Below are 109,118 nucleotides of genomic sequence, written 5' to 3' on the forward strand. Positions count from 1 at the left end.
TTTCCGTTAATATAGCGGGAGGTCAGCAGGCTCTGCGTCGGGATGGTCACCGTGACCGGCTGGCCCAGCAGCTTACTGCGGTCAATGCGCGCGTCCGTGCCAAGCACGGTCAGCGTCAGCGCGAACGACTCGGACATCGCCTCGCGGCCCGTCAGTTTCCAGAACAGAAGCCCCTCCACCGGGAGCTGAACGGTAATTCGGTTGAGCATAATCTTTATTCCATTTAGCTTATGCGATGCAAAAAAGCGGGTCGCATCTCTGATAAAGCATCATTCAAGAAAGGGGCTTTTCCCGCTCGTTCATCCAAAAAACAAGAGAGTAGATTTTCAGTGACTCTGATGTGACAAATAGCCCTACATTCAACCAGACGTTTGAAATTCCAAACACGCTTACTAAAAGAGGGAAAAATGAGACTGAACATCTGAATGAAATCAAACGAAATAATTCCTGAGCAAGAGCAAATTTGACTGCACCGTTCTTTCGTTTGAAGAATAACCAGGCCGAAGCAAACAAAGAGAGTAGTAAAAGTAAGTCAAGCACAAAAAAAAGCATGACCAAAATGCTGAAACCATCACCTGCAAAATAATTCAACGAAGCACTAAATGCTTTTGCGTCAGAAAGAAAGGGGATTCTGTTGTGGCGTACTGAATTCGCGCAATAAAGTAAAATTGCGAGAAGATCCATACTTCCCCAGAAATACCCTGATTTACTCTTTAAATGAGCAGCATTTTGTTTATGCACGTAATTAACACTGACAAAAATGGAATTCCGCATCTTCGCTTCAGCTAACTCTCCGGGGTCGGAGACAAATGGGCCTGTCGTTTTTCACTGACGGTGGTCAATTAAGACCACCGCTACTGACCCAACTGAGCTTTCAATCCTAAAGCGATTTTGTACATAAAGAGAAGAGACGATCTTCGAACACCTTTGGAATAAGTCTCTGGCCTTGAAGATCGTGCATTACTAAGGATTCACCAGCCAGGTGCCCGGCTTGCTGATATCCAGCGTCTGGCTGCGCGTTCTCCCGTTGCCCTGCAGTTCAATCTTTGTCTCACCGGCTGGCAGCTTGAGCGAGGCATAGCCGTTGGTCGCCGGACGCAGCGCTTTTGGTTCGCCGTTCACTTTCAGCGTTTCACCGTCCTGGATACGGATATAAACCAGCGCGACCGGGCTGGCGTCGGCAGGCGGTGGCGTCTGCTGTGCCGTCGCCGGTTCGCTCACCGTCGCCGTTTCTGGCATTACCTCTGGCGCGTTCGCGGCAGTTTCTGTCGGACGCGTCTCTGACGGAGCCTGGGCAGCCTGCTCAGGCGCATCATTCCCACCGCTGAACAGCATCGCCCCGGCGACAACGCCCACCAGCACGCCCGCGGCAACCATGCCCGGGATCTTATAGCGACGCCAGTCGAGCACCGAAGCTGGCTTCTCTTCCTCAACCGGAACCAGCATGGTGCCGGTCTTTTTGGCGGTGAGCACGTCGTTGATCCCGGCGACCGGCATCTCAATCAGCGCCGCGAATTCGTCGATAGACTGCGGACGGTCCTCCATGTGCAGCGCCAGCGCGCGGTCGATGGCCTGCAGCAGCGGGATGGAGTAGCCCTGCGGCATGATTTCCACCAGCGGCTTACAGGTATCCTGGATGGAGCGCACCACGCTGACCGGCGGCGGAGAACCCACAATCAGGGTACGCAGCACCGCGCCGAGGGCGTAAATATCCGTCCACGGCCCCTGCTCGCTCTCGTTGTCGTCGGTGTACTGCTCAATCGGCGCAAAGCCGGGGCGCAGCATGGTTTCCGTTTCGTCGGAGAGGTTACCGATGGTGCGGCGCGCGGAGCCGAAATCGAGCAGCACCGGCAGGCCGTTATCCTGGATCTGAATATTGTCCAGAGAGATGTCGCGGTGCAGATAGCCTTCGTCGTGGATGGTCTTGATCGCGCCGAACAGCATCGGCAGCGTGCGGCGGATCCAGGCCTCGTTGATCAGCTCCGGTTTTTCTTCGCGCAGGCGTGAAAGCGTGGTGCCGCTATAAAAAAGCGTCCCCATGTAAGCCGTGTCGTTTTGCACCCAGAAACGCAGGACGTGCAGCAGGTTCGGGTGGTTAAAACGCGCCAGCAGACGCGCTTCCTGAATAAAGCTGTTCAGGCCCGCGGAAAATGCTTTGCCAAAGCGCTCGCTGCGCAGCACCAGAGTCATGTCGTCGCCGCGCACGGCGAGCGAGGAAGGCATAAATTCTTTGATAGCGATAGTGCGTTCGAGCTGGTGATCCCACGCGCGATAGACAATGCCAAAACCGCCGCCGCCGATCACCTCTTTGATTTCAAACTCGTTGAAGCGGTACCCGACCGGGAGCGCGTTTGGGACAGTCCGATTGTTATCATTATCCGTCATCTTTTACAGTTCTCTTGATGATTATTACGCGGCAAACTGACAGTGAAACTCGCCCTGCTCGCAGGTGACATGCAGGCGTCGGAACTGCTCGTCGCTGCGGCTGGCGGTAAGTAAGATCTGGCTCATCTGAGGCAGCAGGGTGTTAGTCAGAATAGCATCCACCATGCGGCCACCGGACTCCACCTCGGTGCAGCGCTGAACAATCTGTTCCACCACGCTGTCGTCAAACTCAGAAATAATGCTGTGATTCTCTTCCAGACGACGCTGAATGCGCTTGAGCTGCAGGCGCACAATCTGCCCGAGCATCTCGTCGCTGAGCGGGTAGTACGGCACCACCAGCAGGCGGCCCAGCAGCGCCGGCGGGAATACTTCCAGCAGCGGCTGGCGCAGCGCGCCGCTTAACGCGTCAGGCTCCGGCATCAGCTCCGGATCGGCGCACATGGCGCTTATCAGCTCGGTGCCCACGTTGGACGTCAGAATGATAATGGTGTTACGGAAATCAATGTGGCGCCCCTCGCCGTCCTCCATCCAGCCTTTATCGAATACCTGGAAGAAGATCTCATGGACGTCCGGGTGCGCTTTTTCAATTTCGTCCAGCAGCACCACGCTGTAAGGGCGACGGCGCACGGCCTCGGTTAACACGCCGCCTTCACCATACCCTACGTATCCCGGAGGCGCACCTTTTAAGGTGGAAACGGTGTGCGCTTCCTGGAACTCGCTCATGTTGATGGTGATGACGTTCTGCTCGCCGCCGTAAAGGGATTCCGCCAGCGCCAGCGCGGTTTCGGTTTTCCCGACGCCGGACGGGCCGCACAGCATAAAGACGCCCACTGGTTTGTTCGGATCGTCGAGCTTCGCCCGCGAGGTTTTCACGCGGCGGGCAATGAGATCCAGCCCGTGACGCTGGCCGATAACGCGCTGGTTCAGCGTATCGGCAAGGTTCAGCACCGCGTCAATCTCGTTTTTCACCATCCGGCCCAGCGGGATCCCGGTCCAGTCAGAGACGACTGCGGCGACCACGTTTTCATCTACCGCCGCAAAAAGCAGCGGCTCGTCACCCTGTAAGGCGTTCAGCGCCTGCTGCTGCTCCGCCAGCTGGCTGCGCAGCTCGGCGGTCTCTTCCTCGCCCGCCGCAAACAGCGCGGCGCGCAGGCGGATAATCTCCTGCACCAGGCCGCGCTCTTCTTCCCAGCGCCGGGACAGGGCTTCGCGTTTTGTTTCATACGCGTCGCGCTCTGTGATTAATGCCGTTACGCGGTCGGCCTCACCGGCGCCGACGCGCGCTTCGCGTTCAGCAATTTCAATTTCCACGTCCAGCGCGGCAAGATGGCGCAGGCAGTCTTCCAGCTGCGCCGGCGGCGCGCTCTGGCTGACCGCCACGCGGGCGCAGGCGGTGTCGAGCAGCGCAACGGCTTTATCCGGCAGCTGGCGCGCCGGAATGTAGCGATGGGACAGCTTCACCGCCGCGCTGACCGCTTCGTCGAGCAGCAGGACCTGGTGGTGCGTCTCCAGCGGCGACACGGTGCTGCGCAGCATCAGAATCGCTTTCGCTTCGTCCGGCTCGTGAACCTGTACGGTCTGGAAACGACGGGTCAGCGCCGGGTCTTTCTCAATGTACTTTTTGTATTCCGCCCAGGTGGTGGCGCCGATGGTGCGCAGCTGACCGCGCGCCAGGGCCGGCTTCAGCAGGTTCGCCGCATCGCCGGTCCCCTGCTGGCCGCCTGCACCAATCAGGGTGTGGATCTCATCGATAAACAGAATAATCGGCGTGGCGCTGGACTGGACTTCATTAATGAGCGCCTGCAGACGGGCTTCAAACTCGCCTTTCATGCCCGCGCCTGCCTGCAGCATGCCGATATCCAGCAGCCACAGCTGAATATTTTGCAGCGGCTCCGGCACGTCGCCGTCGGCGATACGCAGCGCCAGCCCTTCAACGACTGCGGTTTTGCCGACCCCGGCCTCCCCGGTCAGCAGCGGGTTGTTCTGGCGGCGACGCATCAGGATATCGACCATCTGGCGGATCTCCTCGTCGCGCCCGACAACCGGGTCAATCTTCCCGTCGCGGGCGCGGGCGGTCAGGTCCTGGCCATACTGGGCCAGCGTCCCCTGCGCAGCCGGTACCATACCCGCCGGTGCATCGACGGCGGCAGCGGCCTGCTGCGTCTCTTTGCTGTTGGCGCAAATAGCGTCGAACTGCTCGATCAGCACTTCGACGTTAAGGCGGGTGAACTGCGACGAGATGCTTTTCAGCACGTTGGCCAGATTCCAGGTCTTGAGGATGCCAATCAGCAAATGGCCGCCGCGAATGCGGCTGACGCCAAACTTCAGCGAGCCGAAGACCCAGGCGCGCTCCACGGCGCTGTCGATATGTTCGGAGAGATCGGAAACGGAACTTGCGCCGCGCGGCAGAGCGTCCAGCGCCGCCACGATATCGCGCGTTAGCTGCTGTTCGTCGAGGGCAAAGTGGCGGATGACCTGCTGCAGATCGCCATCCTGCTGCTGCATCAGCTGATGCAGCCAGTGCACCAGCTCAACGTAGGGGTTGCCGCGCAGCTTGCAGAAGGCAGTCGCGCTTTCCAGAGAGGTAAATAACAGCGTATCCAGTTTGCCGAAAAGCACGGCACGGCTAATTTCTGACATGTTCGGTTCCGTTGATAACAATGCGTTAGAAAAATTTATCGCTCTGCGCGATACACCAGATCGCCACGCGGGACAGGCTGCGGCTGATGCCCCAGCCAGGTGTTAAAGCCTAATCGCCCATCGCTGCCGAGCGTGGTGCCCTGCACCGCGTCTTCACGCAGGATCACCCGTGTTTCCCATTCAAACTCAATTCCCGCGTACTGGCGCACCCAGTCGCGCAGCTCGGTGACCCACGCTTCGCCCGGCAGAAAGCGGTTGTACTCCTCCGCGCTCAGCGGGCCAATCTCGATACGAAACTTATGCTGCACGTCGCGGACGGCGACGCCGAGAAAAGCGGATTCCCCCATGCGCGGCATGCGGCGTCCTGCTCCCAGTTGCGCCTGCTCGCGGGTGGAGAGCGGCATCCACTGCGGCACGTTGCTCACCAGCTTAACCGGCGCTTTAAAATAGCTGCGCAGGATCTTCTCCAGCCCTTCCGGATCCCGCCCGTGGCGGGTCAGGTGCCCGGCGTGGGTAAAGCGGGCATGGGCGCTCAGGCTGCCCTTGTTCATCTGACCCGGCTGCCCCATGCCGATCAGTGACGCCAGGTAGCCCTCAAAGCGCTTATTGTCGGCGCGATCGAGGGAAACGGCAGGCTGCGCATCCGCCCAGGCGCGGTAAAACAGCAGCGCCAGACGATGATGGAACAGATCGGCAAACGCGCTGAGGCTGGTGTCCTGATGATGATGAATCCGCTCGCGGGCGTACTCGGTCATATGCACCGGCAGCGGGCCGTTCGGGCCAAACAGGCCAAAGCTGAGGATCGACACCTCATGCAGCCCGCTTTCTTCACGCTGTCGCACCTGGGCCAGCGTCGACGGCGCAAAGCTCATTGAGGGCTGCTGGCCAATGCGCAGCGGCTCAAATTTCGGCAGCGGCGCGCGTCCCAGCGGGTAGCGCTCGCCGCCCTGGGCATCAATGCGCCTTAACAGCTGAAACAGATCGTAGCGCCAGGGCGTCTCGCGGACCCCGTGCCAGAACGTATCCGGCAGCTTCGTCAGGCGATGCACGCGCAGCGGTGCGGTGGCAGCGTCACTCATACCAGCGCCCTTTTACCCATGCGCGGCGCCCAGTAGCCTATCTCGCCGCGCTGCTGACTCTTCAGGGTGAACTCGGTGAAGCTGTTGATGGAGACCAGACGGGCAAAAAGGCGCTCCATCACGCTGCCGAAAAGCCACGGGCTGGCGCCGGAAAACGCCCGCTCGTCCACCGTCAGGGTGATGCCAATTCCGCGGGCGAAAACGACCGGGCCGGGTTCAGGCACGCGGCGGTGTACCGGCTCCAGCACGCAGTGGCGAACCCCCTCCACCTGACGTGCAACCGGCGTTTCGGCCAGGTTGGCATACAGACCTAACAGCTGGCGCAGCGCCGCTGCCCCCTCTTCATTTTCGCTGTCCATCAGGCTGAGGTAGTTCATCTGCAGCTGGCTGATGAGCCGCCAGGTGCTGAACCCTTCCGCCAGCGCCGGACGCGGCGGCGTCGGGCCTTTGCGCAGGGTTAACCCCTTCACCGGCATGGAGTCGGCCATAATGAACTGCCCGAGCTCCTGCTGGAGCATCAGCGGCAGGTCGCGGCTGGTACAGAGCACCTCGGCAGAGATGTAGCGCAGGTTTTCCTGCCACGGGGCATGCTGTTCATCCACCAGCGAGACAAAGACCTCCGAGCCGATATAGCCGGTACGGGTGCCGTAACGCAGGGCGTGTTCGGAGAGCACGCGCTGTTCCCGGCGCAGGGAAAAATAGGCCCCGTAGTTGCCCGCGTCGCCGCTCCAGGTGCTCCAGAACGGACGAAACGTCTGGTCGTCGCGCTGGCCGTCGGCGCTGCCAAAAATTTTATTTACCGCATAAATTTCGTAGTCCAGCGGGCGGATGTTATCGACCACCAGATGGTATTCATGCTGGCCTTCATTCAGCTTCTGCCGGGCCGCCACTTTCGGGAACAGGTTGATGACCGGCGTGCAGTGCAGCGCCAGATGGCTGGCGTCGACCACGCGCTCCAGCTGTTCATCCGACTTATCCAGCAGAATGAAGATATCGAAGGCTTTTTCGTTTTCGCAGCGCTGGATAAGCGTGCTCAGACCGCTCAGGCTGATAAAGCGGAAGCGGGCCGGAAACGCAAAATACTCCTGCAGCAGACGGTAGCCGTCAAAGTTGCGCAGATCGTCCGGGAGGAGCGCCTGGTCCGGCGCAAAGCCCTCCTGACGCAGCGCATCCGTTGCCAGCAGCTGTCGCTGCGGCTGAGGGCTGACCGTCTGGCAGACGATCCCGGCGCGGTGCTCCATCACCAGCTCCAGCAGCTTCAGCGCCTCAATGTCCGGGCCGCTAAGGAAAAACTCCAGCCGGTCAAAATTCAGGTGCCCAAGGTTTTGCGGGCCGTCGCAGGCAATGCGGATCCGCAAGGCGCTGTTGATCCCCCGCTGGCTTAAGCCGAGCTGCGCCAGCGGCAGGTCAGCGGGCACGCCGCCGAGCTCCACTTTGTCGATTTTCAGCGGCAGCAGATTGACCTCGTGCGCGGTGGTATAGCTGCAGGTTACGCCGGTCTTTTTCAGCGCCAGGCTGTCCATCATGGTGCCGCGCGGCACAATAAAGCCGTTGCTCAGATCGCCGCGGCTGCTGTCGGGCTCAATTTCCGCAATCGCCATTGAAGGGGTGGGCGCGAGGTAGTTCGGCGCGATCATCTCCAGCAGACGCTGGGAGAAACGCGGAAACTCCGCGTCCATTTTCATCTGCACGCGGGAGGTCAGAAACGCGAAACCTTCCATCAGGCGTTCGGTGTACGGGTCCGCCACTTCGATGCCGCGCATGCCCAACCGCCCGGCGACCTTCGGATAGCGTTCGGCAAACTCGGCCCCCATTTCGCGCAGGTAGGCCAGCTCACGGTTGTAATATTCGAGCAGTTTACTTTCCATGATTACCCCGCATCTTTCAGTTCAAAATGGCCGTTTTCCAGATCGACATCGGTACGAAACAGAAACTCCAGCGGGTACGGCACACACCATAAGCGCCCTTTGATCTCAATAGAGAGCACGTTATGCAGATCCAGCGAGGAGGTATCCGACACGCAGCGGACCTGCAGCCCCTGCGGCAAAATGCGCGGTTCAAAATTGATGATGGCCTCGGTGAGCTTGCGCTGAATGTCGTGCCATTCGATATCCGACATTCTCTTCCCGGCCAGCGGCGCGACGCCGAAGTTAACCACCGAGCGGCTCACGTGCGGCAAGGCGCTCAAATCCCCGGAGGCATCGTGGTTGATGGTGTTAAACAGCCACTGCAGATCCCGCAGCACGTTACGACGCAGCGCTGCGTGGGTGATCAGGTTGCTGTTAGCCGGCTCGCGTTTTTTTTCCGGATCGTTATCGGTGAGGCGATCGAGCAGCGAGGGCTGCATTTTGTCACGCGCCCCCACCTTCTCCTGCCTGCTGCGGGCTTGCCAGCCGCTGCGCAGCAGATCGCCTTCGCCAGCGGGATTACTCATCGTCTCCATCCATCGCAAACGACACGAGGCTTAACGACAGCAACGGGCTTTCGCTTTGCTCGCTGAGCCAGGCTTTCTGGCCCATCCCTTCGTACAGGGTGCCGTCCTCATCGAGCGGCTGCCACTCGGTAGTGCGGCCCAGTTTGATCGCATCCGACGCATCGGCAGCAAACGGGTAACGCGCCGGGATCTGACATACCTGCTCCGTACCGTCGGTCAGGCGCACCAGCGCGTGACGCCAGACCAGATCGGTCACGCTGGCAGGCGCCTGGAAACGGATCTCGGCGATAGCGTTAAACGGCAGCCAGAAATAGCGGCCGTTCACGATGGTTTCGCACACCGGGCCGAGACGGGCATCGCCGTCCATCAGCCAGTCAAACGGCTGAGCCTCATCGTTTTCGAGGGTGATGTGGCCGGGAGTGGCCTGCGCCTGGTCAAGCGCTTCAAGGCGCAGCGACCGGGCACGCTCGCCCTCCACGCGGAGCGCCGCGGCCAGGGTGGCCAGCCACGGCCACTGAGTTTCAGGCATGGCCGGACGCGCCTGCCCCGCCATCACCTGTGCGCGCTGCAGCTCACCCTGAATGGACTGCTCCAGCAGCGTGACGGTGGGTTTCGCCTGCGGCTTCAGCGCCAGCCAGCTTTTCAGCTGGGTCAGCGCGCGCGTCCCGTTGCCGCTGAGGATTAAAAACTGCACGAACGCGGCGCGGAGGTCTGCATCTGCCGGACGGGCTTTGATCTCCGCTTCAAGACGCGCCAGCGCGTCGTTGAGCGTTTCACCCGCCAGGTGTTGATAGAGCGTATTCATAGCCATTCCTTAATTCGCCGCGCGCCAGGCGCCCACTGCCGGATCGCGCAGCTGAGGACGCAGGGTATCAATCAGAACGATATTCAGCGGGGTGCCTGGGGCAACCCAGGCGCTCCAGGTTTTCTTCACCGCCGCAATACGCGCCTGCAGTTTTGCATCGTCGCTGGCGGTCTCGCGGGAAATTTCTACCGCTACCGTGCCGTTGCTTTTCCAGCTGTTCAGGGTGCTGTCGTAAGGCAGGATCATCCAGCTCTGATCGCTGTCTGGCGTGCTGAATACCATGCGCTCTTTATTGACGGAGGTGATCAGCGCATTTTCCGGATCGGCGCTCTGATTCAGCCCCATCACCGGGAAGCCGTGAATGTACGTCACCGCCATCTCTTTCTGCCCGCCGTTGCGGGACTGCGACACGACGGTGTGACCGCTCAGCCAGCTGCCGTTACCGCAGCGGGTGGTGTCAGAATCCGGAATAAAGAGCGCCGGAGCGGACGCGCCGCCCTCCCAGAAGGTGCGCAGGTGGCAGCCGTCCTGCAGGGTAAACTCCTGCCACGGCGTGCGGTCGGCGGCAACGGTGCGGGAAGCCACGTTCTGATCGGGTGGCAGTAACGCGCCGCTGGCTGGGGTTGCGGTGACGGCAGGCGCAGCCTGCTGCTGTTTCACCACCAGCGCCCACTCCTGCGCTTTAGCTGCCGTGCCCTGCGCCAGCGTCGTCCCCTCGGGATCGTTGAGCGTCCAGCTGAGTTTATTCACTTTGCTGCACTGGTGTTCCAGCAGCGAGCCAAGACGCGGCACAAAGTTTTCCAGCACGGAGACGTCTTTCTTGCCGTTCGCCACAATGCGCAGCGCCACCTCAGGCTTACACCAGCTCTGCGGGGTGTTGTCTTTGATGTTGTCGATCCAGATATCCAGCTTCTGCGCAGGAGACTGCACGATGCGGAAATTTTCAGCCTGCGCGGTGGAGGTCGCCGCCAGAAGTGCCAAACCCGATAGCCAAAGTTTCATATCGTTCCTTGTGTGTCTAATCAGTTCCGCAGGGAAGAAATTGTGCTGCATCAGAGAGGGTGTGCAGCAAAGTGGTGTCCTGAGGGTTGCCCATCCATACCGCCAGGGCGGTATAGTTATCCTGCGCATTCCCCTCCTGCTCGCCATTCTTTTGAATGATTTGGTTCATTAAGGTCAGCCACTCCTGCGGCGTATTGACCATGTGCAGCGACTGCTTCATTTGCTCTTCGCTGACGCCGTGCCAGAACCCGTCGGTGCAGAGTAAAAAGGCATCGCCGTCTTCTACCTGCACCACGTCGCTGTAGCTCGCTTCCGGTCCGCCGTTTTCAATTCCCAGCGCCAGATAAAGCAGGTTGCTGTTGAGATCGTCCGTCTGATGCCCGGCATCCTTCATCTGCTGCACCAGACTGTGGTCCGTGGTGACGTGCCACAGCCACCCCCTGCGAAACAGGTACAGGCGGCTGTCGCCGGCATGCGCCCAGTACGCCAGCCCGTAGTCCCGGTCAATAAACAGGCTGACCAGCGTCGTGCCCATCCGGCGATAGTCCTGAACGGCCTGCTGTTCGCTCAAGATGGTGCGATTCGCCGTCTGCACGTAGTCGCGGATATGCTGCGCGTTGAGGTGCTTGTCGCCATCGAAGCGGGAGATAATGCTGTTACGGGCCAGTTCCGCGGCGACTTCACCACCGGGCAGACCCGCGATGCCGTCGCAGACGACAAAGCAGGCCGAGCGTTCCCCTATGGTTTCTCCCGTCTGATCCTGGTTGCTGGCGCGCGTCCCCTGGCGGGAGAGAGAAGCGGTTGCGATATTCATTTGTCTTCCGATCCGCTCTGTGAGTCTTTGTACTGATTCACCTCCATGTCATACGCATGAAGGAAGGCTTCGCCGAACAGGGTGTGGAAGTCATCCTCAATCTCGCCCGCCGTCTCGCCATAGCTACGAACAAAATAGTCCCACAGGGCGGCTTTGCGGCTGCCCGGCAGCGCCAGACGCGAGGTCATGCCGTTCTGCTTCGCCTGCTCCTCCAGCTGTTCCGGGTTAAAGGACTGCAGCATCGCGGCGATGATGGCGCGGATACCGGAGATCATCCCCAGCTGGTGCGCCTGCAGGTCGATCAGCGCATCGCGCACCGATTTGGTAGGCGGCATAAAGCCCGGCATCGGGGTGCCGAACATCTGAATTAAGACGGTTTTCCCGGTCGGCAACAGCTTGAACGGGTTGTTGGCATCGTCCAGCACCATGGTCATATCGGCTTTTACGCCGCGTTTCAGGATGGAGCGCGACGAGAGCAGCGCCACGGTGCCCTGCGAGAACATGCCGAGAATCTGCCCCAACTGACGCATATTTTCCCGGTCAAACTGCGGAACAGGCTGCATTTCGCTCAGGCCCATACCTTCAAGCAGCGCCTGCAGCAGCTCGCCCTGCAGCACTTCACCCTTCTCGCCATTATTCGGGCTGGCGGTTGGGGATGCCGCGTTATTGACCGGGTCGATGCGCAGGCGCCCCTTCGGTGCCTGAGCGCTGCTGCGCGCAACGGCCTGCGGCGTAGGCATGGTGAAGCCTGCGTAATCCGGCCGCGCCGGTTCTTCTTCACGCGGCGTTTCCTGCGGCTCTGGGGCGAACAGCGGAGAATCGGCAAGCACGTCCTCTTCCTGCTCCGGTTCAGGCGTTGGTGCTGGCTTTTCGTCTGCAATATCATCCGGGTGGGTTAACGGTGCTCCGCCCATCAGCCCGAGCGGGTCATCATTGCGCGCGGCTGGCGCGCTGGCCTTTCCACCGAACAGCGCCAGCGGGTCAAGCTCGTCCGCCGCGTCTTCTTTAGGGGCGGGTTGCCCCTCAACCGGCGGCACCAGCGTGGAAGGCGTCACGTCGTCAAAAATGCTCTCTTTTTTGAACAGCGCTTCGTCGCTGAACAGCGTGTCCGGGTCGACGTTCTTGCGCTCAAGCGTTGGATCGCTGTCGTTGAAAATCGCCAACGGATCTTCGGCATTACGCTCCGGCGCGGCGGGCTGGGAGAAGGGATCCTGTGAGGCCGCAGGCTGCGGCTTTGCGCGGTTGCTGGAGATGCTGTCGGAGATGGAGAACTCCTGCATCAGGCTGTCCCAGATTTCGGAAGGCACGGCGGTCGGTTCCGCCTTCCCGCGTGGCGCGGGGTTAGCAGGCTTCGCTTGCGCTACGGGCGCAGCGGGTGCAGCTGTCGGACGCGCCTGCTGCTGCATGCTGGCCGCCATACGGCTCACCGGCTGCGTGTCGTGGATCAGTTCGGTCACTTCGATACGGTAGTCATCAATACCGAGAATGTCGCCATCCTGCAGTTCAACCTGACGTCCGCGCTCCAGCGGAATATCGTTTAATACCACGCGGGTGACGCTGCCACGGTTGGTGACGCGGCATTCGCCCTGAGCGTCAACGTGGACAATGGCCTGCAGACGCGAGATGGTGCGGTCATTGTCCGGCAATACCAGATTGTTATCCGTACCGCGCCCAATGGTGCCGCCCGGGGCGTAAAAATCACAGCTGCTTTGCGGCGGCTGATGACCGGGTTTCGTAGAAATAATCGTGAATCGCATGGCGTATTCCTGCTGGTATGATTAGCGCTCAAACGCTGCCGCTCTCGGGGCGAGAACGGCGGCGTTTGGGGCCGCTTCCACTGCTTCTATTTTGCGGTTTTGAGCGGACGAATCGCGTCGCTGTTGGCGATTAAGCTGCACTTTAAAACCTGATATTGACCCGGTTCAGTACCGCCTATCTTCTCTTTCAGAGAAGAAACAATGATCTGGTCAGCTTTTTCAAAATTTTCAGCAGGGAGATTGCTTGCTTCCAGCCAGGCGGCCGCGCTGGCCTCTGCATCATCTTTCAGACTTTTACTGTCCGCGATCTTACTGATGCAACGGTTTTGCACCCAATTTTCAAAGATTTGTTGCTGAGTAAAAGCGCTGACGGCAGGCAGATTTTGGGCATAAACAGCAGAGGCATTGATAGCCAATACCAGCAGTAATAAACGTTTCATTTCAGGCTCCAGAAGGTGGCGTTGGTCGGAATAAACGAACCATTACCCGGTGAGCCGAGGAAATGGCAATCATCAGAGCAAATATTTCCATTCCAGAGTGTGACATGACCGGTTGCGTCGCTCCAGCCGTGCCCGGTAAAGATGATAATGCCTTGCTTGCCAGCAAATTGCGCAGGCGTTGGGGAAGAGACCGACATATCTGCATTGCCCAGTACCGTGGGTAGAAATGCAATCATATCTTTAACGCGGAACATATAGCGCTTTTTGTCGTTCCCGGTCACTGTCGCATATTTACTGTTAGAAGGAATCGGAATGCCACAGTAATTTAAAACGTAACTCATACGAATTGGGCAGGCATTTTTAAAAATACCGGCGTCGATATTATGCTGAACTTTTCCACCCAATAATTTGCCAACCTGTTCTACATTTACGTTCACTTCTCTGAATCTGTTCCAGGCGGCACCAAAAGCAGGACGCATATGAGACATCTCGTTTCTCCTTGATAAGAAGCTCAGGGTAAAGTGAGCCCTTTCGGGCCCACTATTATTATGCTTCTTTGTTTTCTTTGATATTCCAGCCAGCGCTGCTTTCAGCACCTTTACCACCCGACGTGGTCTGCTCCCAGTACTGCTGTTTCACTTTCGCAGCCTGGAATGCATAGGTCACACCCACGGTGTCGCCGTTGTCTGCACCGGTGTACTGAACGGAAGTCACCAGCACATCTTCCAGCGTAATGCGGGAGTATTCCACCTGCTGACCGCCCGCTTTACAGACGGACAGCTCAACCTTAGTCAGGTGTTTACCGCTGGCGCAGTGTTTCAGGATAGCGGTGGTGGATTTGTCGATCAGCGCGTTAACGTGCAGGTCGTTAAAGTTAACTTTACCGGCACCGCCGCCACCGCCAACGCTCATATTACCTGGCTGGGAAGCGCCCCAGGAGAAGGAGGTAATATCAGTCCAGCCGGTGTGGTTAGAATCTTTAGATTCGCCCGTAACACCCTCGACCTTCAGAAACATATCAATAGCCATAATATCTACTCTTCGTGGATGAACAATATTGCTTTCGAAAAAGCACTTATATGGCAAACAGGAAAGCATGGGGCTGAATAAAACCGTCCATATTTTACCTCTGCCTCATATCAAATGACCCGTGTCATTTGACAGTCTTACATTCCTCCGAAATAACGGAATGAATGTGAAGTCATTATTACCGTTCCAGCCGTCTTTCTTGCCGGCCCGTGCAAGATGTTGCTCTTACGCGTCTTTCGTCTTCAGCGACGGCAGTTTAGAAACCAGACGCAGAGAAACGGTCAGACCTTCCAGCTGGTAGTGTGGACGCAGGAAGAACTTCGCGGCGTAGTAGCCCGGGTTGTCTTCGATTTCCTGCACCTGCACTTCCGCAGCCGCCAGCGGTTTGCGGGACTTGGTTTCCTGGGAGGAGTTAGCCGGGTCACCGTCGACGTAGTTCATCACCCAGTCGTTCAGCCAGCGCTCCATCTCTTCGCGCTCCCGGAAGGAGCCGATTTTGTCTCGCACGATGCACTTCAGGTAGTGGGCAAAGCGGCAGCAGGCAAACAGGTACGGCAGACGAGACGCCAGGCGCGCGTTGGCGGTGGCATCCGGATCGTGATACTCGGCCGGTTTTTGCAGAGACTGCGCGCCGATGAAGGCGGCAAAGTCGGAGTTTTTACGGTGAACCAGCGGCATAAAGCCGTTTTTCGCCAGTTCGGCTTCGCGACGATCGCTGATGGCGATCTCTGTTGGGCACTTCATGTCCACGCCGCCGTCATCACTCGGGAAGGTATGGCACGGCAGGTTTTCCACCGCCCCGCCGGACTCCACGCCGCGAATCGAGGTGCACCAGCCGTACTCTTTAAAGGAGCGGTTGATGTTGGCGGCCATCGCATAGGCCGCGTTCGCCCACGAGTAGCTGTTGTGGTTTGCGCCGTCGGTCTGCTCTTCAAAGTCAAAGCTGTCCACCGGGTTAGTGCGAATGCCGTACGGCAGGCGCGACAGGAAGCGCGGCATCACCAGCCCCAGATAGCGGGCGTCTTCGGATTCACGCAGTGAACGCCAGGCGGCGTATTCGGTGTTCTGGAAGATCTTGGTCAGATCGCGCGGGTTGGCCAGCTCCTGCCAGGACTCCATCTGCATCACGCCCGGCGCGGTGCCGGTAATGAACGGACAGTGCGCCGCAGAGCCGATGCGCGCCATTTCGCCCAGCAGCTCAACGTCCTGCGGGCTGTGGTCGAAGTAATAGTCGCCGACAATGCAGCCAAACGGCTCGCCGCCGAACTGACCGTACTCCTGCTCGTAGATTTTCTTGAAGATCGGGCTCTGGTCCCAGCCCACGCCCTTGTAGCGCTTCAGGGTGCGGCCCAGCTCCTGCTTGGAGATGCTCATAAAGCGGATCTTCAGCATCTCGTCAGTTTCGGTATTGTTGACCAGGTAGCTCAGGCCGCGCCAGGCGCTCTCCAGCTTCTGAAACTCTTCGTGGTGAATAATCTGGTTCACCTGCTGCGAGAGCTGCTCGTCGATACCGGCAATCAGGTTCTGAATGGTGCGGTAGGTGTCGTTCGAGAAGGTGACGGTATTTTCCAGCGCCTGCTGCGCCAGGGTCTTGACCGCACTCTCCACAGCGGAACGCGCCTGATCGGTTTTCGGGCGGAACTCTTTGTTCAGCAGCGCGCTGAACTCATCCTGGCTGAACGCCTGGCCCGCCTGCTGATCGTGTTGTTGAGTCTGGTTGCTCATCGATTATTCCTCGCTACCTTTCGCACTTTCGTCATTTTTTGGCATCTGGCTCAGGGATTTGAGCAGCGTCGGATCCTGGAGAATTTTTGCAATCAGCTCTTCTGCACCGTTTTTGCCGTCCATGTAGGTCAGCAGGTTAGAGAGCTGCGTGCGCGCCTCCAGCAGCTTGTTCAGCGGCTCAACTTTGCGGGCCACCGCGTCCGGCAGGAAGTCGTCCATGCTGTCGAAGGTCAGATCGACGTTGAGCTTACCTTCGCCGGTCAGGGTGTTATCTACCTGGAACGCCACGCGCGGCTTCAGTGCCTTCATGCGTTCATCGAAGTTATCGATGTCGATTTCCAGGAATTTACGCTCGTCGACGGCTGGCAGGTTTTCCACCGGCTTGCCAACCAGATCGGCCATAACGCCCATCACAAACGGCAGCTGAATTTTGCGTTCTGCACCGTAGATCTCTACGTCGTATTCGATCTGCACGCGGGGAGCACGGTTGCGTGCGATGAATTTCTGTCCACTGTTACTCATTGCCATGATGTTCTCCATCAAAGATGCGCGGTGAAGGTGAAACGGCAGACTCCATGCCTGTCGTCATAATGCCAGGACGCGTCATTCGCGGCGTCCAAAGATGTTTTCCAGTTGGTTAACGCCGTCTGGCGCCAGGTCGCGAATAATGTCCATAAAGTTAAGTTCTGACAGCCGCTGCACCCGTTCAATCATCAGCGGCGCGGGGTGGCTCGGTTCGTACTGCGCGAAATACTGCTTCGCTTTTTCCAGCATTAGCTGCGCGTCGGCGCGGCTGGTAACCTGCACGCTGCGCCAGTCGGTGACCGGCTGAACGGGCTGCGCTGCCGCAGGCTGCGGCTCAGCGTGCTGTTCAGCCTGCGCTTCACGGTTCGGCAGCAGCTTGCTGATGTCGGTCACCTGACACGCGCTGGCGACCAGCCCCACGGTTTTCAACAGCTGTTCCATTTCCGGTACGCCGCTTTCACCGAGATGCCCGGTGAGCAGCTCGCGGATGGCCAGCAGCCGTTCGTTAATCACAATGACCGCTGCGGTCCCCGGCTGGTCGCCGCGGGCCAGTTCGTCAATCAGCCTCGGGCGACCGCCGGGATAGTCCGGACACTCGGTTTTACTGCCGTCCAGCAGCGCCTGGGCGTCACGAAGCGAAATTTCATCGCCGTTTGAACGCAGCAGCGAGGCGTTACGTACCGCGACGGTGAGCTCGGATTTATCGCTCAGCCCTGCCAGAGCGTTAATGCGATAGAACGGGTCGGTTTCGCCATACTCTTCCAGCAGCGGATAGAGCGGCTCCCAGTAGCGCGCGATCGCCTCCTGCACCAGCAACAGCCCGTCCGCGTAGCCCGCAAGACCGCGACGGCGGGTCCAGGCGTGGGTTAACGCCAGCATCACGCGAAGATCTTTGGTGCGGCTCAGCAGGCTGGTAGCGAATTTTTCTACCGTGTTCCAGTCCGCAGGCTCTGCCGGGATGATGGTATCGCCAAACTGCTGTTCCGCTTTGCCCTGACTGGCCTGGTTCATCGCCTGGAAGTCAGCGTCATATTCCAGATTGTCGCCACAGGGCTTGTCGGGACTTATTGGCGCGAGAAATTCTTCGATATTCATGAGATCCCTGCTTATTCAAACATAGGCGGATAGAGACCGTGACGCCCCGGGCGGGCGCCCCCTGCCGGGTCGAACAGCAGGGTAAAAAGCTGGCCGGTGAAGTTGCCGCTGTGAACGTGGGTGTACAGCGGGTAACCGTCGCAGCGGTTGGTCCACCAGTAGCTGGTCTGACGCAGCGGGTCAAAGCACTCTGCCGCCTGCGGCCAGCCCAGCGTGCTTTGGCCGTCCTCGTCGTAGCCAATGACGTCGAGGATGTCAGAGCGCTTCTGCGGCTCGACGGGCTGCGGCGCCGGAATGGACATCAGCATCTCATCCAGCTGCGAGGCGGAAAAGCTGTTACGCACCGCGTGCAGCCCCAGACGACCAATTTGCTGATACCAGCTCTCCGCCTGGCTGAGCAGGCTGGTCGACCACTCTGACGGGGCGAAGCTCAGCTGAATGCAGACCGGGTACTGTCGGCCAACGCTGTCGCGGCCGGGCAGCAGGCAGCCCATCTGGATCATCTGGCTGCCCAGCATCGGCGGGACGACGAAATTCCAGACCGGAGCTTTGGTGAACTGGCGCTCGCCGCTGCGCTGCTCTTCCTGCTGCCAGGCCAGCAGGCCAACCTGAAACCAGTGCGACCACTGGCGCTGTAAGGTGTCAGGAAAGCGACGCTGCAGGAAATCTCCGGCGCTGGGTAATTTGCCATACCAGCTGTAGCGGTTCATCGCAGGGGTATTCGTCATACGGCTGTCCTTGCGGTTATGGGCATGAAAAACGGGGAAGCTGGAACGGGTTGCGGATGCTGTTCGGCGCAAACTCCAGCGTGACCTGATGTCCGTCGACGTTGAAGGTGGCCTGACGGCTCAGGCTTCCCGCGCCCGGGCTGGTGCTCGCTTTGTCAAAAAAGCGGTTTAGCGCCCAGGAGCCGTTGGTCACAAGCGTCGCGGTGCTGCCGTTAGCCAGACCCAGCTGCATACGGACCTGGTTGGTGCCGCCCGGCCCCGGCCAGTTCATGATCTGCACCGCCTGCGGACCGTGGCTGTAACGCAGCAGCTGGCCGTCGACATCCAGCGTCAGGTTCAGAATGGTGTTATCCATTCGCACGGTGCGAACCGTCACCTTGAAGGACGGCGTGGTTGCGCCGTTAGCAAAGAAGGCGTCGCGAATCGACTGGGCCTGCTGGAACGGTCTCAGCAGCCCTTCGCTGCCCGGCAGGGTTTTACCGTCGATACCCGGCATAAAGCGCCAGTTTGCCTGCGTCGTATCCACTTTGCTGGTCAGGTTGTCGCGAAAGAAGGTATCCATCAGCCCGGTGCCCGGCGCGAACATGCGGGCGAGATCGTCCGGAGTGACCTCAGTGCTGGCGCTGCGCACCAGCGGGTAGCGACCGGCGATCGCCTGACGGCAGAAACCGCCGACTTCAACGTTGATCCGCTTACGCACGTTTTCCAGATCGCGGCGCTGGGTATCGCTGCTGGCCCCCACCGCCATGTTGCTGAACATGGTTTGCAATCCGCCCGGCAGTCGACCGGCGCTGGCCTGCAGACGGCTGATCGCCTCGCCGCCCGGCGCCGGCATGCCGCTGTTGGCAGCGTCCTGCACGGCGGTCAGGTAACGATAAAGCTCATCCACCTGCTTAAGAAAATCATCAAAGACGATGGTCTTGCCACCCTTTTCCAGCGGCTGGGCCAGCTCAATCATCGGCGCGTAGTGGTCCGTCACCAGCTGCTCCGGCGCCTGAGTAATCGCGGCGGCCTGCGTCGGGGCATTGTCATTATTGCTGAACAGCGCTTCCAGCGTGCGGGTGGCGCGGTTGCTCTGCGCCTGCGCTTTACCGGCATCTTCCGGTGCAGGGGTATCCCGGGAGAGCGTCAGCACCTGGCTCAGGTTCTGCACCAGACGGCGCAGGGGAGAGTTTGCGCCAGAGAGCAGGCGCGCAGTGTTGATGCGCTGGGAGAGATCGGCGCTGTTGTTAAGCTGGATGTCGGCGAGAAAGCGATCCCAGTTCGCGATAAAGTCGCGCATGTAGAGCTGGCGTACGGCGTTATCGATCTGCTGTTTATCTTCCTGCGCGGTCGCGGCGCCCAGCACCCAGGCGTCGTCTTCATGCAGAGCGGTCGTTACGCTGTCAATCTGGCTGTTAAAGCTTTTCCAGTAACCGTCCGGGGTATAAAGACCCGGCACCCCTTCGCTCACCGGCTTACCGCTTTTGCGGGAAAACACCAGCTCGCTCTGTGGCCCGCCCAGGTCGGAAAGGGAGACCGGTTTGAGGTTGTCGTCATGTTCCAGCAGGCGCTTCAGGCGACCGTAGACGCGGGTTGAAAGCGGCTGCTGGTTGATCAGCGCTCTTTCACGCGCCACCAGGGATTCGTCCTGCGCGTACGGCGAGGCCTGAATTTTCGGCTCCAGCAGCTGGGTGAGATGCCATTCGAGCTGCTGCAGCTGCGCCTTCGTGACGTTTTGCGGCAGGTTGCGCTGCAGGTTGAGCATCACCCAGGAGTGCAGGAATTTGCCGTCGTAGTGCTTCGGCTGATAGAGCATCTGATAGGCTTTCAGCGCCTCGTAGCTGTACTCCACGTCGCTGCCGTTATCGTTGCGCAGCCAGGTGGTGATGTGCATAGCAACGGCGGGCAACAGCAGCTGATCCAGCGCCTTCTGGTACAGGGACTGCGAAGCATCGCTGACGTCATCCCCACGGTAAAGCCCCATGCGGCGGGAGACTGGCGGATCGTTGACATCAAACGCGTCGCTTTTCGGCAGGTCCACCAGGCCATTCAGCAATGGCAGCAGATCGAACAGGTCACGCTGCGGCTGGTTCTGCAACGCTTTGCTCTGCTGGTCCAGCAGCGGCACCTTCGCATCCACCTCTTCCAGATAGGCCTTGTTTTTAGCATAGCTGGTCAGCCACAGCCCGCCGAGGATCGCCAGCAGGGCCAGCAGCGCCACGTAGCCGGACCAGATCACCGCCCGGTTGCGCAGTTCCCACCAGCGGTTTTCCCCGGCGATCCCGGCTTCCTGGAAAATAACGTTTTGCAGCAGGTTCTTGATGAAGAAACTCTGGCCCTTCGCGCCCGGTATTGGGGCTTCTTTACTGACCGAATCCCAGTTATCGCGCTCTGCCCCTTCCGGCAGGGAGAGCGCGCGGTTCAGTTCGCCCATTACGCGGTCAAACGGCATGCCTTCCTGCGTCCCGCTGGCGAAGTAGATCCCGCGCGGTGAGAACTCAGTTTCGAAGTTGGAGCGCGCAAAGACCGTGCTCAGGTAGTCCGCCAGCAGCGGACGCAGCGCGGCGAACTCCTGCGGGAAGAGATACGCTTCGGCGCGGGTTTTCGCGTCATGCTCTTTGAGCATGGTTTCCGGCAGCCCGGCATCAAGACGCTGCTGTAACAGAGAAAATTCCTGCTGGAAGTTGCCCATCAGGTCGTAATCGGCGTGTTTGGTCTGCTCCCACGGCAGCGTGAAGCCCCAGATCTGGTCGCGCTGCGCTTTATCGTAGTCGGCAAACCAGGCGCGGAAGCCTTTGAGAAGGTCGGCCTTGGTCACCATCACGTACACCGGGAAGCGGATACCCAGCTGTTCATGCAGCTCAGACAGGCGCTGGCGCAGGTTCACCGCCTGCTGGCGGGACGCCTCGGCAGACTGGGTCAGCAGGTCCGAAATGCTGATCGTGACGATGACGCCGTTGATCGGCTGGCGGCGACGGTACTTGCGCAGTAACCCCATGAACTGCAGCCACTCACCGGCATCCTGCGCCTGCTCGCTCTCCTGGGTGGTATAGCGACCCGCGGTGTCCAGCAGCACGGCCTCGTTGGTGAACCACCAGTCGCAGTTGCGCGTGCCGCCAATACCGCGCAGCGCGGTCTTACCAAAACGGTCGGCCAGCGGGAACTGCAGCCCGGAGTTCACCAGCGCCGTGGTTTTACCGGAGCCCGGCGCGCCGATAATGACGTACCACGGCAGTTGATAGAGATATTGCGTGCTGAAGCGCTGGGTCCACTGGGCGCCCTGGCCCGCTTTGCTGAAGTGCGCTTTTTTAAGCATCTGCGCGGCTTCATCAAAACGGCTGGCGAGGATCTGCTCCTCACTGTTCAGGCGCTGCTGCGGATCCGCCGCCTCCGGGCTGGTGGTGTTCTCGTTGAGCTTGTCCATCAGCTTGCGGTTCAGCCAGGCGTTATAAAGGCGCGGCAGAATATGGCCCTGCGCCCACAGCAGGTAGACCACGGCGATACTGATGATGCGGTTCTGTTCGGATTCGAGCGGTCGGGTGTCCACGATGGACAACAGCGGGCCAATCATCCAGATCACCGCCGCCAGCGCCGTTACGCCGAGGAAGCTCCACAGAATGCGGTTGGTCAGAATGGAAAGAAGTGTAGTCAGCATCCTTAGTTTCCTTGCGGCAATCCGTTCAGCTCGGCCTGGGTGTTTTCAGGCGACACCAGCAGAGTAATTTCCACACGGCGGTTACGGGCGCGGTTTTCCGGCGTCGTGTTCGGCGCCACCGGGTTAATCTCGCCCCGCCCTTCCGCCTTCACGCGGCCAGGCTGAGAGAGGCTTCCCTGCAGCATTTTCTGTACGGAGCGCGCGCGTTCCAGTGAGAGCTCGTAGTTAGAGGCAAAGCGCGCGCTGCGGATCGGCACGTTATCGCTGTAGCCCACCACCAGAATTTTGCCGCTGACGTTGTTCATCGCCTGCGCAATGCGGTTGATGACCGGTTCATAGCGGTCGCGCACGACGGTCGAGGCGGAGGCAAACAGCCCGTCGCCCTTCAGGATCACGACGCTGCGATCTGCCTGGTCTTTTACCGCCACCAGGCCCGCCTCAATTTCAGGCTTCAGGAAGCCGCGCAGGTTAAGCACCGCGGGCAGCTGACGCGCCGGCTGCTGGATGGTGGTTTCCGGCAGTTGGGACTGATAAATCTTCGCCAGCACCGGGTTGGTGTTGTCGCCAAGGCGCCAGTTAAGCACGATGTAAAACAGGCAGGCGATAAACCCGGCCAGCGCCACGCAGGCCCACAGGGGAACCATCGGCCGCCAGAGCTTGCGCAGCACCGGACGATCTTCCGGATGGGGAGAAAGCGGCGGCGGATAGCTGCCGCGCACGCCGCGTATCATCTGCCACAGCCGCTGCTTGATGGTTTCAAGCTGGGTGCGGCCATTGTCCAGCACCCGATAGCGCCCCTCGAAGCCGAGCAGCAGGCAGTAGTTGATCATCTCCAGCAGCAGGATATGCTCGCGCGGGTTCTGCGACAGGCGCGCCAGCAGCTGGAAGAACTTTTCGCCGCCCCAGGTTTCGTTATGGAACGTCACCAGCAGGCCATTGCTGGACCAGACGCCGCTGCTGCCCCAGGGAGTCAGCGCGGCGGCCTCGTCCAGCGCCGTGCACAGGCAGTAGCGCGCCCCGACGATCACTTCGTAGGGCAGCCCCGCCTGCTGACAGCGGACTTCAAAACGGCGAATCTCATCGATCAGGCGCTGGCGTAACGCCACCTGATCGTCATGTGATACCGAATGACGGATCTGCGGAATCGCGTTGAGCAGCGGATTGGCGGCCGCCACCAGCTGATTGTTGCTACTGGCTCCGGTAAACGCGGCATCACTGCCGCTATCCTGTCGTTCCTGCATATTAAGCGCTCGCTTTATTATTCTGTCGGGCTACGGATGGCCCAAAACTCCATATCCAGCCCCGGGAACTCCCCTGCAAGGTGCAGGGCGAATGCGCCGGACTTATCCATCTCGTGCCACAGCTCGCTGCCCTTCTCCAGCTCGAAGTAGCTGTAGCCGGCATGCCACGGGATCTGCGGCGGCGCGACCGGCATGGCGCGCAGCATAATGCCAGGCAGCTGCAGCTGAACCAGATCGCGAATTTTCGAGACCGGGGCAATTTTCATCTGCGCCGGGAAGTGGGTTTGCAGATGTTCGCCCGGCACGTTGGCTTTCACCGCCAGCACGAAGCCAAATTCGCGCACCATGCTGGTTTCAGGAACAGTGGCGATGTTCAAGCCATGCGAGCGCTCGTTAAGCGGCAGCTGAATGGCGTGGTCTTCCATCACCAGCGACAGGCCCTGGCGCAGCATCAGCATCAGCTTGCTGAAGCAGTTCGCCAGATCGTCGTGATCGTAGATCGGCAGCACGCTCTCGGTGGTGCGCTGCGACGTCCAGGTCGTGAGCTCGGTGGCAAACGGCAGCCAGCTGCGCCAGAGCGTTTCCGGGTGCAGCAGCGGCAGCGTTTTTAAATGTGAAACCTCGCCCAGATGACGGTTCACGAGCGAAAGCAGCGTAAATTCAATCAGTTCAGAGGTGTTAAAGCGGCCAGGCTGACGCAGGCGGCCGCCAATCTGCTGGCTGCGCTGCACCAGCAAACCGTGCAGATCGTTGATCATGCTGTAGATCTGCGGGCTGTTATTGGCGTTCAGCATCGGCGGGATGTAGCTGTTATCCAGCCGCACGTGGTTGTCGTTGCGTTTTTCAGTCACAAACGCCACGCCGATGGATGTCCATTCTGCCGTGAGGTCTTTTTCCAGCATCAGCGTCAGGCGCAGGCGGCCAAACTGGACGGTGGCATCCCCCACCGACATGGCGTTATCGTCCTCCACCTCCTGCTCAAACGCGACGAAGCGGGCCAGCGAGGCAGGCTCTTCGCTGAAAATCACCTCTTCCCGCTCGCCACGACGAACCGGCAGCGCGAGCACCACCTTTTCGTTGGTGAGATTGTCAGGAATTTTTAGCGGCGCGGGACCATTGCGTCCGTTGCGGACCTGGAAAAAGGTGCCGTCCGGCAGTAACCCGCTGCAGTAGCTCAGGGCAATGCATCCCTGGCGAAGCATCGCTTCGTCCAGTTCTACGTCGAGAAAGCCCCAGAGATAGGAACGCTGCAGCGCACCCCACTCACGAACATGGTTGAGCAGATAACTTTCAGTCCGCTGAAAATGGTGTGGACGCAGGAACATGCCTTCGGTCCAGACGACCTTTTCTGCTTTGGTCATGATGATGTGTTTCCTGTTGTGAAGCGCGTTACTGGCTGATGACCCGAATGCCGTTTACGTCGAGAAAAACGTTGGCCTGGAGTTCATCCGCGGACCATTTCCAGAACTGGTAGATATGATTTTCGCCTGGCACAGGCAGCGGGAGTGAAACGCGCCATTTTTTACCGTCCAGCTTCTGATACTCCGCCATCACGCCGATATAACGCGCCTCAGGATCGCTCTGACCGCTGAGGGTTTTGGACAGCTGTCCCGGCATCAGGAAGAAAACGTCGCTGTTCAGCAGATTCGCGCCAAGCGTTGCTGACGCGTTGTTCTGCAGGGAATAGAAGTCGCTGGACATGAAATCCGCATCGGATTTCAACAACAGCACCCGGACTTTAAGTGGCGCAGAATCATTGATTTGTGGATGAGCCTGAAACTGCAGATTGTAGCGGGAAGGGTCGCTGTGTGAAGACGACGTACAACCACTGACAAGGGCGAAAATCGCCGCGTAGAAGACTAACCACAGCCAATGAAACTTTTTATTATTCATAAAAATACGCCCACGAAAGCCGTTTAGTTCAGGATCCAGGTACCGTTAGCGCTGTCTTTGCAGGCTTTGCTGTTGCCATCCACATCGACGCAGGTCGCTTTTTTACGCACCTTAGGACGAATGGCCTGTTTGCGGACGGTGGCTTCGTACTGGTCGGCTTTGATAACGGCACGCATCGGGACGTAGCCAATCAGCTGGTCGTTCCCCTCATCGGCGAGCGCCATCCAGTAGTGTTCAACCTGCCCCAGCACTACATAGGTTTTTCCGGTTTCCAGCGTACGGATAACCTTTCCGCCAAAATCAGGACGGCTCATCAGGGAGGCCGGGTACATGGCACGATAAGGCTCGTTGAGCTGGGCGAATTCCGTTGGCGGCACCACGGCGTGACGGTGGGTCAGGGTGACACCGTTGACCTGGCTGGTCACGATCGTGTCGTCGGTGATTGCCGGTTTCTGTGGCGCTTTACAGCCCGCCACCGCCATTACAAACAGAAGTGAAAACAGTACGCGCATTTTCATATGCTTTTCCGTAGCGATATTTTGATGATGGAGATAAGGGGATGAAATTTGACTTAGGTGCTATTGTTAAAATAGTCAGGATAATTTCGGGGTGTTACTAATTTAAAGGCATAGCTACCGCACGAGCCCTTCAGAATAAGGCCCAGCGTCTTCCTGACATATTTTGACAAACGGTAAACAAGTTTACATGAGCTTTGCTTCAATTCAATATTTACCGCAGCGTAAGTGGTGGTAATTGAAGCAGCCAAAACATTATAGGAATAATCTGATAAAAAAACCCGACATGGCCTGGATCTACTTATTTCAACACCTGCTAATGATATAACACACTGTTATTAAAGCACAAAATTCAAAAGAGAACGGATTTCATTAACGCAATAACGCTATTATCGCCACTACCATAATTAGTAGAAATGTTGTTTTGGTGATATCAGAAGAAGATATCGACGATGAATTATCTGTTGCACTAACAGGGTATGTTTAATATTGCCGCATCACCTGACCACACCATCGCTATTTAACTTATTGACTGCGCCTTTAATTTCACGACTCAAAATAACTTATATTTCATGTTGTAATAATAACCCTGTAAGTGATTATACATTTCCATTAATCATTAAGCCTGAGTAAACCTTCTCGTCACTATTTCGAATACCGACGTTGCTACAGCGCCTGTCAGCCGCCACGTTTCCACTTTAGAGCGACCGTCTCTTTCATTCGAAATTTTACCTGCGCTACATGCTTTCTCTCTCGACGCTATCTATCCTGCCTACCGGATGATAGATACAATTTATTATTAAAATGATAAAATTTCGTTATAATTTCTTTAAATAGTTGCATGCCAACATTCTTAACTCATTGTTATAAAGATAATTACAGGCAAGAGCCGTAACTCGACCGCGTGGATTTCCATCTCCGCCAGTCATTGCTTTTGCTTATTACCCAGCCGTTGCGCGACCAAACACGTCAGGAGTCAGTATGAACACGAAAAGACGCTCAGTTCCCGGTATCAGACACTACGATGGTCCTGCCGGCGGCTGGGGCGCGTTGAAGGCGACGGCCATTGCGGTACGTACCCAAATGGATACCCTGGACGCTCCCGCGACGCTGCTGCGTACCAACCAGCCGGACGGTTTTGACTGCCCCGGCTGCGCGTGGCCCGATAAAGAGCACAAGTCGACATTCCAGTTCTGCGAGAACGGCGCGAAAGCGGTGACCTGGGAAGCGACCAGTAAGCGCGTGACGCCCGATTTTCTGGCGGAAAACAGCGTCTCCTCGCTGCTGGCCAAATCGGACTTTGAGCTGGAAGGTTACGGTCGTCTGACGCATCCCCTGCGCTATGACCGGGCCAGCGATACCTTCCGGCCCGTCGACTGGGACGAGGCGTTTCAACGCATCGGGGAAATATTGCGCGGGCTCGAACCGGACCAGGTCGAGTTCTATACTTCCGGGCGCGCCTCCAACGAAGCGGCGTATCTGTTCCAGCTGTTCGCCCGCGAGTACGGCACCAATAATTTCCCGGACTGCTCGAATATGTGTCACGAGGCCACCAGCGTCGGCTTGCCGCGCTCCATCGGAATTGGGAAAGGCACCGTCTCGCTGGACGATTTTGACAAGACTGAGCTGGTGATCTCCATCGGTCACAACCCCGGCACCAACCATCCGCGAATGATGGGTACCCTGCACGAGCTGGCGCGTCGCAATGTGCCGATTATCGTTTTCAACCCGCTGCGCGAGCGCGCCCTCGAACGTTTTGCCGACCCGCAAAGCGTGATTGAAATGGCAACCTATGGCTCTACGGACATCGCCTCGACCTACTTCCAGGTGAAGGCCGGGGGCGATGCCGCCGCGCTGAAAGGCATAGCTAAACACCTTCTGGAGATGGAGGCCGAACGCGGTGACGTGCTCGACCGCGCGTTTATTGCAGAACACACCCGGGGTATTGAAGATTTTGCCGCCGATATTGCGCAGACCCGCTGGGACGACATTGAGCGCGAATCGGGGCTCAGCCAGGCGGCGCTCAAAAAGGTGGCCGAGGCCTATGCCAAATCAAACGCCACCATCATTACTTACGGAATGGGGATTACCCAGCACAATAAAGGCACGGCGAACGTCCGCCTGATTGCTGACCTGCTGCTTCTGCGCGGGAATATCGGCAAGCCCGGCGCGGGGATCTGCCCCCTGCGCGGCCACTCTAACGTTCAGGGGAACCGGACCGTCGGGATTAGCGAGAAGCCTGCCCCGGCCTTCCTGAACCGCCTGAAAGAGGTGTTTGGCTTTGAGCCCCCTTCCCGTCACGGACACGATGCGGTGCAGGCGACGCAGGCCATGATCGACGGTCGCGCAAAAGCGCTCATTTGCCTCGGCGGTAACTTTGCCGTCGCAATGCCCGACCACGAGAACGGTTTCCCGGCGATGGGTAACCTGGATCTGAGCGTGCACGTCGGGACCAAGCTGAACCGTACCCATCTGCTGGTGGGTAAAGAGACCTTTATTTTCCCGTGTCTCGGCCGCACGGAGCTGGATATGCAGGCCACCGGCCGTCAGTCCATCACCGTCGAAGACTCCATGTCGATGGTGCATGCTTCCTCCGGCAAGCTGAAACCCGCCTCGCCGTTGCTCCGTTCGGAGCCTGCCATCGTCGCTGGCCTCGCAAAGGCTACCCTGCCGGAAACACGCGTGGACTGGCTGACGCTGGTCGAGGATTACGACCGCATCCGCGATTTGATCGAGCAGACCATTCCGGGCTTTGAGAACTACAATGCGCGGATCCGTGTTCCCGGCGGCTTCCGCATGCCGCTGCCTCCGACACAGCGTATCTGGCCCACCGCAACGGGCAAAGCGATGTTCTCGGTATTCGACGGCGTACAGGAAAACGCCAGCGGTGAAGGCGAGCATGTGCTGCGCCTGATCACGCTGCGCAGCCACGACCAGTACAACACCACCATTTACGCCCTGGACGATCGCTACCGTGGCGTATTTGGCCGCCGCGACGTGCTGTTTATGAACGAAGAAGATATGGCGCAGTCAGGGCTGGAACACGGCGATCGCGTGGATATCGAAACCGCCCTACCCGGCAGCGCGCAGCGGCTGGAAGATATTACGGTGGTGGCGTACAACATCGCCCCGGGCTCCGTCGGCGCGTATTACCCGGAGGCCAACGTGCTGGTACCGCTCAATTATCTCGATAAGGACAGCGGTACGCCGTCGTATAAATCGGTTCCGGTTCGCATTACCCTGCGCTCGAAAGAGATCCGCATGCTGTAAGGCTTTACGCGCAGAGAAGAGTGATGGACATAAAACAGATAAAATATTTACTCGCGCTCGACGAGACCCGCCACTTTGGTAAAGCGGCATTGCGGTGCAACATCACCCAGCCGACCCTCTCCATGCGCATCCGCAGCCTGGAAGAGGAGCTGGGGCTGGTGCTGATCGTGCGCGGGCAGCGCTTTGAAGGGTTTACGCCGGAGGGAGAGCGCATCCTCGCATGGGCGCGCGCGCTTCTTGCCGCACACGACGGATTGCAGGCGGAAGCCGCGCTGTGTAAAGGCCAGGTGGTGGGAGAACTCCGTCTGGGGATGGTGCCGCTGGCGAGCGTGGATCCGATGATCTTTATCCGCCTGCTGACGCAAAAGTACCCGGAGCTGACCTACAGCCTCTATTCTATGTCTTCGGCGCAGATTGCCGACGGCGTCAGCCGCAATCAGCTTGAGCTGGGGGTTTGCTACCTGAACAGCATCGACACCAGCCTGTTTGACATTATCCGGTTGCCAGAAACGAAGATGGGCCTGCTCCACGACACCCGTCATTTCCAGCTTACCCCGGAGACGCTGACCTGGCACGACCTGACGGATTTTCCGCTGGGGTTCCTGACCAAAGGGATGCACTACCGGGCGCATATGGAGGCCAGCTTTAAAGCTGCTGGCATCGAACCGACGGCCGTTTTTGAGAGCGACTCCACGTTCCAGATCATTCAGGCGGTTCAGAGCGGCGTATGCTGCGCCGTGATGCCGCTGAATAACGGGCTGGAAGCCCTGAACAGCACTTTCAGGATTGTCCCCATCGCCGACGCGAACATTGAGGCTCCCATCGGCCTGATTATGCGCAGGCAGAAACCCGTCTCTTCGCTGGCGCTGCGCTGCTTTACCGACGCGCAGGCGATTTATCACGCGGACAAGGAGGCGTAAGCCTGCCGCGACACCACGCTAAAACCGCCGATCAGCACTGCGGCGCAGACCTCCCGGTAATCCGGCGCACTCACCAGCTCGCGCAGCGCATCGCGAATGGCGCTGAGCGTTTCGGGGGACGTGCGTCGCGACGTGATTAATGGCAGCCCTGGCGTCAGCGGCGTTCGATCGAACGCCGCCAGCCCCGCAAGCCGTTCCGGCTCATGACGCTCCAGCAGCGCCCAGGTCACGCAGTCGATGGCGGCGATATCGCTCTTCCCGCGCTGCACGTCAATCAGCGACTGACGGTGGCTACCGCTGAAGGACGTTTGTGAAAAAAATGGTCCGTCTACAATCAGGGGAGCCACCTTTTTTCGCAGCGCGTTATAGCCGGATTGCGAGTCTTCCGAATTACAAACCGCCCGACGTCCGCGGAAATCCGCCAGCGTGAGATGCCTTTCCTCCGCGCGCGCTACCAGAAAACTGCGGTACTGGCTCCCTTCGCAGCCCGCGGCGGTATAGTGAAAACAGCCCACCACCTGTACCTCCGGGAGCTGCGTCACCAGCGGGTAGCCGCATGTCTGGCTGAGGATAAGCTCAGGCTGTTGCCAGTGGGCCAGCAGGTCAGACTCCGGCCAGCCGGGAGTACCACCGACGGGCACGCCACGCGCGGCCAGCAGATGCTGAACCGCCAGCCAGAGCGCGCGGGTATCGCCGCGATCCACGGCGTACATGGGAAACGCCAGCAGGTTACTCATACCTCTCCTCCTGTTGTTTTCCGGGATGGACGGTGACCTCCACTGGCCGGGTCCAGAACTGGCGTAGCCATTCACCGTAGCCCCGGACCACAAAGCCGTGGTTACGCTGCCGGTACGCCTCCCGGTTTTGCCGGTAGATCGTCGGCAACCCGTACCAGGGAACGCCCGGTAAATCGTGGTGAATAGAATGGTAGTTGAGATTCAAAAACAGCACCCGCCAGACTAGCCCGGCCTCGTTAATCACCGAGCGCGCGAGCGGATCGTCTGCCGCCCGATGTTCGTAGAACGAGCGGACCTTGGTCAGCGCCAGCGCCGGATAGCTTACCGCCAGCACAAACCAGACGGGCGAAAAGCCGTGATGCACCATCCACGCGAAAAGTGCCGCCAGCAGCAGAGCGTGAACCAGCCACATCGCCATCGCCCGCAGGTGAAAATGACGAAACGCCGCCCCGGCGCTGCCCAGCGTCTGGACGATATCCAGCAGCGGCGCCAGCAGAAGCCGCCCGGCAAAGGTATTCCGGGCCCGGATCAGGCGCTTCTGCCACGGGGAAAAGCGCGCCCAGCTCGCCTCGGTGAAATAATACGACTCCGGGTCATCCACCGGATCGGTCAGGCTATCGTACCGATGGTGGGCCAGATGGGAATCCCGGTACAGGCCGTATGGATACCAGACCGCCAGAGGGAGCGTGCCGAACAGCTGGTTAAGCCAGGCAAAACGGGTGGGATGCCCGTGGATCAGCTCATGCTGTAGGGACATGTACCAGGCGGTAAACCAGATAAGCAGCAGCGTGGCGGGAAGCAGGCCGAGCGTTTGCCAGAATGTTAGGGTGGAAAACCAGCCGGTATAGATAATGACGATCAGCAGCCACGTAGGGAGTTCACTTCGCCACAGAACCCCAGATGCAAGTCGGTGGATGTGATTGCGCTGCTGCGGATGTAAATAGAGGGAGCTTCGTTTACTCATTCCTTCAGACGCCGTTTCGCCAGAGACAATGCTCTGACGATCGGGGATAACGCCTGAAATGACAAAGAACTTAAATCGCTTTGCTTTGCCGGAAACGCAGGGTCACGCCCGGCTTGACTTATTCTGTGGTAAAGGTACTTTTCAGGACATGAAGAAAATATTAATTATCGTACCTGACGGCGGCATGCTGTTTGAGGCCGCCGGTATCGCCGACATTCTGATGCAGGCCAACCGGCTGCATCCGGAAGGGCTTACCCAGCCCCGCTACCGTATCATCATTGCCACCACGCAGCCCCACCAGGTGATCCACGGCCAGTCTGGCCTGAACCTGCTGGCGGACTATCGTCTGCCGGAGCTGGATCCGCGCGAACCGCTGGACACCATTATCATCACCGGACGCGGGATCAACGAGCAGGAGAGCACGGCGGTGGTGGACTGGCTGCACCTCGCTGCCCCGCACGCCCGGCGGGTCGCCTCCATTTGCGGGGGCGCGATGCTGCTTGCCCAGACCGGCTTGCTGGACGGCCGCCGCGCAACCACCCACTGGCGGCTGCTGGAGACGATGCAAGCCCAGTACCCGGCTATCCACGTCGAAGGCGGCCCGCTGTATATTCAGGATGGCCCCATCTGGACCTCCGGCGGCGTGAGTTCCGGGTTCGATCTGACCCTGGCGCTGGTGGAAGACGACTACGGATTTACCCTCGCCCGCGACGTGGCGCAGGATATGGTGATGTATCTGCGTCGCCCCGGCGGACAGCTGCAGTTCAGCCGCTATAGCCTGCAGCAGTCTGGCGCATCGGGGCCTATCAGCGAACTGCAAACCTGGATCCTGCAGAACCTCACCGCCGACCTGTGCGTGGAAAATTTGGCCGAAAAGGTGGCGATGAGCCCGCGCAATTTCACCCGGGTTTTTACCCGCGACGCGGGCGTCTCGCCTGCCCGTTACGTGACGGAAGCGCGCCTGGCCGCCGCCCGACAGCTGCTTGAGCAGACCCATGATCCCCTTGAGCGGGTTGCCGAGCAAAGCGGGTTTGGCACCAGCATTAACCTGCGCCGCGTGTTTGAGAAACAGCTCCACCTCACGCCAGGCGAGTACCGCCAGCGCTTCCACTGCCGCAAGATGGCGTAATCTGATCCTTTTTTGTCGTTTACGCCAACCGGCCCCGCGCCTACAGTGACTCCAGACAACAGAGATAAGGAGTGCACCATGGTTAAGGTCGGTATTAACGGTTTCGGCCGTATCGGACGTAATTTCCTACGTGCGGCGCTGGGTAACCCGGATCTTCAGATTGTGGCCATTAACGATCTGACGGACAGTAAAACCCTCGCCCACCTGCTGAAACATGATTCCCTTCTGGGCAAACTGCCCGCGCCCGTTGAAGCGGCTGACGGCGCGCTGCAGGTGGACGGTCAGCGGATTGTGGTGTTTAGCGAACGCGATCCGGCAAATATTCCGTGGCGCGATGTTGGTGTTGACGTGGTAATTGAGGCCACCGGCTTCTTTACCGATCGGGAAAAAGCGGCGGTGCACGTCACGCAGGGTGGCGCAAAGCGCGTCATCATCTCCGCGCCCGGCAAGAATGACGATCTGACGGTTGTGATGGGAGTGAACCACGATCGCTACGACCCGGCTCAGCACGTGGTCGTCAGTAACGGGAGCTGTACCACTAACGGTCTGGCGCCGGCGGCTCAGGTGCTGCATCAGCAGTTCGGGATCGAGCATGGTCTGATGAACACGACGCACGCCTACACCAACAGCCAGGCGCTGCACGACCAGCCGGAAAAAGATCTGCGCGGCGCGCGCGCGGCGGCGCTGTCGATTGTGCCTTACTCCAGCGGCGCGGCGAAAGCGCTGGGCAAAGTGATCCCCTCCCTGGACGGCAAGCTGACCGGGTACTCCCTGCGCGTGCCGGTGCCGGTGGTGTCGATTGTGGATTTAACGGTAACGCTCAGCCGTAGCGTAACCGCCGAAGAGGTGAATGAGGCGTTCCTCAACGCGGCCGCCAGCGGGCCTCTGAAAGGGATCCTGGGCTATAGCGATGAACCGCTGGTCTCCAGCGACTACCAGGGCGACCCGCGCTCCTCCATTATCGACGGGCTTTCCACGCTGGTGATTGGCGGGAACATGGTGAAGATCCTGGCGTGGTATGACAACGAGTGGGGCTTCTCTAACCGCCTGGTGGATCTGGCGGTGCTCATGGATAAGAAAGGGCTGTAAGCCTGGAGCCGGGTGGCGCGAACGCTCACCCGGCAAAAAATCATTCCGCTTTCACTTTCACGCCCATCAACACAATCACCATCGCCGTCACCAGCAGGAACCCGCTTCCGGCGAATACGCCGCTGGCACCGTTAAGGTCAAATACCGCCCCGCCCCCGGCCGCACCGGCGCTTATCGCCAGCTGGATTGAGGCCACCAGCAGCCCCCCTGCACTTTCGGCTTCATCCGGAACGGTGGTGGCAAGCCAGGTTGACCAGCCCACCGGAACCAGACCAAACGCAAAGCCCCACAGCGCCACCAGGAACCCGTCCAGCATTGCCAGATGGCCAAACGCCACCATCGTCAGCGCCAGTATGCCCATGGCGAACGGCACCAGCGCCAGCGTCAGGCGCAGATTACGTGCCAGCAGATGTCCGGCAACGGAAGTACCGACAAAGTTCGCCAGCCCAAAGCCCAGCAGGATCAGTGAAATGGTCTCAACGTTCGCCTGCCCCACCGTTTCCAGGAACGGGCGCAGGTAGGTAAAGAAGGCGAAATGGCCGCTGAAGATCAGAATAGTGGCCAGCATGCCGCCGATCATGCCCGGTCGACGCAGCACGCGGAACAGCGTGCTGAGGCTACCGCTGCTCTCGGGCTTCATGGACGGCAGCACCCAGATCTGCCACAGCAGCGCCAGTACGCTCGGCAGTATGCAGAGCACAAAGACGTTGCGCCAGCCGATCAGGCTACCCAGATAGCTCCCCAGCGGGGCAGCAACTACGGTGGCAATCGACACGCTGGAGAAGATCACCGCCAGCGCCTTCGGCACTTTATCCGTCGGAACCAGGCGCATCGTGGTGGCCGTCGACATCGCCCAGAAGCCACCGATGGCGACCCCTAACAGCAGGCGCCCCATCAGCAGGACGTGCAGCGTAGGCGCAAAGGCCACCAGCAGGCTGGAGATGATTTGCAGCACGGAGAAAAACATCAGTACCCAGCGACGGTCGATACTTTTGGTCGCCGGCGTAATCAGAAGCCCGGTGACCAGCGCCACCAGCGCGGTGGCGGTGACGGCCTGCCCGGCCATGCCCTCGCTGACGCCCAGACTCGCGGCCATCGGCGTCAGCAAACTGGCTGGCAGGAACTCAGCCGTTATCAACCCAAACACGCCCAGCCCCAGTGAATAGACGGCCCGCCAGGCGGGTCTGGCTGGCGCCACGGCCTCTCTCGCCACGACACATGAATTCATCTGTTGTTCTCCCGTTATAAAAATGTGACAACTGTCGCAAAAGCATAGAGGGTTCACCGTGGACGATCTATGACATATAATCTCCACTTATTGATTATTCGTCCGGAGTTGCGCCATGACCGTTCAGTCCCCCGATTTGATCAGCGAACTCTTACGCGGCATGCGCCTGTCGGGCGTGAAATACCGACGGATTGAAGCCAGCGCGCCGTTTGGCGTGGCGTTCCACCAGGCGCCCGGTAAGGCGCAGTTCCATTTTGTGAGCCACGGTAGCGCCCTGCTGCGTATGGAGAGCGGTGCGACCTTCGAACTGAGCGGCGGCGACGCGCTGTTTATTCCTGGCGGGAATGCCCACGCCCTGCTCTCTGACGCGCAGGCAGCCATTACCCCGGTGAACGCTTTTCCGAGCGAACCCATCTGCGGTTCGGTGTGCGCCATTACCTGCGAGCCCTGTCCGGAGAGCGAGAACACCATCATCTTTAGCGGGTGCATGGATTTTGAGCTCGGCGGGATGCAGCCGCTGATCAAAGCAATGCCGGAAGTGATGATGGTCAGCCGGCTGATGTCCACCTGGCCGGAAATTCATCCGCTACTGGCGGCGATGGAGCGAGAATCCATGACCCGTCAGGCCGGGTTCGCCGGGATCCTTGCCCGGCTGGCTGATGTGGTGGCGGCGTTAATTGTGCGCGGCTGGGTTGAGGGCGGCTGCGGTAAAGCCACCGGCTGGGTGCAGGTTTTACGCGACCCGCGCCTGAGCCGGGCCATTTACGCCATGCACCAGCAGCCTGGCCTGAACTGGAGCGTGGCGGATCTGGCGAAAGAAGCGGGCACCTCACGCTCCGTGTTTGCCGAACGGTTTCTGGCCGCGACGGGGACGACCCCGGCAAAGTATCTCAGCGAACTGAGAATGCGGCTGGCGATTCAGTACATTCGTCACGAAAATCAGCCGATTGAAACGGTCGCCCTGCGGCTGGGTTACGGATCGCTGGCGGCGTTTAGCCGGGCCTTTAAGCGCATCATTGGCCATGCGCCGGGCACGCTGCGGGAAGCCGGCCAGACGCCGGAAGAGGTCTGAGAGCGCGGCAATATTTAACGCGAAGCGGGCAATATTCGTCTAAGGTTTTCAGGTGATTGACAACAGCGGTCACGCTGTTTAGTGAAGACAGGAGACGAACTCATGATAAGACCTCGTACACTACGCCCCGCCTTTTTGCCCCTTGCGTTAGGTGGCGCGCTGCTCGGCGTAACGACATTGGGATATGCCGACGATAGCCCCACCGCCCAGACAACTTCACCCGATATTTTACTGGGCCCCCTGTTTAACGATGTGCAGAGTGCCAAACTGTTTCCCGATCAGAAAACCTTTGCCGATGCCGTTCCCAAAAGCGACCCGCTGATGATTCTGGCGGATTACCGGATGCAGCACACCCAGACAAGCTTTGACCTGCGCCACTTTGTGGAGATGAACTTCACGCTGCCTGCGGAAGGTGAAAAATATGTGCCGCCTGCGGGACAAAGCTTACGTGAGCACATTGACGACCTCTGGCCTGTGCTGACGCGCACCACGGATAAAGCCAGTAACAAATGGGATTCCCTGCTGCCGTTACCGAAACCTTACGTTGTGCCCGGCGGGCGCTTCCGCGAGGTCTACTACTGGGATAGCTATTTCACCATGCTGGGCCTGGCGGAGAGCGGCCACTGGGACAAAATCAGCGATATGGTGGATAACTTTGCGTATGAGATTGATACCTTCGGCCATATCCCCAACGGCAACCGCAGCTACTACCTGAGCCGCTCCCAGCCGCCGTTCTTCTCACTGATGGTTGAGTTGCTGGCGACGCATGACAAAGACGCGCTGAAAAAATACCGTCCACAAATGGAAAAAGAGTACACCTACTGGATGGAGGGTGTAGAAAGCCTTCAGCCTGGGCAGGCTAACCAGCGCGTGGTGAAGCTCGATGACGGTTCCGTACTCAACCGCTACTGGGACGATCGCGATACCCCGCGCCCGGAGTCCTGGCTTGACGATATCACCACGGCGAAGAGCAACCCTAACCGGCCTGCGACGGAGATCTACCGCGATTTGCGCTCCGCAGCGGCCTCGGGCTGGGACTTTAGCTCCCGCTGGATGGACGACCCGCAAAAGCTCGGCACCATCCGCACCACCAGCATTGTGCCCGTCGATCTGAACGCCCTGATGTTTAAAATGGAAAAACTGCTCGCGCGAGCAGGCCAGGAGGCGGGCGACAGCGCGGCGGCGAGTAAATACGAGGCATTAGCAACCGCGCGTCAAAAAGCCATTGAGCGCCACCTGTGGAACGATAAAGAGGGCTGGTACGCCGATTACGATCTCAAGAGTAAGAAGGTGCGCAACCAGCTCACGGCAGCGGCCCTCTTCCCACTCTACGTGAAGGCGGCGGCACAGGATCGCGCCGATAAAGTGGCCGCGGCCACCTCCGCGCGCCTGTTGAAGCCGGGCGGTATTACCACCACCACCATCAACAGCGGCCAGCAGTGGGATGCGCCAAACGGCTGGGCACCGCTGCAGTGGGTGGCAACGGAAGGGTTGCAGAACTATGGGCAGGATAAGGTTGCAATGGACGTGACCTGGCGCTTCCTGAAGAACGTTCAGCACACTTATGACCGCGAGAAGAAGCTGGTGGAGAAATATGATGTCTCTTCTACCGGTACCGGCGGTGGCGGCGGTGAATATCCGCTCCAGGATGGGTTCGGCTGGAGTAACGGCGTGACGCTGAAAATGCTGGATCTGGTTTGTCCGAAAGAGAAACCGTGCGACAGCGTGCCGGAAAATCAGCCTGCGGCGAACGATGAGGCTGCGCCGGTGAAAGCTTCGGCGCAGTAAGGGAGTATTGCCGGGTGATGGCTACGCCTTACCCGGCCTTCATTTTGAACTCACAGGGATTTAGAAGCTGTAACTCGCCCCTAGCTGATACGTCCTGTCACGCCCAATCCAGCAGTTAGTCGCATCGTAGCAGGTCAGCGTCTCTTTATTGGTGATGTTCTGCATACTTGCCTTAAGCGTCAGCCCCGCCAGCGAAGGCAGAATTTCGCCCATCCGGTACGACGCCGCCAGATCGTACTGCGTAGTGCCCCCCAGCTTACCCGCATCGTTAGACGGTGAAATCTCCATCGGCCCGGTATAGCGCGCCCCGGCGCCCAGCATCAGCCCCTTCAGCGGCGTGCTCTCGAAGGTGTAGTCCCCCCACAGGTTGAACGCATTTTCCGGCACCTGAGTAGGACGCTTGCCCTGGTATTTATCATCTTCGGTATTAATTACGTGGGTGTAGGCATAGTTGGCAATCAGCGTCAGGTTGTCCGTCGGGCGGCTGATGGCGGAGAGCTCCGCGCCTTTGGATTCCACTTCACCAGTCTGACGGTAGTTCAGGAAGCCCGGGTCGGAGGTGACGACGTTTTTCTGCCGGATGTTAAACACCGAGGCGGTAAACGTCGTGGCGTACTCTGCCAGCAGATATTTTACCCCGCCTTCCACCTGCTTGCTGGTGGTTGGCTTGACGTCTTTCGCCGTGAGCGTCCCCTGCGGCGAGACCGGTGCAAAACCTTCTGAATAGCTGATAAACGGCGAAATACCGTTATCGAAGGCGTAAAGCGCCCCCAGGCGTTTGGTAACGCGATCCTGCGATACCCAGGCCTTATCGCCGTTTTGCAGGTAATCGGTGGTGACGGAGCGGTAATCGTCGTAGCGCAGGCTGCCCAACAGACTTAAGCCGCCAAATTCCACCTGATCCTGCAGGTAGTACCCGTTCTGCTGGTAGCTGAGGCGGTTTTTCTGGGCGGTGTAAAGCCCCAGCGCGCTTTCGTGGATTTGCGAATAGTCCGGATTACGCATATCCATGCCCGGCGTAGTCGACGCGTAGCGGTAGTGGAAATGGGAGTTCAGCCTCTGATAGTCAAACCCGGCCAGCAGATGGTGTTTCCAGTCGCCCAGCGCAACGGTTTTAGTCACCTGGTTGTCGATGTTGAAGCTCTTAAGATCTTCATCGGTGGTATAGGCAAAGCGGTTAAGCTGATAGACCTCACTTCCCGTTCCCGTCGCGTAGACGCTGTTCTGGTGGGTATCGACGTCGAAATAGCGCGCTTTCTGATTAAAGCCCCAGCCGCTGTCAAACTCGTGTTCGAAGCTGTAGCCCAGCATCCACTGCCGCTGCTTAAACCCGCTCCACTCCTCTCCGGCGTAATCCCGGCGATCGGCATATTTGGACCGCAGATAAGCGAGCGGCAGCGGGTTAGACGGCGTCAGGCTCGGGGAGTTTTGCGCCAGCGCATCCAGGGTGAGGCGGGTTTTACCGTCGGGTTGCCATGTAACGGATGGGGCGACCAGATAATTTTCATAGCGGCTGGTGTGCGGCTGATCGTCATTCTCCGTCGCCTTACCCAGCAGGCGGTAATTCCAGTCGCTGTCGGCAATTTGTCCGGTCGAATCGAGATAGCCTTCTTTCAGATTACGGTTCCCGGTATTAAAACCGACCTCGGTTCGGGCTTCCCGCTGCGGCTTTTTACTTTGAATATTTACCAGCCCGCCCGGCGAACCGCCGCCGTAAAGCACCGATGAAGGCCCTTTCAGGATATCGACGCTCTCTATTAACAGCGGATCGATGCGCGCCTTGGTGTTACCGGTGACGTTATAGGGTAGCTGCAGCCCGTTGTAAAACTCCTGATCAACGGTAAAGCCACGAATTTTGTATTCGCTCATATAGGAGGTATTCCCCCGCACCTCGGTTGAGACGCCTGGGGCATAGCGCAGGATTTCATTCACGGAGTTCGCGTGACGCTTTTCGATCTCCGGCGCAGAGAGCGTGTTGATAACCTGCGGCGTTTTACTTTCGGCAAAGGCCGATTTGGTGGCGCTGTTGGTCCAGGCCGGCAGCGCGCTGCCTTGCTCTGAGCCCGTGACGACAATGGTTGATTCTTCGGCGAAAGCCTGGACCTGCAATGCCAGCGTGACGGCACCCGCCAGGGTGCATAACGTAAAACGTGAGGAGTTCATAATGTCGTCTTGTTATTACATGCAATACGGAACGACAATTATTATCATTTAGATTAGCAAATCAATATAGCGGCAAAAAAAACGGCCCTCCGCAGAGAGCCGTTCTGTCATTTTATGCTCGTCGCAGTAATCTGAATATGCCCAGCACGACAATGGCTCCCACGACAGCGACCAGGAAACTGTGCATGTCGAAACCACTGATGTCACCACCAAAACCAAACATCGTCGCCAGCCAGCCACCTACAACCGCACCAACGACCCCGAGTACGCAGGTCAAAATAAAGCCGCCGCCATCGTTTCCCGGCATGATCAGTTTTGCGATAGCGCCGGCAATAAGGCCAAAGATAATCCAGGCGATGATACCCATAGCAATGCCCTCTTGCAGATTAAACGCATGTGCAGAAAACCTTCTGCACAGCTAACTTAAGTATAGGTCATCACCGGAAAACCAGTTTCGTCTCACCGACTTATCCTGCGGACAACGGTAAAAAAATCTCACCGGTTTGTATTAAGTTTGAGGGTGGATTGCCGATAACACTAAGACAGTCTGTCATCGATCAAGGAGCCATCCGGCGTGAGTCATTACAGTGAGCAGTTCCTCAAGCAAAATCCGCTGGCTGTATTAGGGGTATTACGCGACCTGCAAAAAGGCGAAGTGCCGCTGCGCATCAGCTGGTCGAATAATCAGTTTATCAGCAAGATCCTTGACGTCTCGCAGGAGAGGCTGGTTATTGACCTGGGCAGCCTGGAGTATGAAAACCGCGCGGCGCTGAAAGCAGAGAATATCGTGGTCATGGCCGAAACCCATGGGGCCAAAGTGGAATTTGTCCTGCCGCGACTGGAACTGAGCGAATACCAGGGACTTCCGGCTTTTGTTACCCTCCTTCCTGGCAACCTCTGGTTTGTCCAGCGCCGTGAATATTTCCGCATCAGCGCCCCGCTTCATCCTGCCTATTTTTGTAAGGCTAAAATGCCGGACAAAAAAGAGATCCGCTTCCGTCTCTTTGACCTGTCGCTGGGCGGAATGGGCGCGCTGATGGATACCCCGAAGCCGGAGGGTCTGGTAGAAGGCATGCGGTTTACGCAAATAGAACTGGATATGGCGGGCTGGGGCCGTTTTTATTTCGATGCACAGCTGATTGCCATCAGCGAGCGCACGGTGGTGGACAGCAAAAATGAAACGATTACCACGCCGCGTCTGAGCTTCCGTTTTCTGAACGTCGGGCCCGGCGCGGAGCGCGAGCTGCAGCGCATTATCTATTCGCTGGAACGGGAAGCACGGGAACGTGCGAATAAGGTTCTGTAGGAAAAGTCGGGCAGCGAGCGCCGCCCGTTTGCGGCATTACATGGCATCCATCGCTTTCTGTACTTTCCAGATATAGCGAGGCGCCTGCGGTGCCGGATGATTTTTCGCCACATGCTCGACGAACTCATCTTTGTCCATGTCGTTGATCTCCTCAATCGCCTCTTTGCGGTCAGAGGAGAAGGTTCTGAGCAGCGCCCCGGCGCCGTTCACGTACGAGACCACCAGCGCGTATTGCATCACTTCCGGATCCTCAATGCCCTTCAGCACGCCGTGTTCCAGAATGCTCAGGTAAGCGGTCCCCATAGAAATGTTGCGTTCCGGGTTCTTCAGCTCGCTGGTCGACGGCTGGCCGCTCCAGCCCATATAGCGGTAGACCTCTCTCCCCGCCGTAGAGGCTTTCAGCTGCATCAGCCCCACCGCGTTGGATTTGCTGACAAGCGTAGGATTGCCACCGGACTCCACCGCAATAATGGCGGTGATCAGCCGCGGGCTGACGCCCCACGCCTTCCCGGCTTTTTCACTGATCGGCATCCACTGCATGGCCCGTTTCACCGGCACTTCCGGATTCCAGGGCGGGTTTTGATAATCATGTTTTGAACTACAGCCAGCCAGCAAAACAATCAAAAAAGCAAACCATCTCAATTTCACGTCATCTATCCTTATAGCCGGTCATCGCGGTGCGCCGCCCTTGAAGCAGGCGGCGTATACGCGGCATGATATAGACAATTAGTTTCTCATTCAGCAAGGAATTGCCATGTCTCAGTTTCATCTCATCGCGCCATCGGGCTACTGTATTAACCAGGACGCGGCGCAGCGGGGCGTTCAGCGCTTACTGGAATCCGGCCATCAGGTAGAAAATCAGACAATTATCCCCCGCCGCCAGCAGCGTTTTGCCGGAACAGAAGCGCAGAGGCTAAATGATATCAATAGCCTGGTGAACCTGAAGGGCGAAAACCGAATAGTCCTTGCGGTGCGCGGCGGCTATGGTGCGAGCAGGCTGCTTGAGAGCATTGACTGGCAGGGCCTGGCGCAGCGCCAGCAGCAGGATCCGCTGCTGATATGCGGACACAGCGATTTCACCGCCATCCAGCTTGGTCTTCTGGCGCTGCATAACGTCATCACGTTTAGCGGCCCGATGCTGGCCGGTAACTTCGGCGCGCCGGAACTGGACGCGTTCACCGTGGAGCATTTCTGGCGCGCGCTGCGCAATCCCACCTACAGCGTGGAATGGCAAGGCAATGGACCGCACTGGGAATGTGAGGGCCAGCTCTGGGGCGGTAACCTGGCGATGCTGGTCTCGCTCATCGGCACGCCGTGGATGCCGCAAATCAAGGACGGCATTCTGGTGCTGGAGGATATTAACGAACATCCGTTCCGCGTCGAGCGCATGTTATTGCAGCTTTATCATGCCGGTATTCTCGATCGCCAGTCCGCGATCGTGCTGGGCAGCTTCAGCGGCTCTGCCCCGAATGACTATGATGCGGGCTACTCCCTGGAAACGATGGTCGATTTCATCCGCTCGCGGCTGGATATTCCGGTTATCACCGGGCTGGATTTCGGTCATGAGCAGCAGACCGTTACCCTTGCGCTGGGCGCGCAGGCGACGCTTACACATGATGTTTCGGGCAGTCGGTTAACGATCGGTGGTCATCCGGTCATAAAAGCATAAAAAACCCCCTTAATAAAACGCTGTTGCCGTTGTTAATATGTTAGGGTTTTAGTAACAGCGTTAACATTGAGGTGGGAGAAAGAGAACATTGGATGCCGCAGCGATAATCAGCCTTTTCATTTTGGGTTCTGTACTTGTAACCAGCAGTATTTTATTAAGTTCATTTTCATCGCGTCTTGGCATACCCATTCTTGTTATTTTCCTGGCCATCGGCATGCTGGCCGGTGTTGACGGCATCGGCGGTATCCCCTTCGATAACTATCCCTTCGCCTACATGGTGAGTAACCTCGCGCTGGCGGTGATCCTGCTCGACGGCGGGATGCGCACTCAGGCGAGCTCCTTCCGCGTGGCCTTAGGGCCTGCGCTGTCGCTGGCGACCGTCGGCGTGTTGATCACCTCCGGCCTCACCGGGATGATGGCCGCCTGGCTTTTCAATCTCAATCTCATGGAAGGCTTGCTGATTGGCGCAATCGTTGGCTCTACCGATGCGGCGGCGGTCTTTTCCCTGCTTGGGGGTAAAGGGCTTAACGAACGCGTTGGCTCAACGCTTGAGATTGAATCCGGCAGTAACGATCCGATGGCGGTGTTCCTGACCATCACGCTGATAGAGATGATCCAGCAGCACGAGACGGGCCTGAGCTGGATGTTTGCCCTGCATATTCTGCAGCAGTTCGGGCTGGGGATTGTCATCGGCCTGGCGGGGGGATACCTGTTACAGCAGACGATCAACCGCATTTCTCTGCCCTCGGGGCTTTACCCTCTGCTGGCGCTGAGCGGCGGCATTCTCATTTTTGCCGTTACCACCGCGCTGGACGGCAGCGGTATTCTCGCCGTCTACCTCTGCGGGTTCCTGATGGGCAACCGCCCTATTCGCAACCGTCATGCTATTTTGCAGAACTTTGACGGCCTGGCGTGGCTGGCGCAAATCGGCATGTTCCTGGTGCTGGGCCTACTGGTGACCCCGTCGGACCTGCTGCCGATCGCCGTTCCGGCGCTGCTGCTGTCGGCGTGGATGATCTTCTTCGCCCGTCCGCTCTCCGTATTTGCAGGACTGCTGCCGTTTCGCGGATTTAACCTGCGCGAGCGCGTCTTTATCAGCTGGGTCGGCCTGCGCGGCGCGGTGCCGATTATCCTTGCGGTGTTCCCGATGATGGCCGGTCTCGACAACGCGCGGCTGTTCTTCAACGTGGCGTTCTTCGTGGTGCTGATTTCCCTGCTGTTCCAGGGCACGTCGCTCGGGTGGGCGGCGAAAAAGGCCAAAGTGGTGGTGCCGCCCGTAGGCTGGCCGGTCTCCCGCGTGGGGCTGGACATTCACCCGGAAAACCCGTGGGAGCAGTTCGTCTATCAGCTGAGCGCCGACAAATGGTGCGTGGGGGCCTCGCTGCGCGATTTGCACATGCCGACTGAAACGCGCATTGCCGCCCTGTTCCGCGATAATGTCCTGCTGCACCCGACTGGCAGCACCCGCCTGCGCGAAGGGGATATTCTGTGTGTCATCGGCCGCGAGCGCGACCTGCCCGCGCTGGGCAAGCTGTTCAGCCAGTCGCCTCCCGTGGCGCTGGACCAGCGTTTCTTCGGCGATTTTATTCTGGAAGCCAGCGCCAAGTTTACGGATGTGGCGCTCATTTATGGCCTGGATGAAGGTGCAGAAGACGGTGATAACCCGCAAACGCTGGGCGAAATCATTCAGCAGCGGCTTGGCGCTGCGCCGGTTGTGGGTGACCAGGTGGAGTTTGCCGGGATGATCTGGACGGTGGCAGAAAAAGAAGATAACGCGGTGCGGAAGGTCGGTTTGAGGCCGATGGAAGAGGACGCGGAGTAGTTTTTTTACCGGGTGGCGGCTTCGCGTCACCCGGCAAAGATACAAGTTACACCGTCACAACCGGCACTCTTGGTGCCAGGGCGCACATCAGTTCATACCCTACCGTTCCCGCCGCGGCCGCCACGTCATCAATTTTGATTTCATTGCCCCACAGCTCGACCGGTGAACCGATGCCCGCCTGCGGGCATGGCGTCAGGTCAACGGCCAGCATATCCATTGAGACGGTCCCCACCGTGCCCGTGCGCACCCCATCCACCCAAACCGGCGTGCCGGTCGGCGCGATACGCGGATAGCCGTCGGCATAACCGCCCGCGACGATGCCAATCCGCTGCTCGCCCTTCGCCCGGAAGCGGCTGCCGTAGCCTACCGTGTCGCCCGCCTTCAGCGTCTGCACGCCGATGATCTCGCTGCGCAGGGTCATGACCGGCCTCAGGCCGCTGTTGGCGATATCCTGCCACTGGCCTGAGGGTGATGCACCGTACAGAACGATCCCCGGACGCACCCAGTTATAGTGGGCTTCAGGATGCCAAAGCGTCGCCGCCGAGTTCGACAGGGAGCGCGGACAATCGAGCCCTTCAGCCGCCTGCTCAATGCGGACCATAGCATCAGCAATGCCGTCCGGTTTTTCCGCATCGGCAAAGTGCGCCATCAGCGTCATTTCACCGACGTTTTTCAGGCCACGCAGCTGCTGCCAGACCGTATGCACCCGCTCGGGCTGGAAGCCCAGGCGGTTCATGCCGCTGTTCACCTTGAGATAAATATCCAGCGGAGCGTGGAGCTTCGCATCCTGAATGGCTTTAATCTGCCAGTTGCTGTGAACGCTGGTGGTCAGGCGATACTTATCCAGCAGCGGCAGATCGTCCGCGTGGAAGAACCCCTCCAGCAGCAGAATAGGCCCTTTCCAGCCGCGTTCGCGCAGCAGGATGGCCTCTTCGAGATTCAGTAACGCAAAACCGTCGGTCGCGCCGAGCGCGCTCCATATACGGTCAATACCGTGGCCGTAGGCGTTTGCCTTGACGACTGACCAGACGCGCGAACCAGGTGCTGCCCGGCGAACAATTTGCAGGTTTTCCTTCAGGGCCTGCAGATCCAGCTGAGCCAGAACAGGACGGGACATGACAACTCCTTAATTATGCGCGCCGTGCAGGTGCTGAGGACGCGATGGCGTAAATCCTGATTGATAGCGCGCAGCACTTAAATCGTCAAACGGAATTGCCGGCGTGCGCCCGGAAATCAGGTCGCTCAGCAGCTGGCCGGAGCCGCAGGCCATCGTCCAGCCGAGCGTGCCGTGTCCGGTATTGGTCCACAGGTTTTTATATGGCGTGCGGCCCACGATCGGCGTGCCGTCCGGGGTCATCGGACGCAGGCCGGTCCAGAACGTCGCCTGTTCCACAAACCCGCCGCGCGGGAAGAGATCGCCCACCACCATCTCCAGCGTTTCACGACGCGGCTGCAGCAGCTCGGTGTTGAAGCCGACAATCTCCGCCATGCCGCCGACGCGAATACGGTTATCGAAGCGGGTAATGGCGATTTTGTAGGTTTCATCCAGGATGGTTGACACAGGCGCCCCGCTCTCCTCTTTCACCGGGATAGTCAATGAGTAGCCCTTGAGCGGGTAGACCGGAATATCAAGGATGCCTTTCAGCATGGCGGTGGAGTAGGAACCAAACGCCATCACGTAGGCATCCGCCTTTATCACCTCGTCGCCGCACTTCACGCCGTAAATTTTTTCGCCTTCCGACAGCAGCTTGTCGACGGAGGTATTAAAGCGGAATTTCACCCCAGCCTGCTCGCACATGTGCGCCAGACGCTGGGTAAAGAGCTGACAGTCGCCGGTTTCGTCATTCGGCAGACGCAGACCGCCGGTCAGCTTGTGGGCCACTTCGGCCAGCGCGGGTTCCACCTGCCCCAGTTGGCTGGCTTCCAGCAGCTGATACGGTACACCGGCATCTTCCAGCACGGCGATATCGCGGGTGGCGTTTTCATACTGTTGCTCGGTGCGGAACAGCTGCAGCGTGCCGCCCTGACGGCCTTCGTACTCGATACCCGTCGACGCGCGCAGGGCTTTGAGGCAGTCACGGCTGTATTCCGCCAGACGCACCATGCGGCCTTTATTTTCCATATAGTGCCGGGTGTCGCAGTTGCGCAGCATCTGCCACATCCACTTCAGCTGGAACTGCGTGCCGTCAAGGCTGATGGCCAGCGGCGCGTGGCGCTGGAACATCCATTTGATTGCCTTCAGCGGCACGCCGGGCGCCGCCCACGGGGCCGCATAGCCAGGAGAGATTTGACCGGCATTTGCCGCACTGGTTTCAAGCGCCGGGCCGGATTCACGATCGATAACGGTAACCTCATGTCCCGCCTGACTTAAATACCAGGCGCTGGTTACGCCAACGACACCACTTCCCAGTATGACAACACGCATAGCCACTCCATTATGAGCAAAAGAACAATCATCTAATTACAGATTGATAACCTAGTTGAAAATATTATTCAACATACGACTTTTTTATGGTGACTTACCTCACACATCCCCCAGCATCAGGGGATAGGGGTAATTTGGGATCTCCTGCTGAGCTTTATTTTTAACCAGCATAAAATTCTGATGGGTGCGCTTTTTTTGCCGTATCAAAAACGGGAAATCGCAAAGAAAAAATTTCTGCGCCAGCACGCTTTTTAACACGTTGATCTATGCTTGAAAGGAGGCTCTCCAGACAGAGAGAGCACCCACAACGAGGGCGCGCTAATGGCTACTATTGATTCCCTGAACAAGGACAACACACGTCTGAGCGATGGACCCGACTGGACCTTCGAGCTGCTGGATGTCTACCTCGCCGAAATCGACCGGGTGGCAAAACTGTATCGCCTGGATACCTATCCCCATCAGATTGAGGTGATTACCTCCGAACAGATGATGGACGCTTACTCCAGCGTCGGGATGCCGATCAACTATCCGCACTGGTCGTTTGGTAAAAAATTCATTGAAACGGAGCGACTGTACAAGCACGGCCAGCAGGGGCTGGCGTATGAGATCGTCATTAACTCCAACCCGTGTATCGCCTATCTGATGGAAGAGAACACCATTACCATGCAGGCGCTGGTGATGGCGCACGCCTGCTACGGCCATAACTCCTTCTTTAAAAATAACTATCTGTTCCGCAGCTGGACGGACGCCAGCTCCATCGTCGATTACCTGATCTTCGCGCGTAAATACATTACCGACTGTGAAGAGCGCTACGGCGTGGACGAGGTAGAGAAGCTGCTCGACTCCTGCCACGCGCTGATGAACTACGGCGTGGACCGCTATAAACGCCCGCAGAAAATCTCTCTGCAGGAGGAGAAAGCCCGGCAGAAAAGCCGCGAGGAGTATCTGCAGAGCCAGGTGAACATGCTGTGGCGCACCCTGCCGAAGCGTGAGGAGGAAAAAACGATTGCCGAAGCGCGTCGTTACCCGTCCGAGCCGCAGGAAAACCTGCTCTATTTTATGGAGAAGAACGCCCCGCTGCTGGAGCCGTGGCAGCGCGAGATTTTGCGTATCGTGCGTAAAGTGAGCCAGTATTTCTATCCGCAGAAACAGACCCAGGTGATGAACGAAGGCTGGGCAACATTCTGGCACTACACCATTCTCAACCATCTGTATGACGAGGGGAAAGTCACCGAGCGGTTCATGATGGAATTCCTCCACAGCCATACTAACGTGGTGTTCCAGCCGCCCTACAACAGCCCGTGGTACAGCGGGATTAACCCGTATGCGCTGGGCTTTGCGATGTTCCAGGATATTAAGCGCATCTGCCAGTCGCCAACGGAAGAGGACAAGTACTGGTTCCCGGATATCGCCGGTTCTGACTGGCTGGAAACGCTGCATTTTGCGATGCGCGACTTTAAGGATGAGAGCTTTATCAGCCAGTTCATGTCGCCGAAGATCATGCGCGATTTCCGCTTCTTCACCGTGCTGGACGATGACCGCAACAACTATCTGGAGATCTCCGCGATCCACAACGAGGAAGGATACCGGGAGATCCGCTCCCGCCTCTCCTCCCAGTACAACCTGAGCAACCTTGAACCCAATATTCAGGTGTGGAACGTGGACCTGCGCGGCGACCGCTCTCTGACGCTGCGCTATATTCCGCACAACCGCGCGCCGCTGGATAAAGGGCGTAAAGAGGTGCTGAAGCACGTGCACCGCCTGTGGGGCTTTGACGTGCAGCTGGAGCAGCAGAATGAGGACGGCAGCGTGGAGCTGCTGGAACGCTGCCCGGCGCGGTTGAATACGCTGTAGTGCCACCGGGCGAAAAAAAACCTCTCGATTGAGAGGTTTTTTATTTCAGCGGCTCTGAATCGCCAAATCGCCCGGCAGCGTTTTCTGCATACGGTGCCAGATTTCACCGGAGTCGTGGCCGTAGCGGCGTACGGTTTCATAAACCTGATCGTGCAGGCCTTCGGTGCAGAGCTTGCTCAGCTTATGGTAGAAGCCCAGCGCCAGACTGCGGGCTTCAGGGTTAGCGAAGTAGTGACGACCAATGCGGGTATAGAGCCCTTTCATACCGTTGAGGATCAGGCCGTAAACCGGGTTGCCAGAGGCAAACGCCAGGCCGCGAAACACGTTGTAATCGAGGGTGGCAAAGGCGTCGGCGTGATCTTCAACTTCATTCGCGCTGGCCAGCACCGCAAGCGCATCTTCAGGATGCTGACGGAAAGCGGTACGAATAAAAATAGTCGCGATGTTGGTGCGCACGGAGAGCAGATTATCAATCAGCTGCGGCACGCTTTCGTGGTCGAGGCGCGCCAGCGTTTCAAGAATGTTCAGCCCCGAGGTTTCCCAGAAGTTGTTTACCTTTGTTGGCTTGCCGTGCTGGATCGTCAACCATCCATCACGCGCCAGTCGCTGAAGCACTTCACGCAGCGTGGTGCGAGTGACGCCAATCAGTTCAGAGAGTTCGCGTTCAGCCGGAAGAATGGACCCCGCAGGGAAACGATTATTCCAGATGCTTTCAATGATGTACTCTTCCGCGAAACCCGCCGGGCTCTGCGCCTTAATGACCATAGTGAGATTTCCATTACACAGCTTTTTGCAAATTGGACTCATCATACCAGAGGCGTGCAACGGCAGGTAGCGCGGCAAAGTGAGAAAAGAGGGATCGCCGTTTCATTTTTGTGAAATTTACAATGCGGTCTTATCCGCCTCCGGGCCGCGATTTTTGCGTATACTGATGTTTTGTATTACTTAACGGGAAGGACGTCTGTTGTGGAAATTTCTTTTGGGCGCGCGCTGTGGCGCAATTTTTTAGGTCATTCTCCTGACTGGTACAAACTGATACTGCTGGTTTTCCTGGTCGTTAATCCCATCATTTTTAGCGTGGATCCGTTTATCGCCGGGTGGCTGCTGGTGGCAGAATTTATCTTCACCCTGGCCATGGCGCTGAAGTGTTATCCCCTGCTGCCCGGCGGTTTGCTGGCATTTGAAGCCGTTGTCATCGGCATGACGTCCGCAGAGCATGTAAAAGCAGAGCTGGCCTCCAATCTGGAAGTGCTCCTGCTGCTCATTTTTATGGTGGCCGGTATCTACTTTATGAAACAGCTGCTGCTGTTTATCTTTACCCGCCTGCTGCTGAGCATTACGTCAAAAACGATCCTCTCGCTGGCGTTTTGCCTTGCCGCCGCCTTTCTGTCGGCCTTCCTGGATGCGCTCACCGTTGTCGCGGTGGTGATCAGCGTCGCCGTCGGATTTTACGGCATTTATCACCGCGTGGCCTCCTCTCGCCCAAGTGAGGATTTACAGGACGATAGCCACGTCGAGGCGCATAACCGCGACGTGCTGGAACAGTTCCGCGCGTTTCTGCGCAGCCTGATGATGCACGCAGGGGTCGGTACGGCGCTGGGCGGCGTGATGACCATGGTGGGCGAGCCGCAAAACCTGATCATCGCGAAAGCGGCTGAATGGCATTTTGGCGAGTTTTTCCTGCGCATGGCCCCCGTCAGCGTGCCTGTGCTGGTCTGCGGGTTAGCGACCTGCATTCTGGTCGAAAAATTCAGGCTGTTCGGCTACGGCGCACAGCTGCCTGAACCGGTCCGCAAAGAACTGCATAAATTTGACGAGCAGAGCCGCAAACAGCGTACGCGCCAGGAGACGCTGCGTCTGATTGCGCAGGGGATCATCGGCATCTGGCTTATCGCCGCGCTGGCGTTGCATCTTGCCGAAGTCGGGTTGATTGGCCTCTCCGTCATTATACTTGCCACCACCTTTAGCGGAGTTACGGACGAACATGCTATTGGTAAAGCCTTTACCGAAGCCCTGCCGTTTACCGCGCTGCTGGCGGTCTTTTTTGCGGTCGTGGCGGTGATTATTGACCAACACCTTTTCGCACCGATTATCGCGTTTGTGCTTCAGGCCTCGCCGGACTCGCAGCTTACGCTGTTCTATCTCTTTAACGGTCTGTTGTCCTCTATTTCCGATAACGTCTTTGTCGGGACGGTGTATATCAATGAGGCCAAAGCGGCGATGGAGCAAGGGATCGTCAGTACCGGGCAGTTCGACCTGCTGGCGGTAGCCATCAACACCGGAACAAACCTGCCCTCCGTTGCAACACCTAACGGCCAGGCGGCATTTCTCTTCCTGCTGACCTCGGCGCTGGCACCGCTCATACGACTTTCTTATGGAAGAATGGTCTGGATGGCGCTGCCGTACACGCTGGTGCTCACCGTTGTTGGTTTGCTGTGCATCAAAATTACTCTCGTTCCCTGTACGCAATGGCTGCTACAAGCGGGTATACTTGCGGCGCATTAAAATTCGTTTACACTGCGCTTTCTAAGCATGTTCCAGGGAAATGATTATGTTGAGATTTTTAAACCAGTGCTCCCGCGGTCGCGGAGCGTGGTTGTTGATGGCCCTGACCGCCTTTGCGCTGGAAATGGTTGCGCTGTGGTTCCAGCACGTGATGGGACTCAAGCCCTGCGTGCTGTGCATCTACGAGCGCTGCGCGCTGTTCGGCATTATGGGTGCAGGCCTGGTGGGCGCAATTGCCCCAAAAACGCCGTTGCGCTATGTGGGTATTGCCATCTGGCTGTACAGCGCCTGGAAAGGGATTGAGCTTTCCTGGCAGCACACCATGATGCAGCTGCATCCGTCACCGTTTATGACCTGTGATTTCGCCGCCCGTTTCCCGAGCTGGCTGCCGCTGGATAAGTGGCTTCCGCAGGTGTTTGTCGCATCCGGTGACTGCTCCGTACGTCAGTGGGAATTCCTGACGCTGGAGATGCCGCAGTGGCTGGTGGGCATTTTTGTGGCCTACTTCGTCGTGGCGCTGCTGGTGCTGATCGCTCAGCCGTTCAAACCGAAGAAACGCGATTTGTTTGGAAGGTAAAAGCAAAAACCCGCCACGGCGGGTTTTTTATTATCACCGATTAGGGTGATTCATGATGTGATCTTCCCAGTCCCGTACCTCGGACTCCTTCACCGCAATGTGGCGTACCGAGATACGCTCGCCGTGCATCGCCGCTTTTGAACCGGTCAGCAGAGGATGCCAGGCCGGTAGATCTTTCCCTTCCGCCAGCAGGCGATACGCGCAGGTGTGCGGCAGCCACTCAAAAGTCGGCAGATTTTCACGGGTGAGCTTGATGCAGTCCGGCTCGAACTCAAAGCGGCGTTCGTAGTTGCGGCACTGGCAGGTTTTAATGTTCAGCTGCCTGCAGGCGACGTTGGTGAAATAGATCTCATCGGAGTCTTCATCCATCAGCTTGTGCAGGCAGCACTGCCCGCAGCCGTCGCACAACGATTCCCACTCCGCGTCGGTCATTTGGTCAAGAGTTTTGCTTTGCCAGAAAGGAATGTCGTTCATCAGGATGTCCACACGTCAAAAGAAAGCGCACCTTATAACGAGTCTGGCACGTGGTTGCAAGTTTTGCCGCCCTTTGCAGGCGGCAAGATGCGGTTACAGCACGCGGGTTTTTAGCGACAGACCGTTAAAACCGACCTCAAGCTCATCGCCGCTGGCGAGCGGGCCCACACCTTCCGGTGTGCCGGTGAGGATCACATCGCCCGGCTTCAGGGTGAAGAAACGGCTCATGTAGGCGATCAGCGGCACGATCTTGTGGATCATATCTGCCGTGGTGCCCTGCTGGCGGATCTCGCCGTTAACCTTCAGGCTGAGCGGAGTGTCCTGCGGATCGTTGGTAAATTCATTCACCGGAACAAACCCTGAAATCGGACATGCGTTATCAAAGCCTTTGGCTTTTTCCCACGGCTGCCCTGCCTTCTTCATTTTGCCCTGCACGTCGCGCAGGGTCAGATCCAGCGCCACGCCGTAGCCGGCAATCGCTTTCTCGACATGCTCTTCGGAAGCCTGGCGCAGCGTGGCGCCGATCAGCACGGCAAGCTCTACTTCGTGATGCACCGACCCCAGCCCCTGCGGCAGCGCCAGCGGCTGGCGGATGTCACATAGCGCCGTCTCGGGCTTAATAAACAGGACCGGCTCTTCTGGGGTTGCGCTGCCCATCTCCTGAATATGCTTCGCATAGTTGCTGCCCACGCAGACCACTTTGCTGACGGGATAATCCAGTAATGCACCTTGCCAGTTATGATGTTGATACATGCTCGACCCCTAATCGGTTGATGTGTTATGCCCGAAAACAGCTGAGGCTATTTTTTCCCGAACGCCTCGAGGTGCTGTTTTAATAAATTCTCAGGCGGCGGTGGAAGCTGTAAATAATAGCCCTGCTCGGCTAATGCCGTTTTCACTTTTTCCAGATCGGCATTCACCAGTTTCTTACGGCCATCCAGCGGCAGCAGCATCGCCAGCTGTGGTCGGCCAAAGCTCTTCATTAATTCTTCCGGCACGCTTGAAAAATCGTCTTTCTTTTCGACATAAAGATAGGTCTGGTCACGGCTTGTACTTCTGTAGATCACACAAAACATGTTTTTACTCTGAATTAATGGGTGGTTGCTTGCCTCAATATACTCCTGACTATAACATGCCTGATACTCTTCGGAATATCGCAGCGAATGGTTGCGGTTAATAGCAAATTGAGTAAGGCCAGGATGTCAAACACGCCCATCGAGCTTAAAGGCAGTAGCTTCACCTTATCAGTGGTTCATTTGCATGATGCAAAACCCGAGGTTATTCGTCAGGCGTTAGAAGACAAAATCGCCCAGGCTCCCGCCTTTCTGAAGCACGCCCCCGTCGTCATCAACGTCAGCGGTCTTGAGGCGCCGGTTAACTGGACACGTCTCCAGCAGGCGGTCTCCTCTACCGGGCTGCGTATTGTCGGCATCAGCGGCTGCAAAGATCCCGAGCTGAAAGCGGAAATCGACCGTGCGGGGCTGCCGCTTCTTAATGAAGGCAAAGAAAAAACCCCACGTGCAGCACCCGCTGCCGTACAAACGCCCCCTCCTGCGGCGCAAAACGTTACCGCTCTCACAAAAACGCGAATGATTGATGTGCCGGTTCGTTCCGGTCAGCGCATTTATGCGCCAAACTGTGATCTAATTGTTACAAGCCACGTCAGCGCTGGCGCAGAGCTTATTGCAGATGGCAATATTCACGTTTACGGTATGATGCGTGGACGTGCGCTCGCGGGCGCAAGTGGCGATCGGGACGCGCAAATATTTTGTACTCACCTGACGGCGGAACTGGTGTCCATCGCAGGTGAATATTGGCTGAGCGACAAGATCCCAGCCGAATTTTATGGCAAAGCGGCTCGCCTGCTTCTGGCAGACGACGCGTTGACCGTTCAACCGTTGAATTAATCCCTTTTTAACAAGGAATTTCTATGGCACGCATTATTGTTGTTACTTCGGGTAAAGGAGGCGTTGGCAAGACCACCTCCAGCGCGGCCATCGCTACTGGTTTGGCCCAGAAGGGAAAGAAAACCGTCGTTATCGACTTCGATATCGGTCTGCGTAACCTCGACCTCATCATGGGATGTGAGCGTCGCGTCGTATATGACTTCGTGAACGTCATTCAGGGCGATGCCACGCTGAACCAGGCGCTGATTAAAGACAAGCGCACCGAGAACCTCTTCATTCTTCCGGCTTCTCAGACGCGTGATAAAGATGCCCTGACCCGTGAAGGCGTGGAAAAGGTGCTCGACGAGCTGAAAAAAATGGAGTTCGACTTCATCGTCTGTGACTCCCCTGCCGGCATCGAAACCGGTGCCCTGATGGCGCTCTACTTTGCTGATGAAGCGATCATCACCACCAACCCGGAAGTCTCCTCCGTGCGTGACTCGGACCGTATTCTCGGTATTCTGGCCTCCAAATCCCGCCGTGCGGAAAATGGACAGGATCCGATCAAAGAGCACCTGCTGCTGACCCGCTATAACCCGGGTCGCGTAAACAAAGGTGACATGCTAAGCATGGAAGACGTGCTGGAGATCCTGCGCATTAAACTGGTTGGCGTTATCCCGGAAGACCAGTCCGTGTTACGCGCCTCTAACCAGGGCGAGCCCGTGATCCTTGATACAACGGCAGATGCAGGTAAAGCTTACGCCGATACCGTTGACCGTCTGCTGGGAGAAGAACGTCCTTTCCGCTTCATTGAAGAAGAGAAGAAAGGTTTCCTCAAACGCCTGTTCGGAGGATAAGTTATGGCATTACTGGACTTTTTTCTCTCGCGGAAAAAAAGCACCGCCAACATCGCAAAAGAACGCCTGCAAATTATCGTTGCGGAGCGTCGTCGTAGCGACGCCGAGCCTCACTACCTGCCGCAGCTGCGCAAGGACATCCTGGAAGTGATCTGTAAGTATGTGCAGATTGACCCGGAGATGGTCACCGTACAGCTGGAGCAAAAAGACGGGGATATTTCGATTCTGGAGCTGAACGTAACGCTTCCGGAAGCGGAAGAGTCGCGTCCGTAGGTTCCTGGTGTCGTAGCCCCGGTAAGCGCAGCGCCACCGGGGGGAATATGCCGGGTATATCGCCCGGCATATTTTTATCGCGGATAACCTTCCAGCAAGGTATTCAGGCGATCGGCCATCAATACCCCGCGCCAGCCAGCCATCAGTTCCGGCACGCCATTCTGCGGTTTCAGCTTCCAGTGCCAGTTCAGCAGCTGGTTAATCTGTCTGCGTGACGCCAGCAGTTCAGCGCTCAGCTTGCTTTCCGTTGCGACATCCTGCACCAGCGCTTTGATATCCTTGAATGCTTTACGATAGCCCGGCATATCCATGAGATTCAGCAGCGTCTCAGGCAGTGCATCCTCCGGCAGCGCCTGCGCTTTGGCGACCAGCGCCAGCAGGGTTTTACCATGGAAACGGATCTCGCTGCCGGAAAGGCCAATGCTGTCCAGTTCGCCCAGGCTGCCCGGCATATAGCGCGCGACCGCCCAGAGATGCTCTTCACGCACCACAAAATTCACGGCCAGATCGCGCTCGCGCGCTTTACGCAAACGCCAGTCCGCTAACAGCTGCAGGCAGGCCAGCTGACGCGTGCGAAGCTGCCAGGCGTTGGTGATATCACGCCAGGCCTCTTTCGGGTCAACCACTTCCTGGCGACGCTGCTGCGTCATACGGCACTCGTCCAGCGCGGCAGACAGCCAGCCGGAGGCTTCCGCCTCTTTCATCAGCTGTCCGGCAATCGGCAGTAGGTAAAACACGTCTGCCGCCGCATATTCCAGCTGACGCTCGGTAAGCGGACGGGCCAGCCAGTCGGTACGGGATTCACTTTTATCCAGCGTCAGGCCCGTGTACTCCTCCACCATGGCGGCAAAGCCCCACGACAGCGGACGACCGCTGAACGCCGCGAGGATCTGCGTATCAATCAGCGGCTGAGGCATGATGCCAAAGGTGTTAAGAAAGACTTCCAGATCTTCACTGCCCGCGTGCAGATATTTCGTTACCGCAGTATCCAGCAGCAGGTCACGCATCGGCGCCCAGTCGGTAATGCCGAGCGGATCGATCAGCGAGACGTGCTTACCGTCGTACATCTGTATCAAACCCAGCTGTGGATAATAGGTGCGAGTACGGACAAACTCGGTATCCAGAGCGATGGCAGGAAAGTCGCGCGTCACTTCGCACAGCGAAGCCAGCTCGTCGTTGGTCGTGATCATCTGGTAATTCAAATCGGATTCTCTTTTGTTTGCGCCCATAAAAAACGCCGGCTTAACCGGCGTCTGGGCGATTAACGTGAAGCTCAGGCCTTATTGTCTACTTTGGCACGGGCTTCGTCACGTAATTCTCGTCGTAATATCTTCCCGACGTTGGATTTCGGCAACTCATCGCGGAATTCCACCAGCTTCGGCACTTTATAGCCCGTCAGCTGACGGCGACAAAACGTTATCAGCGCTTCCTCGGTAAGAGAAGGATCTTTCTTGACCACAAATATCTTCACCGCTTCACCGCTGCTGCCGGAAGGAACGCCCACCGCCGCCACTTCCAGCACGCCGCTGTGCTGCATCACCACGTCTTCGATTTCGTTCGGATAGACGTTGAAGCCGGAGACCAGGATCATATCTTTTTTGCGATCGACGATGCGCAGGAAGCCTTCGTCATCCATCACCGCAATATCGCCGGTGTGAAGCCAGCCGTCTTTAATGATTTCGTCGGTCGCATCAGGGCGCTGCCAGTAACCCAGCATTACCTGCGGCCCTCTGACGCACAGTTCGCCCGGCTCGCCGTGAGGCACTTCGTTATCCTCATCATCCACAAGCTTTGCTTCCGTCGACGGGACCGGCAGGCCGATGCTGCCGCTGTGGTAGTCGATATCGTGCGGGTTGACGCTCACCAGCGGGGCACATTCCGTCAGGCCGTAACCTTCCAGCAGATATTGCCCGGTTAGTTTCACCCAGCGCTCGGCCACCGCCTGCTGAACCGGCATGCCGCCGCCCGCGGAGAGATGCAGCGTGGAGAAATCAAGCTGCTGGAACTCTTTGTTGTTGAGCAGCGCGTTAAACAGGGTGTTCACCCCGGTCATGGCGGTAAACGGGTATTTTGCCAGCTCTTTCACCAGACCCGGGATATCGCGCGGGTTGGTGATCAATACGTTTTGCCCGCCCAGCTCGATAAATAGCAGGCAGTTCATGGTCAGCGCGAAGATGTGATACAGCGGCAGCGCGGTGATTACCAGCTCTTTACCCGGATACAGCAGCGGCCCGTAGGTGGCATTAACCTGCTCAAGGTTCGCCAGCATGTTGCGGTGGGTCAGCATCGCCCCTTTGGCCACGCCGGTGGTGCCGCCCGTGTATTGCAGGAAGGCCAGGTCTTCGGAGACAACTTCAGGCTTGACGTACTGCATGCGATAGCCCGCATGCAGCGCGCGGCGGAAGGAGATAGCATCCGGCAGATGGTATTTTGGTACCAGACGTTTGACGTATTTAACGACAAAGTTAACCAGCGTCCCTTTGGCGGTGGAAAGCTGATCGCCCATGCGCGTCAGGATGACATGCTTCACCTGGGTTTTGTCGACCACTTTTTCCAGGGTATGGGCAAAGTTAGAAACAATGACAATCGCCACCGCCCCGCTGTCGTTCAGCTGATGTTCCAGCTCGCGCGGCGTGTAAAGCGGGTTAACGTTGACCACAATCATCCCGGCACGCAGGATGCCAAACAGCGCCACCGGGTATTGCAGCAGGTTCGGCATCATCAGCGCGACGCGATCCCCTTTTTGCAGCCCAAGTCCTTCCTGCAGATAAGCCGCAAACGCCCGGCTACGCTCCTCAAGCTTACGGAACGTCATCACCTCGCCCATATTCACAAACGCGGGCTGGTCTGCGTAACGTCTTACCGAGTGCTCAAATAATTCCACCAGGGATTGATAACGGTCAGGATTGATCTCCGCAGGCACATCTGCGGGATAACGGTTAAGCCAAACCTTTTGCAATGCATCACCTCTGAAATGAGTGTTCGTCGTCATCACAGCCCCGATAATAAACAGTTTGTTAACATTATATTAACTCAGCGTACCAGTTTATTAATTGTTCAGATTGCAGGTTGCGAAGCGCGTCACTCTTTTTTTTCGTTTTATCCGTAAAAAAACAGAGACAGCGGCTGAGCCGCTGTCTCTTTCTTAACAATAACAGTAAGTTACTCAGTTACGATCGTTTGCACCTGTGCAGGGCCCGGGTTATACCAGCCCCATCCCGGATAACCGTAACGATAAGGATGTGGACCCCACATCCACGGGTCGATTGGCTGAGGCGGCATCACCACCTGCTGGGCGATACGCCAGCGCTTATAGCCGTTCACCTGCATGGTCATAAATTTATACGGCGTGTTGCCGATTTTGCCCTGCACCGAACCGGTAATCGGCCCGACAACGGTTACCAGCTGTCCGCGAAAATCGACCGGGTCGAGGAAACCACTAACGTCGGCATAGATACGCCCGCGAGAGGCTTCACCGAGTACGGGACGCGCGCCGCTGTCGAGCGGTACCGTGGCAATTTCCAGACGGGTTTTCCCCTGCTGGTTCTGCACGTCGATCACCTTCCCACCGAAGCGGGCTTCCTGGCCGACGTAAAGCTCGGGCGCATTCATTACCCGAACCAGATCCTGCTGTGGCGTCGGGCTGCTGCCCTTGATCGCATCAGGTACGGTTACGCAACCGCTCAGTGCTATGGCAACCGCGCCTGCCATAAAAAGGCGTACTACTTTAGTCTTAACCGCCATGATGCGACTCCTTTTTCTCAGTTCCTGTTACTGAGATTCATTCGCGGCCCGGAAGTTTCTTCCACGCGACGGTGTTTCGCAAATAAACCGGCTCCGCATGCTCAACGGCAACGGTTTTTCCTGCTGCAAGCAGTTGACGGGCAATCGGGAGCATATCTTCTGCCGCAGGCAGGAGCATGTTGCCGTCCACCAGCGTCACGCCGGTGCCGCTCGCCATCTCTGGCCACGCCGGCCAGCCCGTGCCGACCGTCGCCCACTCGCCGGACAGCTGTTTCAGGCGTTCAGTAACGGCTTCAGGCTTAAGCACTGCTTCCGTCTCTTCGCCGTGCCACACGCCGTTTTCATCGCGGGTATATTCCGCCCAGTAAACTTCACCCATGCGAGCGTCAATAGCGGCGAGCACGCGGGTCGCGCCCGTCATGCGCCAGGCTCCCTCGGCCATCGTCGCAAGCGTAGAGACGCCAATCATCGGCAGGTCAGCGCCCAGCGCCAGCCCCTGCGCGATGCCAATCCCAATGCGCACGCCCGTAAAGCTGCCGGGGCCGCGGCCAAAGGCCAGCGCGTCGAGGTCGGTTAAGGTGGTGTTGCCCTGGGTTAAAATGGCTTTTACCAGGGGCAGAATACGCTGGGTGTGTTCCCGTGGGCACTCTTCGAAATGAGCAGAAACAGCACCGTCGTTTAACAGAGCAACAGAGCAAGCCTCTGTCGCGGTATCAATAGCCAGAATTCGCATCAGTCGTCGCGCTCTCGCAAGGGTCAGTCACAAAATGGCGCGTATCTTAGCACACTCCGGAGCGAATTACTCCGCCGTTGGGTTTGCCATGAAACGCACCGCGCGTTTAATGTCCCGCGTACGCGGGGCGGGCGGCAGGCTGGCGAGGAACGTTGCGCCGTAAGGACGCATCACCAGGCGGTTATCGCAGATCACCAGCACGCCGCGGTCGGTGACGTCACGGATCAGTCGCCCTACCCCCTGCTTAAGCGTGATGACCGCGTCCGGTAGTTGAACGTCGTCGAACGGATCGCCGCCGCGCAGGCGGCAGTCTTCCATCCGCGCCTTGAGCAGCGGATCGTCCGGCGACGTGAACGGCAGCTTATCGATGATCACCAGCGAGAGCGTGTCGCCGCGCACGTCCACCCCTTCCCAGAAGCTGCTGGTTGCCACCAGCAGGGCGTTACCGGCGCTGACAAACTGCTGGAGCAGCTGGCCTTTACTGGTTTCCCCCTGCAGCAGCACCGGGAGGGTCATGGTGGCGCGAAACTGCTCGGCGAGATCGCGCATCATGGCGTGTGAGGTGCAGAGCATAAAGCAGCGCCCGTTGTTGGCCTCAATCATCGGCTTGAGCATCGCCGCGAGATGCCGCGCCGCCCCCGGCTGGTTCGGCAGCGGGAGATTGCGTGGCACGCAGAGCAGCGCCTGCTTTTCGTAATCAAACGGGCTGGGCAGCAGCAGTGATTCCGCCAGCTCAATACCGAGGCGCTCGGTGAAGTGGTGCAGATCGTCATTTACAGACAGGGTTGCGGAAGTGAAGATCCAGCTTCCCGGCTTCTGCGCCATCACCTCTTTGAATTTATCGGCCACCGTCAGCGGCGTGAGCGCCAGGGTAAAGTGGCGTGAGGTGCATTCATACCAGTAGCTGTACCCCGGCTGGTTGATCTCTTTTAGCCGTTTGAGCCGCCCGCGATAGAGCGTTGCGCGCTCGAAGGCGGCGTCAAGCAGCGCGGAGCGTCCGAGGGACAGCTTCGCCACGTCGTAGCAGAGCTCAAGTGCATCATCGAGCAGCAGCAGCGCGCGCTGGATATTTTTGTCCGCGAGCAGTTCGCGCAGGTTGCCGCGATAGCCCGGCTCGCCAAGCTGTAAGCGGAAATCCTGCGCGCTTTGCGCCAGACGGTCGGCGCACTTCTGCAACTGCTGGGTATCTTTAAGTTCGGTCCGGTAGGCAATGGTAAAATCTTTCGCCAGATCCTGTAGCTGGCGGCTGGAGAGCGACTGGCCGAAATACTGGCTGGCGATATCCGGCAACTGATGGGCTTCATCGAAGATCATCACGTCCGCCTCCGGGATCAGCTCGCCGAAACCGCTGTCCTTAACCACCATGTCCGCGAGGAACAGGTGGTGGTTCACCACCACCACGTCTGCGTCCATCGCGGTTTTGCGCGCTTTCACCACAAAACAGTCTTTATACAGCGGGCAGTCGCTGCCGAGGCAGTTGTCGTTGGTGCTGGTCACCAGCGGCCAGGCCGGGGAGTCTTCCGGCACGCTCGCGCAGGTGCTGATATCGCCCTCTTCGGTCTGGTTCGCCCAGGCGCGCAGGATAATGACGTCGCTCAGGGTTTGTACCGGCAGATCGCCGCCGGCCAGCGCCTGCTGTTCGAGTCGCTCCAGGCAAAGGTAGTTCGATCGCCCTTTCAGCAGTGCCAGGCGTCCTTTGTATTTCAGCGCTTTTGCTACGGTAGGCAGATCGCGGCTGTATAGCTGATCCTGCAGCGCTTTCGATCCGGTGGAAATTATCACTTTCTTTTTCGCCCGCAGCGCCGGCGCAAGGTAAGCATAGGTCTTACCCGTGCCGGTTCCGGCTTCAACCACCAGCGGCTGGGCCTGATCAATGGCGCGGGCAACGGCGTGCGCCATCTGTCGCTGAGGCTCACGAGGCTTGAAGCCAGGGATCGCCTGCGCTAATTGACCTTCAGGGGAAAAATCGTCTGCCACGTTGCTCTCTCACTGTATTTTTGCACAGGGATTATGTCAGCCCATCTTCTCCTGTGCCACCCCAAATAGTGACGACGGCAGAACAATATGGCAGTCTTGCCGCCTGACGACGAAAAATAACGAGGAAACGTTTATGACAATTGTGCGCATTGATGCCGAAGCCCGCTGGTCTGATGTGGTGATCCATAACCAGACGCTGTATTACACCGGTGTACCGTCAAATCTGGACGCGGATGCGTTCGAACAGACGGCGAATACCCTGGCGCAGATTGATGCCGTGCTGGAAAAACAGGGCAGCGATAAATCCCGCATTCTGGATGCGACCATTTTCCTGGCAAATAAAGACGATTTCGCGGCGATGAATAAAGCCTGGGATGCGTGGGTGGTGGCGGGTCACGCGCCTGTACGCTGCACCGTACAGGCCACGCTGATGAAACCGGAATACAAGGTTGAGATCAAGATTATCGCGGCGGTTTAAGCCCGATTACTCTTCATCTTCATCCTCAAAACGCGCCACGATCCGTTCGCCGGTATGGGTGGCGCGCAGCTCCTCCGCCACCTGGGAAATCGCCTGTCCGCTGCTCATCCCCTGGGACATCAGTTCCTGAATTCGCTCAACCGCTTTCTGCTGCTGTTCATGGCTCAGAGAAGGTAAACCTGCAAACATCGTCAACTCCTGCTAAATTATTCGCGCTAATTATTTCACGCTGCCCGGTAGTATGCCATACATGAACATGCGCTTCCCCACTGTTGTTACCTTACCCTGGCGCGCTGACGCCGCTGAGTTCTGGTTTGCCCGTCTGAGCCATCTTCCCTTTGCCATGCTGCTGCACTCCGGCCATGCGGATCACCCGTACAGCCGCTTCGATATTCTGGTGGCCGATCCGCTGAAGACGCTGACGACCGACGATCTGTCGACGACGGACGATCCGCTGATACAGCTTCAGCAGGAAATCAACGCGCTGGGCTTATCCGCTACCCCTAACCTGGACCTGCCCTTCCAGGGCGGCGCGCTGGGCCTGTTTGGCTACGATTTGGGTCGCCGCTTCGAAATGCTGCCCGAGCATGCGCAGGCGGATATTGCCCTGCCGGACATGGCCGTGGGGCTGTATGACTGGGCGTTGATTGTGGACCACCAGAAAAAAAGGGTCTCCCTGCTGAGCCATGATGACGTGCAAGCGCGTCTGGCCTGGCTTGAGGCACAACAGCCTGCTCCAGCTGAGGCGTTCACCCTGACCTCCGGCTGGCGCTCGAACATGACCGCGCCGGAATACGCGGAAAAATTCTCCCGCGTGCAGGCCTATCTGCAAAGCGGCGACTGCTATCAGGTTAACCTTGCCCAGCGTTTCCAGGCAGCATACCAGGGGGACGAGTGGCAGGCGTTTACCCGTCTCAATGCCAGCAACAGGGCTCCGTTCAGCGCGTTCGTACGTCTGAAACAGGGGGCCATCCTCAGCCTGTCGCCGGAGCGTTTTATCCATCTGGCGAAAGGGACGATTCAGACCCGCCCGATTAAAGGCACGCTGCCGCGCCTTGCCGATCCGGACGCCGATCGCCAGCAGGCGGAGAAACTCGCCGGGTCACCGAAGGACCGCGCCGAAAACCTGATGATTGTCGACCTGATGCGTAACGATATTGGCCGGGTCGCCGAACCAGGCAGCGTGCGCGTGCCGGAGCTGTTCGTCGTCGAACCTTTCCCGGCAGTGCATCATCTGGTCAGCACCATCACCGCGCGTCTGCCCGCCTCTCGCACCGCCTGCGATCTGCTCCGGGCCGCGTTCCCGGGCGGCTCCATCACCGGTGCGCCAAAAATTCGCGCCATGGAAATCATCGACGAACTGGAACCGCACCGCCGCAACGCCTGGTGCGGCAGCATCGGCTATATCAGCCTGTGCGGCACCATGGATACCAGCATTACCATTCGCACGCTGACGGCCTGCGGCGGCAATCTGTACTGTTCTGCGGGCGGCGGCATTGTGGCGGACAGCCAGGTCGAGGCGGAATATCAGGAAACCTTTGATAAGGTGAACCGCATCCTGAAGCAACTGGAGAACTAACGGTGGAGAAAGAGAACCTGACGCTGGATGATTTTCTGTCGCGCTTTCAGCTGCTACGGCCGCAGGTCAACCGCGCCACGCTGAATCAGCGTCAGGCGGCGGTGCTGATCCCGGTGGTACGCCGGGAACAGCCGGGCCTGCTGCTTACGCAGCGTTCGCCGCATATGCGCAAACACGCCGGTCAGGTGGCCTTCCCGGGAGGCGCTGTGGACAGCACCGATGCGTCGCTGATTGCCGCCGCGCTGAGGGAAGCGCAGGAGGAGGTGGCGATCCCGCCTGACGCGGTGGAAGTCATCGGCGTGCTGCCGCCCGTCGACAGCGTGACCGGCTTTCAGGTCACGCCGGTCGTCGGCATTATCCCCCCCAATCTTCAGTATCACGCCAGCGTCGACGAAGTCTCTGCGGTGTTTGAGATGCCGCTTGAAGAGGCGCTCCGGCTAAGCCGCTACCATCCGCTGGATATCCATCGCCGGGGGCATGACCATCGGGTCTGGTTGTCCTGGTATCAGCATTATTTTGTCTGGGGCATGACGGCGGGCATCATTCGTGAACTGGCGCTACAAATCGGCCTGAAGCCTTGACTATACTTTACATTCCAGCCTTTTTTGCAGGTTTGCGATCCGCGTCGCGCTATTAGCAAAACCCATCGTTAACCATTAGTTTAATTCATGTGAATAGTTAAGCCGAGGTTGGTGTTCCCTCTTACACTATGCGCAGTTATAACATCGTTACTGGAACCCCGGTAACCCTGTCAGGAGTGTGAAAGTGATTAGTATATTCGACATGTTCAAAGTGGGGATTGGTCCTTCTTCTTCCCACACTGTAGGGCCGATGAAGGCCGGTAAACAGTTCGTCGATGATCTGGTCGAAAAAGGATTACTGGAAAGCGTTACCCGTGTCGCCGTAGACGTTTACGGTTCACTGTCATTAACGGGTAAAGGCCACCACACCGATATCGCCATTATTATGGGTCTGGCGGGCAATATGCCGGACACTGTTGATATTGATGCCATCCCGGCATTCATCCGCGACGTGGAAGCGCGCGGTCGCCTGCTGCTGGCTAACGGTCAGCACGAAGTGGATTTCCCGCAGGATGACGGCATGCGTTTTCGCAGCGACAACCTGCCGCTGCATGAAAACGGCATGACTATCCACGCCTGGAGCGGCGAAAAAGAGATCTACAGCAAAACCTACTACTCCATCGGCGGTGGCTTCATCGTTGACGAAGAGCATTTCGGTAAAGAGAGCGCGGGCGACGTGAACGTGCCCTATCCGTTCAAATCGGCCACCGAGATGCTTGGCTACTGCAAAGAGACCGGTTTGTCGCTGTCCGGCATGGTGATGCAGAACGAGCTGGCGCTGCACAGCAAAAAAGAGATCGAAGACTATTTTGCCAACGTGTGGCAAACCATGCGCGCCTGTATCGATCGCGGGATGAACACCGAAGGCGTACTGCCAGGGCCACTGCGCGTGCCGCGTCGTGCCTCTGCCCTGCGCCGTATGCTGGTGACCACGGACAAATTCTCTAACGACCCGATGAACGTAGTTGACTGGGTGAACATGTTTGCTCTGGCGGTGAACGAAGAGAACGCCGCGGGGGGGCGCGTCGTGACTGCGCCAACCAACGGCGCGTGCGGGATCGTTCCGGCGGTGCTGGCCTACTACGATCACTTTATCGAGCCTGTGACGCCGGATATTTATATCCGTTATTTCCTCGCGGCAGGCGCTATCGGCGCGCTGTACAAGATGAACGCGTCCATTTCAGGCGCTGAAGTGGGCTGTCAGGGTGAAGTAGGCGTGGCCTGCTCCATGGCGGCGGCCGGTCTGGCCGAGCTGCTGGGCGCAAGCCCTGAACAGGTTTGCGTGGCGGCGGAAATTGGCATGGAGCATAACCTCGGTCTGACCTGTGATCCGGTCGCAGGCCAGGTGCAGGTGCCGTGCATTGAGCGTAACGCGATTGCCTCCGTCAAAGCGATTAACGCCTCACGCATGGCGATGCGCCGTACCAGCGAACCACGCGTGTCGCTGGATAAGGTTATCGAAACCATGTACGAAACCGGCAAAGACATGAACGCGAAGTACCGTGAAACGTCGCGCGGCGGTCTGGCCATTAAGGTGCAGTGCGACTAATCCTCTCTTTCGCCCATCCGCAACGGATGGGCGAATTTCTCCCTTCATTCTCGTCTCCTTCTTCTTTCCCCACTACACTTTTACGGTCGCGGCTGCTCGCGCTCGGCCTGACATCAGGCAGCGGCTAAATAGCGAACGGGTTGAGAGAGAAGCAGGCGCGGTAGTAACGCCACAATGGCTGGCGGGAATATCTTCCCCGCCAGAAGATCGTAACGGGCACATCGTACCCGTTAAGCAGACTTATTCGTCTTCGTCGTGTGCAGACTGTTCTTTAACAATGCGGACCAGATCGACGCGGTAGTCGTTAGCTTCAACGATAGTGATGTGCAATGGAGGAAGCTCGATCACATCCCCGACGCGCGGGATCTGACCGTTTACGGCGATAACCAGCCCCGCCACGGTTGCGATGTCTTCTTCATCGTTAACCACGTTTTCCAGCCCCAGCGTATGCGAGAGCGCGTGCAGGTCGGTCGCACCTTTGACCAGCCAGCCTTCGCCGTCGGCCACAATCTCAGGCGTTTCGTCTTCATCCGGGAATTCACCGGCAATCGCTTCAAGCACGTCCAGCGGCGTCACCAGCCCCTGTACCACACCAAACTCGTTGGTGACGATAACAAAGCTACCGCGCGCGCGACGCAATACGCCCAGCAGGTTGATCGGATCCAGCGTTTCCGGTACGACAATCGCTGGCGACGAAGCTGCAATGGCCTCCACGTTGACGCCCTCTTCCAGCGCCACCAGCATCTCTTTCGCCCGCACCACGCCGATGATTTCATCCAGTTCACCGCGACACACCGGGAACAGGCTGTGCGGAGATGAGAGCAATTGCTGACGAATTTCATCAACGCTCAGGTTCGCATCGACCCAGCTAATTTCCCCGCGCGGCGTCATGATGCCGCGCAGCGAGCGGGAGGCCAGGGAGAGCACGCCGTTAATCATGTAGCGTTCTTCTTCCACAAACGCCCCTTCCGGAACCGGCACCGGGTTACGGTTTTCAGGGTCAGACTGGACGTTCACCTGACGGCGTCCGCCCATCAGGCGCAGAATGGCGTCCGCCGTACGGGCGCGCAGCGGCTGATTTGACTGCTGCTTAATAAAGTTACGGCGCGCAATCTGGTTGAACAGTTCGATCAGGATCGAGAAGCCAATCGCGGCGTACAGGTAGCCTTTCGGAATATGGAAGCCGAAACCTTCCGCCACCAGGCTCAAACCAATCATCAGCAGGAAGCTCAGACAGAGCACGACCACCGTCGGATGCTGGTTGACGAAGCGCGTCAGCGGTTTCGAGGCCAGCAGCATCACCGCCATCGCAATCACGACAGCCGCCATCATCACCGGCAGGTGGTTCACCATACCGACCGCGGTAATCACCGCATCCAGCGAGAAGACTGCATCCAGCACCACAATTTGCAGCACCACGACCCAGAAGCTGGCGTAGCCCTTACCGTGACCATCATCATGCTGCCGGTTCTCCAGCCGTTCATGCAGCTCTGTTGTCGCTTTGAACAGCAGGAATATCCCCCCGATTAGCATGATCAAATCACGGCCGGAGAAGGTGTAATCCATGACGGAGAACAGCGGTTTGGTCAGCGTGACCATCCACGAGATCACGGAGAGCAGCCCCAGTCGCATGACCAGCGCCAGCGAGAGCCCAATCAGACGCGCTTTATCACGCTGTTTTGGCGGCAGCTTATCCGCAAGGATGGCGATAAACACCAGGTTATCGATGCCGAGAACGATCTCCAGCACCACCAGCGTGAGCAGTCCCACCCAGATTGACGGGTCCATTAAGAATTCCATGACAAGCTCCTGCTAAAGGAATGACAAAACGGTGCCCCACTCAACGTGGGCAAATAAGAGGCAGACAGAGTTGATACGTGGCGTGGTTCGCCGGTGAAAAAGGCGCGGAATGGCCTGGTAGATGACTGACGTCGGTGACGGTCCATATAGTGGGCTGTAGCCCTATACTCCTGAACAAGTAAACGGAGGCTAAACATATCAGAGAGACTGTGTTTTTAGCAAAGATTTACGTTCCTTTGCAAAGTTCTGTAACACAGCGGCTATACGCTACAGATAATTCTGTAACGCGTGGCTAAATTACGGATCTTCATCACATAAATTATTTTTTCACTATCTAAAATAATTCGCGGAAGTCTTAGTTTTTTGAACTCTAACCCTTATCTGAATCGATTCGGTTCGCCAATACGATTCTCAGTACGTCTGCCCGGCAGGCGTATTAATGATAATAAAAGGAGGTAGCAAGTGACCATTGCTATTGTCATAGGCACACATGGTTGGGCTGCTGAGCAGCTACTCAAAACGGCAGAGATGCTGTTGGGCGAGCAGGAAAACGTCGGCTGGATCGATTTCGTTCCCGGTGAAAATGCCGAGACGCTGATTGAGAAGTACAACGCTCAACTCGCGAAGCTGGATACCAGCAAAGGCGTGCTGTTTCTCGTCGATACATGGGGCGGCAGTCCGTTTAATGCTGCCAGCCGCATTGTCGTCGATAAAGAGCATTATGAAGTCGTCGCCGGGGTAAACATTCCCATGCTGGTGGAAACCTTTATGGCGCGCGACGACAACCCAGGCTTCGATGAGCTGGTCGCGCTGGCCGTTGAAACCGGCCGCGAAGGGGTGAAAGCCCTGAAGGCTCAGCCGGTTGAAAAACCCGCCCCTGCCCCGGCTGCGGCGGCACCGAAAGCAGCAGCACCGGCAAAACCGATGGGACCGAACGATTACATGGTTATCGGCCTGGCGCGTATTGATGACCGTCTGATTCACGGACAGGTTGCGACTCGCTGGACCAAAGAGACCAACGTACAGCGTATCATCGTGGTCAGTGACGAAGTGGCCGCCGACACTGTCCGTAAAACCCTTCTGACTCAGGTTGCACCACCGGGCGTTACCGCGCACGTGGTGGATGTCGCCAAGATGATCCGCGTTTACAACAACCCGAAATATGCGGGTGAACGCGTGATGCTCCTGTTTACTAACCCGACAGACGTCGAGCGCATTGTTGAAGGCGGCGTGAAAATCACCTCCGTGAACATCGGCGGTATGGCTTTCCGTCAGGGCAAAACGCAGGTCAACAACGCGATTTCAGTTGATGCGAAAGATATCGAGGCGTTCAACAAGCTGAATGCCCGCGGTATTGAGCTGGAAGCCCGTAAGGTTTCCACTGACCAGAAACTGAAAATGATGGATTTGATCGGTAAAGTTGGGAAATAAGCCCGCGCCGGTTTTTCACATAAAGCTTATGTTATAGGAGAAGTACAATGGAGATTACCACTCTTCAGATTGTGCTGGTGTTCATCGTCGCGTGTATTGCGGGTATGGAATCCGTACTTGATGAATTTCAGTTCCACCGCCCTCTGGTGGCCTGTACGTTGATCGGTGCCGTTCTGGGTGATATGAAAACCGGTATCATCATCGGTGGTACGCTGGAAATGATCGCCCTGGGCTGGATGAACATCGGTGCCGCCGTTGCGCCTGATGCCGCACTGGCCTCTATCATCTCAACCGTTCTGGTTATTGCCGGTCATCAGAGTATTGGTGCTGGTATTGCCCTTGCCATTCCTCTGGCCGCAGCAGGCCAGGTGCTGACCATCATCGTTCGTACCATCACCGTGGCCTTCCAGCACGCGGCGGATAAGGCGGCCGAGAACGGCAACCTCACGGCACTCTCCTGGATCCACGTGTCGTCCCTGTTCCTGCAGGCGATGCGTATCGCAATCCCGGCGGTTATCGTTGCGATCTCTGTCGGCACCAGTGAAGTTCAGGGCATGCTGAACGCGATTCCTGAAGTGGTCACCAGCGGTCTGAACATCGCGGGCGGTATGATCGTCGTGGTAGGTTACGCGATGGTCATCAACATGATGCGCGCGGGCTACCTGATGCCGTTCTTCTACCTCGGCTTCGTCACCGCAGCATTCACCAACTTCAACCTGGTTGCGCTGGGCGTGATTGGTGCCGTGATGGCGATTCTCTACATCCAGCTCAGCCCAAAATACAACCGTGTTGCGGGTGCCCCAGCGCAGGCTGCTGGTAACAACGATCTCGATAACGAACTGGACTAACAGGTGAGCGAAATGGTTGATATGACAAAAACTACCACCGAGAAAAAACTCACTCCGGGTGATATTCGTGGCGTGTTCATCCGTTCTAACCTGTTTCAGGGTTCATGGAACTTCGAACGTATGCAGGCGCTGGGCTTCTGCTTCTCAATGGTGCCGGCGATAAAACGCCTCTACCCTGAGAACAACGAAGCACGCCGTCAGGCGATTAAGCGTCATCTGGAATTCTTCAACACCCATCCTTACGTCGCGGCTCCGGTTCTGGGCGTGACGCTGGCGATGGAAGAGCAGCGTGCGAACGGCGCGGAGATTGACGATGGTGCCATCAACGGTATCAAAGTCGGTCTGATGGGTCCGCTGGCCGGCGTGGGCGACCCTATCTTCTGGGGTACTGTTCGTCCGGTCTTCGCGGCGCTGGGTGCCGGGATCGCGATGAGCGGCAGCCTGCTCGGTCCTCTGCTGTTCTTTATCCTGTTCAACGCGGTACGTCTGCTGACCCGTTACTACGGCGTGGCCTACGGCTACCGTAAGGGCGTGGACATCGTTAAGGATATGGGCGGCGGCTTCCTGCAGAAACTGACCGAGGGGGCCTCTATTCTCGGCCTGTTTGTCATGGGGGCGCTGGTTAACAAGTGGACGCACGTGAACATCCCGCTGGTGGTTTCGACCATCACCGGTCAGGATGGTCAAACCCGCGTCACCACCGTGCAGACGATTCTGGACCAGCTGATGCCTGGCCTGGTGCCGCTGCTGTTGACCTTCGCCTGTATGTGGCTGCTGCGTAAGAAAGTGAACCCGCTGTGGATCATCGTTGGCTTCTTCGTCATCGGTATCGCGGGCTACGCTGTCGGCCTGCTGGGCCTGTAAAACATTGCGTTTTCGACCGGGGGCTTGCCCCCGGTCTTTTTATCTGGAGGATGAATGACTGTTACGGACATCGTACTGGTGTTGTTTATTGTTGCCCTTCTGGCTTACGCGATCTATGACGAATTCATTATGCCTCGCCGTAACGGCGAGACGCTGCTGACCCTTCCCCTCTTACGCCGTGGACGCATTGATGCATTTATCTTCGCCGGCCTGGTGGTCATTCTGATTTACAATAACGTGACCAGCCACGGTGCAATATTAACCACATGGTTATTATGTGCGCTGGCATTAATGGCGATTTACCTGTTCTGGATCCGCTCGCCAAAACTCATTTTTAAAAAACAGGGATTCTTCTTCGCCAACGTATGGATAGAATATAACCGCATTAAAGAGATGAATTTATCCGAAGACGGCGTGTTAGTGATGCAATTAGAACAGCGCCGCCTGCTCATTCGGGTCAAAAATATTGATGACCTTGAGAAAATCTACAAATTACTCGTTAAAACTCAATAAGTTAACATTATAACCTCGGCTATATATTGTGATATTCTTTCGCAAAGAATATAGCCGTTGCTATATCTTCTCTCCTCTTTGACTTATATTTATTAACGATATTTTCACGCATAAACCTAAATGAAAATCGTTATCAAAGACGCAGATAAATTAAGCCTTGCTAGTTGTTGTTTTATATTCTCAAAATATGTTAAGGTTGCGCCCGTCGTTGGGGAGTAGCCGATTTCCTGCACGCAGGAAATGTACGCGTCAACATACTCGTTGAAAAACGTGGCGCGTACGGATCGCTTTCAGCACGCTTACCGTGCAAAAGAGATCAGGCGAGACCATAGATACATCAACTGCTGTTTACTGGGGGCAGTGATGTGTCATATGGATATCCCCGGTCTGGACGCTCTTATGAACATCTCCGCTACGATCCTTCTCGCTTTTGGCATGTCCATGGATGCATTTGCCGCCTCCATCGGCAAAGGCGCCACGCTTCACAAACCTAAATTCACAGAAGCTCTGCGCACCGGTCTGATCTTTGGTGCCATCGAAACGCTGACGCCGCTCATCGGCTGGGGTTTGGGCATGCTCGCCAGCCAGTTCGTGCTGGAATGGAACCACTGGATTGCGTTCGTCCTGCTGGTGTTTCTCGGAGGCCGAATGATGATTGAAGGTTTTCGCGGGAATGATGATGAAGATGAAGCACCGCTGCACCGCCACGGTTTCTGGCTGCTGGTCACCACGGCAATTGCCACCAGCCTGGACGCCATGGCCGTCGGGGTGGGTCTGGCATTCCTGCAGGTCAATATTATCGCCACCGCGCTGGCCATTGGCTGTGCAACGCTGATTATGTCCACGCTGGGCATGATGGTCGGGCGATTTATCGGCCCGCTGCTGGGTAAACGCGCCGAGATCTTAGGCGGTATTGTTCTGATCGGCATTGGTGCCCAGATCCTCTGGGCACACTTCGCGCCTTAAGCGTCGCGCTGCCAGACGTGGATACTGAAATCTGTCTGGCAGCCAAACGTCGTCCGAGCCGCTAACGCATCCCATACTTCCGGCTTTGCCCGCCACGCGAATGGCGTCATCTGCAGCAGGGCTACCGCTTCTTCCCCGTTCAAATTCATTTCATACGCTACTGAATGCTCCTGCTTCAGCGTAAAGCCTGTCAGCTGTTCAGAGTGGGGGGCATGCAGACGCACCTCGTCATAAATGAGTCCCTTCAGCTCCATCAGGTGACGCGGGCCCGGCGTGACGGTTATCACCCAGCCTCCGGGCTTCACCACGCGCGCCAGCTCGTCTGCTTTACACGGCGCGTAGATGCGGATAACGGCATCCATAATGGCATTATCAAACGGCAGCCGGTGGCTGGATGCCACGCAAAACGTCACGCCAGCGTAACGTTTAGCCGCCGCGCGGATCGCCACTTTCGACACGTCGAGACCGAATGTCACGGCCCCCTTCTCCCGCACCACATTCGCAAACCGTGCGGTGTAGTACCCTTCCCCGCAGCCGATATCAAGCATGGCGGACGCCGAATCAGGCAGTAAGTCACCCAGCATCTGCGCCACCGTCTCCCGCAGCGTCAGATAGTGCCCGGCATCGAGAAACGCCCTGCGCGCCTGCATCATCTCTGCGCTATCGCCCGGATCGCGGGAGCGCTTGTGCTGCACCGGAAGAAGATTCACATATCCTTCTTTCGCCATATCAAACTGATGTCCCTGCGGACAGGCATAACTTTTATCTGAGCGCGTCAGTGACGCGTGGCAAAGGGGACAGCTGAAGGACATGGAAACTCCGGGAGATAAACCAAAGGGCGAAGTGTACCGCTATTCGCCCTGCTATAAAATGGCTGGATTACCGCATGACGATAAGGTGGTCTGAACCGGCCGGCAGGCCATCGGGTTTGATATTCTCCAGGCGCAGCACGTTGCCCATGATTTCGCTGAAGACCGGCGCGGAAACCGCCCCGCCATAGTAGGCCCCGTTTTGTGGATCGTTAATCACCACCACCAGGGCGAAACGCGGGTCGCTGGCAGGCGCAACGCCTGCGGTATAGGCGACGTATTTATCGACATATTTGCCGCTATCATCAATTTTCTTCGCCGTCCCGGTCTTAACCGCCACGCGATAATCGCGAACGGCGGCCTTAACGCCCCCGCCGCCGGGCAGCGCGACGCTTTCCATCATGTGCTCCACTTCATGCGCGATCTCCTCCGGCATGACGCGGTGGCCGATAACCGGGGGATCGATGCGGGTGATGGAGAGTGGACGCTCAAGCCCGAAGCCGCCAATCGTCGCGTAGACGTGGGCAAGCTGGAGCGGTGTGACCATCAGGCCGTAGCCAAAGGCAAAAGTCGCACGGTCTAGCTGACTCCAGTATTTACGCTGTGGCAACAGCCCGGCGCTTTCGCCCGTTAAGCCAAGCCCCGTGTTGGTGCCAAATCCAAAGTTTCGATAGGTATCAATAAGATGCTGGACAGGCATCGCCAGCGAGAGCCGGGATACGCCGGTGTCGCTCGATTTTTGCAGGATCCCGGTCATAGTCAGCTCAGGATAATAACCCACGTCGCGGATACGATGCCCGTCAAGGGTATACGGGTGGGTATCAATGACGCTATCCGGATGGACCAGCCCCTGCTGCAGAGCCGTCATCAACACCAGCGGCTTAACGGTCGAACCGGGCTCGAACGTATCGCTGATTGCCCGGTTGCGAAAATCGTTTATCGTCGCGCCTTCCCGGTTATTGGGATTGAAATCCGGATAGCTCGCCATGGCGAGTATTTCCCCGGTGGGGATATTAATGAGCACCGATGCCCCTGACTCGGCCTTATTCCAGGCGACGGCATTGTCCAGCGCGTCTTCGGTAATGGTTTGCAGCCGCTCGTCAATACTCAACTGGATGTTATGTGCCGGCGTGGGCGCCACTTCCGTCAGGTTTTCAACCACGCGCCCGTAGCGATCCTCCCGGACCTGTCGGACACCCGCTTTACCGGTCAGCTGAGTATTGAAGCTTTTCTCCACCCCTTCAATGCCCTGCCCGTCAATATTGGTGAAGCCAATCAGGTTCGCCGCCACGTGGCCTGCCGGGTAAAAGCGGCGGGATTCATCGCGCAAATTAATGCCGGGTAAATTGAGCTTATCAATCCACTTCGCCTGAGCAGGATCGACCTGACGCGCCAGGTAGATGAAGCGGCCCTGGGGGTTGGCGTTAATCCGTGATGAAAGGGTGCTCAACGAAAGATGCAGCGCGCTCGCCAGCGCCTGCCAGCGTTCATCAAACCCAACGCCCCCTTTTGCCAGCACCGTTTTTGGATCGGCCCATACGGCCCGGACGGGCACGCTGACCGCCAGCGGTCGGCCTTCACGATCCATAATCATCCCACGCGGCGCATCAATCGCCAGCTGACGGAGGGATCGCATATCTTCTTGCTTCACCAGATTGTCAGGTTTGATGATTTGTAGCCAGGCAACGCGGCCAAGTAAAAAGGCCAGACTGCAGAAAATAGCGAAACAGAGCAGCGCGAAACGCGCCGGCGTGAAATTGCCAGCGGTTAATATCAATTTTTTCTTCACCTGAACCCCAGGGCTGTTAAACAACGCTCTGATTTAACGAGAAAAGATGCGCTTAGGGAGGCGAAACTGTGATACTAACCTCGCAGCTTTGCAACAAGGTGCTAACAAGACCGTAGATAGTAATATTTTGAAAGATAGGGAATAAAAAAGCCCCGCATGATGCGAGGCTTTATGTCTGAGAGTGAAGCGCTATGCGCCCCAGTCAGCAGCGGTTCGATCAGATAGCAGTTACGTTAACTGCAGCTGGGCCTTTCTGGCCGTCCTGAATTTCGAACTCAACGTTCTGGCCTTCGGCCAGAGTTTTGAAGCCGTTACCCTGGATTGCAGAGAAGTGTACGAACACGTCTTTGCTGCCATCAGCAGGAGTAATGAAACCAAAACCTTTAGACTCGTTGAACCACTTAACTTGACCTTTAATCTTTGCCATTTTGCAAAATTCCTTAGAGTGTTTTCTTAGCCCGCAGGCATTAACTGAGATAAAACTGAGACATTACTGCATGAGGCACTAATATAAGGTTCGGCAGAGAAGCGGTATTCAACGACAACGTGTTTACTCAGGACTTCTTTACTGAAAATGCCACACATAAACAGAACTGTACCTCGTTTGACCCAAAACGTGTTATCACACACTATGTTTAATATGGCAAGCCATTTTTAAACATGTCTCGATCCGCCGCACAAATTCGAACACTGTCTGTAAGGAATTGCACAATTATGCGCTTCTCAAACAGACGGCTATACTCCCTTACACAGACTCAACGCTGCTTGCACAACCGCTGTAATCTAAGACTTTTTTAACATAGCTCAATCATTACAATGCGTCCAGCAGTCGGGAAAAGAAATCTTTGGCGTTGATTGAGTTAGAACAAATTGTGAAAACTTATGCTTAAATCATTGTAACGTGACCGTATTGTTTCAGCCAAAAACGATGTTAATAATCAGCACCCTTCTGTATTAAAATCCATCAGGTAATTAGCAGTGTTATGCACCAAAATAATGAAATTTTTATGACTCTGCATCAAAACAAGGCAAGCAAAACGTTTCGATAAAATTAAAATTTTCCTGACGACGAATACATACACAATATACGCAACAATTTATCGCTTCGTTTATAAGGGTAAATACTCGCCAACTTTCAGTATCCTGAAAGTATTATTAACTGGTGCTACATTATCCAGCGCATCAGTTAATTCTTTTATGGGGTCATCCAGCGCTTCATCCGCCAGCTCAAACACGCCCCAGTGAACAGGGAACGCCAGCGGGCAACCTAACTGTTGCCACAGCGCAACGGCAGACTGGGGATCCATATGGTGTACGGCCATAAACCATCGCGGAGCATAGGCGCCAACGGGCAATGCTGCAGCATCAATTTTCCCCAAACGTTCCGGTATCAACAGCAGCTCAGGCGAATAGCCGGTATCGCCACTAAACCAGAACCGGTGATGCCGCCCTTCAAAGACCCAGCCGCACCACAATGAGCGATTGCGGTTCCAGAGCGTGCGCATACTCCAGTGCTGCGCCGGTACGGCGGATAATGTTATCCCCTGCCAGGTAAAACTCTGCCACCAGTCGAGCTCAACCACCTGTTTTGCGCCCCGGCGGCGAAACCAGCCGCCCAGGCCTAAAGGAACAAACACGCTAACGTCCGGAAAGCGTTTGAGAATGTGGCGAACAGTGAGTTCATCAAGATGATCGTAATGGTTATGCGAGATAACGACCGCGTCAAGCTGGTGCAGTTGATCGACAGAGAGTGCCGGAGGCGTTCTACGCTGCGGCCCTAAGAAAGGAAGTGGAGAAGCGCGCCTTGAAAAAACGGGATCGGTAAGAAGGATATTGCCGTCCAGCTGCAGCAGTATGCTCGCATGTCCGAGCCACCACGCCCCATCCTGCTGCGGCTGCTGAAGATCGGCCGGTTGCCACCACCGCCGGATAAAGTCATCGTAGCCGAGCGCGGGCGGCTTCGGTAAGCCAGCTGCTTTGCGTTCTTTGCGCCAGCGTTCAATGTCGCCAGGCTGGTGTCCTGCAGAAGTGGTATTACGAAAACCGTTTGGGGTGTGATGTTTCAGGGAGGGGTCATACCAGGGATTTTTCCAGACCACTGCCACCTCCCGGAATAATACGATTAACGCTCAGCCACCAGGCGGATAAAATCGTCTTGATCGTTGTTCTCGTCAGCGACCGCTTCTTTTTGTGCTTCTTTCTCTTCCGGCTCGTTAGCCTCGCACAGACGACGCAACAGTGCATTCTGCCGTTTTTGCTGCTCAAGCAGCGCTTCCAGCAGTTCGATCTGCTCATTGGTACGTGAACTGGCACGGTTTACGAAAAACCAAATGACCAGCCCCACCAGCAGAACAACCAAAGAGATCGTCAGGGATGCCATATTTAGCAGCCCTGAATTCAGTAACTCACCCATTTCACCACCTCAATAAAAACGTCTATTTTACCACTGGCGCGAAGGAAGGAAATCACCTGAAGAAAAAATGCGTGCTACCACGGAATAAACTTATTGATTGCGCAAACGCCGCTAAAAAACTGTACATCCTGATCGCACATCACGTTGATAGTCTGCGTCCACAACACCACGCACGCTATCAGCACGATAATCAGAATCACCCAGCGTATTTTTTTCACTCCACACTCCGTTTACAGACCTGATATGACCAGGTTATCACGGTTATCTTAAACAAGGACTAACTGTAGCGCCATCAGGCTCTTTTCAGAATCCTGCACTTGTTTCATTACGTAAACCGGTTAGGCTAGCATCATGATAACAATGATAAAGAGGTAATAATGCGCTTAATTATTCGTACAATTGTTGCACTGGCGATACTCTGGATTGGCCTTCTTTTAACGGGTTATGGCGTGCTGGTGGGAAGCACCGAAAACGCCGCAGGGTTAGGCATTCAATGTAAGTATTTAACAGCACAGGGAGTCAGCACGGCGCAGTATCTCCATTCTGATAGCGGGATCATTGGGTTAACCAACTGCCCGGTACTGCGTAAGACCTCCGTCGTGATTGATAATGGCTGAGCCACAGCGTTAACGACGAATAAAAAACGCCGCAAAAATGCGGCGTTTTTTTATGCTAACCGGGGTTAGAACGGATAGTCGTGGTAACCCATCTGTTCTGAAATCTTACGCGCGGCGGTATGCAGAATAGCCACGTACTCGTGCAGGCGCTCTTCCGAGAAGCGAAGCGTTGGGAAAGAGATGCTCAACCCCGCGATAACGACGCCAAAACGGTCAAACACCGGAACGCCAATACAGCGCAGCCCTTCTTCCTGTTCTTCGTTATCTTCGCCGTACCCTTGCTCACGCACCTTATCGAGCACCTTTAATAATTCATCGGTGTTAGTAATGGTGCGTTCAGTGCTGCGTTTGTACTCCACGCCATCGAGAATCTGTTTAACTTCTTCACGATCGCGCCACGCCAGCAGAACCTTACCAATTGCCGTGCTGTAAAGCGGGTTGCGACGACCAATGCGCGAATACATACGCAGGTTATACATGGAGTCAATTTTATGGATGTAAACAATACTGTCTTCATCCAGCGCGCCCAGGTGGATAGTCTCTTTGGTCAGGCGGGAGATCTCGCGCATCTGAATATCCGCGCTACGGATCAGATCCACGTTTTGCAATGCCCGGGCACCCAGTTCAAACAGTTTCAGCGTCAGAGAATATTTTTCAGATTCGCCTTCCTGTGCAACGTAACCCAGTGATTTCATGGTTTGCAAAAAGCGGTAAACGGTGCTTTTCGACATCATCACGCGCTGTGACAACTCTGTGATACCAATTTCACGCTCTTCCCCGAGCGCCTGTAAGATGCCAAACACCTTCAGCACGGAAGAAACTGAATCTGGCTGTTTATCCAAATCCGCAATTGCCATTTACCACCTCATAGAGAGTGTTTTATAAAAATCAGAACCGGTTTTTATTATAAATTCCCGTCATGTTACCTGCAATCAATCCGCGTTTACTTCGTTACAAATCTGCGACATAAAACGGTGTTAACGATGCTAAAATAGTTACCCTGAGAATAATTTCACTCTGAGCTTTTTATCCCCGATGGAAAAGAACCTTTCCGATGGCCTGCCTTTGCCCCAGCGGTATGGCGCTATCGCTACGATTATTATTGGTATCTCAATGGCCGTTCTTGACGGCGCGATTGCGAACGTTGCCCTTCCCACCATTGCCACCGATCTGCATGCTTCCCCGGCCAGTTCGATATGGATTGTTAACGCCTATCAGATTGCGATTGTGGTTTCCCTGCTCTCTTTCTCTTTTCTGGGCGATATGTTCGGCCACCGTCGGGTATATCAGTGCGGGCTGGTGGTATTTACCTTTACATCACTGCTGTGCGCCCTTTCGGACTCTCTGCATACGTTGACGCTGGCACGCATCGCGCAAGGTTTTGGCGGCGCGGCGCTGATGAGCGTCAATACGGCGCTAATCCGCCTAATCTATCCGTACCGCCATCTGGGCAGCGGCATGGGGATAAATTCGTTTATTGTCGCGGTCTCTTCTGCCGCCGGGCCAACGATTGCAGCGGCCATTCTTTCTGTCGCCTCGTGGCAGTGGCTGTTCGCCATAAACGTGCCGCTGGGTATCGTGGCCATCTTCTTTGCCCTGCGATTTCTCCCCGCTAACGGCCCGAAAAGCACCATGCCGCGCTTTGACGTGGCAAGCGCGGTGATGAATGCGCTCACCTTTGGTCTGCTGATTACCGCCCTGAGCGGTTTTGCGCAGGGTCAATCCCTGATGCTAACCGCCGTGGAGCTTGTTGCCCTGCTGGTGACGGGCTTCTTCTTTGTTCGCCGCCAGCTTTCCCTGCCGGTGCCCTTACTGCCGGTCGATCTGCTGCGTATTCCCCTCTTTTCGCTTTCCATCTGCACCTCAATTTGCTCATTCTGCGCCCAGATGCTGGCCCTGGTTTCTTTGCCCTTCTTCCTGCAAAGCGTGATAGGACGTTCCGAAGTGGAGACCGGGCTGCTGTTAACCCCCTGGCCGCTGGCGACGATGGTGATGGCACCGCTGGCAGGTTATTTAATAGAACGTGTACATGCCGGTTTGTTGGGCGCGGTGGGGCTGGCCGTGATGGCAACAGGTCTTTTCGCGCTGGCGCTGCTGCCATCATCGCCAGGGGATCTGGACATCATCTGGCGCATGATCCTGTGCGGAGCCGGGTTTGGCCTGTTTCAGTCCCCCAACAACCACACCATTATTACCTCTGCGCCGCGCCACCGCAGCGGAGGGGCCAGCGGCATGCTGGGGACCGCGCGTCTGCTGGGGCAAAGCACCGGTGCGGCGCTGGTTGCCCTGATGTTTAACCTTGCCGGGCAAAACGGCAACCACGTTGCGCTTCTCACCGCAGGTGCGCTTGCCACCCTTGCAGCCATCGTCAGCGGGTTGCGCGTGACCCAACCCGGCGTTCAGGCATAAAAAAAGCCGGGCGGAGTCTTCTCCTGCCCGGCTTATTTAAGCGCTTAGCGTTACTTCAGGTATTCTCCACTGCGCAGCGCTTCAATACGTTTATCCAGCGGCGGGTGAGACATAAACAGCTCGCTCAGCGACTTTGATTTGCCGTTGATGCAGAAGGCCATCATGCTGTTCGCTTCCTGCGGCTCGTAGCTGGTTTTCAGACGCTGCAGAGCAGCTATCATCTTTTCACGCCCTACCAGCTTCGCTGAACCGGCATCCGCATGGAACTCACGGTGACGGGAGAACCACATGGTGATAATGCTGGCCAGAATACCGAACACCAGTTCCAGCACCATGGAGACGGCGAAGTAGATCAGCGGATTACCGTTACTCTCTTCACCTTCATCACGGTTGCCGCCCATAAAGCCCGCCGCTATCTGCGCCAGGATACGGGAGATAAAGATAACGAAGGTGTTCACCACGCCCTGAATCAGGGTCATGGTCACCATGTCACCGTTGGCGATATGGCTGATTTCGTGCGCGATGACCGCTTCTGCTTCGTCACGGCTCATGTTCTGCAACAGGCCGGTGCTCACGGCAACCAGCGAGGCATCACGACGGGCCCCCGTAGCAAAGGCGTTAATATCCGGGGCATGGTAAATAGCAACCTGCGGCATGGCGATGCCTGCCTGCTTAGACTGCTGTGCCACCGTATTCATCAGCCACTGTTCCATGTCGTTACGCGGCTGTTCAATCACCTCACCGCCGACGGATTTCAGCGCCATCCACTTTGACATCAGCAGGGAAATGAAAGAGCCACCAAAACCAAACAGCAGCGCCATAATCAACAGACCCTGAACGCTGCTCGACTGAATTCCCGTCAGGCTTAGCACGAGCCCGAAAACCACCATCACCGCGAGGTTGGTGAGCAGGAAGAGCGCGATTCGCATCATAATTTTCTTTTTACCTCAGTTTAACAAAACGCACTATGCGATTACCCACATCGTATGGGTATTGCGGCTATTTTCAAGCATCCGGTGGGCGTAAGTCACCAGAAAGACACAACTTTACACAATTGGAAATCAGCCTGACGGAAGGATGCAGAACAAAAAGAAACAGGCACAATTTCTTGTGCCTGTTGGGAGATTATTTTGCCGGAGCGGGCTGTACGGCAGGCTTCTCTTTTTCCAGATTCGCCAGGTCGAGCGCGATATGCACCGTCTCGTCCAGGTACGGATCCGGCTCCTGGTAATCTTTTGGCAGATCGTCCAGTTTCTTGAGCAGAGGCTTACCTTCTCGCTTGAAGCGATCGTTGATACGCGCCAGACGCGTTGCGTCGTCCTCGTTGTTCTCTTTTTCACGCTGAGCGTAGTTCAGAGAAACAATATTCCGCTTATCTTTCAGGGCATTGAAACGCGCAATGTCCTTCATGATGTACTGGAATTCCGGATCTTTCGCGATGCGTTCATTATGCGCTTTCAGCAGCTCAGGGCCAAACTGCGTCATATCACCCGCCTTCACGAATGTCGCAGCATTGATGCTGTCCCACGGCAACGCGTTATCTTCAAACTTCTCGCCGGTTTCGGTCTCTTCCGTGCCGGTCGGCATCATGATATCCGGCGTTACGCCTTTACGCTGCGTACTGCCGCCGTTAACGCGGTAGAACTTCTGAATGGTGTACTGAACGGAGCCCAGCGCAGGCCATTCCGGACGCAGCATCTGATCGTAAATACGGTTCAGCGAGCGATACTGCTGAACAGTACCTTTGCCGAAGGTGGGCTCACCCACGATTAGCGCGCGGCCATAGTCCTGCATTGCAGCGGCAAAGATTTCAGATGCGGACGCGCTGAAGCGGTCAACCAGGACCACCAGCGGGCCTTTGTAATAGACCACACCGTCGTTATCAGCATCTTCACGAACTTTACCGTTGTTATCACGCACCTGTACAACAGGGCCAGACGGGATAAACAAGCCTGAGAGCGACACCGCTTCGGTCAGCGCACCGCCACCGTTCGTGCGCAGGTCGATAATGACGCTGCTCACGTTCTGCTTCTCAAGTTTCTGCAGCTGAACTTTTACATCGTCCGTCAGCCCCACGTAGAAGCCAGGGATATCCAGGACACCCACCTTCTCTTTACCCACGGTTTTCACCGACATTTTCACCGCGCGGTCTTCCAGACGGATACGCTCGCGGGTCAGGGTCACGATACGGGTTTTGGTGCCTTTACCGGCAGGCAGAATTTCCAGACGAACTTTGCTGCCTTTCGGACCTTTGATCAGCGCAACCACATCGTCCAGACGCCAGCCAATGACATCAACCATGCTCTGACCGGTTTGTCCTACCCCCACAATGCGATCGCCTACGCTTATCGCTTTGCTTTTGGATGCCGGGCCGCCCGCGACCATGGAGTTGATCACCGTGTAGTCATCATCCATTTGCAGTACCGCGCCAATACCTTCCAGAGACAGGCTCATCTCAGTATTGAACTGTTCGGTATTGCGTGGAGAGAGATAGTTGGTGTGCGGATCGATTTCGTGCGCAAAGGCGGTCATCGCCAGTGAGAAAACATCTTCACTGTTGGTCTGCGCCAGACGGCGAATGGCAAATTTGTAACGACGCGTCAGCGTGTCGCGGATCTCTTTTTCATCTTTGCCGGTCAGCTTGAGGCTCAGCTCGTCGTATTTGACCTTTCCATCCCACAGCGCGTTCAGCTCGGCTTCGTCTTTCGGCCAGGGCGCTTTGCTGCGATCGAGATTGAAGGTGTCGTTGCCGGTGAAGTCCATTGGACGTTCAAGCACTTTCAGAGCGTACTGATAGCGTTCAAAGCGGCGCTTTTGCGACAGGTTGTAGAGATCGTAGAACAGATCCAGCTTGCCTGACCGCAGCTCATCACCCACCTCGGATTTGCGCTTAGCGAACTGCTCGACATCGCTGGCGAGCAAAACGTTATGGCTGTAATCCAGCAAGTTCAGATAGCGGTCAAAGATTTTGGCCGAAAAGGCCTGATCGAGATCGAACTGACGATAGTGCGAGCGGGTAAAGCGAGAGGTTACACGTTCGCTTACCGTCGCGTGCTGCGTCTCTTCCTTGAGTACCGGAATTTGATCAACACGCGTGATATCGTCCACTGCGAAAGCGTGACCTGTTATGGCAAACAGGCCCGCCAGCGCGGTGAGCTTAAAAAAAGTGTTCATGCCAGGCTTGGCCTCCGTTTCAGAACAACAAGTGTTCTGCGCGTACAATCATTGACATACCAGAAGTCAGCTGTACACGAACGCCATCTTTGGTGATTTCCAGTACGGTGGCGTCCATTGCGTTGTTGCCCGCTTTTACTTTCAGAGCCTGACCCACGCTCAGGGCGTTAATGTCAGAAACCGGAGTATGGCGCTGCTCTTCACGAGGCGCACGAGGGGCTTTCGCTGCTGGTTTGTCTGCACGCGGTTTGCGATCGTTATTGTCGTGACGACGCGGCGCAGGACGTGGTTTACGCTCACGACGAGGCGCTTCTTCCTGGCCGTTTGCCGCTGCGGCTTCGCGTTTTTTCGCCTGCTGTTCTGCACGTTGTGCCTGAACGCGTGCTTTGGCTTCTTCCAGCTGCTTGCGCGCGTGTTCTACGTGCTGCTCGTCCAGCTCGCCACAAGGGTTGCCGTCGAGATCCACGCGGGTCGCGCCCGGTTTGATACCGTACAGGTAACGCCAGCTCGAAGTATAAAGACGTAAGGCAGAACGCAGCTGAGTTTTGCTGAGGTTCATTTCCCCTTCAACACGCGCTACCAGATCCTGAAAAATACCGACTTTCAGGGGACGTGCTTCACCTTCCGCGCTGAAGCACTGCGGGAAACGCTCGGCCAGAAATGCGATAACTTCTTTACTGCTATTCAACTTAGGTTGATTTTCCATGAAATTTCCTGATTACAACGGACGTTGCCAACAAGCGCAGGCATGAACAGGCGTCATTATAATGACGCTATCAGTAAATGCTACGTTATCCGTTGATTATCCTGCGACGCTCGCAAAGAATTTTTGATAATCGGTTGCAGCGAGGACGTTTTCCAGATTCGCCACCAGCTCGCGCAGCCCCTGTTCATCCTCGGTTGTAAAGCGACTGAAGACCGTACTGTCGATATCCAGAACGCCAATAATCTGATTTTTTACCACCAGCGGCAGAACGATCTCTGAATTGCTGGCAGCATCACAGGCGATATGCCCGTCAAACGCATGAACATCTTCCACGCGCTGAACCTGATTCTCGGCCACCGCGGTACCGCATACGCCGCGCCCTACCGGAATACGCACGCAGGCCAGTTTGCCCTGAAACGGACCCAGCACCAGCGTTTCACCTTCCAGGAGATAAAAGCCAGCCCAGTTCACATCGGATAGCCGTTCGAACAGCAATGCGCTAGTATTTGCCAGAGTGGCTAAGAAGCTGGTTTCACCTGCCATCAATGCCTTAAAATCGCGGTTCAGATCCGCGTAGAATTCTGTTTTGTTCATTATTCAATCACTTAGTTGTCTTACAAAATTACCGCATAGCCTATTAAAATAAGCAATAAATGCGCTCATGCTCAAGATGAATCCGTTCATGAGTTAATATAACGTTCAACAATACTTATTTGCGCGCAGCTGATGGCCTTAAAAACAACCAAAATTACGCCGACAAAAAAGATAACTGTCCATACGGTAAGCGACGCTTTGCCTCGTGCACATTATCAGCGTTGCCCCCAGTGCGATACGCTTTTTATGTTGCCGAAGATGAAATCGCACCAAAGCGCCTTTTGTCCCCGCTGCGACGCTAAAATTCGTGACGGCCGCGACTGGTCGTTAACCCGCCTTGCCGCTATGGCCGTTACCATGCTGCTGCTGATGCCTTTCGCCTGGACCGAACCGCTTCTGAAGCTTTACCTGCTTGGTGTGCGCATTGACGCTAACGTGCTGCAGGGTATCTGGCAGATGACGAGCCAGGGCGATCCTCTCACCGCCGCCATGGTACTGTTCTGCGTTGTCGGCGCGCCGCTGGTGCTGGTTGCAGCCATTGCCTACCTGTGGTTTGGTAACATCCTGGGAATGAACCTGCGTCCGGTATTGCTGATGCTGGAAAAGCTTAAAGAGTGGGTCATGCTGGATATCTATCTGGTGGGCGTGGGCGTGGCATCAATCAAGGTGCAGGACTATGCCTTTCTGCAGCCGGGCGTCGGGCTTTTTGCCTTTATCTGCCTGGTATTGCTCAGCATCCTGACACTGATCCACCTGAACGTTGAGCAGCTTTGGGAGCGTTTTTACCCGCAGCGCCCTGCCACCCGCCCGGATGAAAACCTCCGCGTCTGTCTGGGATGCCATTACACCGGGTTGCCCGACAAGCGTGGACGCTGCCCGCGCTGCCACATACCGTTGAGGTTACGACGCAACAACAGCCTGCAAAAATGCTGGGCGGCGCTGATTGCCTCCCTGGTGTTTCTGTTCCCGGCCAATATGCTGCCGATATCCATTATTTACGTGAACGGTGGCCGTCAGGAAGATACTATCCTCTCCGGTATTATCTCCCTTGCACACAGTAACGTTGGGGTGGCGGCCATCGTCTTTATTGCCAGTATCCTGGTTCCCTTTACCAAAGTGGTGGTGATGTTTACCCTGCTCGTCAGCATTCACTTTAAGTGTGAACAAGGTTTACGTACCCGTATTCTGCTTCTGCGATTCGTCACCTGGATTGGCCGCTGGTCAATGCTGGATCTGTTTGTGATTTCGCTGATGATGTCGCTGATCAATCGCGACCAGCTTCTTGCTTTTACTATGGGACCCGCGGCTTTTTATTTCGGCTCTGCGGTGATATTGACTATTCTTGCTGTGGAATGGCTGGATAGCCGCTTACTTTGGGATGCACATGAGTCAGGAAACCCCCGCTTCGCCGACTGAAGCGAGAATTAAAACTAAACGCCGCATTTCGCCATTCTGGTTGCTGCCCGTCATCGCCCTGATGATTGCAGGCTGGCTTATCTGGACGAGCTATGAAGATCGCGGCAGTACCGTCACCATTGATTTTCAGACCGCCGACGGCATCGTCGCCGGACGAACCCCCGTTCGTTTTCAGGGGGTCGAAGTCGGTACGGTTCAGGACATCTCCCTTGGAAAAGGGCTTAACAAGATTCAGGTGCGGGTCAGTATTAAATCTGACATGCAGGATGCTCTTCGCAGCGAAACGCAGTTCTGGCTGGTGACGCCGAAAGCTTCTCTGGCCGGCGTGTCCGGGCTGGATGCGCTGGTTGGCGGCAACTACATCGGCATGATGCCGGGCAAGGGTGAACCGCAGGATCACTTTGTCGCGCTGGATACGCAGCCGAAATACCGCCTCAATAACGGCGATCTGATGATCCATCTTCAGGCACCGGATTTGGGCTCGCTGAACAGCGGCTCGCTGGTCTACTTCCGCAAGATTCCGGTTGGCCGTGTGTATGATTACAGCATCAACCCGAATAAACAGGGCGTCACCATTGATGTGCTGATCGAGCGTCGCTTCACCAATCTGGTGAAAAAAGGCAGCCGCTTCTGGAACGTGTCCGGCGTCGATGCCGACCTCAGCCTGAGCGGTGCAAAAGTGAAGCTTGAGAGTCTGGCCGCCCTGGTGAACGGCGCCATTGCCTTTGACTCCCCGGAAAACTCAAGCCCAGCCACCGCGGATGACACCTTCGGATTGTACGCCGACCTGGCGCACAGCCAGCGTGGCGTGATCGTTAAGCTCGTTCTGCCTGATGCCAAAGGGCTGAAAGCGGGGTCAACGCCGCTGATGTACCAGGGACTGCAGGTCGGCCAGCTCACCAAAATGACGCTCAATCCGGGCGGCTCGGTCACAGGCGAAATGACGGTCGATCCGAGCGTGGTCGATCTCCTGCGCGAGAAAACGCGCATCGAGATGCGCAGCCCTAAACTCTCTCTGAACGATGCCAGCCTCAGCACGCTGCTGACCGGAAATACCTTTGAACTGATCCCCGGTGAAGGTCAGCCCAGCAATAGCTTCGTCATTGCCCCGGCGGATAAAGCGCTGCTGCAAAAGCCGGGCGTCGTGACGGTTACGCTCAATGCGCCTGAAAGTTACGGCATTGAGGCCGGTCAGCCGCTGATTCTGCACGGCGTACAGGTGGGTCAGGTGCTGGAGCGAACGCTCTCCGAAAATGGCGTGAGCTTCTCGGTAGCTATCGATCCGCAATACAGCAACCTCGTCCATGGCGACAGTAAGTTCGTGGTGAACAGCCGCGTCGACGTGAAGGTGGGTCTGGACGGCGTGGAGTTCCTCGGCGCCAGCGCCAGCGAATGGGTTAACGGCGGCATTCGCATTTTGCCGGGCAATAAAGGCCCCGTTCGCGACAGCTACCCGCTGTACGCCAACCTGGACAAAGCGATTGAAAACAGCCTGAGCGATATGCCAACCACGACCCTGACCTTAAGCGCCGAGACGCTGCCTGACGTTCAGGCGGGCTCCGTGGTGCTCTACCGCAAGTTTGAGGTTGGGGAGGTGATCGCCGTTCGCCCGCGTGCGGACGCGTTTGATATCGAACTGCATATCAAGCCCGAGTACCGCAAGCTGCTGACCCCAAACAGCGTCTTCTGGGCCGAGGGCGGCGCGAAGGTGCAGCTTAACGGCAACGGCCTGACCGTGCAGGCCTCCCCGCTCTCACGCGCGCTGCGCGGGGCGATCAGCTTTGATAACCTCAGCGGCGCGGGCGCGAACCTGCGTAAAGGCGATAAGCGAATTCTCTTCCCGTCCGAAACCGCCGCGCGTGCCGTGGGTGGGCAGATTACCCTGCATGCGTTCGATGCCGGCAAGCTGGCGGAAGGCATGCCAATTCGCTACCTGGGCATTGATATCGGGCAGATCCAGAAGCTGACGCTCATCACCTCGCGCAACGAGGTGCAGGCCACCGCCGTGCTTTATCCGGAATATGTGCAGACCTTCGCCCGCTCGGGTTCCCGCTTCTCGGTGGTAACCCCGCAGATTTCGGCCGCGGGCGTTGAGCATCTCGACACCATTCTGCAGCCTTACATCAACGTCGAGCCCGGCCAGGGCAAAGCCCGTCGTGATTTCGAGCTGCAGGAAGCTACCATTACCGACTCGCGCTACCTTGGCGGCCTGAGCATTGTAGTGGAAGTGCCGGAGGCGGGCTCGCTTGGCATCGGTACGCCGGTGCTGTTCCGCGGCATTGAGGTGGGTACGGTTACGGGTCTCACGCTCGGCACGCTCTCCGACCGCGTGATGGTGGCGCTACGCATCAGCGAGCGTTACCAGCATCTGGTACGTAATAACTCGGTGTTCTGGCTGGCATCCGGCTATTCGCTGGACTTCGGCCTGACGGGTGGCGTGGTGAAAACCGGTACCTTCAACCAGTTCATCCGCGGCGGTATTGCCTTTGCCACCCCGCCGGGAACGCCGCTGGCGCCGAAAGCGCAGCCGGGTAAACACTTCCTGCTGCTGGAAAGCGAACCGAAAGAGTGGCGCGAATGGGGAACGGCCCTGCCGCGTTAATCTGACAGGCTCCGGTGTCAACGCACCGGAGCCTTTATGTTACACTGCGCACCTGAACTTTTCCCTGTGGTGTGCTCGTGGCTCAAAACTCCGTATTTCTTCCCGATCAATTCCTGGCGCAGATGCGCGAGGCGCTTCCCTCTCATCTGTCGCTGGACGATTTTATCGCCGCCTGTCAGCGTCCGTTACGCCGCAGCATTCGCGTCAACACCCTGAAAATCAGCGTCGAGGATTTTCTGACGCTGGTTTCTCCGTACGGCTGGCAGCTTACACCGATTCCGTGGTGTGAAGAGGGATTCTGGATCGACCGCGATGACGAAGACACGGTGCCGCTGGGAAGTACCGCAGAACATCTGAGCGGTCTGTTTTATATTCAGGAAGCGAGCTCGATGCTACCGGTTGCCGCCCTGTTCGCCGACGGCAACGCGCCTGAACGCGTGATGGATGTCGCCGCCGCGCCCGGTTCGAAAACCACGCAGATTGCCGCGCGCATGGGCAATCGCGGAGCAATCCTCGCCAACGAATTTTCCGCCAGCCGCGTGAAGGTGTTGCATGCCAATATCAGCCGCTGCGGCATTCACAATGTCGCTCTTACGCACTTCGACGGTCGCGTCTTTGGCGCCGCCCTGCCGGAAATGTTTGATGCCATCCTGCTGGATGCCCCCTGCTCCGGTGAAGGGGTAGTGCGTAAAGATCCCGATGCGTTAAAGAACTGGTCCGTGGAGAGCAATCTTGAGATCGCCGCCACGCAGCGCGAGCTGATCGACAGCGCGTTCCACGCCCTGCGCCCCGGCGGCACGCTGGTGTATTCAACATGCACCTTAAACCGCGATGAAAACGAAGACGTCTGCCTGTGGCTGAAAGCGCAATATCCGGATGCGGTCGAGCTCCTGCCGCTTAACGATCTGTTTTCCTCGGCACAGGAGGCGGTCACGCCGGAAGGTTTCCTCCACGTGTTCCCGCAGATTTACGACTGCGAAGGGTTCTTTGTGGCGCGTCTGCGTAAAACGCAGGCGGTTGCTCCCCTGCCCGCCCCCAAATTCAAGGTCGGCAACTTCCCGTTTGCCCCCCTCAAAGGGCGCGATGCAGCACAGCTTGTCGCCGCCGCCGAAAAGGTTGGCCTGGTCTGGGATGAGAGCCTGCAACTCTGGGTGCGTGATAAAGAGGTATGGTTGTTCCCGGCAGAGATCGCACCGCTCATCGGAAAGGTCCGTTTTTCCCGAATCGGGATCCGCCTGGCGGAAGTGCATAATAAAGGCTATCGCTGGCAGCATGAGGCGGTCATCGCGCTTGCCGGTCATGAGAATACGTTCGCCCTGACGCAACAGGAAGCCGAAGAGTGGTACCGTGGCCGCGATGTTTATCCTGACAGCTCGCCTTCCGCAGATGAAGTGGTGGTGACCTATCAGGGATTCCCGCTGGGGCTGGCTAAAAAGGTCGGTTCAAGGCTTAAAAACAGCTATCCGCGCGAACTGGTCCGGGATGGCCGACTGTTTACCGGTAACGATCGCACCGCCTGAAAAAAGCGCATTTTTTTACTGGCGATTTTGCTCTCCTTGTCTACGATCAAAAATGGATGCCCATACTGGTCATACCAGATTTTGACAACCGACCCGGAGAGCACTATGACGAAAACCAGCGTGCGTATTGGCGCTTTTGAGATCGACGACGCAGAACTGCGCGGCGAAGCACAAGGCGATCGAACGTTAAGTATTCCCTGCAAATCCGACCCGGATTTGTGCATGCAGCTCGATGCATGGGATGCGGACACCAGCGTCCCGGCGATACTTGATGGCGAACATTCTGTTCTTTACCGCGAGCATTACGATAGTAAAACCGATGCCTGGGTCATGCGCCTTGCCTGACCTAAAGAGAACCCGCCCGAAGGCGGGTTATTTATTACTGCAGTTGCGCCAGCGTGAAGTACCCGTCAAAAACCGCACCGGTATCAATATAGTGCAGGTTTGAAAAATCATAGCGTCTATCGACGGGCGTATGGCCGAACCAGAAATGATCCGCCCCGCTAATTCCCTGCCCTTTGCCCACCATAAACCCCATCAGGCGGTCGCGATCCCATAACACGCGCTGGGCGCTTACCGGTTTTTCCCAGCGGTATTCCTCCGCCGGGTAATCAGCATGAGCAATAACGTTCAACCCGTTTGCGCAGGTAATTTCGATAATATGCGGTAACGCACGACATGCGTTAAGTAACGAGCGCGCCCGCTGCTGCTCTTCATGCTCAAGCCGCGAAAACCACATTCCGCCATTCATTGTCCAGAGCGCAAAATCATTATTATCCAGGCTATCTATTGCCATTTGCTCATGGTTGCCCCGCACTGCTCGAAACCATTTCTCATTGATGAGCTGCAATGATTTCACGCTGTCCGGACCACGATCGATCAGATCGCCAACGGAAATAAGTAAATCCTCATAAGGATTGAAATGACGGCGTTTCAGTTCCTCCATGAGCCTCTGGTAACAGCCGTGTATGTCGCTGACAACCCATACGTGACGCCACTCTCCACCTTCTATTCGCTGATACATAAGGCCTCCCTTTAACAGTATAGCCGCCGTCAAAAGCGCAAGAAGATCAGCGCAGCCCGTACAAAGTAAAACAAACGGTAAACCAAAGAGAAATAAAGATCCGCGCGCTCTTAATCCCTTTTTACTGGCTCCTTAGAATAAGGGGAGATAAAAACGAGAGGTCTTCACGTGTCTAATACACAGCTACATAACGATGTTTTCTATCCGCATCGCACGAATATTATTTCCGAGCTGGTGAACGGCAAACGCGTCCCGGGGCCAATCTGGCGGAAACGCGACTACCGAATGAAGTTCCTTTTACGCTCCCTGCTCTTTTGGTCTTCCACCCATCGCATGCTGGAAGCCCTCTCTGGCCGTGACGATTTCGACAAATTGCTGACATCGCAAATTACGTTGCCCAGCAAGACCCATCGGCAGTACCTGATGCGCGGTCTGACGGCAAACGATCGCGCCGACGCTATCGTTAACCATTACTACTGGATCGATCGCCTGAAGGAGAGCCGTCTTGCCCAGGCTATGACCGGCGCGCAGGAACAACCTATTGCGCAGTTCCATGTCAAAGACGGCGTGACCTACACGGTTAATGCGTCCTCAGCCGGCAAAGCCGAGCGTGAAGGTGAGAGCACGCTCTGGCTGCGCGACAACGAGAATACGCTTCTGGCTAGCCTGACCTTTAGCGTCGCCCGCAGTAATGGCCAGCCCGTTATGGTCATTGGCGGACTTCAGGGACCCCGTCGATGCGTGTCACGAGATGCCATTAAACTGGCAACTCGCGCCTGCCATGGCCTGTTTCCCAAGCGCGTGCTGATGGAGGTACTTTTCCAGCTGGCAGCGCAGTCATCTGTTCGGGCCATTTTTGCCGTCAGCGATGAGGGACACGTTTTCCGCGCGCTGCGCTATCGCCTCAGCAAAGGCCGTCATTTCCACGCCAGCTATGACGAATTCTGGGATTCTTTGGGTGGAAAAAAACTTTCCGCCTTCTGCTGGCAGCTGCCGCTGCAGATGGAGCGCAAATCCCTCGCCGAGATAGCCAGTAAAAAACGCGCTGAATACCGTCGTCGCTTTGAACTGCTTGATGAAATTGAGGCGTCCATCAAAGCACATTTTTAATCGTAAAACGGGGTTGTACGCCCTTTAAAAAGGATTGATAACGCAGAGCAGGCTTGCACAGGGCGAGGTTGCTCAGTTAGCATTGCGCGAAATATAAATGGCGTGATGCGTTGGAAAAAGCGCAGGGTAGACGCAAAAATTTAAGGACTTCGATGATGATTTACGACTGCTTCTTGTATTACGATGAAGATATGCTTCTTGATATCAGGCTGAATACGCTAGCAGGCGTTGTTGATCGCTTCGTTATTGTTGAGTCAACGCATACCTTTACCGGCAAAAAGCGGCAGCTTCACTTTGACATAAATAAATACGGTCCTTTTAAAGATAAAATTATTTATGTTGTGCATGATGAAACACCTCTCATGAAAGCCTCTGACGGCGGCGATCGGCATCAGGACGGTCTGGTGGTGGATGCATGGGCGAATGAAGCCGCGCAGAGAAATGCCATCATGCAGGGCCTCAAAAGTGCTAAAGATGATGATTTGATTTTAATTTCCGATGTGGACGAGATTTTTTCACCACAGGTTATCGGCTCTATCAACGCGAATAAACTCTGCACAACGCTTTATCAGAATTTTTATAATTATCAGTTTAATCTGCAGGTTTTTAATACAGATAACACCCCAAGAAAATGTAAACTGCCGAGAGCGACAAAATATAAAAACCTCGTTCATTTTTTTGGCGGCGAGCCTGAGTCGTTCAGAAATCTTAAACGCACCAGAAGCGTCAAAAACTGGTCCTGGCTTAAATGGAACTGGTTCAAACTTAACAATCGCATCATTGAAAATAGTGGCTGGCATTTCTCATGGGTTATGACCCCTGAACGCATATCAGAAAAAATGTCCACCATCTCCCACACGGAATACGATCTGCCTGAGTTCAACAACCCGGAACATATCATGAAGGTGATAAAAAACGCCGAAGATATCTGGGGACGAGACAGGAAGTTAATCAGGCAAGAGTTGTCGGCAGACAATTTCCCCGAGTATATCGTTAACAACAAAGATAAATTCAGGGAATTCATTATTTAACTATCAGGCCGGGCCTTTAATTCACCGACGAAGATTCCACAGCGATCGCCAGGCCACAATTTTTTAACAAAGATGCAAAAAAACCCTGGACGTACGCGGTCCTGAGTATGTTATGGTTTAGTCAGGATAGGGTACTGTCCAGCCATTCTCGGGGTTTTCGGTCCATAACCGAAGAAACCTTTGAGAAACAAATAGATAAAAAGAGACCGAATACGATTCCTGTATTCGGTCCAGGGAAATGGCTCTTGGGAGAGAGCCGTGCGCTAAAAGTTGGCATTAATGCAGGCTAAGTCGCCTTGCCTTTTAAGAATAGATGACGACGCCAGGTTTTCCAGTCCACAGCAAAAGTGGCCTGAAAAAAAGCGTCAGAGCATCATTAAAAGTGAAAAACCGCAGTGCTTTGGCGAGCATCTGCGGTTTTTTATTGGAAACCTGAACGTCAGCAGAGCTTGTCAGCGCGCTCGATAAACGGTGCCAGGCTCATCTTCTGCCCCGGGTTGGCCGGGTCATCAATCTGAATCACGCTGACTGGCTGACCGCTGCTCTTGCCGCTGGCGACCTGCTGCTCAGCGGTATCGTTGAGCGGGTACTGGACCAGCGTGCTCGGGTTGATCGCATACAGCGCATGGCCCGGACGGCAGGTCAGCATCACCTCTTCGCGATTAAAGGCCCATTTGTCTTTGCCCACTTCAAAGCGGCTTACGGTGATTACCTGCGGTGCCGCCAGAGCGCTTCCCGCGCAGGCCAGCAATAAGAGAGAAAGTACTGTCTTTTTCATTTAATAGTTAACCTTGTCAGAAGGGTTCCCAGGTAGCAAACAGACTGACCGTTGCCAGAACCAGCGCGCCCAGCACCACCTCTGCCTGTGTCATCCTGATAAACATCTGTTGTGCGCGCCCGGAATCCGGACGGAACCGTGGCACCAGAAAATACCGATTTGCCAGCGCAATTGCCACCATCAACGCCACGAGAGCACATTTGAACAACAAAAACTGCACGTAGCCAGCCTGCCAGGGAATATGGATGCCCAGAATCAACAGCGCATTCACTACGCCGGTAAGCAGCACGCCTGCGACGGCATAATGCCCCACGCGCGAGAAACGCATCATGGTATAGATGGCCGCGTTCTGCCAGCGTCCTTTCGCCAGACGCATGCAAAACAGCAGCGGCAGCAATCCACCTACCCAGGTTGCGGCACACAGCAGGTGAACAGCATGATTGAGTCGCTGTATCGCCCCCATCGGGCCGTCGCTCATCGCCGCGTGCCCTACCCCTGCCAGCAGGATAAGCTGGCCCATGGCGAGCAGCAGCAGGCGCGAGCCTTTCAGCGGCGCGAGCCACGCGACGACAACGGTGATGGCAGCGAGGATAATTTGCCACAACCAGACGCCACCAAACCGCGCTCCCAGCACGCTGTACCAGATTTGCGGGTTAAACACATCGCCCCAGCCGTTGCCCATTAAGCCGCCCTGAAGCATAAACATCAGGATCGCAGCGGCCAGGCTGACGATGGACGCCACTCTCTGCTGGAGCTGGAAACGCCGGGCCATCAGGCGGTGCAGCCCGGAAGGCGCAAACCAGACGCTGTAAAGCGCGTTGCCAAAAACGAGTATTAGCGCCGCAAAATGGATAAAGCGCAATCCTACGTATAACAGTCCCAGCATGCTATTTCACGCTGAAGCGATAGCTGCCTTTGGTTTTATGGCCGTCGACGGAAACCACGTGCCAGTCCACCCGGTAAGCCCCCGGCGCCAGCGTCTGTTCCAGCGGAACGGTCAGCTGTGCTTTGTTCTTTTCGTCTCGCGTGGCGGTACCGGTTTTGATCACCTGCTTTTGCGCATCCGTCACCACGACGCCGCTAAATCCGGGCTCGATACCTTCGGAGAAATTCAGCGTCAGCACCTGCGGTGACGCCACCTGGCTGTCCGCTGCCGGGCTCTGCTGCTCAAGATGCGCATGCGCCAGCACGGAGGGTGAGATTACCGTTGAGGCCAAAAAAACCAGTGCGCATACCGCGCGGGAAGCGGATAAACCCATCACAATCATTCCTTTTTGTTATGTCTGTATGGTAAAGAATAACGCTGTATAATAAACGAGTCGAGGATCATCCCGCTCTGCTTGTCATCGTCGCGCAATCGCGGTAACGTTGCCGCCGCAAAATAAGGAGAAGGTAATGAAGATCAATCTGGCCGCCCTTCCTCAGGACGAGATGGATAAAGTGAATGTCGATCTCGCTGCCGCTGGCGTCGCCTTTAAAGAGCGTTACAACATGCCCATCGTGGCTGAAGTGGTGGAGCGAGAACAGCCCGCCCATCTGCGTGACTGGTTTCGCGAAAGGTTAATTACCCACCGTCTCGCCTCGGTCAACCTCTCCCGCTTGCCGTACGAGCCGAAAGTTAAATAAGCTTAACGACTCGTTACACTTCCTTACGCGGAATCTGGCAGGATAAGATAACCCTGATTAAATTAGGTGTACTCTTTAATCCCTGCGACTCTGTGTATAAGGAAGTCACGATGTCACATTGGAATATTGCGGCAGCCCAGTATGGCGGGCAGCATCACAGCGTAGATGACCATATTGCGCACCATCTCAACTTTATTGCCGAAGCAGCACAGCTTCAGTGCGATTTGCTGGTTTTCCCGGAACTCTCATTAACCGGCCCGGGCGCGACGGCATTACCGCTCCCGCCCGAAGACGATCGACTACAGCCGTTGCTTGACGCCGCGCATTTTTACCGCATTACCCTCATTGCAGGGCTTCCCGTTGAACGAAACGGTCAGCGCCAGAAAGGCCTTGCGCTGTTTACCCCCTCTCGCGATCGTATTCTGCGTTACCCTCAGGGGAGCGGCGCCAGCCTGGTGCCGGGTGATAAACAGCTCGCGATTATAGATGGGCAAAGCGATTCCCCGAATCTTGATCCGCAGGCAACACTCTTCACCAGCTGCCAGTCGGTGAGGGATTACCGCTGGCGACAGTCCATCAATACCCTGCAGCGTTTTGCGCACAGGTATGCCATCGCGGTGTTAATGGCAAATGCCGGCGCGGGCAGCGCGTTATGGGATGAAAAAGGCCAGCTGATCGTTCGGGCAGATAAGGGTGAGCTCCTGTTGACCGGCACGCGCAGCGGACAGGGTTGGCAAGGCGATATCATTCCTTTAGGCTAAGCGTTTTAAGCTCAGGAGATTTTCATGCTGCGCGTCATTGATACCGAAACTTGCGATCTTCAGGGCGGAATTGTGGAAGTGGCCTCGGTCGACGTGGTTGATGGAAAAATCGTCAACCCGATGAGCCATCTGGTGCGTCCCGATCGCCCTATTAGCCCACAGGCCATGGCTATCCATCGCATTACAGAATCAATGGTGGCGGATAAACCCTGGATAGAAGACGTTATCCCGCACTACTACGGCAGCCCATGGTACGTTGCCCACAACGCCAGCTTTGACCGTCGGGTACTACCCGAAATGCCCGGGGAGTGGATTTGTACCATGAAGCTGGCGCGTCGCCTCTGGCCAGGGATCAAATACAGCAATATGGCGCTGTATAAATCCCGCAAGCTCAGCGTTAGAACCCCTGAAGGGCTGCACCATCACCGCGCCCTGTATGACTGCTATATCACCGCCGCGCTGCTCATAGATATTATGAACACATCGGGCTGGACGCCGGATGATATGGCAACGATCACCGGACGCCCTGCGCTGCTGACGACGTTCACCTTCGGCAAATACCGCGGGAGAGCGGTATCGGATATTGCGGATAAAGATCCGGGCTATCTGCGCTGGCTGTATAACAACCTCGACAAAATGAGCCCGGAACTGCGCTTAACCCTGAAACACTATCTGGGCGAAGCTTAACGCTGCACACGGCCTGGCAACGTATCCTGCGCCAGGCCTATCAAAAAGGCATACTCCAGGGCCACCCCTTCGTAGGATTTGAATCGACCCGATTTCCCCCCGTGCCCGGAGTCCATATCAGTACAGAGCAGCAGCAGGTTGTCATCGGTTTTCAGCTCCCGCAGCTTTGCTACCCATTTTGCCGGTTCCCAGTATTGCACCTGTGAATCGTGCAAACCGGTCGTCACCAGCATGTGCGGGTACGCTTTCGCTTCTACGTTGTCATACGGGCTGTACTCTTTCATATAGCGATAATAGGTTTCATCCTGCGGGTTGCCCCACTCCTCAAACTCCCCGGTCGTCAAAGGGATGGACTCATCGAGCATAGTGGTAACCACATCGACAAACGGGACCTGCGCAACAATGCCCTTAAAGCGATCGGGCCGCTGATTGATGACCGCCCCCATCAGCATTCCCCCCGCGCTGCCGCCCATGCCGAAGCATAGCTGAGGATCGCCATAGCCTTGCTCAATCAGCGCATCGCAGACGTCGAGATAGTCGTTGAAGGTGTTTTTCTTTTTCAGGAATTTCCCGTCTTCATACCAGTGCTGCCCCAGCTCGCCGCCGCCGCGAATATGGGCAATGGCGAAAACAAAGCCGCGGTCGAGCAGGCTTAATCTGCTGCTGCTGAAGTCAGCATCCATGCTGGAGCCATAGGAGCCGTAGCCGTAGACCAGGATCGGATTTTTACCCTTCTGGAAATGCGCCTTGTGATAAACGAGCGAAACCGGCACCTCCACGCCATCGCGCGCGGTGACCCAAAGGTGTTCGCTGCGGTAATTGTCGGAATCAAAGCCCTTCACTTCGGTTTGCTTAAGTACCTGGCGCTGTCCGGTATCCATATCCAGCTCAAAGAGCGTATCCGGCGTGGTCATAGACGAGTAGCCGTAGCGCAGCCGGGACGATTCAGGTTCCGGATTAAAGCCGATCCACGTGACGTAGGCCGGATCGTCGAACGCAATCCCTATCACCTCACGCGTTTTACGGTTGATCTGCCGGATACTGGTCAGCCCCCGCTGGCGCTCCTCCACCACCAGCCAGTCGGTAAACAGCGTGAACCCTTCCAGCATCACCTGATCCCGCGCGGGAATGAGCACCTCCCACTTGCGCTCGTCGCGCACCTTGGTTTTGTACAGACCAAAGTTTTTGCCTTCACGATTCGAACGCAGATAAAAGCTGTGCTGGAAGTGATCCAGGCTGTACTCGTGGTCCTTGCGGCGCGGCAGGAAACAGAGCGGCTGGGCGTCAGGCAGTTCGGCATCCAGGAGCAGCACTTCCGAGGTGGTGGCGCTGGCGAGGAAGATAATCACATAGTGGCGCGAGGAGGTTTTATGCAGGCTGACATAAAACGTTTCGTCTTTCTCTTCATAGACCAGCTCGTCATCGGCTGAGTCCGTGCCTACGGTATGGCGCCACACCTGATAAGGCAGCAGCGTGGAGGCGTGCTTTTTAACGTAGTAGACCGTCTCGGAATCGTTCGCCCAGACAAAATCCGGGGAGACGTTTTCCAGCATTTCCGGATACCAGTTGCCGGTTTCCAGATTGCGAAAACGCAGGCCGTACTGGCGCCGGGAGAGATAATCCTCCGCCAGCGCCATGATGGTGTTGTCCGGGGAGATGGACATACCGCCCAGGGTATAAAACTCGCTATGGGCGGCGCGCTGGTTCGCATCCAGCAGAATGTCCCATTCATCCCACTCGGCGCTTAATACCGACTGTCGTTGATAGATGGGATACTCGTTGCCCGGCTCATAGATATGGCGATAGCGATAGCCGTTTTTGGTCCAGGGCGCGGAGATGTCGCGCTGGGGAATTCGCTGCACCATTTCATTCAGCAGCTGGTCCTGCAGCGCCTGCTGGCTGGCCATGACCCTGCGGCCATAGTCGTTTTCCTCGTGCAGGTAGTCGAGCACCTCTGGCCGGGAACGCGAATCGTCCCGCAGCCAGTAGTAGTTGTCTATGCGCGTATCGCCATGCGTGACGATCGCATAAGGAGTACGTCGGGCTTTCGGTGGCATGTCATCATTCTTTTAAGTTTTACACCCTATAAGGTTGGCAAAACCCGCGCATGATGCAAGCGAAACATGACCCCGGGAGCGCGAGTTAGCCCTGTAGCGCCTGTTTTTGTTCCCCGATATCTTTTTCTATCCCCTCGCGCACGTCCTGAGGGATCTTCAGCGCGTCGCCGAGGGCGTTAAGGTAGCTACGCTCCATAAAGTGATCGATATCTATGGCGGCACAGCTGAGAAAATAGAGTTCCAGCGCTTCTTCCTCATTTTTCACGCTCAGTGCCAGACGCTGCGGATCGAGCGGCTGTTCAATGGCCTGCGCCACCAGCGTTCTGCCCTGTTCTTCAATACCCGCCTCGCGCAGCTGCTGTTCGATAGCCGCTCTTTCATTATCATCAATATGCCCGTCGCTTTTGGCGGCAAACACCAGCGCAAGGATGAGCCGCTCCGTGCGCAGATCCAGCGGAGAAGTATGCTCCCCATAGTGAGGTTCATCGCGGTGCGCCGCTCGCACCCTGTCCTTATATTTGTTCCACAGCACGGTGCCGGCGATAGCGCCGCCCCCGGCAAGCAGCGCGCCGGTACCGTACTTCGCCAGCAGCTTGCGTGAGGATTTATTGGCAACCAGCAGCCCTGCCAGCCCACCTAGCGCCCCCGGTACCAGCAGTTTGCTAAGCCCCTGTTCGCCGGAACCAGACGTTTTCTGCCCTAACATGGATTGCAGTTGATTTAACCAGCCTGACATGGTTTCCCTCGCTTAACGGTTAACATGTTCTCCAGCGTAAGCGAGCAGGCGTCAGGAAATGTCCATCAAGCCTAAAGAAGCGCAAATTTCTGGTCTGCCCTTTTGCCGTGCGCAAGACAGACGCAAACGTTTTCGTTTATACTGCGCGCATCTTTTTCAGGGGGAATGTTATGACTCGTTTAGGAACCGCGCTGCGACCTGCGGCGACGCGCGTAATGCTGTTGGGATCGGGCGAACTGGGTAAAGAAGTCGCCATTGAGTGTCAGCGTTTAGGGGTGGAGGTGATTGCCGTAGACCGCTACGCCGACGCGCCCGCCATGCACGTCGCCCATCGTTCTTATGTGATTAACATGCTGGACGGTGATGCCCTGCGTACGCTCATTGCACGGGAGAAACCGGATTTTGTCGTGCCGGAAATTGAAGCTATCGCAACCGATACGCTGATCGCCCTTGAGCAGGAAGGCCAGCGCGTGGTGCCCTGCGCCAAAGCGGCAAAGCTGACCATGAACCGTGAAGGCATTCGCCGCCTGGCGGCGGAGGAGCTGGGGCTACCTACTTCAAGCTACCGTTTTGCGGGTGACAAAGCCGCATTCCTGCAGGCCGTTGAAGAGATTGGCTACCCGTGCATCATTAAGCCGGTGATGAGCTCTTCCGGGAAAGGTCAGAGCTTTATTCGCGACAGCAGCGCGCTGGACAGCGCGTGGGATTATGCGCAACAGGGTGGCCGTGCCGGTGCCGGTCGCGTGATCGTCGAAGGCGTGGTGAAGTTTGATTTCGAAATCACTCTGCTCACCGTCAGTGCCGTGGACGGCGTCCATTTCTGCGACCCGATTGGCCACCGTCAGGAAGATGGCGATTATCGTGAATCCTGGCAGCCGCAGCAGATGAGCAACCTGGCGCTGGAGCGTGCCCGGGAGATTGCCCGTAAGACCGTTCTGGCCCTGGGCGGTTATGGCCTGTTCGGCGTGGAGCTGTTCGTCTGCGGTGACGAAGTGATCTTCAGCGAAGTCTCCCCTCGCCCGCACGACACCGGTATGGTCACGCTCATTTCGCAGGATCTCTCGGAGTTCGCCCTGCACGTGCGCGCCTTCCTCGGCCTGCCGGTTGGCGGCATCCGCCAGTACTGCCCGGCGGCGTCGGCGGTGATCCTTCCGCAGCTGACCAGCCAGAATGTGACGTTTGATAACGTCGAAGGCGCGGTGGGCGCAGGCCTGCAGGTCCGTCTGTTCGGCAAGCCGGAGATCGACGGTACGCGTCGTCTGGGCGTGGCGTTAGCCACCGGGGATAACGTTGACGAGGCCGTAGCAAGAGCAAAAGCGGCGGCTGCGAACGTTCAGGTAGCAGGATAAAAAAAACGGGCCGAAAGGCCCGTTTTTCATGCTGCATGTGGCTTACTGCTTCGCGCCTTCAACCGCTTCACGAGCCAGTTTCGTGATGCGATCCCAGTCACCCGCTTCCAGCGCATCCGCCGGAACCAGCCATGAGCCGCCGATGCACAGCACGCTTTTCAGCGCCAGGTAGTCGCGGTAGTTAGCCGGGGAGATACCGCCCGTCGGGCAGAAGCGTACCTGAGAGAAGGGACCCGCAATTGCCTGTAGCGCTTTGGTGCCACCGTTCGCTTCCGCCGGGAAGAATTTGAACTCTTTCAGACCGTAGTCCATGCCCAGCATCAGTTCAGAAACGGTGCTGATGCCCGGGATCAAGGGAATAGTGCCTTCGGTCGCGGCCTTCAGCAGCGGCTCGGTCAGGCCCGGGCTGATGGCAAACTGTGCGCCGGCTTCGGTCACTTCCGCCAGCTGCTGCGCGTTGAGAACGGTACCCGCACCGATGATGGCGTCCGGCACTTCTTTAGCGATGGCGCGGATGGCATCCATCGCGCAGGCGGTACGCAGGGTCACTTCCAGAACGCGAACGCCGCCCGCAACCAGCGCTTTCGCCATTGGCACAGCGTGCTCCAGCTTGTTTACCACGATAACCGGCACGACAGGGCCAGTGGTCAGGATTGCTTCTGCACTTGTTTTCCAGTTTTTCATCAGAGTTCTCTCTCGCCAGATCGTTAAAATCAAGTCGTCTTAAAACGTAATACAGGTTGCGCCCTGCTCCGCACCGGAGAGCTTCTCACGCAGCGCGCTGAACATTTCGCGTCCGGTCCCCACGCGCGATGCGCTCAGGTCAGGAATATGAGGCTGACGTGCCGCCAGCTCCGCGTCATCCACCAGCAGGGTTAACTCGCCAGTCTGGCCGTTCACGCGGATCATGTCGCCGTCGCGCACTTTCGCCAGCAAGCCGCCGTCGTAGGCTTCAGGCGTGACGTGGATGGCGGAAGGCACTTTGCCGGATGCGCCTGACAGGCGGCCATCGGTCACTAACGCAATTTTGAAACGGCGGTCCAATAATACACCAAGTGGTGGCATAAGTTTATGTAATTCTGGCATGCCGTTCGCTTTTGGCCCCTGATGACGCACGACCACCACGCAGTCTTTATCCAGCAGACCGGCGTCAAAGGCAGGCAACACGTCGTGCTGGCTTTCAAACACTACCGCCGGGGCCTCGATAACCTGGTTCTCTTCCGGCACGGCAGAGGTTTTCATCACCGCGCGGCCAAGGTTGCCGCTCAGCACTTTGGTACCGCCGTGGTGGGAGAACGGTTTGTCGATAGTGGCAATCACCTGCGGATCAAGAGACGCGGTTGCCCCGTCGCGCCAGTCCAGCTCACCGTTGTTCAGCCACGGCTCCTGGGTGTAGCGCTGCAGACCAAATCCGGCTACGGTGTTCACGTCTTCATGCAGCAGACCGCCTTTCAGCAGCTCGCGCATCAGCAGCGGCACGCCGCCCGCAGCCTGGAAGTGGTTGATGTCCGCCGGACCGTTCGGGTACAGACGCGCCATCAGCGGTACCACGGAAGAGATGTCGGAGAAATCATCCCAGTTAATCAGGATACCCGCCGCGCGCGCCATGGCCACCAGGTGCATGGTGTGGTTAGTTGAACCGCCGGTTGCCAGCAGGGCGACGATACCGTTGACGATCACTTTTTCGTCGACCATTTTGCCCATCGGCATCCATTCATTGCCGTTTCCTGTCAGGCGCGTCACCTGACGGGCCGCGGCCTCGGTCAGCGCCTGGCGCAGCGGCGCGTCCGGCTGGATGAAGGACGAGCCCGGAAGCTGCATCCCCATAAACTCCACCACCATCTGGTTGGTGTTGGCCGTGCCGTAGAACGTACAGGTGCCCGGCGCATGGTAGGACGCGGCTTCGGCTTCCAGCAGCGCCTGACGATCGGCTTTGCCTTCCGCATACAACTGGCGGATACGCACTTTTTCTTTATTCGGCAGACCGCTGGCCATCGGGCCGGACGGCACGAAAATCGCAGGCAGATGACCAAACGACAGCGCTGCCATCACCAGGCCCGGGACGATTTTGTCGCACACGCCGAGATACAGCGCACCATCAAACATGTTGTGTGACAGGCCCACCGCGGCAGACATCGCAATCACTTCGCGGCTCAGCAGCGACAGCTCCATACCATCCTGCCCCTGCGTCACGCCGTCGCACATGGCCGGGACGCCCCCCGCCACCTGCCCCACCGCGTTCACGCTGTGCAGCGCTTTACGAATGATGTTGGGATAGACCTCATACGGCTGGTGCGCGGAGAGCATATCGTTATAAGACGTGATAATAGCGATATTGTTACGCAACATGCTTTTCAGGGAGGCTTTGTCATCAGGCTGGCAGGCGGCGAAGCCGTGGGCCAGGTTACCGCAGGCCAGCTGGGAGCGGTGAACGGTGTTGCTTTTCGCCTGTTCAATGCGGGCGAGGTAGGCCGAACGGGTCTCTTTCGAGCGCTCGATAATGCGCTGTGTTACGCGTAACAATACAGGATTCATAAAAGCTCCTTTAATTTATCTGTCCGGGCTCGGGAGTTTACAAAATCGCTGGCGGTTGTTAACAACGCTGAAACGCTTGCTGTCCGGAGCTCAGGGGCAAAATCACTTCCGGCAGTGTAATAAAAAAAGCCCCGCGGGTGAATCCACGCGGAGCTTAAAAGTATAAAAATTGTGCCACTAGCTGTGTTAGATCATGTTACCGGTAAAATAACACTTTCGGGCTAGCGGAATATCCTACTCAAACTCGTTCCAGGAGCGGCCATCGCGGGTGATCATCGCCACCGACGCCACAGGCCCCCAGGTACCCGCCTGATACGGTTTTGGCGCATCCTGATCGGCAGCCCAGGCTTCGGTGATGGAATCAACCCATTTCCACGCCTCTTCCACTTCGTCGCGACGCACGAACAGCGCCTGGATACCGCGCATGGTTTCCAGCAGCAGACGCTCGTAAGCATCCGCAAGGTGCGTCTGGTTGAAGGTTTCGGAGTAGCTCAGATCCAGCTTGGTGGTCTGCAGGTTGTGCTTATGATCCAGGCCCGGCACTTTGTTGAGGATCTGGATATCCACCCCTTCGTCCGGCTGCAGACGGATGGTCAGCTTGTTCTGCGGCAGCTCCTGCCAGGACTCTTTGAACAGGTTCAGTTCCGGGTTCTTAAAGTAGACAACCACTTCGGAACACTTCGTCGGCAGACGCTTACCAGTGCGCAGGTAGAACGGAACCCCCGCCCAGCGCCAGTCGTCGATGTCCACGCGGATGGCCACGAACGTCTCGGTATTGCTGGACTTGTTCGCGCCCTCTTCTTCCAGGTAGCCTGGCACTTTTTTACCTTGCGCAAACCCGGCAGTGTACTGGCCGCGAACGGTTTTCTCGCGCACGTTGGAACGGTCGATGCGGCGCAGCGACTTCAGCACTTTCACTTTGGCATCGCGGATGCTGTCAGCCGTCAGGTCAGACGGTGGAGACATGGCAATCATGCACAGAATTTGCAGCAGGTGGTTCTGGATCATGTCGCGCATCTGGCCGGCCTGGTCAAAGTAACCCCAGCGACCTTCAATCCCCACCTCTTCCGCCACGGTAATTTCCACGTGGTCAATGGTACGGTTGTCCCAGTTGTTCACAAACAGGGAGTTAGCGAAACGCAGCGCCAGCAGGTTCAGTACCGTCTCTTTACCGAGATAGTGGTCGATACGGTAGACCTGGCACTCTTCAAAGAACTCGCCCACCTGGTCGTTGATTTCACGGGAGGTAGCCAGCGACGTCCCCAGCGGCTTTTCCATCACCACGCGCGCCGGCTTGGCGTTCAGTTTGGCTTCGCCCAAACCTTTGCAGATGGCACCAAAGGTGCTTGGCGGCATGGCGAAATAGTTAATGGTGACACGGTTTTTCTGATCCAGCATGGCACCCAGGCGGGAAAACGCGCTGACGTCATTAACGTCCAGGTTGCAGAAATCGAGACGACCGCTGAGGGTATCCCACAAACTTTCATCAATTTTTTCCTTCATGAAAGTTTCGAGCGCCTCGCGGACAACTTTGGTATAAGCGTCCTTGTCCCAGTCGGCGCGCCCAACACCCAGGATACGCGTATCCGGATGAATTTGGCCCGCTTTCTCCAGTTGATACAGGGAAGGCAGCAATTTTCGGCGTGCAAGATCGCCTTTCGCGCCGAAAATGACCAGGTCACATGCCTGGGCTGTTTGCGTTACCGCCATGTCATTCTCCTCAGTTGGATCACCTGGTGCTTCTGCCAGGTATCGTTGTAATTTTATTACAATGCACTGTACTGCTTTTACGTCATTCCCGAAACCATTAGCGCTTATCGTCTCGTGCGATACGGCGATTTTTCGCCATTCAGCCGATTATGGCGACGTAATGACGCAACAGCCGTCGATAATTTGCGCAACAGGGTCATAGCAAAACCCGACATCGATCAAGTAATGAAAAAAAACAACAACATTATCTTGTCGACTGTTACCCTTTAGGGAAGCCACAGGGGTAATATCGGCTAATCGAATCAAGATTTCATCAATGAGTGAAATCGTTTCCACCCCCATGAGCGCCTTGTTAACAATGAACATGCTTGAAAAAATCCAGTATCAACTGGAACACCTTAGCAAATCCGAGCGAAAAGTGGCTGAAGTCATTCTGGCCGCGCCCGCTCAGGCGATTCATTCAAGCATCGCCGCTCTGGCTCAGGAAGCGGGCGTCAGTGAACCGACGGTCAACCGCTTCTGCCGCAGCCTGGAAACGCGCGGCTTTCCTGATTTTAAACTGCATCTGGCACAAAGTCTGGCAAACGGCACCCCCTATGTTAATCGTAATGTGGATGAAGACGACAGCGTAGATGCCTATACGGCAAAAATATTTGAGTCGGCCATGGCCACGCTCGATCACGTTCGTCAAAGTCTGGATATGAGTTCAGTAAACCGCGCGGTGGATTTACTCACCCAGGCCAAACGCATTGCATTCTTCGGTCTTGGCTCGTCAGCCGCCGTGGCGCACGACGCCATGAATAAATTCTTCCGCTTTAACGTGCCGGTTATTTATTCCGATGACATTGTGCTGCAACGCATGAGCTGTATGAATTGCAGTGAGGATGACGTCGTGGTACTGATTTCGCACACTGGCCGCACCAAAAGCCAGGTTGAGCTGGCGCAGCTGGCCCGTGAAAACGATGCCATGGTAATCGCCCTCACCACCGCCGGCACGCCGCTGGCGCGGGAGGCGACTCTCGCCATTACCCTGGACGTGCCTGAGGATACCGACATGTATATGCCAATGGTGTCCCGTCTGGCGCAACTCACGGTAATCGACGTGCTGGCGACCGGATTTACCTTACGCCGGGGCGCAAAATTCCGAGATAACTTGAAGCGAGTCAAGGAAGCGCTGAAGGAATCGCGTTTTGATAAAGAATTGCTTATAAAGAGCGATGTTCCCTGAAAGTAGATAACGAAGACGTAACCCATAATTAGATGTAACGATTTTCGGCATTCGGCCCCCTCTTTGCTGCCTTGCGGTAGATGAAGGCCGATTCAATGTTCACGCAACACCAAAGTTGTTTCAGTCAACGGAGTATTACATGTCCAGAAGGCTTCGCAGAACCAAGATCGTCACCACCTTAGGCCCGGCCACCGATCGCGATAATAACCTCGAAAAGATTATCGCCGCTGGCGCCAACGTGGTACGTATGAACTTCTCTCACGGTACGCCAGAAGACCATAAATTGCGTGCCGATAAAGTGCGTGAGATCGCCGCTAAGCTGGGCCGCCACGTCGCTATCCTCGGCGACCTGCAGGGTCCAAAAATTCGTGTATCAACCTTTAAAGAAGGTAAAGTTTTCCTCAATATCGGCGACAAATTCCTGCTGGATGCCAACCTCGGCAAAGGCGAAGGCGATAAAGAGAAAGTCGGGATCGACTATAAAGGCCTGCCGGCTGATGTGGTACCTGGCGATATCCTGCTGCTCGACGACGGTCGCGTCCAGCTGAAGGTGCTGGAAGTTCAGGGGATGAAAGTGTTCACTGAAGTCACCGTCGGCGGCCCGCTCTCCAACAATAAAGGCATCAACAAACTGGGCGGCGGCCTCTCTGCGGAAGCCCTGACCGACAAAGACAAAGCGGATATCGTAACGGCGGCCCAGATCGGCGTTGACTACCTGGCGGTCTCCTTCCCACGCTGTGGCGAAGATCTGAACTATGCGCGCCGTCTGGCCCGTGACGCAGGCTGTGATGCCAAAATCGTCGCTAAGGTTGAACGCGCGGAAGCCGTGTGCGATCAGGATGCGATGGACGATGTGATCCTCGCCTCTGACGTGGTGATGGTTGCCCGTGGCGATCTGGGCGTGGAAATCGGCGACCCTGAACTGGTCGGTATCCAGAAAGCGCTGATTCGTCGCGCACGTCAGCTGAACCGCGCGGTGATCACCGCCACCCAGATGATGGAATCCATGATCACTAACCCAATGCCAACCCGTGCGGAAGTCATGGACGTCGCTAACGCCGTGCTGGACGGTACCGATGCAGTGATGCTGTCAGCGGAAACCGCGGCGGGCCAGTATCCGGCAGAAACCGTGGCCGCAATGGCGCGCGTCTGCCTGGGCGCGGAGAAGATCCCAAGCATTAACGTCTCCAAGCACCGCCTGGATATCCAGTTCGACAATGTGGAAGAAGCGATTGCGATGTCCGCCATGTATGCGGCCAACCATCTGAAAGGCGTTACGGCGATCATCACCATGACCGAATCTGGCCGCACCGCGCTGATGACCTCTCGCATCAGCTCCGGCCTGCCGATTTTCGCCATGTCACGCCACGAGCGTACGCTGAACCTGACGGCGCTGTACCGCGGTGTTACCCCGGTACACTTCGACAGCACCAATGACGGCGTAGCCGCGGCGCACGATGCCGTAAACCTGCTGCGCGATAAAGGTTACCTGGTGTCTGGTGATATCGTCATCGTGACGCAGGGTGACGTGATGAGCACCATCGGCTCAACCAATACCACGCGCGTACTGACCGTAGAGTAAGATCCGATCCCCTCTCCCCTTGTACAGTCCGGGGACATGG

At 56.9% G+C, this 109,118-nt stretch carries 99 protein-coding genes, 2 pseudogenes and 1 riboswitch; of the genes and pseudogenes, 38 read left to right on the forward strand and 63 right to left on the reverse strand.

Features of this window, described 5'->3' with window-relative positions; translation table 11 throughout:
- The 23 genes and pseudogenes from IM273_RS04200 to IM273_RS04310 all read right to left on the reverse strand — a co-directional run.
- Nucleotides 1-209, reverse strand: a pseudogene (locus IM273_RS04200) (phage late control D family protein); the annotation flags it as partial.
- Nucleotides 210-273: 64 nt separating this feature from the next.
- Nucleotides 274-774, reverse strand: coding sequence for a hypothetical protein (locus IM273_RS04205; RefSeq protein ID WP_193051694.1), 501 nt, complete (start codon nucleotides 772-774; stop codon nucleotides 274-276).
- A gap of 189 nt (nucleotides 775-963) precedes the next feature.
- A complete protein-coding gene (locus IM273_RS04210) occupies nucleotides 964-2,385 on the reverse strand; it encodes a serine/threonine-protein kinase (protein WP_193051695.1) in 1,422 nt (473 codons plus the stop codon).
- Nucleotides 2,386-2,409: 24 nt separating this feature from the next.
- Nucleotides 2,410-5,025, reverse strand: a complete 2,616-nt coding sequence (gene tssH / locus IM273_RS04215; protein WP_193051696.1) for a type VI secretion system ATPase TssH — start codon at nucleotides 5,023-5,025, stop codon at nucleotides 2,410-2,412.
- Nucleotides 5,026-5,060: 35 nt separating this feature from the next.
- A complete protein-coding gene (gene tssG, locus IM273_RS04220) occupies nucleotides 5,061-6,104 on the reverse strand; it encodes a type VI secretion system baseplate subunit TssG (protein ID WP_045630816.1) in 1,044 nt (347 codons plus the stop codon).
- Entirely contained in the window at nucleotides 6,101-7,972 is a 1,872-nt protein-coding gene (gene tssF, locus IM273_RS04225) for a type VI secretion system baseplate subunit TssF (RefSeq protein ID WP_193051697.1), read from the reverse strand. The genes tssG and tssF overlap by 4 nt, the downstream gene beginning before the upstream one ends.
- A 2-nt stretch (nucleotides 7,973-7,974) precedes the next feature.
- The gene (gene tssE / locus IM273_RS04230) at nucleotides 7,975-8,538 is read right to left on the reverse strand and encodes a type VI secretion system baseplate subunit TssE (protein WP_028013485.1); all 564 of its coding nucleotides are present in this window, start codon (nucleotides 8,536-8,538) and stop codon (nucleotides 7,975-7,977) included.
- Nucleotides 8,531-9,343: a type VI secretion system accessory protein TagJ gene (locus tag IM273_RS04235; protein WP_126326976.1), complete on the reverse strand. Its 813-nt coding sequence runs from the start codon at nucleotides 9,341-9,343 to the stop codon at nucleotides 8,531-8,533. The genes tssE and IM273_RS04235 overlap by 8 nt, the downstream gene beginning before the upstream one ends.
- A gap of 9 nt (nucleotides 9,344-9,352) precedes the next feature.
- Nucleotides 9,353-10,345 (reverse strand): hypothetical protein, encoded by a 993-nt coding sequence (locus IM273_RS04240; RefSeq protein ID WP_048998706.1) that lies wholly within the window; start codon nucleotides 10,343-10,345, stop codon nucleotides 9,353-9,355.
- Between the two features lie 16 nt (nucleotides 10,346-10,361).
- The gene (locus tag IM273_RS04245; RefSeq protein WP_023336024.1) at nucleotides 10,362-11,159 is read right to left on the reverse strand and encodes a PP2C family serine/threonine-protein phosphatase; all 798 of its coding nucleotides are present in this window, start codon (nucleotides 11,157-11,159) and stop codon (nucleotides 10,362-10,364) included.
- Nucleotides 11,156-12,916 carry a type VI secretion system-associated FHA domain protein TagH gene (tagH, locus tag IM273_RS04250; RefSeq protein ID WP_193051698.1) on the reverse strand — a complete coding sequence of 587 codons (1,761 nt, stop codon included), beginning with the start codon at nucleotides 12,914-12,916 and terminating at the stop codon, nucleotides 11,156-11,158. Before tagH ends, IM273_RS04245 begins: the two co-directional genes overlap by 4 nt.
- Before the next feature lie 86 nt (nucleotides 12,917-13,002).
- Entirely contained in the window at nucleotides 13,003-13,356 is a 354-nt protein-coding gene (locus IM273_RS04255) for a T6SS amidase immunity protein Tai4 family protein (protein WP_047364888.1), read from the reverse strand.
- Nucleotides 13,353-13,844 carry a type VI secretion system amidase effector protein Tae4 gene (locus IM273_RS04260; protein ID WP_023330611.1) on the reverse strand — a complete coding sequence of 164 codons (492 nt, stop codon included), beginning with the start codon at nucleotides 13,842-13,844 and terminating at the stop codon, nucleotides 13,353-13,355. The genes IM273_RS04255 and IM273_RS04260 overlap by 4 nt, the downstream gene beginning before the upstream one ends.
- 58 nt (nucleotides 13,845-13,902) lie before the next feature.
- Entirely contained in the window at nucleotides 13,903-14,385 is a 483-nt protein-coding gene (locus IM273_RS04265; protein WP_008502640.1) for a type VI secretion system tube protein Hcp, read from the reverse strand.
- Between the two features lie 225 nt (nucleotides 14,386-14,610).
- The gene (tssC, locus tag IM273_RS04270) at nucleotides 14,611-16,110 is read right to left on the reverse strand and encodes a type VI secretion system contractile sheath large subunit (RefSeq protein ID WP_006810956.1); all 1,500 of its coding nucleotides are present in this window, start codon (nucleotides 16,108-16,110) and stop codon (nucleotides 14,611-14,613) included.
- Between the two features lie 3 nt (nucleotides 16,111-16,113).
- Nucleotides 16,114-16,638, reverse strand: a complete 525-nt coding sequence (tssB, locus tag IM273_RS04275; protein ID WP_022648413.1) for a type VI secretion system contractile sheath small subunit — start codon at nucleotides 16,636-16,638, stop codon at nucleotides 16,114-16,116.
- A gap of 75 nt (nucleotides 16,639-16,713) precedes the next feature.
- Nucleotides 16,714-17,730, reverse strand: a complete 1,017-nt coding sequence (gene tssA / locus IM273_RS04280) for a type VI secretion system protein TssA (protein WP_048956570.1) — start codon at nucleotides 17,728-17,730, stop codon at nucleotides 16,714-16,716.
- An 11-nt stretch (nucleotides 17,731-17,741) separates the two neighbouring features.
- Entirely contained in the window at nucleotides 17,742-18,458 is a 717-nt protein-coding gene (gene tagF / locus IM273_RS04285) for a type VI secretion system-associated protein TagF (RefSeq protein WP_028013492.1), read from the reverse strand.
- A gap of 16 nt (nucleotides 18,459-18,474) precedes the next feature.
- Nucleotides 18,475-22,095: a type VI secretion system membrane subunit TssM gene (tssM, locus tag IM273_RS04290; protein ID WP_193051699.1), complete on the reverse strand. Its 3,621-nt coding sequence runs from the start codon at nucleotides 22,093-22,095 to the stop codon at nucleotides 18,475-18,477.
- A 2-nt stretch (nucleotides 22,096-22,097) separates the two neighbouring features.
- Nucleotides 22,098-23,336 carry a DotU family type VI secretion system protein gene (locus IM273_RS04295; RefSeq protein WP_028013493.1) on the reverse strand — a complete coding sequence of 413 codons (1,239 nt, stop codon included), beginning with the start codon at nucleotides 23,334-23,336 and terminating at the stop codon, nucleotides 22,098-22,100.
- 17 nt (nucleotides 23,337-23,353) lie between these two features.
- Nucleotides 23,354-24,697 carry a type VI secretion system baseplate subunit TssK gene (tssK, locus tag IM273_RS04300; RefSeq protein WP_041909533.1) on the reverse strand — a complete coding sequence of 448 codons (1,344 nt, stop codon included), beginning with the start codon at nucleotides 24,695-24,697 and terminating at the stop codon, nucleotides 23,354-23,356.
- Between the two features lie 28 nt (nucleotides 24,698-24,725).
- Nucleotides 24,726-25,229 (reverse strand): type VI secretion system lipoprotein TssJ, encoded by a 504-nt coding sequence (gene tssJ / locus IM273_RS04305; RefSeq protein ID WP_193051700.1) that lies wholly within the window; start codon nucleotides 25,227-25,229, stop codon nucleotides 24,726-24,728.
- Nucleotides 25,230-25,252: 23 nt separating this feature from the next.
- Nucleotides 25,253-25,747 carry a hypothetical protein gene (locus tag IM273_RS04310; RefSeq protein ID WP_048960692.1) on the reverse strand — a complete coding sequence of 165 codons (495 nt, stop codon included), beginning with the start codon at nucleotides 25,745-25,747 and terminating at the stop codon, nucleotides 25,253-25,255.
- A 978-nt stretch (nucleotides 25,748-26,725) separates the two neighbouring features.
- Between IM273_RS04310 and IM273_RS04315 the strand changes: the two genes are divergently transcribed.
- Both IM273_RS04315 and IM273_RS04320 read left to right on the forward strand, forming a co-directional pair.
- On the forward strand, nucleotides 26,726-29,014 hold the full coding sequence (locus IM273_RS04315; RefSeq protein ID WP_193051384.1) for an FdhF/YdeP family oxidoreductase: 2,289 nt from the start codon (nucleotides 26,726-26,728) through the stop codon (nucleotides 29,012-29,014).
- Between the two features lie 23 nt (nucleotides 29,015-29,037).
- On the forward strand, nucleotides 29,038-29,934 hold the full coding sequence (locus IM273_RS04320; RefSeq protein ID WP_193051386.1) for a LysR family transcriptional regulator: 897 nt from the start codon (nucleotides 29,038-29,040) through the stop codon (nucleotides 29,932-29,934).
- Here IM273_RS04320 and IM273_RS04325 read toward each other — a convergent pair.
- Nucleotides 29,913-30,671 carry a phosphate/phosphite/phosphonate ABC transporter substrate-binding protein gene (locus IM273_RS04325; protein ID WP_193051388.1) on the reverse strand — a complete coding sequence of 253 codons (759 nt, stop codon included), beginning with the start codon at nucleotides 30,669-30,671 and terminating at the stop codon, nucleotides 29,913-29,915. The two genes, IM273_RS04320 and IM273_RS04325, sit on opposite strands and share 22 nt — an antisense overlap.
- Complete coding sequence (locus IM273_RS04330; protein ID WP_193051390.1) at nucleotides 30,664-31,635, reverse strand: fatty acid desaturase; 972 nt, start codon at nucleotides 31,633-31,635, stop codon at nucleotides 30,664-30,666. Before IM273_RS04330 ends, IM273_RS04325 begins: the two co-directional genes overlap by 8 nt.
- A gap of 148 nt (nucleotides 31,636-31,783) precedes the next feature.
- Here IM273_RS04330 and IM273_RS04335 point away from each other — a divergent pair, with 148 nt between their 5' ends.
- Nucleotides 31,784-32,764, forward strand: coding sequence for a GlxA family transcriptional regulator (locus IM273_RS04335; protein ID WP_192971773.1), 981 nt, complete (start codon nucleotides 31,784-31,786; stop codon nucleotides 32,762-32,764).
- A gap of 78 nt (nucleotides 32,765-32,842) precedes the next feature.
- Nucleotides 32,843-33,853, forward strand: a complete 1,011-nt coding sequence (gene gap, locus IM273_RS04340; protein WP_193051392.1) for a type I glyceraldehyde-3-phosphate dehydrogenase — start codon at nucleotides 32,843-32,845, stop codon at nucleotides 33,851-33,853.
- 40 nt (nucleotides 33,854-33,893) lie between these two features.
- On the opposite strand, the gene IM273_RS04345 is transcribed toward gap, so the two are convergent.
- Nucleotides 33,894-35,081, reverse strand: coding sequence for an MFS transporter (locus tag IM273_RS04345; RefSeq protein ID WP_045260284.1), 1,188 nt, complete (start codon nucleotides 35,079-35,081; stop codon nucleotides 33,894-33,896).
- A gap of 115 nt (nucleotides 35,082-35,196) precedes the next feature.
- Here IM273_RS04345 and IM273_RS04350 point away from each other — a divergent pair, with 115 nt between their 5' ends.
- A complete protein-coding gene (locus IM273_RS04350) occupies nucleotides 35,197-36,153 on the forward strand; it encodes an AraC family transcriptional regulator (protein WP_047364871.1) in 957 nt (318 codons plus the stop codon).
- Between the two features lie 102 nt (nucleotides 36,154-36,255).
- Nucleotides 36,256-37,941, forward strand: a complete 1,686-nt coding sequence (locus tag IM273_RS04355; RefSeq protein WP_193051394.1) for an alpha,alpha-trehalase — start codon at nucleotides 36,256-36,258, stop codon at nucleotides 37,939-37,941.
- A gap of 60 nt (nucleotides 37,942-38,001) precedes the next feature.
- Here IM273_RS04355 and IM273_RS04360 read toward each other — a convergent pair whose 3' ends face one another.
- On the reverse strand, nucleotides 38,002-40,104 hold the full coding sequence (locus tag IM273_RS04360) for a TonB-dependent siderophore receptor (RefSeq protein ID WP_193051396.1): 2,103 nt from the start codon (nucleotides 40,102-40,104) through the stop codon (nucleotides 38,002-38,004).
- A gap of 112 nt (nucleotides 40,105-40,216) precedes the next feature.
- Entirely contained in the window at nucleotides 40,217-40,471 is a 255-nt protein-coding gene (locus IM273_RS04365; protein WP_028013508.1) for a GlsB/YeaQ/YmgE family stress response membrane protein, read from the reverse strand.
- A 207-nt stretch (nucleotides 40,472-40,678) separates the two neighbouring features.
- On the opposite strand from IM273_RS04365, the gene IM273_RS04370 reads away from it, so the two are divergent.
- Nucleotides 40,679-41,410, forward strand: coding sequence for a flagellar brake protein (locus IM273_RS04370; protein WP_028013509.1), 732 nt, complete (start codon nucleotides 40,679-40,681; stop codon nucleotides 41,408-41,410).
- A gap of 36 nt (nucleotides 41,411-41,446) precedes the next feature.
- On the opposite strand, the gene emtA is transcribed toward IM273_RS04370, so the two are convergent.
- Nucleotides 41,447-42,058, reverse strand: coding sequence for a membrane-bound lytic murein transglycosylase EmtA (gene emtA / locus IM273_RS04375; protein ID WP_028013510.1), 612 nt, complete (start codon nucleotides 42,056-42,058; stop codon nucleotides 41,447-41,449).
- A 106-nt stretch (nucleotides 42,059-42,164) separates the two neighbouring features.
- Between emtA and ldcA the strand changes: the two genes are divergently transcribed.
- Together ldcA and IM273_RS04385 are read left to right on the forward strand one after the other, a co-directional pair.
- Nucleotides 42,165-43,079 (forward strand): muramoyltetrapeptide carboxypeptidase, encoded by a 915-nt coding sequence (ldcA, locus tag IM273_RS04380; protein WP_028013511.1) that lies wholly within the window; start codon nucleotides 42,165-42,167, stop codon nucleotides 43,077-43,079.
- Between the two features lie 88 nt (nucleotides 43,080-43,167).
- Nucleotides 43,168-44,901: a potassium/proton antiporter gene (locus tag IM273_RS04385; RefSeq protein ID WP_193051398.1), complete on the forward strand. Its 1,734-nt coding sequence runs from the start codon at nucleotides 43,168-43,170 to the stop codon at nucleotides 44,899-44,901.
- Nucleotides 44,902-44,947: 46 nt separating this feature from the next.
- Here the strand turns inward: IM273_RS04385 and dadX are convergent, their stop codons facing one another.
- Both dadX and IM273_RS04395 read right to left on the reverse strand, forming a co-directional pair.
- Nucleotides 44,948-46,018 (reverse strand): catabolic alanine racemase DadX, encoded by a 1,071-nt coding sequence (dadX, locus tag IM273_RS04390; RefSeq protein WP_028013513.1) that lies wholly within the window; start codon nucleotides 46,016-46,018, stop codon nucleotides 44,948-44,950.
- Nucleotides 46,019-46,027: 9 nt separating this feature from the next.
- Complete coding sequence (locus tag IM273_RS04395; RefSeq protein ID WP_049138818.1) at nucleotides 46,028-47,326, reverse strand: D-amino acid dehydrogenase; 1,299 nt, start codon at nucleotides 47,324-47,326, stop codon at nucleotides 46,028-46,030.
- Between the two features lie 321 nt (nucleotides 47,327-47,647).
- Between IM273_RS04395 and IM273_RS04400 the strand changes: the two genes are divergently transcribed.
- On the forward strand, nucleotides 47,648-49,180 hold the full coding sequence (locus tag IM273_RS04400) for a SpoVR family protein (protein WP_023293929.1): 1,533 nt from the start codon (nucleotides 47,648-47,650) through the stop codon (nucleotides 49,178-49,180).
- A 45-nt stretch (nucleotides 49,181-49,225) separates the two neighbouring features.
- On the opposite strand, the gene fadR is transcribed toward IM273_RS04400, so the two are convergent.
- Entirely contained in the window at nucleotides 49,226-49,945 is a 720-nt protein-coding gene (fadR, locus tag IM273_RS04405; RefSeq protein WP_028013515.1) for a fatty acid metabolism transcriptional regulator FadR, read from the reverse strand.
- A gap of 201 nt (nucleotides 49,946-50,146) precedes the next feature.
- Between fadR and nhaB the strand changes: the two genes are divergently transcribed.
- On the forward strand, nucleotides 50,147-51,685 hold the full coding sequence (gene nhaB, locus IM273_RS04410; protein ID WP_028013516.1) for a sodium/proton antiporter NhaB: 1,539 nt from the start codon (nucleotides 50,147-50,149) through the stop codon (nucleotides 51,683-51,685).
- 46 nt (nucleotides 51,686-51,731) lie between these two features.
- Nucleotides 51,732-52,262 (forward strand): disulfide bond formation protein DsbB, encoded by a 531-nt coding sequence (dsbB, locus tag IM273_RS04415; RefSeq protein WP_028013517.1) that lies wholly within the window; start codon nucleotides 51,732-51,734, stop codon nucleotides 52,260-52,262.
- 33 nt (nucleotides 52,263-52,295) lie between these two features.
- Here the strand turns inward: dsbB and IM273_RS04420 are convergent, their stop codons facing one another.
- The 3 genes from IM273_RS04420 to IM273_RS04430 all read right to left on the reverse strand — a co-directional run bounded on the left by IM273_RS04420 (nucleotide 52,296) and on the right by IM273_RS04430 (nucleotide 53,812).
- The gene (locus tag IM273_RS04420) at nucleotides 52,296-52,736 is read right to left on the reverse strand and encodes a YcgN family cysteine cluster protein (protein WP_028013518.1); all 441 of its coding nucleotides are present in this window, start codon (nucleotides 52,734-52,736) and stop codon (nucleotides 52,296-52,298) included.
- Between the two features lie 93 nt (nucleotides 52,737-52,829).
- Nucleotides 52,830-53,489, reverse strand: a complete 660-nt coding sequence (locus IM273_RS04425; RefSeq protein ID WP_028013519.1) for a fumarylacetoacetate hydrolase family protein — start codon at nucleotides 53,487-53,489, stop codon at nucleotides 52,830-52,832.
- 47 nt (nucleotides 53,490-53,536) lie between these two features.
- Entirely contained in the window at nucleotides 53,537-53,812 is a 276-nt protein-coding gene (locus IM273_RS04430; RefSeq protein ID WP_193051400.1) for a YcgL domain-containing protein, read from the reverse strand.
- A gap of 123 nt (nucleotides 53,813-53,935) precedes the next feature.
- Between IM273_RS04430 and minC the strand changes: the two genes are divergently transcribed.
- The 3 genes from minC to minE are packed head-to-tail and all read left to right on the forward strand — an operon-like array spanning nucleotide 53,936 to nucleotide 55,752.
- Complete coding sequence (minC, locus tag IM273_RS04435; RefSeq protein WP_028013521.1) at nucleotides 53,936-54,643, forward strand: septum site-determining protein MinC; 708 nt, start codon at nucleotides 53,936-53,938, stop codon at nucleotides 54,641-54,643.
- Between the two features lie 23 nt (nucleotides 54,644-54,666).
- Nucleotides 54,667-55,479 (forward strand): septum site-determining protein MinD, encoded by an 813-nt coding sequence (gene minD / locus IM273_RS04440; RefSeq protein WP_028013522.1) that lies wholly within the window; start codon nucleotides 54,667-54,669, stop codon nucleotides 55,477-55,479.
- A 3-nt stretch (nucleotides 55,480-55,482) separates the two neighbouring features.
- Entirely contained in the window at nucleotides 55,483-55,752 is a 270-nt protein-coding gene (gene minE / locus IM273_RS04445) for a cell division topological specificity factor MinE (RefSeq protein WP_010432714.1), read from the forward strand.
- Nucleotides 55,753-55,826: 74 nt separating this feature from the next.
- On the opposite strand, the gene rnd is transcribed toward minE, so the two are convergent.
- From rnd to IM273_RS04470, 5 genes are all read right to left on the reverse strand, one after another.
- Nucleotides 55,827-56,954: a ribonuclease D gene (rnd, locus tag IM273_RS04450; RefSeq protein WP_028013523.1), complete on the reverse strand. Its 1,128-nt coding sequence runs from the start codon at nucleotides 56,952-56,954 to the stop codon at nucleotides 55,827-55,829.
- 71 nt (nucleotides 56,955-57,025) lie between these two features.
- Nucleotides 57,026-58,711: a long-chain-fatty-acid--CoA ligase FadD gene (fadD, locus tag IM273_RS04455; protein WP_193051403.1), complete on the reverse strand. Its 1,686-nt coding sequence runs from the start codon at nucleotides 58,709-58,711 to the stop codon at nucleotides 57,026-57,028.
- Between the two features lie 203 nt (nucleotides 58,712-58,914).
- Nucleotides 58,915-59,496 carry a Slp family lipoprotein gene (locus tag IM273_RS04460; protein ID WP_193051405.1) on the reverse strand — a complete coding sequence of 194 codons (582 nt, stop codon included), beginning with the start codon at nucleotides 59,494-59,496 and terminating at the stop codon, nucleotides 58,915-58,917.
- A 37-nt stretch (nucleotides 59,497-59,533) separates the two neighbouring features.
- Complete coding sequence (tsaB, locus tag IM273_RS04465; protein WP_047367799.1) at nucleotides 59,534-60,229, reverse strand: tRNA (adenosine(37)-N6)-threonylcarbamoyltransferase complex dimerization subunit type 1 TsaB; 696 nt, start codon at nucleotides 60,227-60,229, stop codon at nucleotides 59,534-59,536.
- A gap of 66 nt (nucleotides 60,230-60,295) precedes the next feature.
- The gene (locus IM273_RS04470) at nucleotides 60,296-62,206 is read right to left on the reverse strand and encodes an ATP-dependent DNA helicase (RefSeq protein ID WP_193051407.1); all 1,911 of its coding nucleotides are present in this window, start codon (nucleotides 62,204-62,206) and stop codon (nucleotides 60,296-60,298) included.
- Between the two features lie 133 nt (nucleotides 62,207-62,339).
- Here IM273_RS04470 and IM273_RS04475 point away from each other — a divergent pair, with 133 nt between their 5' ends.
- Nucleotides 62,340-62,684: a RidA family protein gene (locus IM273_RS04475; protein WP_028013528.1), complete on the forward strand. Its 345-nt coding sequence runs from the start codon at nucleotides 62,340-62,342 to the stop codon at nucleotides 62,682-62,684.
- A 6-nt stretch (nucleotides 62,685-62,690) separates the two neighbouring features.
- Here the strand turns inward: IM273_RS04475 and IM273_RS04480 are convergent, their stop codons facing one another.
- Nucleotides 62,691-62,873, reverse strand: coding sequence for a YoaH family protein (locus IM273_RS04480; protein ID WP_008500497.1), 183 nt, complete (start codon nucleotides 62,871-62,873; stop codon nucleotides 62,691-62,693).
- Between the two features lie 61 nt (nucleotides 62,874-62,934).
- Between IM273_RS04480 and pabB the strand changes: the two genes are divergently transcribed.
- From pabB to sdaA, 3 genes are all read left to right on the forward strand, one after another.
- Nucleotides 62,935-64,263, forward strand: a complete 1,329-nt coding sequence (gene pabB, locus IM273_RS04485) for an aminodeoxychorismate synthase component 1 (RefSeq protein ID WP_193051429.1) — start codon at nucleotides 62,935-62,937, stop codon at nucleotides 64,261-64,263.
- A gap of 2 nt (nucleotides 64,264-64,265) precedes the next feature.
- The gene (locus IM273_RS04490) at nucleotides 64,266-64,844 is read left to right on the forward strand and encodes a CoA pyrophosphatase (protein ID WP_028013530.1); all 579 of its coding nucleotides are present in this window, start codon (nucleotides 64,266-64,268) and stop codon (nucleotides 64,842-64,844) included.
- A 184-nt stretch (nucleotides 64,845-65,028) separates the two neighbouring features.
- On the forward strand, nucleotides 65,029-66,393 hold the full coding sequence (gene sdaA, locus IM273_RS04495; protein ID WP_028013531.1) for an L-serine ammonia-lyase: 1,365 nt from the start codon (nucleotides 65,029-65,031) through the stop codon (nucleotides 66,391-66,393).
- Between the two features lie 240 nt (nucleotides 66,394-66,633).
- On the opposite strand, the gene yoaE is transcribed toward sdaA, so the two are convergent.
- Entirely contained in the window at nucleotides 66,634-68,193 is a 1,560-nt protein-coding gene (gene yoaE, locus IM273_RS04500) for a CNNM family cation transport protein YoaE (protein WP_028013532.1), read from the reverse strand.
- A 462-nt stretch (nucleotides 68,194-68,655) separates the two neighbouring features.
- Here yoaE and manX point away from each other — a divergent pair, with 462 nt between their 5' ends.
- The 5 genes from manX (at nucleotide 68,656) to mntP (ending at nucleotide 72,815) form a co-directional block, all read left to right on the forward strand.
- The gene (manX, locus tag IM273_RS04505; protein ID WP_028013533.1) at nucleotides 68,656-69,624 is read left to right on the forward strand and encodes a PTS mannose transporter subunit IIAB; all 969 of its coding nucleotides are present in this window, start codon (nucleotides 68,656-68,658) and stop codon (nucleotides 69,622-69,624) included.
- 47 nt (nucleotides 69,625-69,671) lie between these two features.
- Entirely contained in the window at nucleotides 69,672-70,472 is an 801-nt protein-coding gene (manY, locus tag IM273_RS04510) for a PTS mannose transporter subunit IIC (RefSeq protein WP_003859914.1), read from the forward strand.
- 12 nt (nucleotides 70,473-70,484) lie between these two features.
- Nucleotides 70,485-71,336, forward strand: coding sequence for a PTS mannose transporter subunit IID (locus tag IM273_RS04515; protein ID WP_006810994.1), 852 nt, complete (start codon nucleotides 70,485-70,487; stop codon nucleotides 71,334-71,336).
- Nucleotides 71,337-71,390: 54 nt separating this feature from the next.
- Nucleotides 71,391-71,849, forward strand: coding sequence for a DUF986 family protein (locus IM273_RS04520; RefSeq protein ID WP_063437374.1), 459 nt, complete (start codon nucleotides 71,391-71,393; stop codon nucleotides 71,847-71,849).
- 198 nt (nucleotides 71,850-72,047) lie between these two features.
- Nucleotides 72,048-72,238, forward strand: a riboswitch (yybP-ykoY riboswitch).
- A gap of 10 nt (nucleotides 72,239-72,248) precedes the next feature.
- Nucleotides 72,249-72,815: a manganese efflux pump MntP gene (gene mntP / locus IM273_RS04525; protein WP_041911997.1), complete on the forward strand. Its 567-nt coding sequence runs from the start codon at nucleotides 72,249-72,251 to the stop codon at nucleotides 72,813-72,815.
- Here the strand turns inward: mntP and rlmA are convergent.
- The 7 genes and pseudogenes from rlmA to mgrB form a co-directional block, all read right to left on the reverse strand.
- The gene (rlmA, locus tag IM273_RS04530; RefSeq protein ID WP_193051409.1) at nucleotides 72,812-73,627 is read right to left on the reverse strand and encodes a 23S rRNA (guanine(745)-N(1))-methyltransferase; all 816 of its coding nucleotides are present in this window, start codon (nucleotides 73,625-73,627) and stop codon (nucleotides 72,812-72,814) included. The two genes, mntP and rlmA, sit on opposite strands and share 4 nt — an antisense overlap.
- A gap of 67 nt (nucleotides 73,628-73,694) precedes the next feature.
- Nucleotides 73,695-75,413 carry a peptidoglycan glycosyltransferase FtsI gene (ftsI, locus tag IM273_RS04535; RefSeq protein ID WP_193051411.1) on the reverse strand — a complete coding sequence of 573 codons (1,719 nt, stop codon included), beginning with the start codon at nucleotides 75,411-75,413 and terminating at the stop codon, nucleotides 73,695-73,697.
- Between the two features lie 217 nt (nucleotides 75,414-75,630).
- The gene (gene cspE / locus IM273_RS04540) at nucleotides 75,631-75,840 is read right to left on the reverse strand and encodes a transcription antiterminator/RNA stability regulator CspE (protein ID WP_001062678.1); all 210 of its coding nucleotides are present in this window, start codon (nucleotides 75,838-75,840) and stop codon (nucleotides 75,631-75,633) included.
- 13 nt (nucleotides 75,841-75,853) lie between these two features.
- Nucleotides 75,854-75,998 (reverse strand): annotated as a pseudogene (locus tag IM273_RS04545) (DUF2627 domain-containing protein).
- A gap of 524 nt (nucleotides 75,999-76,522) precedes the next feature.
- Nucleotides 76,523-77,512 (reverse strand): MBL fold metallo-hydrolase, encoded by a 990-nt coding sequence (locus IM273_RS04550; RefSeq protein WP_193051413.1) that lies wholly within the window; start codon nucleotides 77,510-77,512, stop codon nucleotides 76,523-76,525.
- Nucleotides 77,513-77,535: 23 nt separating this feature from the next.
- Entirely contained in the window at nucleotides 77,536-77,826 is a 291-nt protein-coding gene (locus IM273_RS04555) for a YebO family protein (protein ID WP_047364849.1), read from the reverse strand.
- A 74-nt stretch (nucleotides 77,827-77,900) separates the two neighbouring features.
- Nucleotides 77,901-78,044, reverse strand: a complete 144-nt coding sequence (gene mgrB, locus IM273_RS04560) for a PhoP/PhoQ regulator MgrB (protein WP_006175995.1) — start codon at nucleotides 78,042-78,044, stop codon at nucleotides 77,901-77,903.
- Between the two features lie 159 nt (nucleotides 78,045-78,203).
- Between mgrB and IM273_RS04565 the strand changes: the two genes are divergently transcribed.
- The gene (locus IM273_RS04565; protein ID WP_041909477.1) at nucleotides 78,204-78,443 is read left to right on the forward strand and encodes a YobH family protein; all 240 of its coding nucleotides are present in this window, start codon (nucleotides 78,204-78,206) and stop codon (nucleotides 78,441-78,443) included.
- A 65-nt stretch (nucleotides 78,444-78,508) separates the two neighbouring features.
- On the opposite strand, the gene kdgR is transcribed toward IM273_RS04565, so the two are convergent.
- On the reverse strand, nucleotides 78,509-79,300 hold the full coding sequence (gene kdgR / locus IM273_RS04570; RefSeq protein WP_045260302.1) for a DNA-binding transcriptional regulator KdgR: 792 nt from the start codon (nucleotides 79,298-79,300) through the stop codon (nucleotides 78,509-78,511).
- Nucleotides 79,301-79,478: 178 nt separating this feature from the next.
- On the opposite strand from kdgR, the gene IM273_RS04575 reads away from it, so the two are divergent.
- Nucleotides 79,479-80,852 (forward strand): MFS transporter, encoded by a 1,374-nt coding sequence (locus IM273_RS04575; RefSeq protein ID WP_193051415.1) that lies wholly within the window; start codon nucleotides 79,479-79,481, stop codon nucleotides 80,850-80,852.
- Nucleotides 80,853-80,902: 50 nt separating this feature from the next.
- Here IM273_RS04575 and htpX read toward each other — a convergent pair whose 3' ends face one another.
- The 4 genes from htpX to IM273_RS04595 form a co-directional block, all read right to left on the reverse strand.
- Nucleotides 80,903-81,784, reverse strand: coding sequence for a protease HtpX (gene htpX / locus IM273_RS04580; RefSeq protein ID WP_010432647.1), 882 nt, complete (start codon nucleotides 81,782-81,784; stop codon nucleotides 80,903-80,905).
- 193 nt (nucleotides 81,785-81,977) lie between these two features.
- Nucleotides 81,978-84,026: a carboxy terminal-processing peptidase gene (gene prc / locus IM273_RS04585; RefSeq protein ID WP_028013542.1), complete on the reverse strand. Its 2,049-nt coding sequence runs from the start codon at nucleotides 84,024-84,026 to the stop codon at nucleotides 81,978-81,980.
- 19 nt (nucleotides 84,027-84,045) lie between these two features.
- The gene (gene proQ, locus IM273_RS04590; RefSeq protein ID WP_028013543.1) at nucleotides 84,046-84,732 is read right to left on the reverse strand and encodes an RNA chaperone ProQ; all 687 of its coding nucleotides are present in this window, start codon (nucleotides 84,730-84,732) and stop codon (nucleotides 84,046-84,048) included.
- A gap of 96 nt (nucleotides 84,733-84,828) precedes the next feature.
- On the reverse strand, nucleotides 84,829-85,326 hold the full coding sequence (locus IM273_RS04595; protein WP_008500476.1) for a GAF domain-containing protein: 498 nt from the start codon (nucleotides 85,324-85,326) through the stop codon (nucleotides 84,829-84,831).
- 132 nt (nucleotides 85,327-85,458) lie between these two features.
- Here IM273_RS04595 and yebS point away from each other — a divergent pair, with 132 nt between their 5' ends.
- The 4 genes from yebS (at nucleotide 85,459) to IM273_RS04615 (ending at nucleotide 91,209) form a co-directional block, all read left to right on the forward strand.
- Complete coding sequence (gene yebS, locus IM273_RS04600; RefSeq protein WP_041909475.1) at nucleotides 85,459-86,742, forward strand: membrane integrity lipid transport subunit YebS; 1,284 nt, start codon at nucleotides 85,459-85,461, stop codon at nucleotides 86,740-86,742.
- Nucleotides 86,711-89,344, forward strand: coding sequence for a PqiB family protein (locus IM273_RS04605; protein WP_028013545.1), 2,634 nt, complete (start codon nucleotides 86,711-86,713; stop codon nucleotides 89,342-89,344). Before yebS ends, IM273_RS04605 begins: the two co-directional genes overlap by 32 nt.
- 71 nt (nucleotides 89,345-89,415) lie before the next feature.
- Nucleotides 89,416-90,864 (forward strand): 16S rRNA (cytosine(1407)-C(5))-methyltransferase RsmF, encoded by a 1,449-nt coding sequence (gene rsmF / locus IM273_RS04610; protein ID WP_275155433.1) that lies wholly within the window; start codon nucleotides 89,416-89,418, stop codon nucleotides 90,862-90,864.
- Between the two features lie 105 nt (nucleotides 90,865-90,969).
- Nucleotides 90,970-91,209: a YebV family protein gene (locus tag IM273_RS04615; RefSeq protein WP_008500472.1), complete on the forward strand. Its 240-nt coding sequence runs from the start codon at nucleotides 90,970-90,972 to the stop codon at nucleotides 91,207-91,209.
- A gap of 34 nt (nucleotides 91,210-91,243) precedes the next feature.
- On the opposite strand, the gene pphA is transcribed toward IM273_RS04615, so the two are convergent.
- Nucleotides 91,244-91,888: a protein-serine/threonine phosphatase gene (gene pphA, locus IM273_RS04620; protein ID WP_193051419.1), complete on the reverse strand. Its 645-nt coding sequence runs from the start codon at nucleotides 91,886-91,888 to the stop codon at nucleotides 91,244-91,246.
- 168 nt (nucleotides 91,889-92,056) lie between these two features.
- Between pphA and IM273_RS04625 the strand changes: the two genes are divergently transcribed.
- Together IM273_RS04625 and IM273_RS04630 are read left to right on the forward strand one after the other, a co-directional pair.
- Nucleotides 92,057-92,998: a VirK/YbjX family protein gene (locus tag IM273_RS04625; RefSeq protein WP_193051421.1), complete on the forward strand. Its 942-nt coding sequence runs from the start codon at nucleotides 92,057-92,059 to the stop codon at nucleotides 92,996-92,998.
- Between the two features lie 155 nt (nucleotides 92,999-93,153).
- Nucleotides 93,154-94,029 (forward strand): benzoate transporter, encoded by an 876-nt coding sequence (locus IM273_RS04630; RefSeq protein ID WP_059358253.1) that lies wholly within the window; start codon nucleotides 93,154-93,156, stop codon nucleotides 94,027-94,029.
- 439 nt (nucleotides 94,030-94,468) lie between these two features.
- On the opposite strand, the gene IM273_RS04635 is transcribed toward IM273_RS04630, so the two are convergent.
- The 3 genes from IM273_RS04635 to yobA are packed head-to-tail and all read right to left on the reverse strand — an operon-like array spanning nucleotide 94,469 to nucleotide 96,066.
- On the reverse strand, nucleotides 94,469-94,807 hold the full coding sequence (locus IM273_RS04635; protein WP_028013604.1) for a YebY family protein: 339 nt from the start codon (nucleotides 94,805-94,807) through the stop codon (nucleotides 94,469-94,471).
- 16 nt (nucleotides 94,808-94,823) lie between these two features.
- Complete coding sequence (copD, locus tag IM273_RS04640) at nucleotides 94,824-95,693, reverse strand: copper homeostasis membrane protein CopD (protein WP_193051423.1); 870 nt, start codon at nucleotides 95,691-95,693, stop codon at nucleotides 94,824-94,826.
- Nucleotide 95,694: 1 nt separating this feature from the next.
- Nucleotides 95,695-96,066, reverse strand: coding sequence for a CopC domain-containing protein YobA (yobA, locus tag IM273_RS04645; RefSeq protein ID WP_045260311.1), 372 nt, complete (start codon nucleotides 96,064-96,066; stop codon nucleotides 95,695-95,697).
- Between the two features lie 136 nt (nucleotides 96,067-96,202).
- Between yobA and IM273_RS04650 the strand changes: the two genes are divergently transcribed.
- The 3 genes from IM273_RS04650 to exoX all read left to right on the forward strand — a co-directional run bounded on the left by IM273_RS04650 (nucleotide 96,203) and on the right by exoX (nucleotide 97,881).
- Nucleotides 96,203-96,433 (forward strand): DNA polymerase III subunit theta, encoded by a 231-nt coding sequence (locus IM273_RS04650; RefSeq protein WP_182271802.1) that lies wholly within the window; start codon nucleotides 96,203-96,205, stop codon nucleotides 96,431-96,433.
- A 110-nt stretch (nucleotides 96,434-96,543) separates the two neighbouring features.
- Complete coding sequence (locus tag IM273_RS04655; protein ID WP_193051425.1) at nucleotides 96,544-97,194, forward strand: carbon-nitrogen hydrolase family protein; 651 nt, start codon at nucleotides 96,544-96,546, stop codon at nucleotides 97,192-97,194.
- Nucleotides 97,195-97,218: 24 nt separating this feature from the next.
- Complete coding sequence (gene exoX / locus IM273_RS04660; RefSeq protein WP_025756911.1) at nucleotides 97,219-97,881, forward strand: exodeoxyribonuclease X; 663 nt, start codon at nucleotides 97,219-97,221, stop codon at nucleotides 97,879-97,881.
- On the opposite strand, the gene ptrB is transcribed toward exoX, so the two are convergent.
- Nucleotides 97,878-99,938, reverse strand: coding sequence for an oligopeptidase B (gene ptrB / locus IM273_RS04665; protein ID WP_045260313.1), 2,061 nt, complete (start codon nucleotides 99,936-99,938; stop codon nucleotides 97,878-97,880). The genes exoX and ptrB overlap by 4 nt on opposite strands.
- A gap of 85 nt (nucleotides 99,939-100,023) precedes the next feature.
- The gene (locus IM273_RS04670) at nucleotides 100,024-100,674 is read right to left on the reverse strand and encodes a tellurite resistance TerB family protein (RefSeq protein ID WP_028013609.1); all 651 of its coding nucleotides are present in this window, start codon (nucleotides 100,672-100,674) and stop codon (nucleotides 100,024-100,026) included.
- Between the two features lie 170 nt (nucleotides 100,675-100,844).
- Here IM273_RS04670 and purT point away from each other — a divergent pair, with 170 nt between their 5' ends.
- On the forward strand, nucleotides 100,845-102,023 hold the full coding sequence (gene purT / locus IM273_RS04675) for a formate-dependent phosphoribosylglycinamide formyltransferase (protein WP_193051427.1): 1,179 nt from the start codon (nucleotides 100,845-100,847) through the stop codon (nucleotides 102,021-102,023).
- A gap of 42 nt (nucleotides 102,024-102,065) precedes the next feature.
- Here the strand turns inward: purT and kdgA are convergent, their stop codons facing one another.
- The 3 genes from kdgA to zwf all read right to left on the reverse strand — a co-directional run bounded on the left by kdgA (nucleotide 102,066) and on the right by zwf (nucleotide 106,268).
- The gene (gene kdgA / locus IM273_RS04680) at nucleotides 102,066-102,707 is read right to left on the reverse strand and encodes a bifunctional 4-hydroxy-2-oxoglutarate aldolase/2-dehydro-3-deoxy-phosphogluconate aldolase (protein WP_014884307.1); all 642 of its coding nucleotides are present in this window, start codon (nucleotides 102,705-102,707) and stop codon (nucleotides 102,066-102,068) included.
- Between the two features lie 39 nt (nucleotides 102,708-102,746).
- The gene (gene edd, locus IM273_RS04685) at nucleotides 102,747-104,558 is read right to left on the reverse strand and encodes a phosphogluconate dehydratase (protein ID WP_041909456.1); all 1,812 of its coding nucleotides are present in this window, start codon (nucleotides 104,556-104,558) and stop codon (nucleotides 102,747-102,749) included.
- A 234-nt stretch (nucleotides 104,559-104,792) separates the two neighbouring features.
- Entirely contained in the window at nucleotides 104,793-106,268 is a 1,476-nt protein-coding gene (gene zwf / locus IM273_RS04690; protein WP_028013613.1) for a glucose-6-phosphate dehydrogenase, read from the reverse strand.
- Between the two features lie 358 nt (nucleotides 106,269-106,626).
- Here zwf and IM273_RS04695 point away from each other — a divergent pair, with 358 nt between their 5' ends.
- Complete coding sequence (locus IM273_RS04695) at nucleotides 106,627-107,496, forward strand: MurR/RpiR family transcriptional regulator (RefSeq protein ID WP_028013615.1); 870 nt, start codon at nucleotides 106,627-106,629, stop codon at nucleotides 107,494-107,496.
- A 139-nt stretch (nucleotides 107,497-107,635) separates the two neighbouring features.
- Nucleotides 107,636-109,078 carry a pyruvate kinase gene (pyk, locus tag IM273_RS04700; protein ID WP_028013616.1) on the forward strand — a complete coding sequence of 481 codons (1,443 nt, stop codon included), beginning with the start codon at nucleotides 107,636-107,638 and terminating at the stop codon, nucleotides 109,076-109,078.
- Nucleotides 109,079-109,118: the final 40 nt, after the last annotated feature.

Source organism: Enterobacter cloacae complex sp. P13B (assembly GCF_014895915.1).
GTDB lineage: Bacteria > Pseudomonadota > Gammaproteobacteria > Enterobacterales > Enterobacteriaceae > Enterobacter > Enterobacter bugandensis.

What these genes read in the sequence shown, in the direction of transcription:
- IM273_RS04205 (WP_193051694.1), bottom strand. Translation starts at nt 774, where the DNA reads ATGCGGAATTCCATTTTTGTCAGTGTTAATTACGTGCATAAACAAAAT.
- IM273_RS04210 (WP_193051695.1), bottom strand. Translation starts at nt 2,385, where the DNA reads ATGACGGATAATGATAACAATCGGACTGTCCCAAACGCGCTCCCGGTC.
- tssH (WP_193051696.1), bottom strand. Translation starts at nt 5,025, where the DNA reads ATGTCAGAAATTAGCCGTGCCGTGCTTTTCGGCAAACTGGATACGCTG.
- tssG (WP_045630816.1), bottom strand. Translation starts at nt 6,104, where the DNA reads ATGAGTGACGCTGCCACCGCACCGCTGCGCGTGCATCGCCTGACGAAG.
- tssF (WP_193051697.1), bottom strand. Translation starts at nt 7,972, where the DNA reads ATGGAAAGTAAACTGCTCGAATATTACAACCGTGAGCTGGCCTACCTG.
- tssE (WP_028013485.1), bottom strand. Translation starts at nt 8,538, where the DNA reads ATGAGTAATCCCGCTGGCGAAGGCGATCTGCTGCGCAGCGGCTGGCAA.
- IM273_RS04235 (WP_126326976.1), bottom strand. Translation starts at nt 9,343, where the DNA reads ATGAATACGCTCTATCAACACCTGGCGGGTGAAACGCTCAACGACGCG.
- IM273_RS04240 (WP_048998706.1), bottom strand. Translation starts at nt 10,345, where the DNA reads ATGAAACTTTGGCTATCGGGTTTGGCACTTCTGGCGGCGACCTCCACC.
- IM273_RS04245 (WP_023336024.1), bottom strand. Translation starts at nt 11,159, where the DNA reads ATGAATATCGCAACCGCTTCTCTCTCCCGCCAGGGGACGCGCGCCAGC.
- tagH (WP_193051698.1), bottom strand. Translation starts at nt 12,916, where the DNA reads ATGCGATTCACGATTATTTCTACGAAACCCGGTCATCAGCCGCCGCAA.
- IM273_RS04255 (WP_047364888.1), bottom strand. Translation starts at nt 13,356, where the DNA reads ATGAAACGTTTATTACTGCTGGTATTGGCTATCAATGCCTCTGCTGTT.
- IM273_RS04260 (WP_023330611.1), bottom strand. Translation starts at nt 13,844, where the DNA reads ATGTCTCATATGCGTCCTGCTTTTGGTGCCGCCTGGAACAGATTCAGA.
- IM273_RS04265 (WP_008502640.1), bottom strand. Translation starts at nt 14,385, where the DNA reads ATGGCTATTGATATGTTTCTGAAGGTCGAGGGTGTTACGGGCGAATCT.
- tssC (WP_006810956.1), bottom strand. Translation starts at nt 16,110, where the DNA reads ATGAGCAACCAGACTCAACAACACGATCAGCAGGCGGGCCAGGCGTTC.
- tssB (WP_022648413.1), bottom strand. Translation starts at nt 16,638, where the DNA reads ATGGCAATGAGTAACAGTGGACAGAAATTCATCGCACGCAACCGTGCT.
- tssA (WP_048956570.1), bottom strand. Translation starts at nt 17,730, where the DNA reads ATGAATATCGAAGAATTTCTCGCGCCAATAAGTCCCGACAAGCCCTGT.
- tagF (WP_028013492.1), bottom strand. Translation starts at nt 18,458, where the DNA reads ATGACGAATACCCCTGCGATGAACCGCTACAGCTGGTATGGCAAATTA.
- tssM (WP_193051699.1), bottom strand. Translation starts at nt 22,095, where the DNA reads ATGCTGACTACACTTCTTTCCATTCTGACCAACCGCATTCTGTGGAGC.
- IM273_RS04295 (WP_028013493.1), bottom strand. Translation starts at nt 23,336, where the DNA reads ATGCAGGAACGACAGGATAGCGGCAGTGATGCCGCGTTTACCGGAGCC.
- tssK (WP_041909533.1), bottom strand. Translation starts at nt 24,697, where the DNA reads ATGACCAAAGCAGAAAAGGTCGTCTGGACCGAAGGCATGTTCCTGCGT.
- tssJ (WP_193051700.1), bottom strand. Translation starts at nt 25,229, where the DNA reads ATGAATAATAAAAAGTTTCATTGGCTGTGGTTAGTCTTCTACGCGGCG.
- IM273_RS04310 (WP_048960692.1), bottom strand. Translation starts at nt 25,747, where the DNA reads ATGAAAATGCGCGTACTGTTTTCACTTCTGTTTGTAATGGCGGTGGCG.
- IM273_RS04315 (WP_193051384.1), top strand. Translation starts at nt 26,726, where the DNA reads ATGAACACGAAAAGACGCTCAGTTCCCGGTATCAGACACTACGATGGT.
- IM273_RS04320 (WP_193051386.1), top strand. Translation starts at nt 29,038, where the DNA reads ATGGACATAAAACAGATAAAATATTTACTCGCGCTCGACGAGACCCGC.
- IM273_RS04325 (WP_193051388.1), bottom strand. Translation starts at nt 30,671, where the DNA reads ATGAGTAACCTGCTGGCGTTTCCCATGTACGCCGTGGATCGCGGCGAT.
- IM273_RS04330 (WP_193051390.1), bottom strand. Translation starts at nt 31,635, where the DNA reads ATGAGTAAACGAAGCTCCCTCTATTTACATCCGCAGCAGCGCAATCAC.
- IM273_RS04335 (WP_192971773.1), top strand. Translation starts at nt 31,784, where the DNA reads ATGAAGAAAATATTAATTATCGTACCTGACGGCGGCATGCTGTTTGAG.
- gap (WP_193051392.1), top strand. Translation starts at nt 32,843, where the DNA reads ATGGTTAAGGTCGGTATTAACGGTTTCGGCCGTATCGGACGTAATTTC.
- IM273_RS04345 (WP_045260284.1), bottom strand. Translation starts at nt 35,081, where the DNA reads ATGAATTCATGTGTCGTGGCGAGAGAGGCCGTGGCGCCAGCCAGACCC.
- IM273_RS04350 (WP_047364871.1), top strand. Translation starts at nt 35,197, where the DNA reads ATGACCGTTCAGTCCCCCGATTTGATCAGCGAACTCTTACGCGGCATG.
- IM273_RS04355 (WP_193051394.1), top strand. Translation starts at nt 36,256, where the DNA reads ATGATAAGACCTCGTACACTACGCCCCGCCTTTTTGCCCCTTGCGTTA.
- IM273_RS04360 (WP_193051396.1), bottom strand. Translation starts at nt 40,104, where the DNA reads ATGAACTCCTCACGTTTTACGTTATGCACCCTGGCGGGTGCCGTCACG.
- IM273_RS04365 (WP_028013508.1), bottom strand. Translation starts at nt 40,471, where the DNA reads ATGGGTATCATCGCCTGGATTATCTTTGGCCTTATTGCCGGCGCTATC.
- ldcA (WP_028013511.1), top strand. Translation starts at nt 42,165, where the DNA reads ATGTCTCAGTTTCATCTCATCGCGCCATCGGGCTACTGTATTAACCAG.
- dadX (WP_028013513.1), bottom strand. Translation starts at nt 46,018, where the DNA reads ATGTCCCGTCCTGTTCTGGCTCAGCTGGATCTGCAGGCCCTGAAGGAA.
- IM273_RS04395 (WP_049138818.1), bottom strand. Translation starts at nt 47,326, where the DNA reads ATGCGTGTTGTCATACTGGGAAGTGGTGTCGTTGGCGTAACCAGCGCC.
- IM273_RS04400 (WP_023293929.1), top strand. Translation starts at nt 47,648, where the DNA reads ATGGCTACTATTGATTCCCTGAACAAGGACAACACACGTCTGAGCGAT.
- fadR (WP_028013515.1), bottom strand. Translation starts at nt 49,945, where the DNA reads ATGGTCATTAAGGCGCAGAGCCCGGCGGGTTTCGCGGAAGAGTACATC.
- dsbB (WP_028013517.1), top strand. Translation starts at nt 51,732, where the DNA reads ATGTTGAGATTTTTAAACCAGTGCTCCCGCGGTCGCGGAGCGTGGTTG.
- IM273_RS04420 (WP_028013518.1), bottom strand. Translation starts at nt 52,736, where the DNA reads ATGAACGACATTCCTTTCTGGCAAAGCAAAACTCTTGACCAAATGACC.
- IM273_RS04425 (WP_028013519.1), bottom strand. Translation starts at nt 53,489, where the DNA reads ATGTATCAACATCATAACTGGCAAGGTGCATTACTGGATTATCCCGTC.
- IM273_RS04430 (WP_193051400.1), bottom strand. Translation starts at nt 53,812, where the DNA reads ATGTTTTGTGTGATCTACAGAAGTACAAGCCGTGACCAGACCTATCTT.
- minC (WP_028013521.1), top strand. Translation starts at nt 53,936, where the DNA reads ATGTCAAACACGCCCATCGAGCTTAAAGGCAGTAGCTTCACCTTATCA.
- minD (WP_028013522.1), top strand. Translation starts at nt 54,667, where the DNA reads ATGGCACGCATTATTGTTGTTACTTCGGGTAAAGGAGGCGTTGGCAAG.
- minE (WP_010432714.1), top strand. Translation starts at nt 55,483, where the DNA reads ATGGCATTACTGGACTTTTTTCTCTCGCGGAAAAAAAGCACCGCCAAC.
- IM273_RS04460 (WP_193051405.1), bottom strand. Translation starts at nt 59,496, where the DNA reads ATGGCGGTTAAGACTAAAGTAGTACGCCTTTTTATGGCAGGCGCGGTT.
- tsaB (WP_047367799.1), bottom strand. Translation starts at nt 60,229, where the DNA reads ATGCGAATTCTGGCTATTGATACCGCGACAGAGGCTTGCTCTGTTGCT.
- IM273_RS04475 (WP_028013528.1), top strand. Translation starts at nt 62,340, where the DNA reads ATGACAATTGTGCGCATTGATGCCGAAGCCCGCTGGTCTGATGTGGTG.
- IM273_RS04480 (WP_008500497.1), bottom strand. Translation starts at nt 62,873, where the DNA reads ATGTTTGCAGGTTTACCTTCTCTGAGCCATGAACAGCAGCAGAAAGCG.
- pabB (WP_193051429.1), top strand. Translation starts at nt 62,935, where the DNA reads ATGAACATGCGCTTCCCCACTGTTGTTACCTTACCCTGGCGCGCTGAC.
- yoaE (WP_028013532.1), bottom strand. Translation starts at nt 68,193, where the DNA reads ATGGAATTCTTAATGGACCCGTCAATCTGGGTGGGACTGCTCACGCTG.
- manY (WP_003859914.1), top strand. Translation starts at nt 69,672, where the DNA reads ATGGAGATTACCACTCTTCAGATTGTGCTGGTGTTCATCGTCGCGTGT.
- IM273_RS04515 (WP_006810994.1), top strand. Translation starts at nt 70,485, where the DNA reads ATGGTTGATATGACAAAAACTACCACCGAGAAAAAACTCACTCCGGGT.
- IM273_RS04520 (WP_063437374.1), top strand. Translation starts at nt 71,391, where the DNA reads ATGACTGTTACGGACATCGTACTGGTGTTGTTTATTGTTGCCCTTCTG.
- mntP (WP_041911997.1), top strand. Translation starts at nt 72,249, where the DNA reads ATGAACATCTCCGCTACGATCCTTCTCGCTTTTGGCATGTCCATGGAT.
- rlmA (WP_193051409.1), bottom strand. Translation starts at nt 73,627, where the DNA reads ATGTCCTTCAGCTGTCCCCTTTGCCACGCGTCACTGACGCGCTCAGAT.
- cspE (WP_001062678.1), bottom strand. Translation starts at nt 75,840, where the DNA reads ATGGCAAAGATTAAAGGTCAAGTTAAGTGGTTCAACGAGTCTAAAGGT.
- IM273_RS04555 (WP_047364849.1), bottom strand. Translation starts at nt 77,826, where the DNA reads ATGGGTGAGTTACTGAATTCAGGGCTGCTAAATATGGCATCCCTGACG.
- IM273_RS04565 (WP_041909477.1), top strand. Translation starts at nt 78,204, where the DNA reads ATGCGCTTAATTATTCGTACAATTGTTGCACTGGCGATACTCTGGATT.
- kdgR (WP_045260302.1), bottom strand. Translation starts at nt 79,300, where the DNA reads ATGGCAATTGCGGATTTGGATAAACAGCCAGATTCAGTTTCTTCCGTG.
- IM273_RS04575 (WP_193051415.1), top strand. Translation starts at nt 79,479, where the DNA reads ATGGAAAAGAACCTTTCCGATGGCCTGCCTTTGCCCCAGCGGTATGGC.
- htpX (WP_010432647.1), bottom strand. Translation starts at nt 81,784, where the DNA reads ATGATGCGAATCGCGCTCTTCCTGCTCACCAACCTCGCGGTGATGGTG.
- prc (WP_028013542.1), bottom strand. Translation starts at nt 84,026, where the DNA reads ATGAACACTTTTTTTAAGCTCACCGCGCTGGCGGGCCTGTTTGCCATA.
- proQ (WP_028013543.1), bottom strand. Translation starts at nt 84,732, where the DNA reads ATGGAAAATCAACCTAAGTTGAATAGCAGTAAAGAAGTTATCGCATTT.
- IM273_RS04595 (WP_008500476.1), bottom strand. Translation starts at nt 85,326, where the DNA reads ATGAACAAAACAGAATTCTACGCGGATCTGAACCGCGATTTTAAGGCA.
- yebS (WP_041909475.1), top strand. Translation starts at nt 85,459, where the DNA reads ATGGCCTTAAAAACAACCAAAATTACGCCGACAAAAAAGATAACTGTC.
- IM273_RS04605 (WP_028013545.1), top strand. Translation starts at nt 86,711, where the DNA reads ATGAGTCAGGAAACCCCCGCTTCGCCGACTGAAGCGAGAATTAAAACT.
- IM273_RS04615 (WP_008500472.1), top strand. Translation starts at nt 90,970, where the DNA reads ATGACGAAAACCAGCGTGCGTATTGGCGCTTTTGAGATCGACGACGCA.
- pphA (WP_193051419.1), bottom strand. Translation starts at nt 91,888, where the DNA reads ATGTATCAGCGAATAGAAGGTGGAGAGTGGCGTCACGTATGGGTTGTC.
- IM273_RS04630 (WP_059358253.1), top strand. Translation starts at nt 93,154, where the DNA reads ATGATTTACGACTGCTTCTTGTATTACGATGAAGATATGCTTCTTGAT.
- IM273_RS04635 (WP_028013604.1), bottom strand. Translation starts at nt 94,807, where the DNA reads ATGAAAAAGACAGTACTTTCTCTCTTATTGCTGGCCTGCGCGGGAAGC.
- copD (WP_193051423.1), bottom strand. Translation starts at nt 95,693, where the DNA reads ATGCTGGGACTGTTATACGTAGGATTGCGCTTTATCCATTTTGCGGCG.
- yobA (WP_045260311.1), bottom strand. Translation starts at nt 96,066, where the DNA reads ATGGGTTTATCCGCTTCCCGCGCGGTATGCGCACTGGTTTTTTTGGCC.
- IM273_RS04650 (WP_182271802.1), top strand. Translation starts at nt 96,203, where the DNA reads ATGAAGATCAATCTGGCCGCCCTTCCTCAGGACGAGATGGATAAAGTG.
- IM273_RS04655 (WP_193051425.1), top strand. Translation starts at nt 96,544, where the DNA reads ATGTCACATTGGAATATTGCGGCAGCCCAGTATGGCGGGCAGCATCAC.
- exoX (WP_025756911.1), top strand. Translation starts at nt 97,219, where the DNA reads ATGCTGCGCGTCATTGATACCGAAACTTGCGATCTTCAGGGCGGAATT.
- ptrB (WP_045260313.1), bottom strand. Translation starts at nt 99,938, where the DNA reads ATGCCACCGAAAGCCCGACGTACTCCTTATGCGATCGTCACGCATGGC.
- IM273_RS04670 (WP_028013609.1), bottom strand. Translation starts at nt 100,674, where the DNA reads ATGTCAGGCTGGTTAAATCAACTGCAATCCATGTTAGGGCAGAAAACG.
- purT (WP_193051427.1), top strand. Translation starts at nt 100,845, where the DNA reads ATGACTCGTTTAGGAACCGCGCTGCGACCTGCGGCGACGCGCGTAATG.
- kdgA (WP_014884307.1), bottom strand. Translation starts at nt 102,707, where the DNA reads ATGAAAAACTGGAAAACAAGTGCAGAAGCAATCCTGACCACTGGCCCT.
- edd (WP_041909456.1), bottom strand. Translation starts at nt 104,558, where the DNA reads ATGAATCCTGTATTGTTACGCGTAACACAGCGCATTATCGAGCGCTCG.
- zwf (WP_028013613.1), bottom strand. Translation starts at nt 106,268, where the DNA reads ATGGCGGTAACGCAAACAGCCCAGGCATGTGACCTGGTCATTTTCGGC.
- IM273_RS04695 (WP_028013615.1), top strand. Translation starts at nt 106,627, where the DNA reads ATGAACATGCTTGAAAAAATCCAGTATCAACTGGAACACCTTAGCAAA.
- pyk (WP_028013616.1), top strand. Translation starts at nt 107,636, where the DNA reads ATGTCCAGAAGGCTTCGCAGAACCAAGATCGTCACCACCTTAGGCCCG.